We start from the raw sequence: 115343 nt of genomic DNA, 5'->3' as shown, positions 1-115343 counted from the left end.
GAAAATGGCTTTTTCATTTCATCATGAGTAGAAAAATACCTTTTCTTTTGCCATTTAGAATCGATCCCTTTTTCTACCTTTATGTGTTCGTAAGTTTTATTCATTTTCACCTCATAAAATAAGTAAATTTAGTAATAGAAGTATCATATATTTATAAAATATACTAGTCTTTATAATTATAAATTATTTACCTAAATAAATTGTTAAAAACATTATAATTTCAAATTATGAAAAAATTAAAAACATTATTTTTGGGTTCATTAGCCCTAATTTCTCCACTTTCTTTTATCTCATGTAATGATAAAAGTAAAAATGAAGTCGATTTATACCAAGAAATCACCAAAGATGCTTCAGTAGCTTCTTTATACGAAACTTCTTTTAAACAAATCAATGATTTGTTAATTTCTAGCGTTGATGAAGTAATTTCAAATATTAAAAATAATGAAAATATTAAAGAACGCTTTAAAGATAAACAAGAAGAATTTGAAATAGAATTAGCTAGAATTCAAACTGAATTGTTAAATAAAGAAAAAATGGCTGAATTTTATGAAAATGGGCTTACTTTACTTAAAGAAGACCTTGCTAAAAATAACAACAAGTACCAATTAAGCATTATTTTAGGTAAAATCAACAACTATACATTTTCTAATGGTTCTTACCCAACAGCAATTTTAAATTTTGCATATAATTATTTAAACAAAGATACAGCTAAGAAAATTGACGCTTTAGTTAAAAAATATGACCTTAGAAAACTTTGACTTCAAGTAAATAATAACTTTAATTACTTTAAAGAAGAAATGGACTTATTTTTAGATAAATTTGCTCAAAATGAAACTGGTGAATTTACCATTGCTCCCAAAGATTTACTCAATAAAACAGCAGCTTCACTTAATGAATTTGCAGCTGGATTTAAAACTGCAGTCGCAATTAAAGATGATGCTGAACAAAATCAAAAAATGACCGAATTAATACGAAATACAGCGACAAAATATCAAGAAATTGTAAAACAATTCCAAGATAATTTTGCTAACATCATTTACAAAAATGGTGAGCAGTATGAAAATCGTCCATTTAGCTTAACATCACTTCATTCAACATATGAAAAAATGGCTGAAGCTGGTTCAGAAAATGAAGATAATGCGGTTGTTATCAAAAGAATTCCTTTTGTTACAAAAGAAGATGTTGAAAGCTTGATTAGTGTTTTTGCAAAGCAAAATCGTTCACTTGATACTGATGAAAAAAGACAAGAGTGAATTAATGGAACAAATGAAAAATTAAATCAAGTTTTAGCAGATAATGTCGATAAACTTGATTTGGAAAATGTTGATACTCTTGATGATTTAGTCCCTTTCCAAGCAATGAGCGTGACATTAAAATTATCAAATAACGCAACTAAAGAAACTCCAATTTTAATTTATAAAAAGAATGACCAAAATGAGTTTGATAAACATAATTTAGACCCTGAAAGTATTGTAGGTAAAAAATTATTATCATCCCAAATTGCTGGTAAAGTTAAAGAAAAATACTTAGTAAAAATGGATTTAGATTACCTTAAATTCTTTAGCAAAAACAGCACTTTTAACCCATCATTTATTGAGTTTTTCAAAAAATTAAATGCCGATTCAATTAAAGATAATAATGGAAGATTTATTTTGCCACAAACACCATTTGCCTTTGTTTCATATTTAGATTTAAAAGTTGTTTCTTTAAATGTCCAAGATAATAATTTAAATCTTGAATTTAAATTCTTTGACCATGGAAACGGAAGAATTATCGACACAATTGGTGCTACTTTCTATGAATCATCAAAAGCTAGATTATTTGATTTTTCATCTACTAACCAAGATGATAATTTACCAATTACAAATTCAACACTTTACTTTGAATTATCAGAAGAGCAATATGATAAGTTAATTGGAAGTAAAATTTTAGAAGAGAAGACTTTTGAAGACGTGCAACCTGCAAGAGATCCACAAAATCCTGATCAAATTTTACCTCACCCTGGAGTTGCTCCTGAAGCACCAGAAGCTCCAGCGCAACCAAATGAGCATGCTTATGATAATGAAAATATTTCTGAAGAAGAAAACAGGCTAAATACCAAGCTGAGCTTGAAAAATATAACAAAGAACTTGAAGCATATAATCAGAAAAAAGCTGAATATGACAAGCTTATGGAAAAATACAATGCTGATTTAGCTCAGTACAATGAATTAAATGCTAAATACATCGAAGTTCAAAAGCAAAAAGAAGAATATCATAAGGCGCAATTAGCTAAATTTGCAGAAATTGTAATTGATTTATCAATGAATTAATAAACTATTAGTTTATTCCACGCATCTTGCGTGGTTTTTTTAAAAATTGCTTTGCTAATTAGCTTGCAGTCGTATAAAAAATAAGTTCAAGCCGAGCCTAAAGAATAGCTTTAACTGGAAGCTTAGAATCAAAAAACACCAAAGCTAGTTGCTTTGGTGTTTTGTTTTAATTAAGGGGTAAATATTGCATCTGCTGCAATATAAATTAAAAGGATTTGAAATAATTATTTATTATCGTTCTTCTTTCTTACGTTTTCCTAAGTTTGACACTTTTAAAACTTAAAACGACGAATAACCCTACAATATAGAGCTATTCGTCGTTTTTATATCACAATTCCTATATAGTAAATTTTACGTCTTCACATTTACCAATAGTTTCAATTGGTTTAAGTCCAAGAACTTTTAATATAGTTTTGAACTCTTCAGATTCTTCTGATTTAATATAAGTATTTATTTCTGGGATAATTGATAATTTTTGATTTTTAATTGATTCAATTATTTTATTCGTAGGAAGCGGATAACCACAATATTCAAGAACAAATTCTAAATATCTTTGAATCGTGAGTGCAAGGAAGCAAATTAAAAAATGTCCTTTGATTGTCTTTTCAGTTGAAAGATAAATTGGTCTTACTTCAAAGTTTGTTTTCATCACTCTAAAACTTTCTTCTATTTTTCAAAGTTTTGAATATTGTTCAATAATTTCCATTTCATCCATATCTTCATGAGATGTTAAAATTCCACAAAATCCATCTGCGGCTTCATCTTTCAAAATCGCTTGATGATCTAACTCAACTTCGTTAGCTGAAAGTTTTAAATACTTCTTACCACCTCTTTTCATTTCTGATTTTATAGCTGATAAATTGAGTAATTTTTCAGCTTTTTTAATAAGTCTTTCACGATCTTTTTTATCTTTTCTTTGTCTCTTTCCAGAGAAAGTTAAAATCAGTTTATTGTCAATTTCATAAAAGGTATTATTAGATTTAAAAAGCTCTTTGTGATCTTGTTTTTTCACACTGAATTCTTCATACATCATTTTATATGTATCAAGATCATAAATTCCTTCAATTTTATTTTCTTTACCTTTGATTTTGTAAGCCATTATGTAATCGTATCCTGCTTGTTTTATGGCTAATAAGTTACTTTTTGAGTTTAAACCTCTATCTGCAACAATAGTAATTTTATCTATACCTAAGTCTCTTTTTATATTCTCTAAAACAGGTTTTAAAGTCAAGAAATCAGATGTGTTTCCAGGGAATAAATCATAATAAATCGGTATTCCCATATCGTCGATTAAAAGACCTAAAACAACTTGAGTTTGGTTAACTTTATTGTCTTTTGAAAAACCAAATTTTCTAAGTTCATCAGGTATAAAACTTTCAAAATAAACAGTTGTAACGTCATAGAAACAGAATGTTAAATTTCTGTTAATTTTGTCTACAAATTGTTCATTTAAATGTTTTAAAATATCCGCTTTTTTATCCTGTAAAAACTCAAGTGATCTATAAATGTCTTTCAAACTATCATCAAATTTGTATCAATATTTTTTAATTTTTTCAACTGAACTTCTTTTAGAAGATGGTTCTAAAATTCTTGTTAAAATTAGCATTTTTGTAATTGATGCTAGGTCATATTTTGACCTACTATTTTTCTTTTGTAAGTCATTTAAGAAATTTGGTAATTCTAGATAATTTATGATTTCTTCGTAAACTAAATTTCCATATCCTTTAATTTCTGTTCCTTTAAATTTGTCCAATTTTAAAGAATTCATGATTTGTAAAATTTGTTCGTTTCTATCTTTTTGTTTTTGATTTTTCTTTGAACTAACAGATTCTTTTAATTCTTCAATGAAGTTTGGATTATCTTTTGTAAGATCTTCTAATTTACCTAAAAATTTTACTTCTCTAATTTTTGGTTTTTTAGTTTCTTTATCTCAATATGATTCTACGATTCTTACATATTGTGTTTTATTCTTTTTGATGATTTGTACTGATGCCATAATTTGTCCTTTTTACCATATTATACCATATATTTACTATATATGAAATAAAAAAATAAAAAATTTCTTAATATATGTAATATATTAAGAAATTCAAAAAGTCTTAAAAAAGACCAAAGTGTCAAAGTTAGGGCGCAATTAGCTAAATTTGCAGAAATTGTAATTGATTTATCAATGAATTAATAAACTATTAGTTTATTCCACGCATCTTGCGTGGTTTTTTTAAAAATTGCTTTGCTAATTAGCTTGCAGTCGTATAAAAAATAAGTTCAAGCCGAGCCTAAAGAATAGCTTTAACTGGAAGCTTAGAATCAAAAAACACCAAAGCTAGTTGCTTTGGTGTTTTGTTTTAATTAAGGGGTAAATATTGCATCTGCTGCAATATAAATTAAAAGGATTTGAAATAATTATTTATTATCGTTCTTCTTTCTTACGTTTTTTAGTAATAAATCAAAGAAGGATTGTAAGCCCAACAATAGTTGTTGATAAAACAATTAAGATTCAAAGTCATGGTGATTTTGCAAATGAATATTTATTTTTAGTAACTTCTAAAGCGGCACTGTAAATAACATTAGAAGCATCACGTTTTTCAATGTTTTTGATGGTTGCAATGTCTTTTTCAGTTAATTTATCACCATTTTTGTTAATTAAATCAAAGTAATTATCTTTAATTAATCCTTCATAGAATTGCTGATATTGGTTAGGAAGAGTTTGATGAAGTTCATCAAGAACGCTTTCGAATCTAGTTTTATTTTTATCAAGTAAAGGATTAACTAAATCGATTTCACATTGAGCAACTTTGTTTAATTGCTCTTTTTTAGGGCTAAGTGTTTGTTTAATTGCTGCTAATTCTTGAGAATTTAAAGCAAAGTCAACGTGAGTTGCAATTGCTTTTTCTAATCTAGCTTTAACATCGCTATAATCACTTGCAGCAACACTTGAATTTCTATAATCTCTAAGGGCATTAGATAAATAGTTGTATTGCTTATAAGCATTAGCTATTTTGTCATAATCTGGATTATTAATTCCAATTTGTTTAATTCGATCAATAATTTGATCAATTTCCTGATCGCTTAAAGCATTATCTTTGTTATTATCTAATAATTTTTTAACTAATTGGTTTGCTTCTAAGATTTCGATTTTAAGATCTCTATATCAGCTTTCACTTGAAGCATCCGCATTTTTAACACGATTAATTAATTGCTCTTTATCTAAGCTAGACAAGTTTGGTTGTGAATTAATTCAATTAATTAATTCTTGTTTTTTATCATTTAACTGCTGTGCTTTATCTAACACATCATAACGTTTTTTAGGATCATTTGTGCTTTCGATTTGATCTTTAAATACCTGTTTTTCCTTATCAGATAAATTAGGCATATTGTCAATTAAATCTTTAAGGTTTTGTTTATTATCAAGAATATCTTCAATAGCTTTCTTGATTTGATCCACGATTTGTTCTATTTCTTTAGCTGTTTCATTTTCTAAATCATTAAGAGCTTCTTTACCTTTATTAATTGCCTGATCATAAGCATTTTTCTTATCACTTGGAGCCACAACATATGGACTTTCTTTAACAAAGGTATTAGACTGATTTACTAATTTTTCAAGTTCATCAGCAAGAAGAGTTTTTCTTTGTTCTCCATTAAGAGCTTCAAAATCTTTTTTAACTTTAAGGTAAATTTCCTTAGTTTGTTCTAAATTAAGACCTTTTCCAGTTTCTTTATTAACTAAATTAGTAGCTTTTTCATAAGAAGCATCAAAGTTATTTTTAAGATTATCGCTAGCATTAATGTAATTGCTTGACTGTTTTGGATCTAAGTTATTTCCAGATTTAATTACATTCTCAATGTAATTATTTAATGTTTGCATCTGATCATTTAACTTAGAAGCTTCCTGGTTAATTTCATTTACTTTTGAAATTAACTGTGCATTTGTAATTTGCTCTTTGAAGTTATTAATTTGAGCATTATTTAAGCTTGCATAATCATCTAATTTATTTACAAGCTCATTTTTAGCATTTTCTAAGTTTTCTTTAGCTTCAGCAATTAAGTTTACCATATCTTCTTTAGTTTTATTAACTAAAGCATCAATTTCCTTGCTTAATTCATCTCAATTTACTGGATCGGCAAGATCTTTTTTAATTAAATTATCATTATTAGTTATGTCAGTATCTAAATTATTTTGAGTTTCCTTAGTTGCGTTTTGATACTCATTTTGTTCTTGAAGCTCTTTAGCTTGCTTCTGAACCTTTTTAAGCTCTTCCATTTTTGATGAAAGGTTTTCTTTTATTTGCTCAGCTTCTTCAAGTTCTTGATCATTTTGAGCGTTTTGCACTTTCTCTGCTAATTTTTCTTTTTGTGATGGTGTTAAATTAGGGTCCTTATCAATTTTTTTAATAAGATCTTCTTTTTTATTACTGAAGTTAGCTTGACCATTAAGTGCATTTTTAGCTTCTGTAAGTTCTTTTTCAATTCTTGCAACTTCGCTTAAATCAAGGTTTTCCCCGTTGGCTTTATCAACTAAGTTTTCAGCATTTTTAAGTTTAGCATCATAATTTGATTTTAAATTTTCATCAGCATTGTCATATTTAATCGGATGTTCTGAAAGTTGCTTTTTAGCTTCGCTAATAGCATCATTTAACTGTTTCATAGCACCATCTAAAGTATTTGCTTTAGCTTTGATACTTTCAACAGTTTCAAGTAATTTAGCATTATTAACTTCTGCAATTAAAGCTTCTTTTTGTTTATTATTAAGGTTATTTAAACCATTAATGTAACTAATTGCTTCATTTTTAGCATCAGCTAATTTTGCATCACCATTAAGATTGTTAATTGCTTCTTTTAGATTTGAAACAAGCTCGTTAATTTTTTCTGGATCAATAATGCTTGATTTTTTATTCTCAGCATCTTCACCTTCTTTTGATACTTTTTCTACCTCGATAAGTGCATTATCATAATTGTTTTTGTAAGGTTTTTCATCTGTATTATCTGCATTAATGTAATTTTCAGTTTCTTTTGTTTTAGCTTCTTTTTCTAGCTTAGCTAAAACATTAAGATCTTTCATTGCTTCATTAACTTGATTTGCAATTTCTTTAACTTTAGCAACTCCTTCAGGGGTTTTCTGTTCAGAAACTTTTTGTTTAAGAGCATCTTTTTGAGCTTGATTTAAATCGCTAAGGTTATCAATGAAATTATTTGCATCATTTTGAACTTTAGTAATGTTTTGCTCACCATTAAGTGCGTCAAAAGCATTTTGAATTGCATCATTAATTGCTTTAATGTTTTCAGTATCAAGTAATTTATCGAAAGTGTTATTGCTTAAATTATTATTAAGTGCCTGTGCATTATCAATTGCTTTATCATAAGCATCTCTTAAAGCTTTTTCAGAACCAGTGTAACGAATTGCTTCTTTATTTGCACTTGCTGCACTTATATTATCTTTTAACAATTTAGTTGCTGAATTAAGTGCTGAATAAGCTTTATCAAGTTCTTCTACTTTTTCAATTGTGTTTATGTTGTTTGAATCAATTTGATCTTTAGCAGTCGCTTTTTGTGCATCACTTAAATAATTGTATTTAGTATCAATATTATTTTTTGCTTTGGTTTTTGCCTGAGCAAGTTTTTCATCACCATTAAGCGCTTCTCTTGCATCAATTAATTTTTTATGTTCTTCCTTAACTTTTGCTAAATCAAAATTAGGACCAGTTTCAACATTTGTATTATTTGCTTGGTTTGTTAAAGCATCATCAAAAGCTTGTTTAAGACCATCATCTGCTTGAGTGTAATCTACATCAGTTTTTGAAATTGGGTTAGAAGCAAAATTTTCGTTTTTATAAGAAAGCATTGCTGCATCTAAAATATCACCATTATTTTGAATTGCTTCAATTTGAGAAACATTATTATTAATAACTTGATCAACTAAATCTTGTTTTTGAGCATTTGTAAGATTTGCTAACTCTTTAATGTGCTTAATAGCATTTGTTTTTGATTGGTTTTCTTGTTTTGCTTGTTCAACTAAAGCATTAACTTTTGCATCAAAACTTTGAGCATTAGATTCTATTAATTCTTGAATAATTCAAGATGGATTTATTGATTTTTGGTAAGTTAATGGAGCTTTGTTTATTAAACTTTCATAATTTTCTTTTTCTTTTGAACTTAAGTTATTTAAGTTAGCAACAATATTATTTGCTTTACTTTTTGCTGAATTTAAATAATTTTGTAATAATGCAAAAACTTCATCACGGTTAATATTTTTATCAAGTAAGTCAACATTATTTTTAAGGGCTATCTTTTGCTCATCATCTAATAAAACAAATTGATCTATTTTTGCTTTTAGATCTTTTCTGCTTCCATCTAAATTATTAGTTTTTGTAATAAGGTCATCAGCAGCTTGATCAACACTATTTGCTAATGATTCTAAAGTTTTTGCTTTTTCTTCAGTAAATTCAACCGATTCAATTGCTGTTTTTTCTGCAATTGCACCATTAAGAGAATTATTTAATGCTTCTTTAGCAGTTTGTTCATCTAATTTAAAAATTGGTTGGTTTTTAGCATCTTGTGCATTAATAATTGCTTGCTCTAATTTTTTAAGGTTAATATTTAAGTTTGTTGCATTATTTTGAATACTTTGAGCAGCTTGAAGTGAATTTTGATTTTCAACAACATTATTAAGCTGATTTCTTTGCTCTGCTGTTAATTTCTCAAGCTCATTAATTGTTTTTTTAATTTTTTGAGCGTTTTCATCACCATTTAATGCTTCTTTTGCAGCAGATAATTCTTGCACTAATTTATTTAAGTTTGCAAGATCTTTAGCGTGGCTATTAGGACCAATTTCTGTGCTTAATTTACTTAAAGCATTATCAAAAGCATCTTTTTTCTCTTGATCTGATAAACGGTAATCAATTGATTTTTTATATTCTTCCGCTTTAAGCTTAAGTTGATCAGCTAATTGTTTAGCGTTATTATATGCTTTTGCTTCTTCTAAAATTGTCTGAGCTTCTTCTGCATTTATAGCGTTATCAATTCTTGCTTTATAAGCATCTTGTTGATTAGTGTTAATTGCTTTTAACTGATCGATTAAGTTTTTAAGTGTTTGTTTTTTAGCATTTTTAAGAATTTCATTCAATTGTTCTTGTGGCGCTGGAGTTTGATTATCAATTGTAAAATCAACCGCTTTAACTTGTTTAATGTATTCTTGAAGTTGCTCGCTACTTAAATCAGTAAGTTTATTTAATTCATCAATTGTTTTTTGTTTTGCCAAGTTGTAACGTTCAGCTTTTTGTTTAATTTCATTAATTAAAGTCGCTTTATTTGAACTAGTATTATCAATGTTATTGATATTAGAAATTAAATTACTAATTTCATTTGAGTTTAAATTACTTAATTGATTAATTTCTTGGATTGCTTTTTGCTTTAGACCATCTAAGTTAGCAAAAGCATGTTCCAAACTTCCGTTTGTTTGATTATCAGCAATTAAAACATCTAATTTTGAACCTTCTTTTGTTCCGTCATTTTCAGTTGAAGCAATAAGTTCTTTAGCTGCATTGAAAACTGAATCATAAGCTAGTTTTTTAGCTTCTGATGCATAAGTGTAATCATCTAATGAATGAACATTTTTATTTTCATATTTAGTTACTAAATCTTTAAGCGTGCTCATATTTTCATTAATTGAACTATAACTATTAAATGCATTTTGAGCATCTGCATAACTTACAGAATCATTAATTGCTTTAATTAAGTTTGAAGTTTGTTTTGGATTTAAATGTGGATATAAATTATTTATTTGATTTATTAAGTCTTGTTTTTGAGCTTCTAAAACAAGTTTATCTAATTCTTTTTTACTTTGTTCACTTAAAGCGATTGGATTTGAATTAGAATCAACTGTTACAACAAGATTTTTAACTTTTTCGATGTAAAACTCTTTTTGTCCTTGTGAATTATTTGAATTTGTTGTTAAATGTTTTAATCCATCAATTAATCCAATTCTCTTTTCTTTTTCAGAATTAATTAACTTGACTTTTTCAATTATTGCACTAATTTGATCAGCGTAATTGTCTTGAAGTAAATTAATTCTACCAAGATCTGCTATTAAACCTTCTTTTTCTGTGCTATTTAAATTTGGATATTGTAAACTATCATTAATTTTATTTTTAGCCACAACAATTTCACCATCTAATAAGGCAAAAAGATTTTTTAAACTATTAGCTTCGTTTTTATTAGCAATTAAAGTTTCTAAATTATTAATTGCACCTGCTAATTTTCCATTATCTGTTGTTGAAACAAGCAGATCTTTGGCATATTGCAAGTTTTTATCAAAATTGTTTTTTGGTGTTTGACTAGCTTCTGAATATTTTGAATTGGTATTACCATTTTTTAATTCTTCAATTGCAGGAATTACAACTTCTTTAAGTTGTTTCATATTTTCATTAATAGAATTATAGCTATCAAATTTCTCTTGAGCTAATTCTTTTGTTGTTTGTTTATTGATTAAGCTAATTAAATCAGCTTTTTGTTTAGGGTTTAAGTAAGTGTAAGTTGTATCAATTAAATTAATTAAACCTTGCTTTGCAGCATCTGTAACAATATTTTCAAATTTTTGTTGATTATTTGAATCGTTTTCATTGTACTCTGCATTTTTAATTTTTGTAATATACTCTTGTTTTTCTTGTTCGCTTAAACCATCGATCTTTTTAATTTTTTCTATATATTTTGCTTTTTCATCATTTGCTTTTTTAGCTTTATTAAGAATCTCAGTAATTTCTTCTTTGCTTTCTGCATTTTCAATCAACTCTTTATATTTAGTTTTTTCTGCTTCTGAAAGATTTTCAAGAGCTTCAATTTCTTTTGACGCACTATTTTTTTGCAGGTTAATTAATGCATTATCTAAAGCATTAATTAATTGATCAACTTGATCAGCATTTGCATTAGCGTTAATTAAGTCTTGTGGAGTTTTATTAATACTTGTATTTCTGTTATTAATAACATCTTTTGCATTAGTTAAAGCATCATCATAAGCTTTTTTCAATTCCTTAGATGCATTAATATATTCAGAAGAATTTTTATTAGTTGTTTCTTGAGATGCCTTATCAATTAATGTAGACATTTTTTCATAAAGTGTATCAGCGTTATTTTTAACTGCCTCGATGTTAGTTAAATCATTAGATTTGATTTGCTTTTTGATTTCATCAATTTGTGAATCATTAAGTTTTTTAGGCTCGCGATCGTTAATCTCATTAAAGGCATTTTCTTTAGATGTATTATCGTTTTGAGCACTTTCTACAATATTATCAATAAGCTCTTTTGAATTAGAATTATTAGCTACAAGATCAACTTGATCAATTTTATTTTTAAAGCTTGTTTTTTCATTATCGCTTAAAAACTCAAGATTATCGATTAATTTTTTAGCTACTTCTTGATCACCGTTTAATTTTGCAAACTCATTTTTAAGAGAACCGTTTGTGATTTCATCAGCAATTAAGGTATCTAAAATGCTTTCACCATTATCTTGATTAGAAGTTAATAAACTTTTTGCTTTTTCCATCAAGTTATCAAAATCAGTTTTATTTGTAGCTTGAGTATATTTATCTTTTGTTTTATTTGTTTCAAGTTCATTAATAATTTCTTTTAATGAATTCATTTTAGAGTTAATTGTTTGGTAATTTGAAAAAATATTATCTAAATTATTTACTGGTTTAGTATTTAATTTACTAATTAACTCTTGTTTTTGTTTAGGGTTTAAGTTTTGAAGTTCATCAACGCGATTTAGATAAGCTGTTCTTTCGAGTTTTTCTTTAACTTTATCTAGCTCATCAGTAGTTGATTTGCTATTAGCTTCATTAGTTGATTCTTTTGCTTGCTTTGGTGTTATTTTACCTGCGTTTTTGTATTCTTCAATTTTACTTAAAATTGAATTTCGATACTCTTCTAAATTAGTTAAGAATCCTGTTAAGCTAACTTCTTTGGTTGCACTAATATCAGTGGAACCAACTGAATCGATGGTATTCAATTGGGCTAAAGATTTATTAGTTTTGATTTTAACAGAGATATTAAGTGTGCCACTAACATCATCTGTGCTAACAATACTTATTACTTGTCCACTAGCTTGATCACTTGATCTAATTACATTATTATTAAAAATTAATTGAGCAGGTTGCACAAGTGAAGCTTTGGTATTATTTTTGTCTAATCCTGTGTAATTTACAAGTGGATTTTGACTATTTGCATTAACTAAATCTTGCGCTAACTTAGCAATTCTTTCTGCTTCAGTTGTAAATTGGTTACTTTGAACATTTACAAACGCTTCTTTTGAATTAGAAACAGCACTGTTTAATCCATTTTGAGTAGACTGAAGGTGGTAAGTGATTTTTAATCTACCTGTAATATCATCAAATTTGAAACTGTCGTAAACTACTTTTTGAGTATTTGAATTCATTGTGACTTTAACATATTGTTCGATATTGTCGCTAGTAATTTGAGAAGCAAGAACTTTAACAGCATTTTTAGTAAATGAAACATTAACCTCATTATTTAAACGATTTACTTCTTCGTTTTGATTTGTTAAAAATCCTGTTGCACCATTATTTTTGTTTGATTGATAAACAACATCTTTAAGGTCAGCTTTAGTAGAAACAATGCTTCAAGTTCAAGTAGCACTTCCGTTTTCATCATTTGTATTAGTTAAAGCAGGAACAACTTTTGCTTTTGAGTTAGCTAAATTATTGTTAATAGTTTCAACATCAAAACTTGAAACATTTAAACTTGATGCTTTTGTAGTATTTTTATTAATTGTGCCTTTAAGGTTAATAAGACCGAAATTATCTAATTTTGCAAGTCTTTCCTTTTCATTTTCAAAATCACTAACAACTACATTTGCAAAATGTTTTGAAATAGCACTTGGTGTAGTAACTAATTTTGAAACTACATCATAAGAAATAGTAATTTGACCATTACGTTGATTTGTGTTATTAACAATAATATTTGCAATTTGTTCAGTTGCACTATTATAATTTGCAAAAGTTAAATAATTAGCAACATTAGAATTTTTCACAGCATCTGCACTAATTGCTTTGCTATTTTTAATTGTAACTGTTGGAGAAACTTCATTAATTCTCACTGATTCTGTTTTAAATCCTGTAAGAGAATGTGGTGCATTAGCATCATTTAATGTAACATCTTGAGAAACATTTAAATTAGGTTTTGCTGAATTAACAGTATAAGTGAAATTAATTTTTCCATTTCTTAAATCTTCTTGAGTTGGAGTTTGAATTACAAAGTTTGAAATAGAAAGTTGAATTGAAGGATCTGAAAGCTCTTTTAAAGTGTTGTTTTCTCTAACTTTAAACAGAATACCACTTGTTTGTGCTTGGTTAGGTGTGACATTAGCGCTATTTGGGTATTCCGCAACTAAATTAGGTAAAAGAGCCGCAATTCTTTCTTGCTCCATTTGTTCAACAGTTTTAAAAGGACCTACAACAACAGTGTCAGATACTTTGTTTGATTTAGGAGTTGCAAAGTTTGCTCATGATTGTCTTGAAGAATCGTTAATAGTAATTAAATTAGTTTTTTTACGTGTTGAAATTAAAGCAAAGGTTGTTTCAATATTACTTGTAGCAGCATCTCTTCTAGTAATATTAACCTGATCTACTCTTGCATTTTGAACATTAGAATTAGCTGTTAAGCTAAAGTCTGCATTAGTTACATTATTTACATCTTTATTTTTATTTAAAACGCTTGAAGTTACATTACTTGCTTTCAATAACTCATTTAAACGGATAGTTTCAGTTTTAAATCCTGAAATTATTTTAGTATAAACTGTATCTGATTTAACATTTGTCATTCCATATTTAGTTGATTGAAGTTTATAACTAACTTGTAAATCACCAGTTACATCATCATAACCATCAATTACAACATCACTTGCGCTTGCTTGTCCAGTTATTTGGAAATTAATTTTATTAATTGAATTTGCAAGTTTAAGTGCTGATGCTTGCACTTGTTTATCTGATACATCAACATTAACTAAAATATTATTATTTTCAGGATCATTTAAACGTTCTTTTTCTTCTTGTGAAGAAGTTTTAAAGTTAGTAATGAAATTTGTTGTTTTAGTTGAACTAATTTGAATATCTGGTTCGTTTTGGAATTTGCTTGAAGTGATTTGATATTCTAATTTTAATTTTCCATTAGCATCATCTATTTCAGTTGTTCTAATTTTAGTTACACTTGTGTTAGCCTCAGGTGTATATGTAGTTGTAAATTGATCTAATTGAGCATTTTTAGCTAAAATGCTTGCAGAATTTGGATAAGTAAACTCAACAACTAAATTATTAATTCTAGTTCTTTCTTGTTCAATTTCATCACCATTAAGAGCACTAATAGCATTTGACAATGCATTTTTTTTACTTTTTGTGTTTTTAAGCACTTTTTCTGTAGAAATAAATTGACTAATTTCTTTTAATTTTGAATTAGCATCAATTAGATCTGAAACAGAGCTAAGAGCATTGTTGAAACTAGTTTTTTTAGAATTTGAAGCACTTGTATAATCTGTTGTGTTTTGTACTCTTTTAGCGTCATTAATTTGAGATACAAGAGATGGCACAAAATCATTTAATTCTTGCGCTTTATTAAAGACTGCTTCACGTTCACTTTGTGTACCTTTATGTCTAATTTCATTTAAAATTTGATTTTGCAATTGTTCAGTTAAATTGTTAAATGTTTTAACTCTTGTTTCATATGAATCACCATTTAAAGCATCATATGCATTTTTAAGATCTGATTTAAGTGTATTTATAGAACTAGAATCAACAATCGCTGGAGAAGTTGTATTTTGAAGCACTTCTTTAGTTTTTTGTAATTTTGTTTCAAAAGTTCTTTTAACATCATCAGTTGAATAAGTGTAATTGGTTGAAGTTAAATTTCTAGTTGCTTCATCTAAAGAATCAAATTGGTTTTTAAGCTCAACCATTGAAGTATTTAAGTTTGAAATTTTATCAGAGTAAGCATTTTTAGTTTCTCTTGTGAAAGTAGTTTCTTTAATTTCCTTAATTAAAGCATCTTTTTGATTTTGAGTTAATGCAGAATTTTTCCCATCAATAGTTGACCAATTTACTTTATCTATTAATTGTTTACGGTAACTATTTTGAGTTTTAAAAGGTAAAATAGCACTTTGTAAACTTAGATCATCACCAAATCTAGTGGCTGAATTTTTATTAATTTGTGCATTATCAATAGCATCTCTTAACTGTTGTTTTTCAGCAGCTGTTAAATAAGGATAATCTGAATCAATATTATTTTTTAAGTTTTCTTTAGATTTATTAAATGCTTCATTTGTTTTTGATTGTAAGAAACTGTCAGTTTGAGCAATTTTATTAGTTAATACATGTGTATTGGCATCATAAGAATAGTTGTTTTCAGCTTGGTTATTTGCAACAACATTTTTAAATGTTAATTTTTGATCTTCTGTTAAAAACTCAAAACTATCAATGTTTCTTGAATATTCTTCTTTATTACCATTTGAGCTAACCATTTTATCAACTCATTGAGATTTTAAGTTAGCATAAGCATCATTAATAAAAGCATATAAACGTGTTAAATCTCTATAAATGCTATCAGCATTAGAAACACCTTCATCATTAAGTTTCTTTAAATAATCCTTATATCATTTATCACTAATAAGATGATTTTCTTGGGTTGAATTAGCATAAATATTGTGATAATCAGAATCAGGATTATTGTTGACAAATTTATCTTTTTCATCTTTAATAGCTTCGATTTTCTTATATAAAGTCGAAATTGCTAAACCATATCTATTGACAATGTCAGCCATTTTATTTTTATAATTTTGATCATTTACGTTCCCGTCTTTTACAAATTCGTATCTGTCCGAAGAACTTGGTTTTGTATTTGGATCATCATAAAATTTAATTGTTTCGTAAATCAATAACGTTTTTAAACTTTTTGAAACTACTGACAATTCACTAGGTAATGAGAGTGGAGCTAAAGCTTCATTTAAAGCTTTTTCAAGGTTTTCTTTACCAGTTCTTGCTACTTCTTTTAAAAGACGATCTTGAAAATAAACATCTTTCTCTATTCTAGGTCAATCTTTGAATTCAGTAACAATATTTCTGTCTTTTGCTTCTGGATCATTATTAAATTCTGAAACTATGTTAAAGTATGTACTAATTGGATTAGAGTTATTATTAGATCCTCTTTGAACAAAAGGACGCATTGATGTTTGCATTAAATAAAAGTTGGTTTTCATTGGTACTTCAATGTTATCAATTGAAAACGCAGGTGTGTTAGAATCTTCATATTTTGTACCTTTAGATAAAAGGTAGTATGATTCTCCTTTTCTTTGTGATTCATCTAATCTATCGATTCAAGAAATAAACTCTTTTAATGTATTCACTTTTTTGGCTAATACACCATCATTTCATTCACTTTCTTGAGCGTTAGTGAAATTTGAAGCAAGAAAATCAGATGCATCGTTGCTTGGGTCAAATAAATAACTATTTTTATAATCATTATTACTTTGGTTTTTTATAACCATTGTAGCAGTTTCGATAACTTTATTTTTTTGAGCTTTGGTTAATCATTTTTTACCATTAAGATACCTTTTAACTTTTTCTAAATCAGTTAAACGATAAGTAATATCTTCAAAAACATAAAATCCATCATTTATTTTGTTTGAAAAAGATGTTAAAGGAGTTCCAGCAGAGTTAGCTGCATATCAAATTTTATCATCTGTATCTTTTGTAAAAACGGGTTTAGCAACTAATGAATCTTTATTAGCAATTATTGTTGATGAATTAACAGTGGATTTAGTATCGTATTCTGTTAAAAATTCATTATTTTGATTTTTGGCATTTCTTAAACTCTCATAATTCTTTTTAGATTGAGTATAAATTAATTGATATTGAATATCTTTAGATTTATCAATAAACTCGATGTTTGTTCTAGGCAAGTTATCATTTTCACTTGCAAACTCAGGCTCTACAAATGATCTTTCTCTAGTTATGAATTTTTTAATCATTGATTCATTACGTTTAGAAACTTTCATAAATCCAGAAGTCATGGAATGATAACGATTTTCACTTCAAAACCTATTAGTTCCTGCTCCAATAAATGAATTTTTTAAATTAGAATTGTTAACATTTATAGGTGAACCGAAAAATAAGTCATTTGTATTTTCATTGTGTTGTTTAACTTCAAATTCAATAATTACTGAAGGGATATAATCACCTGTTACTCTTGAAGCCGTAACATGGAAATTAAAAATAGATCCTTGATTATCTCTAAGGACATTTCTGATTGATTTTGATACGTCACCACCTGGTTGATTTGTATATTGGTAAGAATAATTTTCAATTGCTTTTCAACCAAGACCAAACTTAGTTCTTCCTTGATCATCTACTTTATAATCAAAATCCGAAGGTGTAGAAGGTACTTTTGAATCAATTAAGATTTTATCTAAAGAAGATCTAGAACCACCATTTGACAATCAATTTTTAGTGTAAGCATAATTTGGTGAGTTTTTAACATCTTCTGGAACATTTTTATAATAAGAAACATATTGATATTTGTCAAGAGAAGCTCAATATGAAATTGAATCATTAACAATAACGTAGTTTGCTTGATCTTTAGCAATGTTTTCTACAAAGTTAATTGTATAAGGGTTAATTTCATCATCATTCTCATTTCAATTACCTTTTTCATTAATTTTAAAAACATATGTTTTTACACTTCCTGGTTGTATTTGTGTAAAGTCGGTAGTATCTTTGTGTCTAGCAAATAACGTAAGTTTTAATTGCCCAGTTAAAATAATGTCATTAGACATTCAAAAAGCACCATAAAAATTTGAATCTTTAGTATATAAATTAGTTAAATTAAATCCAATTCTAAATTTTTTAGTGTTTGAATTCGATGAATAACCATCACCTGATCAAAAGTTCCCTTTTGCAGTATTATCCCCAGATCAGTTAAATGTATTTCTTTGTCCTCATTTGAGAAAATCATAAGCACCAAGAGCTATATTACTATATCTCCCGCTATAAATTGCTGCTTGTTTTTCATTTACACTAAAAAACCTACTTCAATCACGAGTAGACATTAGTGATGGAGATGTTTTATTTAAACCATCGTTTGTTTTTGTGCTAGGTGTAGTCCCTATATCTAAATCACTTCGATTACCCTCTAATTTTAAATAATTATAAAGTTGTGGCTTATCAAAGGTTGTTGGAGTTAAAAAGTTGTAATTGTCTAAATTTCTTCCTGAATTTATACCTTCGATATTTGCATAATTATTTCAAATAGTGTCTTCAAAAAAGTTGGTGACTTCTTCAAACTGAGTATTTACAACTTCATTTACATTTGCAGTTGCTGGATCATTTATCGTAACTGATAAAGTTGCAAATAAACTAGTAAGTGAAACACCACTTGCTAAGACAAACGGGATTTTCTTTGTTTTCTTATTTCTGTGCATAATTTATCACTTCTTTCTTTTAAATTATTGTTATAAAGTATTTAATTTATAAAAAGATTTCTTTTCTTTTATTAAAAAATACTTAATTAAGTATATGCAATAATCTAGATATTCAAAACATTAACGCTTTCCTTTTATACCTACAATGCAGCTCTAAAAGTTTTTTTTTTTTTTTTAGAGAGCATTTTGGAAAATCTTAATTTAGTTTTTTATAGAAAATAAAAATGCTTAAAATTCTCTAATTACTTTCAAAACTTGGGCAATTTCAAACAAAACAAGCATAAATTAATTTGATAAAAATAAAAAATATTTAAAATATAAATAATTCATTAAAGGAAAATAAAGTGCAAAGAGAATTTTTAGTTGAAAATAAGTGGTTTAAAAAAATAAGAAATGGTCAAAAAGTATATGAAATTCGTCTTGATTATCCATCAAGACAAAATTTAAAAGTAGGTAATTTAATACGGATCAAAAACCAAGATAGTGGTGATTTTGAAGTTGCTCAAATTGAACAAATTGAAAAATTTGATTCATTTAAAGGGCTTTTTGCTGCTATTGATAATTTAAAATTAGGATTTGAAAATAATGATCCAAATAACTACTTAGAAATTGAAAAGTATTACTCAAAAGAGCAGCAAAAAGAACATAAAGCTGTTGCTTACAAAATCAAATTAGTTAAGTTTAATTTAGATGAAATTGACAATTTTGTCTTTGATATGGATGGAACTTTACTTAATGAGAAAAATGATATTTTTAAAAAAAATATTGCATCTATTGAGAAATTTCAACAAATGGGTAAAAAGGTAATTATAGCAACTGGAAGACCTTATTATACGCTCCAAACCACAATCAGTAACATTAAACCAGATTTTCCAATGATTACATCAAATGGAGCTATGATTTATGATAACCAAAATCATCAGCTTATTCATTATGATTCAATGCCAAGCAAAGATGCTCAGCAAATGTTTGATAAATTAATGGAGCTAAATTATGAATTTTTAATTTATACAACAAACGGAATGTTTGGGCATCCAACTGGAGCAACTAAATTTTTCCCTGAAAGGGATAATTATAGCTTTTTAGCTCCTGGTGTATATACTGAAATTGATGCTACTTTTGACATAAATAAGTATCATGTGTGCAAGTTCTTAATTTTAACTGATAGCGCACAGCCAAGTTTAATTAAGCAAATTAAAGAGCTTTCAGCTTCTCTAAGCAGCATTCATGGCCTTTATTCTAGAAAAACAATGTATGATGTAATGGAAAATACTGCAACTAAAGGTAAAGGATTAATGTACCTTGCATCTAAATATAGTTTAGATTTAAATAGAACAATTGCCTTTGGTGATGGTGAAAATGATATTTCAATGTTTGATGTAGTTAAATATAGCGTCAGCATGGATAATGGATTTGAAATAACCAAGAAAAGCTCAGTTTATCCTGGATATGACAATAATTCTCCTTGAATCGAGAAATTACTCCTCTTTTTAGAAAGCAAGTAAAAAAGCACTAGCGCTATTGCTGGTGCTTTTATTTTGCCTTAATAGAAGCTATTAAAGGTCTTTAATTTTTCTTTCTTCCAAGCATAAATATTCAAAAACCGAGTGTAAGAAGGGTAAGAGACACAAGTAATCATCATTTAAATGAAGTTACTTTTCTTGGAATATAAACTTTAATTGCATCAAGTTTCTTAATTAATGCACTGTAAATTACATTTGAAGCATCGCTTTTTGCAATGGATTTAAGAATCTGAATTTCCTCTTTAGTTGCTTTTCCTTTAATAGCTAGCTTAAAGTATTTTGCATTTACCACGTTTTTAGCGAAGTTTTGGTATCTATTTTGGTTTACTAAATTATCATGGGAAATTTCATTTTTAAATGTTGTTTCTCTTGATTCTAAAAGAGAATGCACTAAATTAATTTCGCTTTGAGAATCTTTTTTAAGTAAACCTGAGCGATCTTGAAGTGCTTGTGCAGCTTTTGAGATGTTATTTTGATTATATGAATGATTCTCATCTAATTTAGCAATTTGTTCTTTTAACAATCTTTCATTTTCTAAGAAAGTATCGCTAGATATATTATCTTTACGGTATCTTTCTAATGCATCTGCAAAGTCATTGTAGCTAATAAGTTGATTATCTAAATTATCATAATTTGGATTATTAACACCTAAATTGTGAAGGTTATTAATAATTTGGTTAATTTCATCATTAGTTAATCTTGCAGCACCTTTAGCTGCATCAATAAGTTTTTTAACTGATAAATCAGCTTCGTAAACATCGTTTTTGATTTTATCTACTAGATCAAAATCTTCGCCATTAGCAACAATTACTTTATCTTTAAATGCTTGCTTTTCAGTTTCATTTAGATATTTAAGTGAATCGATGTAATTAATTGCATCGTTTTTATGATTATTAACAATTACTGCATAATTGTAAATAGCTTGACCTTCTGAGTAAGTTTCTTTAGGTTCAATTGCATCTTTATATTTTTGTTTTTCTTGCTCATTAAGGTATCTAAGATTATCAATTAATTCTTTAGGGAATTTAGAATTATTATTTAAATTCTCATAATCATAATCTAAACTATTTATAGTATTAACATCGCTAATTAACTTATCTAAAAGGTTAAATGGAACTTCCTCTAAAGCTAAATCTTCACTAATTCCATTATATTTATCTGACTTAAGAAGTTCTTTTGCATAGTTTAAATTATTATCAAACTGAGTTTTAGTTTCTTCATTAGCGCTTGTGTATTTTTTATTATTTGGATCGCTAATAAGCTTGTTATATTTATCAACTAATTCTCCAAGTTTTTCCATTTTTGCATCAATTTCAACGTAAGAATTATAAATTTCTTTAGCTTCCTTAGCAGTTAAATCTGGTTTGCTAATTTTACTATCAGCATCACTTCTTTGTTTTGAATTAAGGTGAGTAAGTTTTGCTAAATCATTTTTAATTACAGTAATATCAGCTTGTTTTTCAAGTTCATCAACTTTAGCAATGGTATCAGTTTTATCGCTATTAATTAAGTTAATAAGCTCATCTGCTTGCTCTTCGATAAGTCCTGAATTACCTTCATTATTACTATTAACAAGTTCATTAATTTTGTTAATTAATTCATTTTTTCTAGCTTGTAAGTTGGTTAAAAATCCATCTAAAATAAGATTTTCTTCTGTTGTAGAAGTTTTATCAGCTTTATCAGCATTTGTAAATTCATCTTTTGAAGAAACTAAGTGGTATTTAAATGTGATAGTTCCATCTTCATCATTAATTACAATATCATCAAGATTAATTTCAATTTTTGATTTATTAACTAATGAATCTGGAGTTGAAATATTTGCATTAATAAGCTCAAGAAGATTTTCTTTAGCAACAAATTCTGAAGCTTTAATGGCTTCTTTTTCTTGTGAAGCATCATTGTAAGTAACTGTTTTAGTTGCCTGATCGTTATTAACTAATTTATTTAAACGTTCTACTTCGCTTTGAAAATTGGTAATAGTGAATTCTTTTTCTACAGAAACATCTTCAGCACCTTCTTTAGTTGAAGTGGTTTTGTATTTACCTGTAACTGAATTAGTTAAATCATCTTTAACAAGAGAATCAGGAATAAGTTCAACATTAGCATCTTCTAAATTATTTGTAAAGCTAATGTTATTTACATCAATTTCAGAAGGAGAAGTATTTTCTTTATCCGGATAACTTGCCTCAGAACTAAGTTCATTAAGTCTTTGTTCTTCAGTTTTAAACCCTGGAACTTCTACTTCTTTTTTATTTGAAATGTATGTTTCATTAGGATCAGTTTTGTTTGTTGAAACAATTACATATTTAATAATTAATTTACCTTCTTTATCATTTGGATTCACAACTTCAGTAACTTTAACAACTCTATTGTAAATTTCATCAGGATCTTGATCTACAGTTGTAGAAAGTGTTTTATCTGCTGTTGAACTATCAAAATATGAAGGTAATTTTGAATTATCACCATTAAATGATGCGTCTAAATCATTAATATTGCTTAATTCTTTTGAAGGGATTTTGAATCCACTAAATTCTTGAGAATAAGTTTCAGAAACAACATCATTCATTCCATCTTTTGTAGATACAAAGTGGTAATTAACTTTTAATGTACCAGCTTCATCGTTTGCTTCTGTTATTGAGTACATAAATAATTTAGCATTATCAAAAGTATTTGGGTTAGAATTGAATTTTTCTTTAAGCGCATCTGAAGCAATAGTTGTATCTTTATTTGGATAATTTAAAGTTGCACTAAGATCATCTAATCTTTGTTTTTCTGTTTTGAATCCTGTGATAGTACCTTCTTTTGATTCTGAAACAATATTTGTCATTCCGTTTTTAGAAGAAACTAAGTGGTATTTAACTTTTATACTTCCATCTTTGTCGTTTCTTTCTTCAATTGAATCAATAACCACTGTTGCAGCACTTCCGTTAGGAAGTGCTTTAGTAATGCTATCAGCATTAGAACCTGAAGGCATTGTTGTTGATTTATTAGTGTAATCAAGTGTAGCATTAAGTTCATTTAATCTTTGTTTTTCTGTTTTGAATCCATTAATTGTAGCTTCTTTTGAACTTGACACAACACCAGTCATTCCGTCTTTTGTAGATTCAAAATGGTATTTAAATTTAATAGTTCCAGATCCATCATTAGCTTCTTCAATTGAATCAATAACAACTTTTGCGTTTTGATCATTTCCAAGGTCATTAGTTACTGACTCTTTATTAGTTGCAGAAGGCATTGTTACTTCTTTATCAGTATAATCAAGATTTGTAGTTAATTTATCAAGTCTTTCTGCTTCGGTTTTGAAACCAGTTAATGATTCACTTCCTGAAACTGCTGTATTATTAATTGCATTTACATCTTTACCATTTGTTGCATACTCACCTTTGTAAAGTTGATCAACAGTTTTAGAACTTTTAATGTCATAATTTGTTGTTAAAGTTCCATCTTTATCATTTCCTGATATAGATGTAATTGTCATTGTAGCATTATCGCTAGATAAATCTTTAGGTGTTATATTTGATTTATCAACTGAAGAAGGTGATGTTTGTTTTTTATCACCGTTAAATCAAATGGATTCATTAGATAAAGAATCTTTGATGTTTTGAATTCTTTGTTTTTCTGTTAAGTAACCTTCAATTTCAGCTGTTTTTTTTCTTGAACTTAAAGGAGCTTCTTGAGGTTTATCTTTAGGTGTAGATTCAATTCGATATTTTACTTTTAATTTACCAGTAGCATCATCATATCCTAATACTTCTAAGATATTTACTGTTCTATTGTATTTACTTTCTGCATCTTGAGTTACACTTCTTGAAATTTCTTCTTTATTTGTATCAAAATATGAAGCTTGTTTTTTTGAATCAGCTGTAAAAGTAGGTGTTAAATTCTCAATATCATCTTTTTGTTGAGATTCAACAGCAGGTTGACCTTCAGAAGGGAATCCACTAATAGTAATTGTTCTTTCATTTGATGAAAAGACATCACCAGTAAAATTACCTTCCCTTTGTCTTGTAGATTCTAATTTATATTTAAGGGTAATAGTTCTACTTGCTTCATCAGATTCTATTGTTCAATGCATATTTGCACCAGTGATTCCATCACCTGAAAATGAATATGAAGATGGATTTTTTGCATCATCAAACGTTATTCATGAAGCATTTGACACTGAATTATCAGCGCTTGTGTCATCAGAAATAACATGTGTACCAAGTTTTATATTAGTAATTTTTACTCATTCTTCATCTAATCTTTGTGCTTCTGTTTTGAATCCAACAACAACCATTTTAAAACCTGTATCTCCGTAGTAATCACTAGGTTTAAGATTTGAGTAAATAAATGTCTTAGGTCCGTTTGGAGATTCTTGTCTATATGAAATTTTCCTAAAATCATTCTCTGCTCAATCTATTCATTTTAATTTATTAACTACATCTTTGTTTCGATCATCAGGAAAGTATGGATTAGGGAATCTCTCCGCTGTGAAATTTTCAGGCGCAAACAATTCTGGAATAAGAGAAAACTCATATGTACCATCTTTATCATTAAAGGTAATCATTTTCTTTCTTTTAAAATCACCTCAATATGATAAAAGAGTATCACTAATATGTGTATTTTTATATAAAACTTCTAAATCAACTTCTGAAGGTAATGTAACTCTTTTTATTTCGTCATATGTTGGCTCTATTCTACCTGCATTCTTATCAAAAAGTGTATCACCAGTATCATTAGTTTCTGTAAGAATATCTAAATATTGTTGTCATGTAAGACCGAGTAATGAACCCGCATTTCTAGAATGCTCATAATTTGTTTCTATATTGCTATCTAAGTCTTGTGTAACAATTCTATAATCAACATCTAATCCACCACCAACAAGATCTAATCTTGTTATAAAAGACTCTACTTTAAATTTAAAAATGATATTATTATCATAATCTTCATATGTGTAGTATGAGTTATCATCGTAAGAAACTGAATAGTCTTGCAAGACATAACCTCCATATTGACTATTTGAAAAATCTCAAACATATAAATTTGTTTTATATAATACGCCATCACCGATTTATCTTCAATTATGTTTTAAACTATTCATTGCAGATTCTCTTAAATCCATATTTTGAAGTAAATCATTTAAGATTGCTTGAATACTAGGTTTAGTTGCTGCGGAAAACCCAAAAATTGAAACTGGAACAGCCATAATAGCAACTGCCCCTAGTCCATTTAGTAATATTTTCTTTGTTTTTTTCATTATTTTTCCCTTCTAAAACACTTGTAATATCTATTTTATTTATTTTATTACATTTTGTAATTATCAAGGCTATTTATCTAGAAAATGAAATTGATGGAATTTATGATTTTGAGACATATAAAATGATGTATGAAGAATTTAGTGTGAAAAAACAAGATCACAAAGAGCTTTTTAAATTAAATAATACCTTTTATGAAATTGATAATAAACTCATTTTAACTTTCTCAGGAAAGAGGCAAAGAAAAGATAAAAAAGGTCGTGAAAGACTCATTAAAAAATCTGAAAAATTACTCAATTTATCAGCTATAAAATCAGAAATGAAAAGAGGTGGTAAGAAGTATTTAAAATTTTCAGCTAACGAAGTTGAATTAGATCATCAAGCCATTTTAAAAGATGAAGTTTCTGATGGGTTTTATGGAATTTTAACATCTCACGAAGATATGGATGAAAAAGAAATTATTAAGTAATATTCAAAACTTTGAAAAATTGAAGAAAGTTTTAGAGTAATGAAAACAAACTTTGAACTAAGACCTATTTTTCTTTCCCCACGTTTCCCACTTAGTAGTATAAAAAGCAAAATATCCGTTTGAAGCGGATAGCTCGATTGTAATTTGCATTGCAACGCGGAGGGGCAAAAACACAAGAAAAAAAACATGGCTGCACGCCACGCTTTTTTCTTGTGTTTTTGTTTCTTTTAAATTTATTAAAATTTTTTTGTGGTGTTTTTGCAAAGGATCCACATAAATGAATTATAAAAGAATTTGTTTCAAAAATAGGGCACAACTAGAACTTTTTTTAAAAAATTATTCGATTTCTTTAGAAAAAATTGCAAAAATTCTTGGTTTTTCAAAATCTACAATATGAAGAGAAATAAAAAATAATTCGACCGAAAATGGGTATATAGCTGAAGAAACTGAAAACAAATCTAAAATAAGAGAAAAATGAAAATATCAATTTAAATTGGAATCTGATTTTTATTATTACAAGGAATTCACAAAAGTATTTTTAGAAAACTTTGACAATACTTATTCAGGGGTAAAAATTACCTGATTCAAAATAAAGAATCATTATGATTTTCCAATACCTACAATCAAAACAATTTACAATTGAATGAACAGTGGGTTATGAGCTTTGACAATAAAAACAAGCTACGTCCACGTTATAAAAAAGGTGGAAAAAGAACTGGTGACACAACAACAAGACTTGTAGGTAATAGATATGTTATACCAATAACTTTTAGACCTAAAAATGTTAATGATAGATCTGAATTTGGACATTGAGAAGCTGATTTAATTGTCGGTAAAAAAGGAAAAACCACTGCACATTTATTAACCTTTGAAGAAAGACAAACTCGTTACGGATTGATAAGAAAAGTACCAGATAAAAATCCGTGAAATGTGGCAAAAGTGTTGTTTGAATTAATTAAAGAAAAAAGACTAAATGTTAAATCTATAGCTATTGATAACGGACTGGAATTTAAGTCGTTTTTCATGATTGGTTATAGGTTGCAAATTAAAATTTATAAAGCTGATTCATATGCTTCTTTCCAAAAAGGATCAATTGAAAACTTTGATGGTTTAATAAGAAGAAAATATCCGAAGAAAACGAATTTTATCAAAATATCGGATGAAGAAATTATGGAAACAGAAAAACAAATAAACAATATGCCAAGAGAAATTCTTGATTATTTTTCAGCTGATGAGTTGTTTTTCGATTTGTATTATTATAAAAAACCTTGAGATTCGAAAATACAAGAAATCCAATTATATGATCGTGCTTTTAGAAAAAGAAAGTCCAATACTGAAAGAAACAAATTCTTCAAATGATATAAAAAATAATTAAAATTTAAAGAAACACTACAAAAAACACCACCTCATATGTTGCGTTGGGAGTGGTGTTTTTGTTGCACTGGAGATTACACTCAAGCTATCCGTTTGAAGCGGATATTTATTTTTACTTTTTGGTCATTTCTAAAACTTTTTTAACTAAGGTGTAGTCATTTCAACAATCTTCTATACTATCATCTATTACATCGATTGACTTTATTGTTTTACCATTAAATCTTTCTTCAATTGACATAACGTTTTTCATCATTTCCGTTAATCTATGTTCTGTAAATTTATCTTTTTGAAATAAACCTGTTAAATCATTGATTTTGAAAACTAAGAATTTCATTAAAACTAAACTTAAAAAGCAAATACATATATAACCAGCGATGTGTTTTCAAGTTGATAAATACATAGGTCTAAGGGCTAATCTACTTTTTAAACTCCTAAAATTTTCTTCAACTTTTCACTGCTTTGCATATAAATCTACAATTTGATCAGGTGTTAAATCATGTCTATTTGTCTCATAAACATAATGTCCATCGAATTTTTCATCCTCTAAAATCTTTTCATTATCAAGTTCATAATAACCAGATTTTTCAACAGCTTTGAAGAATCTATATTTCTTATTACCTGTTATATCCTCATAAGAAACTTTTCCGTTTTTAGCTTTCTTAAGGAAGTTATTAATTAAAATTTGTCTATCCACTGCATCTTTTTTACTCTCTTTTTGCTAAAAGTGATGATTCTTTTTCTTATTTTTCCATTGTTTCTACCGTTTCTATAAAGAGAAGCAATTTCTTCTGTTTTATACATTAAACCAGTTTCGAAGTGAATATAGTCTTCCTTCTTTAAAACAAATTCTTTAAATTCTTTAGACCTTTTTTTCATTCGATAGGAAATAATGAATTTTAAACCTTTAGCTTCTAAAAATCTGATGTTGCTATTTGTAGATATATCTTTATCAGCAATAATTGTAACTTGTTTTATGTTGTATATTTTTTGCACCTCTAAAACAAAAGGGATAAATGTTCTTGCATCTGTTGTGTTGCCTGGAAAGACTTTATAATGAAGCGGAATTCCATTTGAATCGGTCGCTAATCCAATAACAATTTGATCTTCTTTGAATTTACCATCTTTTGAATAACCAGGTTTTTTGAACCCTTGTCTACTAAAAGTTTCAAAGTAAGTGGTTGTAGAATCGTATCATATGATTTCTACGTCTCTTTTGTATTGATTAACAAGAACTGAATTTATATTTTGTAAAATTTGCTCCCTATTTTCAGCAATATAATCTAAAGATCTGTAAAAAGAGTTTTTAGAATATACAATTTCTTGCTCTTTTTTTAAACTATTAAAAGTACCTAAAATACTTAATGGGTCTTTAATTCTTTGGTAGATTTGTTGCATCACAACTTCTTTTAAACTTATTGATTTTGTTGTATTACAATCTTTGAAAATATCGAAATAATCAACCAATGAACAAATAATGTCATATCCTTTGAATTTTTTGTTGTATTTTAAAAGATTTTCTTTATTGTTTTTTAATTTCTTATTAATAATTTCGTGAGGGAACAATTAAAGACACCAAGAAAAAAAGCAAGTCAAATGGGACTTGCTTTTCATTTTAAAAAGAAAGGAGAAATTATGAATTTATCAGGTTTAAACCATAGAGAACTTGAAGAATTTGGTTATTCTCAAAAAGAGATTTTTGAAGAACAAACAAAATTCAAAGATGCTTTAAAAATTCAAAATAGTTTAAATGATAAATTCAAAACTTTGGACATTACAAAATATCTTCATTTCTTCAAAAAGACAACATCATTTTCAGTAAATGAAGAAATTTTAATGAACTTGAAAAACAAACAATTATTAATTTCATTGTTGCTTTTTGCAGAACTTGCAAAAAACGGAAAAGTGAAATGTTTTGATTTTTACACAAAACATAATTTTGATAAAAGTGAATTTTACAAAACACTTAACAAGATTAACAAACATTCAAAACAAATGATTATTAAAAAGATTGCAACCACAACTAAAACAGGTAAATCAACATTCTTTTTAGAAATCAAATTTGTGAAAAATGATTACATTCCTTTTTTGTAAAACAAATCAAATTCAATTCTTTTTCAAAGATTGTTTTGTGTTTATTGCTAAATGGTAAAAAATACATTTCATTTTTAAGAATGATGCAAACATCAAGATGAGACAATGATGATTTTGAATTTGATAAAGAAGATGTTTTAATGAACGAAGAAGAAAATATTAAAAAAGACAAAAAGAATACTCATTTTAAGTTTGTGAAGAAATTCACCAGAATAACAAATACATTTTTAAATTTAGGAAAATTTTCTGCTTGAAAGTTTTTCAAAAAAATAAATTCATTAATTTCTTATGTTGTAGATTTTATCAAAATCAAATCTGAATATAAAAGAGTTATCAAACAAAGATTTATAGACATTAGTTCTTTATTTAGATTTTTAAAAAATGACTTTATCGCAGTTGTTATGTAGTTTAGGGAGTATTACAGTATGAAAATGCATAACTAAGGGAATTGAGTTGTTCAAAAATTTGATATTTGTTTTAATAAAACACTTTTTAATTTCATAAGTGGAAAAAATCAAACATAAAGTATGTTAAGGGAGTATATTAGTATGTATTTAAATTTAATTAGATACTTATGAATACTTAATTTAAATAATGAATAAAACTAATTCAAATGTTATAGCAATTTTTAATGTGTTCAATCATAAGCAAAGAATAGAAATTAAGAATTCCAAAACTAATACAACTAAGAGTTTGGGAGACCATTGATTTCGTTCTGGTAAAGTGATTGATTATATTGCAAGAGAAGAAGCAATCTTAGTTCAACCTAAAAACTTTAACCAAGATAAGTTAAATCATATTTTCTTACAAAGTGGTAAAGAAGAAATTGAATTTATGCATAGTTTCTTAAAAGTATATTCGGAAGATAAGTCTTTAACAGGTATCTATGATATTTCTCAAAATGAAAATGATATACCACTAGAAATAGCAAAAGAAGAATTATCTAAATTAGACAAAGACCAGAAGATATTTAATTTAATCTTTTCCCCTAATTCTAAATTAGTATCAGAAAATAGGTTTTTCTCTAAGAAGCAATGATTTGATTTACTTAAAGAAGAATTACAAGTGTTTTGTTCTCAAAACAAAATGGACTTTAACAAAATAAAGGGTTATATGGGAATTCACGTAAATACTAAACACCCACACGCTCACATTGTCTTTTTTGAAAAAGAAAAATCTTACAAGAAAAACAAAGATAGCAAATTCATTTGATACCCTTTTAACAATTTCCTTTACAAAACAATTGATGACTTTAAGCAAAGAACAGAGTGAAAAATGAATGCTCAGTTGTATAAAGAGTATGAAAACCAAGTTTATCAAACTAAGAATTCACTTTATGATTTTAAAAGAAACTTTAATAATGGAATTGCGAATGTTGATTACAAAGCAAGCAATTTAGAAATTCAAAGAAAGATTGAAGAAATTGCTAAGTATTGTAATGAGAATAAAATTAAAAGTTATTTCAAAGTCAAAGATAAGAAAATCAAAGGTTATATTGCAGATGTTAATGACGAACTAATTAAAAGTAATGTCTTTTATAAAAAACTAAATGAGAATTATGACAAATGCTTAAATTCAATTTCTAGTATTCAAGCAAATAATAGTATTGCTAAAAAGGAATTGAAAAGTATTTACGCAAAAGAAATTAAGGAAAAACAAAATAAGTTATTTTCTTTTGTTTTAAGAACTTGTATTTCAATTGACCGTAAATACAAAAGAAATTTGTTCCCCTACCAAAGATATATTTCAAAATACTATACAAATGAAAAAGTTAATTGAAGCAAAGAAGCATCATTACCAAATATTCATAATTTGAATTTGTTTTTAGAACAAAAGAAATTAGAAATAGTTGAAACACTTAGTATTTCATTTAATAGCGAAATAGATAGTTTTGTGAATGATAATAAAGTCAATGTTAATCAGTTTAATGAATTTAGAAAATCTTGGGGTTCTTTAAAATCAAAAATCAAAAAAGAGAATTTATCTTTAAACGAGATTTCTCATTCAAAAGAAATGAATGTAATTTTAAATTATCTAACAAAGCATCAAAGTGATTTTAAACAGTTTGAGAAGCAATATCAAAGTATGCTTAAAGATTTTGATAAGTCAATTGTTAAAGAAACAGATTGAGATGTTAAAAAGGAAGCAATTGCATTAAAAGACAAGTTTCAATCAGAAATTCATAATGCAAAAACTTTACTTGTTATCTCTAAAATGAATTTGAAAAAAGATGAAGAAGATTTTAAATCAAAATGAAACTTAACTAGTTTAAGAAAGGAGAAATGAAAACAAATGAAAACAATTAAAGAATTTTATAAAAACTTTGATATCGATATGGAAGAAGCAATAGATTATGTTATGGAAAACCATTGATAAACTCTTTGATTTTAAAAAGGAATTTAAAAAGTCATTAATTCTTTCAATTATTTTCTATTTATCAATTCTTATCATTTTGTATTTATGTATCTTTATTCTTTTCAATTTAAAAGTTCTTTTAATTGAAAAACAAAAGTTTGGACAAGCGCTAATTAACTTTATAACAAAATGAAAAATCACTGGTATTTTCTTTGGTTGCTATACATTCTTATTTATTGGAATAATGGTTGTAGTGAATTGGAATGACTTTAAACCAGAGTTCAAGAAAGATAAAAACCCTGATGAAATCTTTTTATGAAACGAAAGAAAGAAAATAGGGAATTGAAAAAAACTATTTAGTGAATTTGTTGTAAAACCTAAAAACAAAGCAAATTGAATTTTAGGTTATAAAATTGACGCTAAAACAAAAAAGAAAATTTGAATTGTAAATAACAAAGATAATCACGCAAAAATCATTGGGGGTACAGGTAGTGGTAAAAGTCAGTTTTTAGTATTACCAAATATTACTTACAATGCACAATTACCAGAAGATGAAAAACCTTGTATGTTTATCACTGACCCTAAAAAAGAAATTTATAACACAATGAATAACTATTTAAATGACAATGGTTATCAAATTAAATTAATTGACTTAATTGATGAAGACGGAGAAACTTGAAACCCTTTAATGTTTGCTTATGAAATTATCAATAGCAAACCATTTAATGAGTTAAAAGAGCAAGATTATAGTAAAGCAATTTCTTCAATTAATGAGATAGTCGAAGATTTAGGTTGACCGGACGGTAAAAATGATATTTGATTGCGTTCAAGTAAAAGCATTTTAACTAGCATTTTTACTTATTTGCTTTACAAAACAATGAATAATCCGTTATTTAAAAAGTACAACATTGAAAGATTAAACCCAGAAGATTTAACAATTATTAAAGCAGCAGAGTTTTTAAGTCCGAATAATTTTAAAAATGGTACTTGAAGAGAAGAAATTGAAAAAATGTCTGAACACAATATTTTTTGAAAACAGTTATTGCAAATCTTTTCAAACTTACCACAAAAAGCAGACGGAACACTCGAAGGAATGATAAGTAATGCGCAAGATGTAATCAATGGTTATGCTACTCACTTTAAACTTTCAGATAGATTATCTTCTAGTTCATTAAATCTAAAAGAACTTTTAGAGAATATGAATGAAAAACCATTTGCTTTGTTTATTTGCTACCCAGACCACGAAAATGCAGTTAATAAATTTAATACATTGTTTTTAAAACAACTTTATAAATATGCAACCGAAGAAGCAAATAAACAAAAGCAAAAACATTTACCTAGAAAGTTTCAATTCTATTTAGAAGAATTTGCAAGTTTAGCAACAATTGATGATTTTCACAAATCTATCAGTATTGCTCGTTCAAGATGAATTTTCTTTTTAATTATTATTCAATCATATGCACAACTTAAAAAATATGATACTGGTAAAGGAGAAACAACTACCATTATTGATAACACTGGACTAACTTATTTTATTTCAAGCTCGTCAGTAGAAACAATGGAGAGTTTTATTAAATCAATCGGTAAAAAGGAAATTATTAGTAAGTCAATTTCACATTCAGATAAAAATGATAATGTCTCTTCATCAGAACAAGATAAAAACATTTTGGAAATTAATGACTTAAAAGAAAAACCAAAAAATGATGTGTTAATTGATATACCAAATGAAAAACCTTTCTTATGAACAATGACACCTTTTTATCTTGGTTTTAAAGACATTTTAAATGATGAAAGAAAATTTGAGTACCAAGTTAGTCCTGCATTAAAAGCAGTTAGAGAGAAAAAAGAAAATAAAGTCATTCAAAGAGAAAACTTACTTAAACACGTAATAGAAAATGTTGCTGAAACAACAGTGGAAGAAAAGATTATGAATAATGATTTTAGAAGCAGAAACGCACAATACCTTTTTGGTAAAGATAAAATGGTTCTTTTGCACGAGAGTTTCAGAGATAGCAAAGACCAAATCTTTAAAGAAATCAATTTTAAGTTAATTGAACAATTTTACAAATCAAACAAACACAAAAACAAAGGTTAAAAATGTTATTAGAACTTGAAAAATTAAAAATTCAGAAAATACATCAAATTAATAAAGGTATTTACTACGAAGAAGAAAAATGAACCCAGTGAATGGAAATTTCAGATTATAGTAATTTTGTTGCTTATGTAATTAAATTAAATGAACTAGGTTATAGTTTTCAACCATTTAAAACTGATTTGAAAACACTTTATAAATGAAGCATTTGTTTTGATAATAATTTTCTCTTAATGCTTACTAATGAAAATAACGTCTTACCTTTAATCGTTCATAGAAAGTTGATTATTGAAAGAGAAGAAATTGATGAATATGAAATTTTGGAAATTGATGTTAATTTTAATAAACAGATGCAAGAGCAATTAGAAACTTTTGAAAAGGGAATTAAATTAGAAATCAATTTAAACAATAAATATAGTTTTTTAAGATATTTAGTTGATGCAATGTACAAAATAGATGATTGAACGTTTATTGCATTATCAGGAGATTTGGGTAGAGTAAATCAAGAGCAAACTTTTATTGAGTATGAAAAAGAAAAACTAAGAATTTTAGTTCTGAACAAAGAACTGAAATCAAATAGAAAAAACTATGAAAGAGTGTTTTATAACATCTATACTCAATGATTTAAATTTCTTAGCGATATTTATGAGCTTGATTTAAAAAACATTAAAAGTATCGTTATAAATTTATCTTGGTTTTTCCTTAATAAGTATTGAAAAACATATATTTACAAAAATGATTTGTTTCATAGAAAAGACCAAATTAAATTTCAAAAAGCAATTAGAAGATTTAACACATTAGACTTTTTAGAACAAATAAGAATTCTCAATTTAATTTATATAAGTTTGTTTTGAATTAATAAAAACAAATGAAATCTTGAAGAATTCTTTACCAAGAAAGGGGGTAATATCGAAAAACTTAAAGAAGATATGGAAGAGCAATTAGGAATTGCAAAAAGAATTCCAAAATATAGAAAAACAAAAGACAATTTACAAATTAAACTTATCGATAATATCAAAAACATTAACAAATAACAAAGGAGATATAAATGAATTATTCAAAAATAACAGGAACTACTTACGGAAAAATTACAAAGAAAATAATTGCAAAAAAAGCAGAAAAAACAGATACAGATTACTACATTTTTTACGTTCAAAAAACAAATGAAGAAAATTCAGTGAATTACTACCCTTTTTGATGATTTGTTCCAAAAGACTTTGAGAATACAGAACACAAATCAGCACAAGAAATTGCGTATTCATTAATACATAAAATAGTAAAAGTTAATTACGAGCAATTACCAAGTAATGACGGTTATATTATTAACTCAATAAATAGAATTGACGTTGCGCAAAAAAATGACAAAACACAAGAAACAAAATTTGTCAATGTAATTAATAACTTTAAAAATTGACAAAAAGAAAAAGAAAAAACGGAAGAAAAATTTCAAGAAAAAGTAGCAACTAATGATTTCGGAACTCCGTTAAACCCTGAAAAATTCATTGAAGAAAGCACAATTGAAAGTTCAATTTATGATGAATTCGATAAAGAACCATCACTTTAAAAATTATGAATAAATTTCAATTTAAAGATTTAGCTAAATTAATTAACCCTAATACTATTTACAAAGATATTCAATTAGAAAGAAATGTTTTAAACATTTTAATTGTAGATGATGAGCAACAAAGATTAGGAGTTGATTATTTAAACGAAAACACTTTTTTTGATATTAGAAATAGAGAACTATTTTCATTAATTAAAAATGAAAAAGCAAAGTTCAAAAATAAAAGCATCACATTTAACTATGAAGATATTGCAAGTTTTTTAGAAAAACCTGAAATTAAGCAACAATACAAAAACATTGATAATTATTATCTTAACCTTATTTTATCTAGCGGACTTGCAAATTCTAAAAACCTTAAAGATTATTCAGATAGATTAATTGAACTTGAACAAATGAGATTGTTTGAAGCGTTTTCTCTAAGAAAAATACCTGAGTTTCTAAAAGATAAAAACATTAAATTGGATGATATTTCCAAAGAATTAAACACTTTCTTTGATTTAAATCTTTCTACTACAAGTGGAGTTGGACAATTCAAAAGAATTGATGAACTTATGATTGATTATTCAAATCAATTACAAGAAATGAAAGAAAAACCAGAACAAGGAAAAATACTATCTTACTTTCCTGAAATTGATGAAATCACACAAGGTTTTAAACCCGGACAATTAATTGTTATTGCAGCAAGACCAAGTGTTGGTAAAACAGCATTTTCACTTAATTTAGCACAAAAAATTAGTTATCAAAATTTAGAAAAAAACCGAATTGGCAAAAATGTTGCGTTCATTTCACTTGAAATGACTTCAAATGAACTTTTAAGCAGAACAATTAGTTCAGTTATGAAAATTCCCCTTAATAAATTACAAGACCCCTTTCAATTTACAGAAAATGATATTGAAAAATTAAATACTTTTAACTATTCTTTCTTACCTAAAATGAAATTACAATTTGATGATACCCCTAAATGTAAATTAAAAGAAATCATTTGAAAAATTAAAAAACTCAACAAAAACCTTAAAGGACAATTAGATGTAGTTTTCATTGACTACTTAGAACTAATAGATGCAAGTGAAAATTCAAGAAATAGAACTGAACAAGTTTCAATTATTTCGAGAGCACTGAAAACATTAGCACTTGAAGAAAAAATAACAGTTGTTGCACTCAGTCAGTTGAACAGAGTTGTAGAGCAAAGAGAAAACAATACTCCACAATTACACGATTTAAGAGACAGTGGTAGTGTTGAACAAGATGCAGATATTGTGATTTTCCTAAATAAAATCAAAGATGCAAATTCTTTTAATAACGATGTTTGAAAAGTCAATTTAACAGTTGCTAAAAATAGAAATGGAAAACTTGGAAATACAACTTTATATTACAAAGGAGAATTTGTTTGTTTTCAAACAAAGAAATTATTAAAGAAAAACCAAATGATTAAAGAGCAAACCAAGCAAAATCAAATAGAAGCACAGAAGCAAATTCAAAATGAAGAAACAATTTTACAAGAGCAAACACTTTAAATAATTAAACAACCACAGAATGGAGATAGATGAATAAAGATATATTAATGAACATTTTAATTCCGAGAAAACAATTAAAAGAAAGTTTAGAAGAAAATCTTAATGGAAAACCAGCTGAATTTTTAATAGTTCTTGGAGATTTACGGAGTGAATGCGGAAGCGTTGTTGTTGGAATTGCTTATAGAAATGAACATTTAAGTGATTTACCACAGGACAAAATCTTTTCACTTTATAAAAATGATGACATTATTCCTTTTAAGTTATCAATTGATAAATTGTTCAACATTGAAACAGATTACTTAGAAGAAATAACAGATAACTTTACGGAAATGACCGGTACAAAATTATCACAAACAACTTATTCTTATATTCTTTACCCACTAAAAGACATTATGGAAAATGAAAAGGACAACCTTTATTCAATCAAAGTGGTAAAAGAAAAAGATATAGAAAATGAAATGACTATGTAAAGGAGATTAAATGGAAGATAAATTTAAAAACTTAAATAAATTACATAAAGAATTTACTGAAATTTCAAATGAAATTTATTTCATTTCAAATATGAAGAAATTCAAAGAAAATGAACTGAAACTTATTAAAAGTTCTGACCTAATTTCTGAAAATACAAAAGAAGATTTAACAAATATTTATCAGGAATTTTATACCAAATTAGAAGATGTTATGAAAGCATCAAAAATAAAATCAAAAGAATTATCAAAACAAATTAATAAACTCACAAAATAAAAGGAGCAAAAATGAAACTTAATAAAGAATTATTAACTTTTTTAGAAGAATTTAAAAAAGATAAATTAAATCAAACAGTTAGAGATATTGTTTTTGAAAATGAAGACTTTCAAGGAATTGATTTTAACTACATTGATTTGGCAAATAAATATATTGAAGATTTAGAAGAAAGATTAGATGATGAAGAACTTAAAGTAGATGAAAAGTTTTTTGAAAATCAAAGCGAGCACATATATGAAATTGCGGACGATAATGTAAATATTTACTATGCTGATTTAGAAAAAAATGCTGTTGAAAAACTTAATTATTTGCTTGATAATCACTCTGATGTCTTAGAAGAATTTACAAAAACCAATAAGAAGAATTTTTATGTCATTGTGCATTATGCAGAGTATTATATTGGTTCTGATTTTTTAGAAGAGTTTCATAGAAAGTTTGAAGAAACAATTGAAAAAAGACTTGATTTAGATAATCAAAAAGAAATGTTAATGGAATAAAACTAACCACAGAATAGAGAAACAATGAAAATCCTAAAAAATCTTTACCTTGATGATGCAGTAAATAACTACTACATTTATTTATTAGAAAACGGAAAGTTAGAAAAGCAAGTAGATAATAAAGAAATTATCTTACATCATTTAAATAACGGAGTTATTCTTCAAAACACATTAAATAATTCACTTTTTATTCCAAGCAAATTGTATGAAGAAAGTGAAATTGAGCAAATATTAGACAAAATCGATACTTTAAAACCAGAGTGAATTAGTTTTGGAGATTTATGTCCAAATTTAACTAATAAACTCAAAGAAAAATACCCTAATGCTTTATTTGAAATGCAAAATATTGCTACTTTAAAAAAGGAAGATTTAAAACTCTTTGCTAATGATAAAAACTACAAAATAGTAAAAGTTGATAACTCAAATATTGACTTAGCAATAGATTTTTTAAGAGAAAATGACTTTTACCCTAGCACAAGGGAAAATTGAATAAGAGAATACAAAAACCAACAAGCAAAATATGGTTATTTAGTATTTGATAAAGATAAGTTAATAGGACATTGTTGCATTGTTTATTCTACCAGTGATTATTTTGTTCTTTGGGGAGTTCTTGTTAAACAGGAATATAGAAACCAAGGTATAAGCAAAATTATGGTAGCAAAATTATGTAATGAACTATTAACAATATCAAATAAAGATATATTACTTTACTATACAAAAGAAATAATAGGAAACATCTATAAAAAGATTGGTTTTAAAGATGTTTCACAACTACTATCTTTAACCTTTAAAAACGATTAATGATTGGAGAAATATGAAAATGGAAATACAAGATATTTATACATATCATTGCGGAGAAAAGCAAGTTTATTTACATAGAGTAAATATTGACAAAACTATAAAGGAAGTGAATTTTTTATTAAGTGAAAGCAAAGATGAAAAGTGAGATGATTTTTTTAAAAAATTTCATTGTCAAATTTGTTTTAGTTCTTTTTATCACTCATTAGACACTGACCAACTTATTAAATCAGATTTTATGTATAAAAAAGATGAAAAATTGACTGATTACAAAACAGCAAATTTTGACATAATACTATGTTTTGGAAAGGAAATAAATAAAAATTTAACAAATAAAGAAATAACTTATAAATTAAGAAAGATACTGAAAAAAGAAATATTTAAGACTTATAAGAAAATAATTTACAACGCTTACGAAGAAACAGAAAGCAACGATATTGTTATCAAAACTCCTAATGTAGAAAATATTGAAAAAGTTGTTTTATATGATTTGGTGAAATCAAAACCAAACTCATAAAGTTTGGTTTCATCTTATTAATTTACTTATAAAAGTTCCTTTATTCTTTTGCTTAAATCTTTGTAACAAAAAACTCTCATATTGTCTGGAACATTTTTAAAATTTTCTTGAATTTTGTCTGATAATTGTTTTTCCTGAACAAAAATTCATCATATTTTTTCTTTTTTACTTTCTATTGACTGAACAATTTTTGGAAATCAGTTCTTATAATATTTAAATTTTTGTTTTGTTTCACCATATTCTCAGATTTTTATAGTTTTGTTTGTTTTGTTTAAAGAAATTACTTTTTCTGCAAAATAAAAAAATAAATTATAGATTTTATTTTTATATGGAAATTTAATTGCAAAGTTTGATTTTAAGAAATTAATTTCTTCAACAAAAAAAGTTTTATTTTCTAATGTTATTTCATCATATTTGATTTCTAAATTATCAAATACTTCTTTTGTATGTTGCAACATTTGTTCTTTAAAGTTTGACATATTATATTCCTTTCATTATATTTATATTTACATAAACAATTATAAAACATATTAATTATCAAAAACAGGAGAAAAAATGAAATGAAATTTTTATATTTACCATTCAGGAAGCAGATTTATCAATTTAGTTAGAGTACATGACAAATTTTTACCAGATATGAAAGAATATCTAAAAAGAGAAAAGAAAAAATATTGACCAGAAAGTTCTTTTCATTGTGAGTATTGTCTTATTTTTATGATTAAAATGCTTCAAAACAATGAAAATAAATCTTTCTTAGTCTATAAAGATAAAGAATTGTCTAATGATAAAACTACTGTGTATTCAGGACTTTATGGTTTTAAAGAAAAATCTAAATACACCAGAAACTGATGTTTTAGACTGGGAGAAACATTTGAAGATATTAATAAATTAGAAAATGATTTGTCTTTCCAAAAAGCAGCAAAACAAATAGAAAGCATCTTTTATGAAAATTTCAAAAAAGCAATTAAACAAATATCGAAACAAACACTGAAAAACCGTGGTAAAGACATATTAATAAAAACTCCACTTTTAGGAAGAATTTGAAACTTAAACCCGCTTGGTTTAATTTGAAAATCTGAATTTAAAAGAGATGAAAATAAAGATGAATAAAGGAGCAAAATGAATAAAGAAAAACAAGATGAGATAGCAACACAAGTAAATGAATTTCTTTCAAATGTATCTATGCTATATTCAAAATACACTAATAAAGAAATTGATATGGAAGAATTTTTGAGTGGAGACCCTGATTTTAGACAAGGAAAAGAAATTAAAGCATTCTTTGGAGATGTTTTAGAAAAAAGCGATTATAAGAAGATTTTAAATCAAATTTATAGTGTATTACAATATATCATCAAGAGCAATTGCCCGTGATATGAACTTTATATTAACCCAGAAACAGAGCAGGTACATAATCGTGAAGAAATTGAGGAAATTTATATTGAAAACAAAGAATATGAAAATCAAACTTTACCAAATTACATTAAAAATAACTACTTTGAAGATATAGATGAATTTTGTGATTATTTAAATGTGGAGTTTGATGAAACAGAACATACTACATTAGCAATATGAATTGAAAGAATGCAAGTAATTGATGAGTTAGATATTCAAAATAACGAATTATATGTGCATTTTTGAGATAAAAAAGTTTTAGATAAAGAAGATATCAAAGAAATAATAATCACTAGTACAAATTGAAACTGAGACCACAAAATTGAGAATTTTGATAATCAAAATCAATTTGAAGAGTTTTTAAGCAAAATAAAAAATGAAGATTTTGAATTTACTAAAAACCAAGAAATGAATATGTAAATTGTTATTAGAAAGGAGAATTAATTATGAAAGACAAACTTTTTAAAATAAATGAAAATACAAAGATTAATATTAAGAACTATATTTATCATAGTAAAGATATTGTAGAAATGATTGTCCAATCAAACGAAGATTGACCTTATTTAGATGATTATGATATGGACGAGTTATATAGAGAAGCATATGATGCCGTTAATGAATGCGGTGATGTTTATGCAGTAGCAAAATATAAATATTATAAAACCTGTGATTATAGAGAACAAAGAGATGATATAAATACAAATTTAACTTGATGATTAAATGAAACACTTTTAAATTTGGTTTTGGAAAATAATAAAGGTAAAGAATTTAATCAATTTTTAAAAGATAAATTTAGAACGAAAATTGTTGATGAAAAGATTTATAAAGAGTTAGAAGCAAGTTTTCTTAAAGAAAAACCAATGGAATATAGTTATTAAATGGTAAATTGAGCAAGAATTAATTTACTTGTTTAAAAGAAAGGAGACTAATTGAAACAAAAACTAATTGTATGAGATTTATTCGGCGGCGGTAATAATTCCGTTTATAAATCTTTAATTGATAGTGATAAATATGAAATTCACACTATTGATATTACTGTCCCTGAAAGAAAAACACAATACGATGTAGATTTATCACAAGATTTTAAAGTTTTAAAAAAATTCTTTGATAAATTACCACAACCAGATATTATAGTTGCTTCTCCATTATGCCAGTCTTTTAGTAGTGTTTTATCAATGAAAGGCGGTGGAACTTGTTTTTGGAAATATAAAGACAGTTCTAAAACCTGTTTAACAGAAAGAACCAAAGAAGAATTTGAACAACTCAAAAGTGGTTTTACTCGCTATCTAAAAGCAGATAATCAATTATTTATCAAAAGACTTGGAGAAAAATGTATTGATAATACATTAAGCATTATCAAACATTATAAACCTAAATATTTTTACATTGAAAACCCACATAACTCTTTAATGTGAAAGTACATCAAATACAATACTGACTTTGGTAATTATTTTGATTTGCATTTTAATAAAGGAAGATATGGGAATTATGGTTTTATCATTAGAAAAGACACTATCTTTCTTTCAAATGTTGAAATGAAATTAAAATGAGAGAAATTTATTCCCCCTTATTACACAGAAATTGTTAATGGTGAAATATATACCGTTATGAAAGATAACCCCCAAAAGAGAGTTAAAGGTATAAGAGCATTTGATTTTTCCAAGATAGGAATTAAAAAATCAAAGGCGTTTTCCACTAGACAAATTAGCGAAATTGGCGAGCATTCAAATATACCAAAGCAATTAATAAGAGAAATATTTAATTATTTTATTTAAAAATAATGACTAAATTAACCACAGAATGGAGAAAATATGAAACTAGATAGAGAAAAAATCTTAAATTGATTTAAAAATCAAGAAAAAGATAGTTTAGTTCAGCAGATATACGACAAGGTGATTTTGTATGAAAATTGACCTTATATAAATGATGTTTTTTATGATTGTCCTTTATATGATTACATCGATGCTTTTGAAAAAAACTATTCAAAAAGAAAATTTCAATTCGTTAGGTGAGTGTATTGACTATATTGAATGTGAAAAGCTACCAAGTATAGCGGAAACAAACATAAACACAAAAGAAAATCAATTAGCAGAAAAAACAACAGAAAAAATCAAATTTTTAATTGATAAAGACCCTTATTATTTTGAATATATTAAAGAAAAACCAAGTATTTATGATGTTTTAAAAGCTGGTGAAAAAACCTTAATTAATGAATTTTTATATCAATCTAACAAAGCATTTGAAAATATTTTAGAAAATGAATTTGAATTAGAAGAAGACAATGAAATGACGATTTAACTTAAACTTACCATAGGAGAATATATGAATTTTGATAAAGAATTAGATTTTAAAGCGTGAGATTTAATAAAAAAATGAAGCAATGAATATAAAATTTATCGTTTAGCAAAAAAAATTTCAACCAAAAATAATAAATTTGATTGATTAAATTTAAATAATCAAAACTTTACAGGGTATAGAGATTACGAAATTAATTTAGTTGGTGAAGATTATTTTGAAAGATTTAGTGAAAAAGTCGAATATGACGAAGCAAATTCTTTAAATGATTTATTTGAACAAATGGAAAAACAAATACCATATATCGCTGATGATAACGCTAATATTTATGACGAAGATTTAGAACTTCAATCATTTGAAAAAATGAAATATTTAATTGATAATCATTTGGAATATTTTGAAACGTTTGAACCGGAAAAAACATCAATTCATAATGTTTTAAGAGCAGCAGAGCGATATATTATTGAAGATTTCTTATATGAGTTTCACAATGAATTTAAAAAAGAATTCACAAAGGAACTTGAAAAAGAATTAAGCATCGAAGAAGATTTAGGTATTGAAATGTAAAGTAGGTTGAAAAAATTCAATATCTAATTGAAAACCATCCTGATTATTTCAAAAGTGATGATTTTGGAAATACAAAATATAAAAAAGATATTTACACAGTTTTAGAAGATGCAGAATACACTATTATGGAAGATTATTTATATGATTTTCATAAAGCTTTTAAAACATTCTTTGAAAATGAATTAACAAAAATACTTGATAATGAAAACGAAAATGAAAGAACAATAGATTAAACTAACCACAGAATGGAGAAAATATAATGAATAAAGAAAAAAATAAAAAAGGTAAAAAAATCTTAGTGGGTGCAACAGTTGGTGCTGGTGTAGCTGCTGCAATTATCATTCCCCCACTTTTAACAAAATATTGTAATGCTAAAAGTGAGATTAAACAAAACAAAAAAGATATACAAGAATTAAATTATCAAATTAAGAAAACTAAAAATGAGTTAGAGAGTTTAAAAATCACTCTTGGTGAAAAAGATAGATTAATTGAGAATTTAAATGCTTCTTTAAAAGAAGAAAAAGATAAATTAAACCTTGCAAGAACTAAGTTATTTCTTTTAGTAGGTAGTTCAGATGAAAACTTTGATTTTGGAAGCAGTGGAGAAAATGCATTAGACAATTCAATTGTTAAAGATTTACATAAAAATGTTGCTCGTCTTACTAATGATGTAAGGTCAAAAGAAGCAAGAATTGCTTCGCTTGAAAAAGAACTTGAAAACCTTAAAAGTGATTATCAAGTGCTTCAAACAAAACTTAAACAAAAAGAAAAAGAGAATGTAGATTTATTAAATCAAATTGAAGCAATCATTGCTGATAATAAACAAAAAATTGCTCTTTTAAACTTAGAAATTGCTAACTTACAAGGAGAAAATGAAGAAAAAGACAGAATTATTGTGGAAAAAGAGCAAGAAATTAATCAGTTAAATGCTAACATTGAAAATCTTAATGCTTTAATTACTGAGCAAGAAGCAACTATTAGAGAGAAAAATGCAAACATTGCTACTTTAACAAATGAAAGAGATGCAAATAAGCAAGCATTTTTAAATTCAATTATTGAGTATAGACAAACTATTAAAAACTTAGTTAATGAACTAGGGAAAATTAAGCAAGCAAATAAAGAGTTTGTCCAAAGTTTATTTGCTAATTACAATGATAATTTAGATACCAATGATGCTTCACTAGCAGAAATTGCTAAATATACTATTGGAGAAAATGGTTATGATACTCTTTTAGCTAATGGAGAACTTACTGTTTTTGACGGAAAGGTAATTACTCTTAGCGAGAGATATAAAGACTTTAACGAAATTGATGAAAATCTTCAAAGTTCATTTAATGATTACTTAAACTTAGATGATGAACAGTATAAAGCGTTCTTATTTGATGAAAACAATGTGAAAAACGATGCTTTTCTTGCACAATTACAAATTCTTAATCTTTTAAAAGAGAAAACAAATTCTAACTTTAATGTGTTAAATGAAGCGTTTGCAAAAATGCTTGAACTTAATAAAGAAAGAAACCAGAAAACAACAGAGTATTTAAACAGTTTAATTACTCAAATTGAAACTTTAACAGGAGAAAAATATAACCCAACCAAAGATTTTGGAAATAATGGAGAAAATGCTAATGGTGGAGTTATTCAAAGACTTAAAGACAAAATTACTAACTTAGAAAATGTAGTAAGTAAAGCAAAAAGTAAATTAACAGAGTATGTTGGTAGTGAAGACGAAAATTTTGATGCAGGAGAAAATGGTGAAAACTCACTTGAAAATTCTCTTGTTTATAGATTAAGAAAAGAGATTGAACAAAAACAAAATACACTTGAAGAAAAAGATAGGGAAATTCAAACTAAAAATAGTGAAATCGAAAATAAAACAGAGCAAATTCAAAGATTAGAGCAAGAAAAAACTGATTTAAATAGCACAATTGAAAGTCAAAAAGAACAAATTAAACAACTTGAAAATACCAAAGCAGAACAAACAAGAAAAATTGGAGAACTTGAAAACAGAAAAACTGAACTTGAAAGAGAAAATGCTCAAAAAGATGAAAGTATTAGAAGTTTAACACAAGCAAAAGAAGCAGCACTTGCAGAAGTAGAAGAATGAAAAAGAAAATACAACAGCGCTAACTCTGAACTTCAAAGCACAAATAGAACATTATCAACAGCGAAAAATAAACTATATTCATTGACAGGTAGTTCTGACCCTAATTTCAATGTTGGAACAAATGGGGAAAACGCTAAATCTGGGTCTCTTATTTATAGATTGAGACAACAAATTAGTGAAAAAGAAGCAAGAATTTCTACATTAAATAAACAAGTTGGCGATAAAGAAAAACAAAATGATGAAATAATTGCTATGTGAAATGCTTTGAATGTTAAAAAAATAATTTTCACTAGAAACATTTATGAAGCAGCAGGTTTCTTTTATCTTAAAGGTTTTGCTTGAAATCAATTACAAAATATGTTCATTGAAAAATTTGAAAAATTAAAAAAAGACCCTATGTCTCTTGATACAAATTTCCTTGCTTTTGACGAAAAAGATATTAAAGGTTCATCACAATCAAAATACGGGAGAAATTCATTGGGAGCACATCAAAGATTTGAGTGAAAAAACTTAATTACTAATTTTGAAAACATTGTTTTAAAAAGTAATGATTTCTTAATATCTGCGAAAAATTTTGAGACTTGAAAATCTAAAAACGAAAACAGAGAAAGTGGTTATCGTGGTATAGAAAATCCTTTCATTGCGAAAGAAACTAATTTTACAATTTACGAAGACTTAAATAACCCACTAAGAATAGAATTAAATGGACATTTACATAATAAAAAGTTCAACACTTATGTAGATAGTATTGATGAATACAAAGAATATGTAGAAGATAAATTTGAAAAATGAAAAAAAGACCAATTCAATGGTTATCGATACGTCGAAATAACACAAACCAAAGTAAGACAGCTTGTTGGAATTAAAGGAGCGGAACTAATTTTTAGAGAAAGTGAAATAGAAATAGAATGAGAACCCACTATTCAAGTAGTCGATAAAAAAATCGGTTCACGTAGAGAATTAAGTTTTAGTTTATTTTGAAAACCAGTTGTTATAAAAAACTATGCATATAATGATATTTTACAAACTTATAAATTAGAAAAGTCACACGCAAATTTAATGCGTGTGACTTTTTTGTGTCCATTGTGTAAAATAATAATGCTAAATAGAAAGGACACATTTTATTATATGAAAAAATTAATAGATTTATCTAAACAAAATATTATTTGTGTAAAAAATAATGCTGAAAACTTCCGTCACTTCATCATCAAAGAATCTGATGATGAGATAAAACGTCTTCACTCAAATGTTTCGTCTAAAGGTTGCTTAGAGATAAACAAATATCTATACTCTTAATGTGGGAAATTATTTTGAAAGTTCTATTTTTGAATTCAGTATCAAAAGCGGCGAAATATTTTGGTTATCAATCTAGAACGGTTAAGCAAAAAATGGAAATAATGATTGAAAAAAATGACTATCATAAAAGCCTAAAAAATAAAGTTATTTGCAAAATTTGCGGATCTAAAATTTTTATAACTAAATTTCTCTCGTTCAGAAAACTATCAAATCATTTGCTTAGTTATAAAACCAAAAGGTTAATGATAGTGTCAGAATCACAAAAAAATAAGTGAAGTCACTTTAAGAAATATTGAAACGATGTAACTAAAGAATTAAGAAAAAAAGCAAGCAAAAACTCTAAAAACATTAAATGTAAAATGTCTGTTAAGTTTATGATTAACTCGTTTAAACAAACAAATCAAAATGCTTTTTGTCCTACATTTAGCACAGTTTACAAAGCTCTAAAGCAACAAAGAATAAAACTTTCTTTTGACCCGCTTTTATATTTATCAAGAGGTGGTTATACAAAAACTACATTAAAGCAAGGTAAAAGGTCATTGATACACGCTAGAGACGTAAAATATAGACCTAAAGAAGCAAATTTAAGATTAGAAAAAGGTCATTTTGAAGCTGATACAGTAGTTGGTAAAAGAGAAGATAAGTTTGTTCTTTTCACACTTTTAGATCGTAAAACTAGAGAGTTATACATTGCTTTAACAAAAAGAGATGCAAAATCAATTAACAAAGCATTAAGGATGTTAATAAGAAAATACAATCTCGAAATAAAAACCTTAACAGTAGATAACGGTAGTGAAAACACACTTCTTCATAAAGTGGTAGGTAAGAAAAAGTTATTTAAATGTAAACCTTATGCTTCGTATCAAAAAGGTTCAATTGAAAATGCTCATAGATACATTAGAAGATTTATTCCGAAGGGTAAAAGTTTCAATTCACTCACACAAGAATACGTGTTTTGAATCAAAGAACAAATCGATGAATACAAAAGAATATTAGCAATAGAAAATTAAAATTAATATCAATAAATGCTAAGTTCAAGAATGATGACCTAAACCAAATTTATGTGAAGAAAAACTATTTTTTGTGTAAATATCAGTTTAAATAAGAATAGTCTTGTAATGACAGTCTTTTGTTACAAATACATTAATTGCGTTGGCACGCGGCCTTCTCTTCTTTTCTTTCGGAGAAAAGAAGCAAAAGAACTTCAAAATTCAAATTAATAGCAATAAAAGAAAGTTTGGTATTTAAGCGCTAAACTAGATTTTTGTGTTGAAGCCCATTTGATGTGTAATGTCAGTTTATCGCTGTATTGTTCTATGTCTATCTTTTGTTACAGATTCAAAGATTGCGCTGCCGCACAGGCCTTCTTTTCTTTCGGAGAAAAGAAGCAAAAGAACTTCAAAATTTATAAGAAAACAAGCCACAAGGGCTTGCAATTTTGATTTTACCTTTGTCAGTATTTATTCATTTTTAGCTCTAATTTTTTTATAATTTAAACATTAAAAAAGCATTGTTATTTTTTTGACACTTAACTTGCGCGTCACTTTTCCAATTTTTATATTTTACAAACTTATTTAACAGGTTTCTATACAACATCGAATTATAATAGAATGAATACTGCTACTTGAACCAACATTAATACTCCTGGTTTTAATTATTTTGAACATTTTCTTTACCGTATGGGTGTAGATGTAAGAGTATTAAACGGAAATATCAATGATATTTATAACAGGTATAAAGGTTATGTGTTCTTATGTGATGACTTAAAATTACCAATTGTAAAACAAGAAATTGACATTTTACCAAGAGTTATAATACAAAAAAATAAATAAAACATTTAACAATTTGATATAATTTATATATAAATTATATCAAGGAGTATTTATGAAGAAATGAAAACTTATATTACCTTTATTTGCTTTTGGTCTTGTTTTTAGTGCAGGCGTTTCTGCTTATTTTGTTTTAAAAACCAACAATAATAATGTTGTGGAGAAAACAAAAAAAGAAGAAATAAACACTCAAAATATTGAAATTCTCAAAAAAGCATACTTAAAATATCAAGAAATTCAAAATAAAGATTTTGTTATAAGAAATTTTGAAAATGAATTCTTAACTTTATATAACGACAATGTAAAAAAATCAGTTGAAGAATTTTACAATCAAAATTATTCAAAATTAACAAATATTACTCTTAAAAATTTCTACACTAAATGAAAATATTTAATTTTAGATAAATATTTGCTAGAAATAGATAAAAAAACCGTTTCTATTAGAGATGAAAAAATATTATCTTTAAAGAATATTTTTAACGAAATTGATAGAACAAGTGAAAATTTGATAGATACAAAAATCATCGAGTTATCTAAGAGAATTGCAAATATTAATGAATTTGAAGAATTTATTAAAGATGATTTTAATACATTTTTTACAGATGAAAATAATGAACAACATTGAGCGTATAAATGATATTCTGCTGAATTTCGTGTAAAAAGCAAGAACAACAATACTTATTGAATAAGCCCTTTTTCCAAAATCTCATTAGATAATTTGAAAAATGAATTTAATGAACATTTTGCAAAATTTAAAGAAGATGCTTGAATGGTTGTTCCAAGAGAAGATTTAGTTGATGTAAGTAATTTTAGTTTAGACCAAGTTCCTGCTTTTTACACAGAAACAGATTATGATTGAATGAAATGAACTTATAAAAAATTAAGATACATCTCATTAGAAGAAATGAATTTAGATAGATGAATAGATGATAGTAGATTAAATGAAGAGCAAAGAGATACTCTTAATAAAAAAGTATCTACAAGAAAAAATATTCTTCTAAAAAATATCAAAGATATTGTGGGCGCAACTATTAACAAAAACTGAGATGTTGTAAAAATAGCAAAAGCACTTGCTAAATATTTAATTATTAAAAATGACTATTTAAGAGCGAAAAAAAATCAATGAGAACCAATGACTTTTTTAAGTTTAAAAGATGAAATTTCACATTTTAACTGTCAAGGATATAGTGAATTTATTTATATGTCTTTAAAATTACTTGGGTTTGAGAAAGTAGGTTTTGAAGATAGATATTTTTATAAAGAAAATAAACAAGATGTTAATCACGTTAATAACATTTATGATTTAGACGGTAAAAGATATATTATTGATGCTACTTTTGCAGATAAATATAATTCAAGTGATAACGATTTATCAACATTAGAAGAAATTAATTTCTTTATTAACAAGTTTATCTTTGTTCCTATTAATGATTATCTTAACCACGAACCACTTGCACCATTTTATGTTGCAAAATCTACAACAGATAAAACTGAAATTGTTTTTAAATAATAATAAAACAATTAGAAAGGAGAAACAAACATACACAGCAGCAGAGCATCACCTTGAAAACTGCCTGTTAAGACTAAACTAACCACAGACTAGTTTTAACTAATTTCATAGTTTTCATTACAAACTTGTTTATGTAAAGTAAATAAGTTTTCTTCACATAGAAAAAATTATTAATTCTTATTAATTTTTAATTTATGAAAGGAGAAAAAATGGAAAAGAAAAAAGCAAGAGCATCACCACTTGCTTTTCCCTGGTATTTATTAAATAGACTAAACTAACCACAGAATAGATTTATTTTCTAAAATACCAAATAAATTATACACTCATTAAGATAATACTTATTAAAAAATACAAAGGAGAATAACTATAAAAATTGGAAAAGTGACGCGCAAGTTAAGTGTCAAAAAAATAACAATGCTTTTTTAATGTTTAAATTATAAAAAAATTAGAGCTAAAAATGAATAAATACTGACAAAGGTAAAATCAAAATTGCAAGCCCTTGTGGCTTGTTTCTTATAAATTTTGAAGTTCTTTTGCTTCTTTTCTCCGAAAGAAAAGAAGGCCTGTGCGGCAGCGCAATCTTTGAATCTGTAACAAAAGATAGACATAGAACAATACAGCGATAAACTGACATTACACATCAAATGGGCTTCAACCACAAAATCTAGTTTAGCGCTTAAATACCAAGCTTTCTTTTATTGCTATTAATTTGAATTTTGAAGTTCTTTTGCTTCTTTTCTCCGAAAGAAAAGAAGAGAAGGCCGCGTGCCAACGCAATTAATGTATTTGTAACAAAAGACTGTCATTACAAGACTATTCTTATTTAAACTGATATTTACACAAAAAATAGTTTTTCTTCACATAAATTTGGTTTAGGTCATCATTCTTGAACTTAGCATTTATTGATATTAATTTTAATTTTCTATTGCTAATATTCTTTTGTATTCATCGATTTGTTCTTTGATTCAAAACACGTATTCTTGTGTGAGTGAATTGAAACTTTTACCCTTCGGAATAAATCTTCTAATGTATCTATGAGCATTTTCAATTGAACCTTTTTGATACGAAGCATAAGGTTTACATTTAAATAACTTTTTCTTACCTACCACTTTATGAAGAAGTGTGTTTTCACTACCGTTATCTACTGTTAAGGTTTTTATTTCGAGATTGTATTTTCTTATTAACATCCTTAATGCTTTGTTAATTGATTTTGCATCTCTTTTTGTTAAAGCAATGTATAACTCTCTAGTTTTACGATCTAAAAGTGTGAAAAGAACAAACTTATCTTCTCTTTTACCAACTACTGTATCAGCTTCAAAATGACCTTTTTCTAATCTTAAATTTGCTTCTTTAGGTCTATATTTTACGTCTCTAGCGTGTATCAATGACCTTTTACCTTGCTTTAATGTAGTTTTTGTATAACCACCTCTTGATAAATATAAAAGCGGGTCAAAAGAAAGTTTTATTCTTTGTTGCTTTAGAGCTTTGTAAACTGTGCTAAATGTAGGACAAAAAGCATTTTGATTTGTTTGTTTAAACGAGTTAATCATAAACTTAACAGACATTTTACATTTAATGTTTTTAGAGTTTTTGCTTGCTTTTTTTCTTAATTCTTTAGTTACATCGTTTCAATATTTCTTAAAGTGACTTCACTTATTTTTTTGTGATTCTGACACTATCATTAACCTTTTGGTTTTATAACTAAGCAAATGATTTGATAGTTTTCTGAACGAGAGAAATTTAGTTATAAAAATTTTAGATCCGCAAATTTTGCAAATAACTTTATTTTTAGGCTTTTATGATAGTCATTTTTTTCAATCATTATTTCCATTTTTTGCTTAACCGTTCTAGATTGATAACCAAAATATTTCGCCGCTTTTGATACTGAATTCAACAATAGAAACTTTCAAAATAATTTCCCACATTAAGAGTATAGATATTTGTTTATCTCTAAGCAACCTTTTAGACGAAACATTTGAGTGAAGACGTTTTATCTCATCATCAGATTCTTTGATGATGAAGTGACGGAAGTTTTCAGCATTATTTTTTACACAAATAATATTTTGTTTAGATAAATCTATTAATTTTTTCATATAATAAAAATGTGTCCTTTCTATTTAGCATTATTATTTTACACAATGGACACAAAAAAGTCACACGCATTAAATTTGCGTGTGACTTTTCTAATTTATAAGGAGAATAACTATTATTAAACAAAAGAATAACAAAGTAATAGTTAGTTTCTCAACAAGTCCATTAATAATTGAAAAATTAAGTGATTATATTTATCAAAAATCAGAGATTAATTCACGTTCAGAAATTATCAACCGAGCAATTTTAGATTACATTAAGAAGAAATAATGAACTTAAAAAGATATTTACCTTTTTTAGTTATTATTCCTAATTTTGCACTTTTAACATCTTGCTATAATGCAAACTTTAATAAAGTAAAGAATGATAATAGTAATAATGAGCAGATAAAATTTACCTTTTATCAAGATAGTGAAAGTTATGAAGAAAGCACTTATTATCTAACTGATAATGTTGATAACGATAGTTTTATTAACGCTTTTACAAAGAGCGATTTTGATAATGATTACTATTTTTACAACACTAAAACCGTTAAAGATATTAAAGACGGAAAAATAGCAAGTGTTTATAAATTGACAAAAAGTATAAGAGAATACTTTGATTTTAACACTGCAAATAAGGAATATATAACTTATAAACAAAAGTTAAAACACTTTAAAGATGCTTCAATTGAGTTTCTTAACTCAATGAGATTAGATGCTAATAATGATATGAATTTCCACGAAATTGGAATGCAATTAGGACAAGTGATATTTTCCCCTACCGAAAGTAGAACATCAGTAAATTATGTGCAAATTGATAAAATCTCACACATTCATTTACAAAATCTAAACTCTATTTTTAATACTAAATTTAATTCTCTAAGAGAAATACCAAGTGAGTATAAAAACTATGATGTTTATAAATTGCAAAACAGTGCTTATGAGCACTTTGTTGCTTGTTTAGCTAATTTAAATTACAATCATAGAACATTTGCTTTTCTCAGTGATAAAAAAAGCACTTTCTTTTGAAAGTAGCATTGATTACTTTAATCAAACGCAAACCATTTTATGCATCAAAAGAATGTATTATGAATTAATTTATACCTTTGATTATTTACATATTTTTGATAAATGTTTGGAATTTGGAAATTGAAATCAATTACCCAGTCAGGAAATTAGTAAAGTAAGACAACTTGGAGAAAAAGACGGAATGCTTTATTTAATTAGAAAGCAAAATGGTTCTTTAACTGAGTTTTATAAAACTTGAAGAAAGAATTTATACAAACTAATTAACCCAAATAATTTCTTCGGGTTTGTAATGGTAAGAAACAAAAAAGAAAGCATCTTGTGAGTTGATTTTATTGCTAATAATACTGATTTAAATGATATTTATAATCCATTTGATTTTATTAATTGAATTTATAACTATGAAGATAACAATTTAAATTCATTTATGGAAGAAATTATTAATGAAGAAGACTTTTCTCAAAGGACTTTTTGAGAAAAAACTTTTACTGAAAATACTCGTAAAAATGAATTACTTAAAAAATATTTAAAACAAAAACTCGAAACTAAACCAAAAGAGAATTCTTTTGAAGAATTCAAAAAAGAAATTATTAAAAAACTCCATTTAAATTCATTTATGCAGTAATGGAGTAAGAAAGGAAAAAAATATGATCGACGGTAAATCAATTTCAGGTATTGGAAATGCAATATCTGAATTATTAACAGAAACAAGGACTGTAGCACAGCAAATTGCAGGAGTTTTGGTTCCACTTGCATTTTCAATTTTATTTTTAATTCTAGCTTTTAAAACTATCTGATTAAACACAAAACTTAAAGGTGGTCAAGGTGATCAAAATACAAAAGATTCAAGAAACACTCTTGCTATTGCTACAATCATTTGTTTAATTATTGCTGTATCTACTGGTGTTTTACTGAATGTATTGTAGAAAAGGGTAAATAGATGTTTGTATTTGACTGATTATTTTTCCCGTTATTTAGTGCATTATGACAAGTCATTAGATTGTCGTTATGACTATTTCAATGAATTCAAGATATTTTCTTAAAAATATCACTCGAATTACCTTTTTATGTACTTTTTGGAACTAAAAGTGATGATATTTTTGGTGGTAATTTTAGCATACCAGAAATGTTCTTTAAGTTCCTTATAACCAGTTTATTACTAATAGGAATTTTCCTAGTTTATCAAGCAATAAGGGGAATGAAAAACGAAAAAAGGACAAGTGTCGTATGATATGTTTAAAAAACGCTTTTAAACATTATCTGTTTTTAATGTTTTTCGTTTTTATCTTATGCTTATGTATGTTTGTGTTAAAACAACTTATTTTCCTTGTAAATCAAGGTCAAAGTTTTAGCATTGATAGAGAAATTTTTAGAGTAATTAAACCACAAGAAATTCATAACTCTTTATGAGATAAAATGGCGAATGACGGTTATGATTTTTCTTATGATATGTACCAAAACATACAAAGTCCTACATCAGTTTATTCTTGTTGGGTTTATTGGTGTTGTGGTTCCAACAATTTTATTTGTATTTACATTATTATCAGTGATTATTAAAATCTTTGAACTACTTTATATGTTTATCATTAGTCCTTGAATAAGTGCTTATTCAGTGGTAGATAATGGAAAAATGATGAAGAAATGAAAATTGATGTTTGTATCTAAATTTTTCTCAATTGCACTCTACCCTGTTATTATTCAAATTTATGTTTTATTTATCAATAGAACTCTTTCATTTTGAGATAAAAATGATGACGGTTTATTACATACCTTTACTAAGATTTTCATTTTAATTGGTGCTACTTTATCAATTAATGGAGCAACCGTAATTACTGCTGCATTCTTTGGAGATAATCTTTCAGTACGCGAAGGACTTTCACAACTTTCACAAATATCACAATTAAAAACTGCTGCTATGGGTGCTGGTGCAATTGCATTAGGAGTTGGAGCAAAAGCAGTTAAAGGTGGTCTTGCTGTTGCACGTGGTGGTGCAAAAGCAATTAGGGGTGGTAAAAACCTTTATAAAAACTTTGACAATGTAAAAAGTGGTGCTGCTAGTGCATTTAATACATTTAAACAAAATGTTCAAAACATTAAAGGACTAAAAGGAGATAAATTCAAAGGAACATTATTTAAAGAAAGTGGAAAAAGATTATTTAGCGGTTTAAAAGATACTTTCTCTGCTCCATTTAAAGAAGCAAATATTAAACACGCACAAAGTGGTGAAAGAGCAAGTGGAATGCTTGATAAATTAAATCAAATGAAAGAAAACTTAAAACAATAAGGAGAAAAGCGAATGACACATACAAATAAAGATTTAACTAAAAAGCGAACAGAATTTAAGTACGGTTTAAGTTTTACAGAAACAATAATTGCAATGGTCATTTTTGTTGCTTCAATTTTGTTTTGAAATGTTGTTTTCAGAGACTTTTCTACTAAAACTAAAATCATTTTAGTCATTATTTCCATTATTTTAAATGGTATTGCTTTTCTTAAATGAAAAGGTTTAAGGTTTTACAAATGATTTTATAAAATGATTGTCTTTTTATTCAGTAAAAAGAAATATACATCAAAAGAAACAAAGAGTTTAATACCATACAAAAACATTATTAAAGATGATGTAATTACACTCTTTAATAACAAAGAATATAAATACTTAAAAGTGATTGGGTTTTCAGGTTTAGATATTTGGTCAGAAAATGAAGAAGATATTGAAAAGAAACTCCAAAGCATTAACTATGTTTTAGAAAGTGTTAGTTTAGATTACGATATTATCAAAACAAATGCTAAAAGCGATTTGTATAAAAATTTAGAAAAACTTGAAGAGCAAATCAATTTAAAAAGCAAATTAAATGAAATTGAAATTAATTACTATGAAAGTTTAATTAAAGATATTGATAAAGAAAATAGTCAAGTGGAAATTGAAAAATACTACATTGTACTTAGAACCAAAGATTTAAATGCACTAAATTTTGAAGCAGATGTTTTAATTGATAACATTCAAAATTTAGGTATTAATGCTTACATTTTAAACAAACTAGAAATTATTGATTTTTTAGCAATTGTAAATAATTACAAAATTGATGAAGAAAAACTTACAAAGTTCTTGCTTCAAGAAGAAATTGATGAAAAACTAAAAGATAAAATTGTGTCCGTAAAAAGAAAATTTACCTTTTGAGAAATGCTTCAAAGTATGTTTATTAATTTCTTTTACATTCACAAAGTATCTAAATTACATCTAACTATGATTAATAACTTTCAGGAGTTAGAACTATTTAAAAAAGCATATTGAAAATTAACCTTGTTAGATATGATTAAATGCAAATTTGATAAAACAAAACTTAAACAGTTGCAAAAAGAAAATGAAGCAATTAAAGAGCAAACTTGAAAAGAAATTAATGCAATTCAAAAAGAAGATTTTGTGTATTTAAATAGTGTCTTTTATGAAGAAGAATTCACAATTAAAAGCAACTACATTAAATACAAAGATAATCAATACAGAACCTTTTTAGCAATTAATAATCTTCCGCTTCATTTACCAAAAGGGTATTTAAAATACTTTTTAACTAAATACGGAAATACCTATTTTAAACTCTCTAAAATGAGTGAAAGTTCAACAAATGATGTTATTGATTATGCAACACAAAAAACAATTGAAATCGAAGTGAATAAAAAAGCAACAATTAATAGAAGAAATGATAACTACGTAAATACTTTAAATGAAATCTTAAAGCAAGTGGTAGATAATGATAAGTATCTTTACAATTTCACTGCTTATGTTGAAATTAAAGGAAAATCTCTTAAAGAGTTAAGAGATAGAGTAAGAGAAATTAAAAAAGAAGCATTTAATAACAAAATTAAAATTGATGTTCCTGTTTTTAGCATACAAGAGACTATTTTATCAACTAAGTTAATTAGCAATTATTACAATGAAAATCGAAAAACTATTTTAATTGATAACTTTTCAGACGGTTGATGATTTTTACAAAACTCATTTAATGACTATAACAACTTATTTGTTGGTAAGGGAATTAATGATGAATATATCTTTTTAGATAGATTTAAGAAAACCCCTGAAAGAACAAATGCAAATATGTTTATTACCGGAACCAGTGGAGCAGGTAAAAGTACCTTTGCAGAGAAAATGATTTTAAATGATATTGCTAATAACAGAGATGTTATTGTGCTTGATTTACAACGGGAATATAAGCAAAATGGAGATTTACTTGGAGCATCAATTTTAGATTTTGCAAGCAAGAAAAACCCACTTTCAATTAATGTGCTTCAAGTTAGAGATGCATTTAGCGAGAATTTTGATAAAGAGATTAATAATACAACTAAAATCAATAAACATATTGATTACCTTGAAAAATTCTTTGATTTAGTCTTTAAAGGAGAATTATCAAGCACATTAATGAACTATCTTAAAATTTGTTTAAATAAACTTTATGCTTCAAAAGGTTATTTTGACGATAAAATCAACCTTGCAAATATTCCGAATAATAAATGAGTGAAAATTGATGATTTAATTGATGTAATTGATAATTATGATTTTAACAATAATCAATGAGAAAAAATCAATTTCCAAGACAAGTTAAAACTACTTTCACATCAACTTAAACAAATTTTCAAAACAAATAATACCTTAGCAATTCTTTTTAATAACTATACCAATTTTGATATTAATAGTCAATATACCATTTTTGACTTACATAGCATTATTAACACAAGCGAAAGTGCAGAAGCACATCAAGACCAAATTATTCTCTTTGTAGTGCTTAATTTCTTACAAGATAGAATTTCAAAAAACAGACAAGAGAAAAAACAACTTAGTTTATTCATTGGAGAAGCACATTTCTTTGTGAAAAGTAAAAACCAAAAACTATTTGATTTCTTATTTAGCACAATTAAAACTGCTAGAAAATACGGACTTTCAGTTGTAATGGACACTCAAAATTTAAGTGATTTTTACAGAGAAAAAGACAATGCTAATGCGCTTCTTTCTAACTGTGATTATTCATTGTTTTTAAGACAAAAAAGTAGTGAAATACAAGATATTAATGAGAAATTATTTAGCAAAAATAAAGAATTAACCGAAACAGAGAAGATGTTTTTAGAAAGAGCAAGTGTTGGACAAGGAATTTTAAACATTGGTTCCAATTTAAGATACATTATTAGTATTCATTACAATGACTATGAACAAGAATTATTATTCAAAAGTAAAGGAGAATATATTTAATGAGTAAAAAAGTAAATAAAGATGTTGAAGAAATGAAAAGTTTTTCCGTAAAACTATCTAATTTAGATTTAGATGAAAAGGTATTAGTAAATAGTTGATTACAAGAACTTAAAAATAGCAAAAAGAGCATTAATAGTGCGCTTCAAAATATTCTAATTGAATATCTAAGAGAAAAAATCTCTTAATGATACTTTTCATAAGTTTCAATCAAGTATTTTCTACGCATTTAGAAAAAGCATTTTTGCTAGTTTAAGTCCATTCCATTCAAATATTAAGCATTGATTTAATCTTCAAAATATTGAAATTGAAATCATTAATAAAAAACTTGATTTAGTTCTTAATTTACTAGCTAAAAGTGGTAATTTGAACTTACATAGTCCAAAAGAAGAATTTTTAAATGAACTTGACCATTTTAAAATTGTTAGAAAAAATGAAACTATTGAACTTATGCTTAATAAGAAAAAAGAAGATGAAAAAATTAAAGAAACAGTGAAAACATTTGAAAGATTTCAAAAAGTTGCTTTTGATACAGAAGAAGATGTTGCAAATAAAATCAGTAAATTAGAACAAGGAGAAAGTGATGGAATTTAAGAAACTACTTTTACCTTTATCTTCTTTATCAGTTGCAAGTATTCTGACTTTTTCATTTATTAGTTCAAAAAATGATGTTCAAAATAAGGAAATTCTTACTTTTCACAACTTACCAGAAGAATTTTATAATTTAACAAATAATAGAGAAGCCAAAAGAACTTTAAATTTACAAAAAGAAGATTTGCTTGTTTCTACTATTAATACTTTTTCTTTCCCTGCTCATATTGATAATTTCAACATTTATTACGATGCTGGTTTTGAAAATACTCATAAATTGCTTGAAAACACCCAAGATGATAGAGAGTATGAATATAAATATGATGAAAATATTGATTTTAATGATGCTAATTCTCAAAAAATCAAAAATTTAAATATGAGATACAAAAGACTTGATGTTCAAAGAAAGATATTTTCTTTTGATTATTTGGAAAATGTTAATAGTTATAAAAATGGGTATAACTATGAATACACAAAACATATTATTAGAGACTTGCAATATAGAAATATTAATTTAAACTCAGAAGAATTAAAAGGAATTTTAACTAGTGAGTTTGCTTTTGTTCCTAGTGTTCCAAAATGGAGTTATTATGGTTGAAATGGGTTTAACTCAGAAAGTCATCATAAACATAATGGTTATCATCGACCAATTTCAGATATTCCTATTTACTTTAATAAGAGAATTTGAGAAAAAACTGATAATTTTCAAAATCAACTTAATAGTTATTTAATTAATAAAGCAAAGCAATATTTACAAGATAATGAAGAAATTTTGGTTGATGAAACAAACTTTAATATTGACGGACAAATAGCAATTAAACCTTTAATTGCATCAGATATTGTGGTTTGAAGAAATGATTATGACCCAATTACAAAATATACAGAGATGGTTCCTTATCAGCAAAATATGGTTGTTTATACAAGAACAGATGACCCAGGACTTTTCTATAATAGTTATTATAAAATTCAATTTAATTTAGAATTTTTCGTACCTGATGTGAGTTTTGTGGTTCTTAATAAAGATAACCAAAGAATTGCAGATGTTGTTTCTAGATATGAAAGAGCATTTAATAAAGCAAAAGATAAGTTAAAAGATTTAAATGCTTTAAATATTATTAATGAAAACTTAGGAGAAAGAACCCTTTATTCAGAAACAAACCAAAACTTACTTGATGCAAAAATCAATAAATTAAATGAAACATTGCAAGAATTTGATTTCTTTGTTGAATATAAAGTTATTGATGATAATAAAATAGATATCTTCTTATCAAATAAAACAGATACATTAATTCCTAAATCATATAAATTAGCATCAAATTACCCTGTTAAAATCACCCCTAGTGTTAGAGCAATTAATAAAGATGTTAGTCAAAGATTAATCATTAAAACAAGTAAATGAGTTGATTTTCAAACTAATACCACTGAACTAGTTGATGATGTTCCGGTATTATTAGAAAAATCAAAAAGAATTAGTGATAAAAAAGTATATGGGGGTAAATGACTTTACCACTCTCCTGCTAGTGTTGATTTTACAACTATTGATGAAAACGAAGTGTTAATGATTAATGATAAAAGAATTCAAGTTCTTGATAGACATTTTTCCGAAATTTTAACTGATGATAAATTAATCATAGATAGAGATACCAAAGAAGATGAAAACAGTATTAGAGAATACAAAATCAAAATTCTTAAATTTAAAAAGAATTCAGGTAATACAGAAGATGCGCTTGAATACGAATATACCATTGATTTATTAATTAACTCAAACGCTTTAAGCATTGATTATAAATTCTATGCGTGAGACCCTGAAAATAACCCTGACCAAAAGAAACTTATTACGGAATTTAAGGAAGATGCTAATGGAGAACTATTACAAGACGAAAATGGAAATCATATTAAAAATGAATTCTATGACCCTGAAATTGATAAAAACACAGGAACAAAGAAACAATTAGTTTGAGTAGATGTTTCTGCAAATACTGAAATTTTATCTAATGATAGTTATTCACTCCAAAGTTCTCTTCCTTACGGAACTAAAACACTTTTACTTAGAAATGGTTCTCAATTAATTAAAGGTTTTATTGCAGAAGCATCAGTGCTTGGTAGTGGTAGTTTGCAAATGATTAATGGAGAAACTCGAAATGGACAATATCGTGTCTTTAAACTTAATCGCAATGATTTAACTTTTAAAGATAGAATTTCTTATGAGACAATGGACAATGGTAAAAAATATAAAGACTTACCACTTGTAAGTAGTGAGAATTCATATTTTAGTGATACAGGTTTATATCTTTTTACTGCTCACGCTGCTTCAAGTATTGATAACTATAAGTTAGTATTAATTGACAAAAGATTAAATGCACAAAAGACAAAATTTGTTGAAACAATTAATGGTTTATCGAGAATTAATGACTTTTGAGATACACCAGTTGGTTCTGAATTTATTAAATACCTTAAAATTAAACACAACATTAGTGAAGAAAAAGCAAAAACATTTAGTTATGAACTTGTAATGCAGTATTTTGTGCTTTTTACAAACTATATCTTTAAATTACAACACTATACAAACAATACAACTAGATATATTGATGCTTACTTTAAAGCAGTTCCAAATGTTTATTCTTATGATACATTTAAAAATAAATATGTCCTTAGTCAAAATGGAAAGCAACTTTTTTACAAAGATTATGCTGGCGATTTTGAAAATAAAGAACTTGTAAAAATCAATAATATTCAAGTTTCTTCTGATAGAAATCACTTAACTTTAAGTTTAGGACTTGCTTATAATTCAAACAAAAACGTCTTTAATTATGAACTTACTGAAAGCACTATTACTATTCCAATTTCTTTCATTGATAATGAAAATAGCACACTAGAAACAGAAGAGATAATTAATGCAAGAAGAACACGTTTTAATTTAAATGTATCAAAAATTGAAGATGCACTTTTAAATACCGACATTAGTCAATGAGAAACTTTAAATGTTCCTTATGTTTGATTAAAAGATATTGATTTAGAAGATTACAATAAAGGTTATTGATATTTAAAAAGTGAGAAAAATAGTGAATTTAATTACAAAATCACTATTTGCGGAGTTGCTAAAAATGAGTTTAAAACAGAACTTGCAATTGTTCCTAAATCAAAATCTTTCAATTTAAATCTCAATAAGAAGATGATTAATTATGAAATTGATTTATGAGAAAGTAGATTAAGAAATACATCAATTAACCTTTCTGGTATTACTGATGTAAATAAAATTAAAGATTTTATTGCAAAACAAGTTGCTTTAAAAATGGAAGATTTATCTTCACCTAGTGAATACCAGTTAGTTAATTTAGATGTAATTGCTCCTTTTTTAGTTAATATTAATCTCGCTAGTGATAACCCACTTTTTTATAAAGTCTTAGAAATTAGAAGAAAAATAGATGATAAAAGATATAAAATTAGTATCTTTAACTATGTAGATAGATTGTATAATGAACGTTTTGATTTAAGTGAAATCGAAACAGAAACTTTATTTTTTGATAGTAATAATAAAGGAGAAATTTACAATCAAATTACAGAAAAAGTTGCTGCTATTGCTCAAAAAAGAAACATTAATTTTAGTGATTTAAATCTTTTAAATATTGAAGATGTAATTTATAACTTGCTTTCAAATAATAAACCTACTTATTTAATTGTTGGTTCAAATCATTTTCAATTAATTAATACCTTTAAAGTGAAATTACAAAATGAATTTAATTTTGCTTTAAAAGTTAATGAAGAAACATTAAATCAAAGAGATGTTATTGATTTAAGTAAGTTAGAAATACCGATGCTTACTTTAAAAGATGCAAGAGATTTTAATACTATTAAAGATAGAATTATTACTTATATTACAAACTTTTTAGCATCTTATAACTTATTTTGAAACTATGATTATTACATTGAAAATATCAATAATGCTAGTTTCTTAAAACAACTTGTGCTTGATTTAGATAACACATTAGAAATGAAAATTAAATCAATGAATAAAAAGTCAATTAATGAAACTAGTTTTATTATTCGCAACATTCTTGCTTCTTCTTTAAGTGAAGAAGAACTTAAAATGTGAGATAAAGAAATTGAAGAACTTGATAAATTTATTAAAGAAAATGGCGGTTCTAGCGAAGATGAAAATAGTGAAGAAAGCATTAAAAATAGAAATTATAAAGACGGTAAAACATTAACTACTAATGAAGATTTAAATGTAGTACTTAATTTAAATATTACTAATTTAAATGATTTAAGAGTTGCAGAACTTATCACTTATTTTGATAGTCCTACCTTATTAAAAGATGCTATTGTAAATCATATCAATAGTAATTTAGAAGCAAAATATCACATTAATCAAAGTGAATTAAACTATGTAATTAAAACATTGCTTATTCCAAATAAAGTCAATCAAGCAAGATTAATTATTAGGGGACTTTATGGTTTTAGCAAAGGAATGATTGTTTTAAATATTACAAATACCACAACAGATAATGCTAATTATGAAGAAGAAATTTCAATTAAAAATGATGATAATATTATTAAAATTATAAAAATAGAAAAACAAAAAACGCTTCAAGCAAAAGAAAGAAAAAGCAAAATTATAACCGCAATTTCTGTGTCTTTTTCAATTTTAATAGCAGCAATATTAGGTTTTGTGTTTTGAGTTAGACGCTTTAAACATAAATTAAAATAAGAAAACCAAGCAGTAAATTCTGCTTGTTTTTTCATTTTTTTAAAAGAATTTTTAATAAAAAATAAACTTTATAACAATTTTTTTCTTTATTATATAATTTATTTTTATTTAATAAAAATAAATTATAATTCTTACATAAATACAAAATTTGTAATTAATTTATAATATTTAATTAACATAAAAAAGAATATAATTTTATTGTTAATTAACTCTATATGTGGTAGGAGTGTGTTTGATATGAGTAGTAAAGAATTGTTAAATAAAATCGAACTTGGTCGTTGAAACCCTAGATTTGGTGTTATAAACAAAATGAATTTTGATTTTATAAGCAAATTAAAGTATGCAAATGAATATTACAATATTGAATATGAAATTAAAGAAATTGCTAAATTATATTGTGAAAATATAATAAGTTTTACCGAACTTTTTAATTCAATCAGTGTTAAATGATTTCCAACAAATGAATTTATTGAAGTTATAAAAAAAGACGAAAATAAATTTATAGTAGTTGAAGGGAATAGAAGAATTGCAGTTTTAAAAATCATTGCTAATCGAGAAAAATATCTTATTAATATGGAAGATGCGATGAGATATTCAAGTGAAGAAGAATATGCAAAAATTAAAAAATTAAGAGAATTTATTCAAAGTATTTCAGTCAAAAAAATAAATAGTTTTGAACTTAAAGAAGAGCAAATTAAAATACATAACGATAATATAGAAATATCGAATTCATTGTTTAAAAAGAATGGAATTGGTGGAATTGGTTATCAAAAATGAAACACATTGCTCCTTTATTTAGATATTTATTATATTTTTGTAAATAATGAAATTTATGAGGAATATGACTTGCAAATTAAAAAAGAAATTATTTTAACTCGTCTTAATATGGATGCAAAAACAGCATGAGAACATTATAAAAAAGCGTGTTGGTTAATTCAAATATGTAAGAATAATTTTCTTGAAAATCAATTAGAAAACTTTGACGAAAACTTTTTAAAACTTAACGAAAATGCATTAAGCAGAAATAGTTTAATTAAAGTTTTTAAAGAAATTGCTATTAAAGCAAGAAAGGACTTTGATTATAAAAGTAATATAAATATTAAATTTGATAAAGCAAAAAGAGAGTTTGTTAATTCTTTAAGTTATAAAGAATATTCGATAGATAAATTGCAAAATTTTATTTATGACGTATATTACAACAGATTGTATGGTATAAATATAAGCAAAGAAGAAACATTTTTTAGCATATTCAAAGAACATAAGTTTAAAATGGAGACAAAAGAATTTTTAAGAAATTTTTGAAATTTTTCGTTTGAAACATTAGTTGAAATGGAAGAAAACGTTAAAAACGAGAATGTTAAAAGTTTGCTTTCACGCAGAAAAGCAGAATTTAAAATAGCAAGTAAAATAAGTAATTATATTAAAGTAAAATTTAAAAAATTCAAAAGTGTTGATATTTTATTAAAACAAATAATACATAATACACAAATTAGTTCGAAGAAAAATTTATCTAAATTTTTCTTAAATGCAACTGTTGCTGCTATAAGAGCAATTAGTGAATATTTTATAAAACTTGCACTTTTACAAACAATCTTAAATAACAATACAAATATAGCACCAAAAGAAACTCAAGATAGTTTAAATCAAATTTTTGAAATTTGTCTTCCTAGAAAATTAAGAGAAAAAACAGGAAAATATATTCATCATTTTCCTATCGAAAATGAAAATGATAAAAAGATTTTGTATTTAAGTTTTCATAATATTTGCTTAGATAATAGCGATATAAATAACAGAAATAAATTAGGAATAAAATTTGAAAATAAAATGTCTGAACAACAAAAAGTATTATTTTATAATGTACCTAATGAAACGGTTTTCAGTTCGCTTTTAAATACAGAAATTTATAAAAAAGAGTTGCAAAAGTTATTTAAAAGTTATGATACTTGTGAAAAATTTATTAACTTTTATAAAACATCACGCTCTCTTTTATCATATTTTATTCATAACGTTTATTCATTAGAATTTGCTTTTCAAATTAATATGATAGAAGAAAAAATTATTCAAAGTTTAAAACAATTTAATGATTTCTTCGATATCATAGACCATATTAACTATGTATATATCGAAAGAGTAATGGAAAAAATGAACATTTTCCCTGATAAAGATGAAGAACCAGAATATATTGAATAATAATATTTATTTTATTTTTATGTAAAACCAAGTATTGAATTCTACTTGGTTTTTTCATTTTTCCAGTTTTAAATAGTGCAAATTTCCGTTTTTCTTTTATTCGTATTATCATAAAAATATAGAAAGAATTCGTTTTTATAGGGGGTAAAAATGAATACAGCGTTTTTCTATTTCATTAAAGATTTAAATAAAATAGAAGAAGATTTCAGAACCATAAAAAGAAAACAAGAACACCCTAATTGAAACTTACATAAAGTGAAAACAAGGGTAATTATTGATAATCAAGGGAATAGACATTATTATAATTTAGGAGTTTATTACATTAGAAAAATTGAAAACGGTAAAGAAAAAAGAACTTATTTTACTTATTATCATCACGATTATTTAAAACAAATAGGTAGAAATAAATACTCAATTGAAACAAAGAAATTTGCTACTTTTCTTAAAAACAGTCATGCAAGGAGACCAAAATTTTTACCTAAAAGCACATATCAGTATTGAATAAATCAAAATAGTAAAGAGAAAGTTATTTCTTCAAAACTTGAAGATAAAATTGCAAATTCATATAATAGCAGTTCAAATAAATTGCGTAAATATGATGTAAAAGATGAACACAAAAACATTTTATATGTTGAAATAGATGATACTTATAAGACAATACAACAAAACAGAAAAAGCAGAAAATTGATGTGCAGAATGATTACTTTTAACTTATTTAATAACAAAACAAACAGATATGAATGTATAAATAATGTTCAAATATATTTTGATAAAGAACAAAAATTAACTAAATATGACGAGAAAAATTCAATTATTGCACTTATAGAAATGATACAAAATGAATATTATAAACCTGATATGGAAATATGTATTAAAGGAGACGGAGCAAAAAACATCAATGAAACTGCTAAATATTTTGACTATCAAGTATTAGATAAGTTTCATTTAATTAACTATGTTAAAAATGCATTTATGCTTAAAAAATTCTTAAATAATTCAATTGTAAAACAATTTAAAAATGAGTTTAAAATCAAAGGAGTTTATAGTTATTTTGATAATATTTTTGAAAATTTTTCAATTTTAGATTGAGAGAAATTGTTTTCTGCTTTTATAAATTGAACCAAAAATAACAAACTAGATTACAGATTTAGTGAAGCGTTATTGAAATTAATTAAGTATATAAATAACCAAAAAGAGTTAATTTTTGATATTCCAAAAGCGATAAATAAGAGTTCTCACACTGAAAGTTATATTCATAATTACTTTAAAAAATACATTTCAAAAAAGGGTACATCTTACAAAATATCAACAATTATTGACCTTGTAAGTGATAATTTTGACTATAAAAATGGATTGCTCCAAATTTACTAAAAAATAGCAGTTTGGAAAAATCTTGGAAAAATCAATTTTTAACTTATATACATAGTATATAACTTTTGGTTTATTGATTGCTTTTGGAAAAATCTTGGAAAATTTAACTAACTTTTTAATTTTTTTGGAAAATTGTTGGAAGAAAAAATAAAAAAATAGTATTTAATATAATTAAATACTAAAACTAAAATTTTGGGTTTCGTTAGAAACTTTTTCCAAAACGTTATCTTGTGCTTAAAAGCAGCGCGCAAGCGCACCCGCGCGTGAAGCAACGCGCTTATTGCTTCTTAGTGGTAAATAGATTTTTATGAGTTTTGCAAAACTTGCAAAGCGACATTTTTGCATTCTCTTTTTGCTTGACTTTTGCCGAAATTGTGGTAGAATATTAATGAAAAGCAAAAGAATTGCTTATACCATTACTGACTTGTAGCACTTGTTGCTCTAAATTGTTCCCTCACATAATTTCTATAACTTTTTCCTTTGATGTTGTTAAAGGAATATCCTTAATAAGCATCTTATTTTTTTCAATCACACCTTCTTGGAATTGTTCAAAATCATGTTCATACCCAATTAAAAATCTGGTCTCATATCCTACTCCTTTAGGTTTTTGATATCGAAACTATTCATGTTCTTTTTTTAGTTTTGCACACCATATTTTTAGTAGTACAATATTATATTTTTCACACATTTATATTTTATATGATTATCATTGTAAAAAGTTAAAATAATTAAAAATTGTACTTATCCTGCGTTTCCCACTTGCTAGTATAAAAAGCAAAATATCCGTTTGAAGCGGATATTTATTTTTACTTTTTAATCATTTCTAAAACTTTTTGAATTAATAGATAGTCATTTCAACTATCTTCCAAACTTTTATCTTTAATATCGAAAATTTTGACTGTTTTATTGTTGAATTTTTCTTCAACTTCTATAATGTCATTAATCATTTTGTTTAATCTATGTTCTGTAAATTTATCTTTTTGAGATAAACCTATTAAATCATTAATTTTGAAAACTAAGAATTTCATTAAAACTAAACCTAAAAAGCAAAGACAGATATAACCAGTAATGTGTTTCCAACTTGATAAATACATGGGTCTAAGAACTAATCTACTCTTTAAGCTTCTAAAATTCTCTTCAACTTTTCATTGTTTTGCATATAAATCTACAATTTAATCAGGAGTTAAATCATATCTATTTGTCTCGTAAACATAATATCCATCGAACTTTTCATCTTGCAAAATCTTTTCGTTATCAAGTTCATAATAACCAGATTTGTCAACAGCTTTAAAGAATCTATATTTCTTCCCGCCTGCAATATCTTCATAAGAAACTTTTCCGTTTTTAGCTTTCTTGAGGAAGTTATTGATTAAAATTTGTCTATCTTCTGCATCTTTTCTTGCTCTCTTCTTACTAAAAGTAATGATTCTTTTTCTTATTTTTCCATTGATTCTACCGTTTCTATATTGAGAAAGAAATTCTTCTGATTTATGCACTAAACCGGTTTTAGAATGAATATAACCTTCTTGGTTTAAAACAAATTCTTTAAAGTCTTTTGTTCCTGTTTTCATCCGGTAAGAAATAATGAATTTTAAACCTTTGGACTCTAAAAATCTGATGTTTTTGTTTAAAGACATACCTTTATCAGCGATAATTGTAATTTGTTTTATCTTATATATTTTTTGAATTTCCAAGACAAAAGGGATGAATGTGTTTGCATCTGTTGTATTCCCAGGAAAGACTTTGTAATGTAGTGGAATTCCGTTTGAATCAGTTGCTATCCCAATAACAATTTGATCTTCTTTAAACTTACCGTCCTTTGAATAACCAGGTTTTTTGTACCCTTCTCTACTAAAAGTTTCAAAATAAGTAGTGGTGGAATCATATCATATGATTTCTACATCTCTTTTGTGTTCATTTACAAGAACTGAATTTACATTTTGTAAAATTTGCCCCCTATTTTCAGCGATGTAATCTAACGATCTGTAAAAAGAATTTTTAGAATAAACAAATTCTTGTTCTTTTTTTAGACTATTGAAAGTGCCTAAAATACTTAATGGCTCTTTTAATCTTTGATAAATTTGTTGCATCACAACTTCTTTTAAACTTACTGATTTTGTTTTATGACAGTCTTTAAAAATGTCAAAATGATCAACCAACGAAGAAACAAGTTCATATCCCTTAAATCTTTTTCTATATTCAACAAGATCATTTTTGTTTTCTTTAAACTTTTGATTAATAATTTCAATAATTTCTTCTTTGGGAGTTGTTAAAGGTATGTCTTTAACAAGCATTTTGATTTTTTCAATTGAATTTTTTTGATACTTCTCAAAGTCATGTTCATAGCCAATCCCAAATCTAGTTTCATATCCTGTACCTTTTATTTTTCTGCACCCGACCTGTATATATGTACCTGCTTTTTGTTTAGAAACACACAATATTCATGTTCTTTTTTCTTTTGTTTTTGCTTGCATGCACATATTATATCATATTTTACCTAGTAAATTACTAGGTTTTTTACATATTTATTAGATAAATATGTACTGCTGCGAAAATGTAAAAAAACTCACTTAAGTGGGAAACGCAGGAAAATAAACTCTTAATATCTACTTGATAGTTTTCCGCTGCAAAATTTCATATAGAAAAGAAAAACCACCTTAAAGGTGGCTTTTTTGTTTTTATTCTTCTTTGTCTTCTTTTTGACGATAAAGAAGGTAAAGGAGGTTAAAAATACCAAGAGAAGTTAATGAAAGAGCGACATATCATCAAAAACTTAATTTTTCTTTGATTTCTTTTTCGTGAATTAATTTTTGAATTACACTATATAAAACATCTGAAGCATCTTTTTTCTCAATTCCTTTGAGAGTTGCTAGTTCTTGTTTTGTAAGTGTACCTTTATCTTTTAAGATTAAGTTAAAGAAGTTTTTATCTTTAAGTTCCTTATAAAATTCTTGATATTTATTAGATTCAACTACTTTATCACTATTAATTTCAGTGGTAAAATCATCAAATCTTAAATTCGATAAGGATTCTACTAATCTCATTTCACTAAGGGCTTGATCTTTTAATTTTAAGGTGTCTTGACTTAATTTATTTCAAGCATCTCTAATATTTGGTTGTGCATAAATAGATGAATGAATTGACTCAATTAGTTTATCAAGTTTATTTGATGTTTCTTTAAATGTTGGACTACTTATATCTTCACTACGATATTTTTCTAATGTATCTTTAAGATCTTTAAATTGTAACATTTCATCAGCTAAATTAAAGTACTCTGGGTTTGTAATACCAATTTCTTTTAATTTATTAGTAATATCGTTAATTTCTTGCAATGAAAGAGTATGGTCACCTTTTGCATCATTTAATAATTTAGCAATTAAAGCATCGGCTGTTTTTGCATCGTCTTGAATTTTATCTAATTCAGCCTGATTTTCACCATTAGCATTAATTACTTTTTGAATTAATTCTTTTTTATCTCTTGGACTAAGATTTGGAAGAGAATTAATATAGTCAATAACTTTTTGTTTTCCGTCATTGTTAGCTACTGCTTTTTGGTAAATATTTGTTCTATCTTCAAATGATTGCGAATCTTCGATTTCTTGTTTGTACCTTGCTTTCTCTTCATCTGAAAGATTTGGCAGAGCATCAATTCGTTTTTTAAATAACTCTTTGTTATCTTCAAGCTTCTTAATTGCGTCCTTAATTTTTTGAATTTGATTTTTGATTTGACTTAGTGGAACATTATCTTTATCAGCTAGTATGTTTTTTCCACCGCTAATAGCTTTATCATAAAATGCTTTTTTATCTTCTTCACTACTTAAATAAAGATCAGTTTGCTTAAATGCTGGATCTTTTTGAATTAATTTAGCAAGTTCATCTAACGCTGCATCTCTCTTGCTATCACCATCTAGGCTATTGTAATCTTTTTCAACTTTATTAAGCAACTCTTGAACTTGTTCTTTTGATAAATTACGTCCATTATCATAATTAAGATTATTTAGCGAGTCATTGTATGAATTATCAAAGTTCATTTTTAGATTATCACTAGCATCTTTATAATTATTTCTTGATTTAGGATCAATATTTTGACCTTCTTGAACTGTATTTTTAATATATTTGTCAAGTTCATTCATTTGCTCATTTAATTGTTTTGCTTCTTCTAAAATTTCATTAACACTGCTGTTATTATCGTCGTTAATTAAAATTGCTTTTTGAATCTTATCAATTAAATATTGTTTTTGAGCTCTATTTAATTTATTGTATGATTGATCACCGTCATTAAATAAATTATCACCTTTAATTAACTCAATTGCTTTTTGTTTAGCTTTTTCAAGCTCTTCATCACCATTTAAGTTATCAAGTGCTGCTCTTGTTTTTGAAACAAGATCATTAATTTGATCAATTGTAAGGTTTTGCGAAGTGTTTTTTGCATCTTCTTCAGGGATAAAATGCTTAAGAACATCATCAACTGATGGTTTATTATTTTGAATAACACCTAAATTAGCTGGATCTTCATTATTTAAAGCATCTTGACGATCTTTTGAAGAGTTTTTATATCTTGGTTGTTCTAACGTTTCTAATGCTTCGTTTTGAATATCTCTAAGTTTTTTCATAGCATCAGTTAAAGGTTCAATTTGTTCTTTGACAGCATTTAATTCATCTTTGGTTTTTGATGCTTGTACTTTATCAATTAAATCTTTCTTTTGAGCTAAATTTAAATATGAATTATTTTTAATTTCATTAATAGTAGCTTCTTTTTCTAAATTAAAGGTGTTATCTCCATCTAGATTTTCTTTTGCTACTAAGTAATCGTTTAAAATTTGATCAATTTTGCTTGGTTCAATAATTAAATCAGTATCAACTTGTACTGGATTTCCTTGTTCATCATTCTTGGTTTCAACATCTTTATTTTTATCAACCAATTTCTTCATAATTTCTTTAACTTGATCGTATGGATCTTTTGTTTTTTGGCTTGCTTCTGTGTATTTAGGCATTTTTTCGAATGCTTTTTCAGTTTGAGTAGAAGTTGTACCATCTTCGTTTGTTATAGTTACTTCGTGATCATTATCTGCAAGATCAATTTGTTCTAATAAATGACCCATAGCTGAATTTAACTTGCTAATTGTTAATTCTAGTTTTTGAAGCTCTTTAATTGATTTTGTTTTAGCAATCTCTTGCTCAAAATATTCAATTTGCGAAGGATTTAAATTAGGATATTTGATATTAAGTTCATTATCTTGATTATGAATTGATTTGAGTAATCTTTCTTTTTCTGCTCCGAATTTATCATCACCGTTAAGTGCTTCTTTTGCTTCTTTTAATTTTACAATTAATTCTTTAACAACATTAGGATCTGTTTGTGCATTTTTGTTCGAAGTATCTACTCTTGTAGATCCACCACTTCCATCACTATTTGCGACATCATTTGGTTGATAAAGATTATCTGCATCATGAATATACTTATCATATGCATCTTTTTTACCAAGAGTTGACTCAGATTTAGTTCCATCAGGATTTGTAACTTCATACGGTTCATTATCCGAATCGATATAACCTGTTGTTGTTTTAGTATTTGTTGTATCAGGGTTTTCACCTTTTTCATTTTTAGTTAATTCATTAAGAATGCCCATTTGATCGTTTAATTCTTTAGCTTTGTCATTTAAACCTTGTTTATTAGCATTACCTAAAAGATCTTCAGGAGTTCTAGCATTTAAAACTTCCATTTTAAGCATTTCTTTTTGGGCATCATTAAGATTTTGATATGAATTAATTTTTTCAAGCGCTTCATTTTGAAGTTTATCCATATTCTTTTCACCATCTAAGTTTTCAATTGCTTTTGCAATTTTTTTGTTAATTTCTTCGAGCTTAGTTGAATTAAGAATTTCATCAGGATTATTTGAAGCTTTTAAAGTAGCAAGATATTCTTCCGCTTCTTTTAGAGCATCATCATATGCTTTACGTTTATCATCAAACGAACCAGTATACATTAATGTCTGAGTGAAAGGAGTCATTCCTTTGTCTGGATTACCATTTTTACTTTCGATGTACATTAACATTTTTTGCATTTCATCATTTAAATGAACTAAATTATCTTCAAGGTCATCAACTTTTGAAATACGATCAATGCTGCTATCTGCAAGTTTTTCTTTAGCTTTTTCTAATTGATTGTCTATTAAAAACTCAAGCAATACAGGTGGTTGTGAATTATCTTTATCTAATCTTTTAGCTAGCTCTTCTTTACGTTTTGCTAGCCTTTCATCACCATCTAAATCATTTCTAGCTTTAATTAAATTACCTATTAATCCGTTTTCTAGATCGATAACTTTATTTCCGTTTTCGTCAAGAATAAAATTATTGTTTGAGTCTTTTTTATAGCTAATAAGTTCATCTAAAGTTTTTAATTCACCATTAGAAGCTACTATGCTATCACGATTTTCAAGACCAAGGTCAAAAAGATTTTTAACGTTTTCAGATGCATCAAGATAATCGGTTTTGTCAGATGGTTTAACATTATTAGGTTCTTGATTATCTGAGCTTACAAAAAGATCTTTATACATTTTCATTGCATCATTTGTATCTTGTGCTTCTTGTAAGATTCTTGTTGTTTCAGAAGTTGGATTATTAATGATTAAATTTTTTAAATAAGCTTTTTGGTTGTCATTAAGATGTTCGTAAGCAGGTAAAATACTTAATTCATTATCACCGTAAAGTTTTCCGATAGCTTTACGTTTTGTAAGTTCATCTTGATTTGCTCTCTCTAAAATAGAGTCAATATCAACGTTATATTTTATTTGTTGATTATTTGAATCTACTTCTGGATCAATTCCATTGCTTGCTGTATGTAACGTAATTTGATCGATTTCTTGTTCATATGCTTGTTTTTCGGCATCTGTTAATAATTTTAAAGCTTTAATTTTCTTTTTAGCATTTAACTTACAACGCTCAAGTGCTTTATTTAAAATAGCTTTTTGTTGTTGTTCGGTCGGTCTTTTTGGTAATCTATTAATTTCATCATCTAGTCATGTTAAATCATCTGCTTCTAAATGAGCAAAATTTCTAACTTTGCTAAGTAAATCATGTCTATTACCATCAAGATCATCGCTTGCTTTATCTAATTTTTGAATAACACCTGGCTGAGTTTGATCTGGATTATCAATTTCTTTAGCAAGAGTAGGTAAATCTTCGTTAGTAAGATCTTTGGCTAAGATTTCATTTAATTTGTTTTTAGCTTCTTCTAAAGCTTGATCAAATGCATCTTTTCTATCTTGCTGATCTTTTGTGTAAATTGGTTCATTTTTAGTATTTTCAGCAGCTTGTATTTTTTCTTTTAACTTACCTATTAAATCATCTAGATTTTGAGCTTCTCTTTGGATTTTATTAATATTTTCAGGTGAATTATCAGTTAAATAACGTGATTTTAATTGTGCTTTTTGATCATCTGTTAAATTAGGTAAATCATCGATAACTTTATTAGCATCAACAAGAGCATCGATTTTATTATTAATTAAATTTAAATCATCTGGAGTATTTCCATTTTCATAACTTAGCGCATTTACTTCATTTAACAATTGAGCTTTTTGTTCAGGAGTTAATTTTCCTTGGTTAGCTAAATTATTAATTTTTTCAATGATTTCAGCTTTTTTAAGTCTAAATTCTTTTTCTCTAGCTGTTAAAAATCCTGTGATATCTTGATTTTTGGTTGAAACAATTCTCTTTGAAATCGAAGGGAATTTTGTAGATACCACTTCATAAGTAACATTAACAGTACCTGGCTCAAAATCATCAGCTTGTGGAGTTACATCTACAATTCTAACTTCAAAATCTTGAGCATTTTCTGGTTGGACAGTATGAGTAAATTCAGATCAGTGCTCACTAGCAGCTACTTCTGATGGTAAAATATTGCGTTTTAAATCGTTAGGATAATCGTATGTAATTGCAAGATTATTAATTCTTTCTTGTTCTGCTTTAATTTCTTCACCATCTAAGGCATTTAATTTGGCTTTTAATTGGTTTATTCTTTCTTGAACTTGTGTTATTTTAGAATTTGTAAAATCAGTTCAAGAACTTGGTTCAGGGTCTGCACCTTTAAGTTTTACATAACCATTTGTTGCAAAATCGCCTTCAAAAAGATCTTTAATTAAATTAATTTCTTCATCGAAAGGATTTTTTGTTTCATCAGATGCATTTGCATAATCTGCATAGTTCTCGTTTTGTTTATTTTGAACAACATCCTTCATTAAATCGATTAATTCTTTAGCTTTGTTGTTAAGTTCAATTGCTTTTTCGCGTAAATTAATAATTGCTGGAGCTTGATTATTTAAAGTTTCTTTCTCTTTTTTAATTTGTGATTTTAAAGTATCGCTTAAATATGCAAGCTTTTCAATTTCTGGTGAGAACGGAATACCATTAAGATTATTCTTAGCAGCTTCTAATTGGTTTTTGGCTTCCTGTACTTTTGTAGGATCAACTAATTCACTTGCCGGAACTTCTACATAATTAGAACTGTTTCTTTCAGCTTCTGTAAGTGGAATTCCTAAAAATTGTTTAGTACGTAAAAGTTGCTTTTCATATTCATTTTTGTAATTTAGGTCTGCGAATAAATATCTTTCATCAGTTCCATCTTTCATTGAAGATTCCAATGAATCATAATAACTCTTTAAATCACCCATATTTGTATTAAGTGGAGTTAGGTTAGAGAAAGTAGGATTAGTAAAGTCTAAATTACGATCATCAAAATATAATAAACCAGTTGAGTATTTCTTATCATCAGTTACTTGATTTTTAAAATGTTCTTTTTGTGTATCTGTTAAATTAGAAAGAGCATTAATTTTTTCTTTAAAATTAGTTTTTGCTGTTTCTCACGCTTCATTCATTATTTTGCCAAGTTCAACATTATTATTTACAAGATTATTTGTAATCGAAGTTCCATTATCTACAAAATTAGAAGGTAATGCATTAACTTTAGCTTTAGAATCAACATTTTGTCCTTGTGGATTTGGAGATGTTAAATTTTTAAACCCATCTAATTCTTTAATTGCTTCTCTTTTATTTCCATCAAGTTGTTTTAGTGTTGTTTCTAGTCTTTCACGCGTATTTTTAACACTATTTTGATTTGAATTATTTGTTGCTTCTTCAAATCTTTGTGTATTTGAAAATAAATCTGTTGTTCCATTTTGAATTCCGTTAACTAAATTGTTAACACTTGTATTATCTTGATTAAATGAATTCTTTATTGAATCTTCCGAATATTTTACAACAGGGCTATCTTGATTTAGAGTGCTTGTGATTTGATGTAATTCTTTTAATTTATCATATTCATTTGATAACTCAGTTACTTTTTGAACATAATTATTAAGTTTTTCTCTTTCAAGTGTTCCTTGTGGATTATTTGTTAAATCATTATTAATTCAAGCTTTTGACGCTGCTTGGTCATAACCATTTGCTATTTGATTTGAGTAACTATTGAATAATTCTTTAGCTTTAGTAATATTTGCGCTATTAGCTTGTAATATTGATAAATTATTATTATCTAATTTTTGTTTTTCTGCATCTAAGTAAGTTCTACCGTTCATTTTAGAAAGTTTACTCTTTAATGCTAAAAGAGAAGTTTTTAAATTATTATTTGTAGGTTCGCTTAACTTCATTAATGGAATGTCAGCAGAATTTCTATCTTTTCCACTTGGATTTGATGTTGTTTGTAAATCAGCAAATGGCTTAGCATTTTCTAATGCTGTTTCAATTTCATCTCTTATTGTTTTATCACTAAAAATATAGTCTTCTCTATTTGTATATTCACTTTGTTGACCATTTTTTAAAGTTTTGTTGTCACTAGTCGTATAGCTTTTTAACTCTTGATATGCAAGTTCTAAACTTTTTTGAGCAAGATCTCATCTTTTTATTTCGGTAACAGCACTTTGGAATGATCTTGTATCATCAGCAGGAAAATCATTGACATCCGTACTACCAAAAAGTTGATTTAAATAATCATTTTTTAAATAATCTTTTTGCGCTTTTGTTAAATATTCACTTTTATCGATTAATTTTATTAACTTATATCTATCGGTAAGATCGTATTCAATATCTTCAAAAGATCAGTAATTTCTAAGATCGGTTGACATACCAGTTAAAATTCTATATTCATCTTTAATTTTTCATTTCTTTTTATCTTGTTCATTTTTAAATGCTACTTTTATTGTCATTTGATCATAAGAAGTAATCCGACTTTCATCGTTAAAAATGTTTTTAGTGAAATATGATTTATTTTTTTCTCCTTTTAAAGATTTTTGAAATTTAACATCATCAAATCTATCTTTATTAACATCATATAATTTAGTTCGAGCTCCGTTTTTTGGCTCATATATTTCTAATGTTGTTTGTGGAAGTTCTTCATCTTCTGTATAGTTAATTTGATCAGCTACATTTTCATAAGATTTAACTTTTTCTTTTGTAATAAATCTCTTAATTCAAGTTTGATTTCTTTTAGCTTGTGCGTGAAATCCTAAAGATCCAAATCAGTATTGACCAATATATTTATGCGGAATACTAATACCGGCCCCGACAAAAGATTCTCCTACATATTCCATCGGAGACTGTCCAGGTTCCGCTTCTCGATCATTTGGTTTGACAGTAAATTCAATAATAACACCATTATTAGATTCTACATTGCTTTCAGTAAGTACATAAAATTCAAAATATGCACCTAAGTTTCTGCTCATTGAGTTATAAGGGGTATCTGTGAATGCATCTCTTGGAAGTAATTTTAATCCTTGTAAAAATGTTCCTGTACCACTACCATCATTGAAATCAACATTACGATTCATAATAATATCATTAACTTGATTTCTTTTTTCTTGGCCTTCATACGCTGAATAATATCTAGCTCAAGAAAAAGGAATTGTTTTTGAGCCATCTATACTTCTTACAGAAAGTTTTACATCATTACCATCTTTTAAATCTAATGCAGAATTATCTTTAAATGGATTGATTTGCTTTAAAGTGTTGTAATCATCATTTTCATTTATACCAATAAATCTTCAATTAATTGTATCTGTATTTTCACGTCTATTAGTAACGTTATTATTTCTATCTAATGAAAAAAGACTGACTATAATGTTACCAGTTAACACCAAATCATTTGATATGTAAAAACCACCAACTCATCTACGCTCATCAAGTCTCATAGTGCTTCTATGGAAAGCTATTTTAAATGTTTTTGTACCATCCGCTTTAGAAAAACCTCTACCACCAATGAATCAACCACCAGGTTCGTTTCTATAAGAATCTCAAGGTCTATATCCTGTACCATCTTTTATAAAGTTACCTATAAAAACATTCTTCTTATAGAAATAAGGAATAGGTTCAATCGTTTCAGCTCCATTTGTAGCATCAGCGACAGACCAACTATTTGAATTACTATTATTTCACTCTTTGGCATACCTACTAAAATTAGGCTCAGTTCACTTGTTATCACTAATAAAATTATTGAATTGATCAAAAGTAATTTGCTGTCCATCATCTTTTCTGTATGTTTTACTTGTCTGAATGTTGATAAAACTCAACGGTAGGAACGCTACTCCCACCATTGGTAATGTTAATAATAATCTCTTATTAATTCTTTTTTTCATAAACTTCTCTTTCAATTTACCATTTTTTATTTATTTATAATTTTACAATATAATTTTATAACACAAAATATCATAAATTATAATACAAAAAAGAGCTTTTTTCCTGAGTTTCCAAGTTGAGACACTATAAAAAACGAATACATCTATAAATAAGGTGTATTCGTTTTTGATAATCAAAATTACACACATAGAATTAACTCATACATGCAATAAAATCTTTATAAATTTTTATATTTTCTTTGTGGTTTTCATCCAGATCATTAATTATCTCTTGAACTACTTTGTCATTTACTTCTTTTCTTGTTATAGTCATCATTCTTAATGAATCTACAAATAAATCTAATGTAACTTTTTGTATTTCTCCATTGCTTTCATAATATTTTTTCAATTTATAAAGACAATATTTTAAAACAACAAGAGCAAGAAAGCATAATAAAAGATGTGCAAGTATATGTTTTTCGTTATGAACAAAAACAGGCCTAACTTGTAAAGAAGATTTTAATGTTCTGAAATTTTCTTCAACTTTTTATTGTTTTCTATAAATTTCATTAGCTTTTTCAGGTGTTAAATCAAGAATATTAGTTTCAATAATGTAAAAACCATCTTCAGATTCTTTTTTCTTAATTTTTTCTCAATTTAATTTTCCTATTGTTTTACCATCAATATCCATATATTTCTTCTTGTATTCTGGAACTAAGGAACTAAGTGGTAGTTCTCCATTAATAGTTTTCTTGTTCAATTTATCAATAAAATTATTTCTTTTTAATTTATCTAAAGTCTTTTTACCAGGGCTAAAAAATACACATCACTTTCTATATTTACCATTAAATCTATTTTTATTTCAAACAGATTCAACAAGTTGTTCTTTCCAAAACATTTCATCTCTAAAAACATAATGTTTGTCTTCAAGAATGAATTTTTTCATTCCAATACTTAATGTATCTAATCTTTTTTGAAATATGTATTTAATTCCTTTTTGCTCTAGAAAACGTAAGTTTGCGTTGTTATTTATTCCACGATCTGCAACTATTGTAATATCCTTTATTTTGTAGATTGATTGAAGTTCTAAAACAAAGGATAACATTGTTTTACCATCAGTTGTGTTACCTGGAAAAACTTTATAGTGTATTGGTATTCCGTTTTCATCTACAGCCATTGCTATGACTACTTGATCTTCATTGTGTTTTCCGTCTTTTGAAAAACCGTTTTTTCTTATTCCTTCTCTTGTAAAGCTTTCAAAATAAACTGTTGTGTTATCGAAGTGAATAACTTTATTATTACGATTTGTAAATTCATTTATTTTTTGAAATAAATTGACTAAAACAGAATTCTTATTTTCGAAAATAACATCAAGATAGTTATATATTGATGATTTTGTAACATTAATATCATTTATAAAATCACTTTTATTTTTATATTGTGACATATAGCTTCTTGGAAGGATAATTCTAGTTGCTATGAAAAATTCCAAAACTTCTTCTAACGATTTATGTTTACTTTTTGGTAATGCTGAAAATAAATCTAATTCTTTAATAACTTTATAAATTAAATCAACTCCAATATTTTGGATACTTGTTTTTACAGAAGTGGATTTTAATAATTTAAAAAATTCTTCTTTTGCAACAGCTTTATCTAAAGATGTATCTACTTTTTTTGCTATTTCTTTCATATCTTCAATTGAAGATAATCCATACTTTTCTTTGATATCTTCTCAGTATCCTAGACCAATCTGATTTCCATAACCTTTTTTAAAACCTTTAGAAATAGCTAAAACTAAATAATATTTTCCATTTTGTTTTTTCTTGCATAAACTGTAACTCATGCTCTTATTATATCATTTTATGTGTGTAATGTAAGTAAAAAAATATTTTTTCTTTAGGTCATATATCTTTGATATATGTATAAAAAAATGAGCCTAAAAAATAGGCTCAACTTGTAAACTCAGGATTTATAGTTTTTTTCACAATTTACCACACTTTACTTAAAATTAAACACTTAATTAGCGCACTTTAGTATCCTTAATTAAACAAAAACCATCTCCTGGTTAGAGATGGGCTTGAGTGTAATCTCCAGTGCAACAAAAATACCGTTCCTAACGCAATAGAAATGGTATTTTTGTTGCTTTTTTTCTCTTTTGTTTGTTCTTTTCAACTTTCTGCCTTTTGAAAAATCTTTAATTTTTATAATTTTTAATAAAAGCGAAATATTACTTAAATAAACACTGCTTTACCATTGTTTTTTAAATAAATTGCTTTTTTATTAATTATTTTTTCCTTTATAAAAAACCACAAAAACCAAGGAAACAAAAACACAAGAAAAAAAGCGTGGCGTATAGCCATGCCTTTTTTTCTTGTGTTTTTGTTTCCCCCCCGCGTTGCAATGCAACTTACAATCGAGCCCATCTCCTGGTTAGAGATGGTTAGTTATTAAGATTGTTTATTTCTTGATCTTTTTCAAGCAATAAAGATTAAAACAAACCTGCGTTTCCCACTTGCTAGTATAAAAAGCAAAATATCCGTTTGAAGCGGATATTTATTTTTACTTTTTAATCATTTCTAAAACTTTTTGAATTAATAGATAGTCATTTCAACTCCTAACTTTGACACTTTGGTCTTTTTTAAGACTTTTTGAATTTCTTAATATATTACATATATTAAGAAATTTTTTATTTTTTTATTTCATATATAGTAAATATATGGTATAATATGGTAAAAAGGACAAATTATGGCATCAGTACAAATCATCAAAAAGAATAAAACACAATATGTAAGAATCGTAGAATCATATTGAGATAAAGAAACTAAAAAACCAAAAATTAGAGAAGTAAAATTTTTAGGTAAATTAGAAGATCTTACAAAAGATAATCCAAACTTCATTGAAGAATTAAAAGAATCTGTTAGTTCAAAGAAAAATCAAAAACAAAAAGATAGAAACGAACAAATTTTACAAATCATGAATTCTTTAAAATTGGACAAATTTAAAGGAACAGAAATTAAAGGATATGGAAATTTAGTTTACGAAGAAATCATAAATTATCTAGAATTACCAAATTTCTTAAATGACTTACAAAAGAAAAATAGTAGGTCAAAATATGACCTAGCATCAATTACAAAAATGCTAATTTTAACAAGAATTTTAGAACCATCTTCTAAAAGAAGTTCAGTTGAAAAAATTAAAAAATATTGATACAAATTTGATGATAGTTTGAAAGACATTTATAGATCACTTGAGTTTTTACAGGATAAAAAAGCGGATATTTTAAAACATTTAAATGAACAATTTGTAGACAAAATTAACAGAAATTTAACATTCTGTTTCTATGACGTTACAACTGTTTATTTTGAAAGTTTTATACCTGATGAACTTAGAAAATTTGGTTTTTCAAAAGACAATAAAGTTAACCAAACTCAAGTTGTTTTAGGTCTTTTAATCGACGATATGGGAATACCGATTTATTATGATTTATTCCCTGGAAACACATCTGATTTCTTGACTTTAAAACCTGTTTTAGAGAATATAAAAAGAGACTTAGGTATAGATAAAATTACTATTGTTGCAGATAGAGGTTTAAACTCAAAAAGTAACTTATTAGCCATAAAACAAGCAGGATACGATTACATAATGGCTTACAAAATCAAAGGTAAAGAAAATAAAATTGAAGGAATTTATGATCTTGATACATATAAAATGATGTATGAAGAATTCAGTGTGAAAAAACAAGATCACAAAGAGCTTTTTAAATCTAATAATACCTTTTATGAAATTGACAATAAACTGATTTTAACTTTCTCTGGAAAGAGACAAAGAAAAGATAAAAAAGATCGTGAAAGACTTATTAAAAAAGCTGAAAAATTACTCAATTTATCAGCTATAAAATCAGAAATGAAAAGAGGTGGTAAGAAGTATTTAAAACTTTCAGCTAACGAAGTTGAGTTAGATCATCAAGCGATTTTGAAAGATGAAGCCGCAGATGGATTTTATGGAATTTTAACATCTCATGAAGATATGGATGAAATGGAAATTATTGAACAATATTCAAAACTTTGAAAAATAGAAGAAAGTTTTAGAGTGATGAAAACAAACTTTGAAGTAAGACCAATTTATCTTTCAACTGAAAAGACAATCAAAGGACATTTTTTAATTTGCTTCCTTGCACTCACGATTCAAAGATATTTAGAATTTGTTCTTGAATATTGTGGTTATCCGCTTCCTACGAATAAAATAATTGAATCAATTAAAAATCAAAAATTATCAATTATCCCAGAAATAAATACTTATATTAAATCAGAAGAATCTGAAGAGTTCAAAACTATATTAAAAGTTCTTGGACTTAAACCAATTGAAACTATTGGTAAATGTGAAGACGTAAAATTTACTATATAGGAATTGTGATATAAAAACGACGAATAGCTCTATATTGTAGGGTTATTCGTCGTTTTAAGTTTTAAAAGTGTCAAACTTAGGAAAAGCAAAATATCCGTTTGAAGCGGATATTTATTTTTACTTTTTAATCATTTCTAAAACTTTTTGAATTAATAGATAGTCATTTCAACTATCTTCCAAACTTTTATCTTTAATATCGAAAATTTTGACTGTTTTATTGTTGAATTTTTCTTCAACTTCTATAATGTCATTAATCATTTTGTTTAATCTATGTTCTGTAAATTTATCTTTTTGAGATAAACCTATTAAATCATTAATTTTGAAAACTAAGAATTTCATTAAAACTAAACTTAAAAAGCAAAGACAGATATAACCAGTAATGTGTTTCCAACTTGATAAATACATGGGTCTAAGAACTAATCTACTCTTTAAGCTTCTAAAATTCTCTTCAACTTTTCATTGTTTTGCATATAAATCTACAATTTGATCAGGAGTTAAATCATGTCTATTTGTCTCGTAAACATAATATCCATCGAATTTTTCATCTTGCAAAATCTTTTCGTTATCAAGTTCATAATAACCAGATTTGTCAACAGCTTTAAAGAATCTATATTTCTTCCCGCCTGCAATATCTTCATAAGAAACTTTTCCGTTTTTAGCTTTCTTGAGGAAGTTATTGATTAAAATTTGTCTATCTTCTGCATCTTTTCTTGCTCTCTTCTTACTAAAAGTAATGATTCTTTTTCTTATTTTTCCATTGATTCTACCGTTTCTATATTGAGAAAGAAATTCTTCTGATTTATGCACTAAACCGGTTTTAGAATGAATATAACCTTCTTGGTTTAAAACAAATTCTTTAAAGTCTTTTGTTCCTGTTTTCATCCGGTAAGAAATAATGAATTTTAAACCTTTGGACTCTAAAAATCTGATGTTTTTGTTTAAAGACATACCTTTATCAGCGATAATTGTAATTTGTTTTATCTTATATATTTTTTGAATTTCCAAGACAAAAGGGATGAATGTGTTTGCATCTGTTGTATTTCCAGGAAAGACTTTGTAATGTAGTGGAATTCCGTTTGAATCAGTTGCTAGCCCAATAACAATTTGATCTTCTTTAAACTTACCGTCCTTTGAATAACCAGGTTTTTTGTACCCTTCTCTACTAAAAGTTTCAAAATAAGTAGTGGTGGAATCATATCATATGATTTCTACATCTTTTTTGTGTTCATTTACAAGAACTGAATTTACATTTTGTAAAATTTGCCCCCTATTTTCAGCGATGTAATCTAACGATCTGTAAAAAGAATTTTTAGAATAAACAAATTCTTGTTCTTTTTTTAGACTATTGAAAGTGCCTAAAATACTTAATGGCTCTTTTAATCTTTGATAAATTTGTTGCATCACAACTTCTTTTAAACTTACTGATTTTGTTTTATGACAGTCTTTAAAAATGTCAAAATGATCAACCAACGAAGAAACAAGTTCATATCCCTTAAATCTTTTTCTATATTCAACAAGATCATTTTTGTTTTCTTTAAACTTTTGATTAATAATTTCAATAATTTCTTCTTTGGGAGTTGTTAAAGGTATGTCTTTAACAAGCATTTTGATTTTTTCAATTGAATTTTTTTGATACTTCTCAAAGTCATGTTCATATCCAACCCCAAATCTCGTTTCATATCCTGTGCCTTTTATTTTTCTGCACCCGACCTGTATATATGTACCTGCTTTTTGTTTAGAAACACACAATATTCATGTTCTTTTTTCTTTTGTTTTTGCTTGCATGCACATATTATATCATATTTTACCTAGTAAATTACTAGGTTTTTTACATATTTATTAGATAAATATGTACTGCTGCGAAAATGTAAAAAAACTCACTTAAGTGGGAAACGCAGGAAAATTAAACACTTAATTAGCGCACTTTAGTATCCTTAATTAAACAAAAACCATCTCCTGGTTAGAGATGGTTAGTTATTAAGATTGTTTATTTCTTGATCTTTTTCAAGCAATAAAGATTAAAACAAAGAATGGCACTAATACAAGACCTAAAATTAATCAAATGTATCAAAGTGATTTTCGATCAAATTTAACTGGTGCAAGTTTTTTGTAAGCATTTTCAATTTTTGAAGCAGCATCTTTAGTTTTATCGACATTTAAAATTGAATCTACGTCGTTAGAATTAAGTAACTCTTGCCCTTCTTTAAGAGCATCTAAGTAGCTTTGTGGATCTTTAGCATTTTTAAAACTATCACTATTTTTTCTAGCTTGTTCTTCAGAAATTGCTTCAAGACCTTTTTCAGGATTTGCTTCTCTTCCAGAATGTGCATCTACTGAATTAATTAAATCTTTAGTAGCTTCATTTACTTTATTTGCAAGGTCAATAATTGCATCAATTTCTTCTTTAGTAGTTGCAGAATTAATTTTATCTTTTAAAGCTTCTTTTTGAGCATCATTAATAACTGGTAAGTTATTAATATCATTTGATGCATTCTCTTTAGCATCACGGATTTCTTTTACAACATTTCCATCAAGATTATTATAAGCATTTTCGATTTTATCTTTTGCTTCAAGAATGTCGTTAACATTTAATGAGTTGCTATCTTTGATTTCTTTTGCATTAGAAATTGCATCTAAATAATCATTTTGGTTGCTTGCTTCAATAAATTTATCTTCTGTTTGTCTATTTGAATCTAAGTTAAGTGATTCATTTAACTTATCCATTGCATTATTTAATTTAGAAATTAAATCTTTAATTTTAGCAATTTGATCAACTGAATTTGCATTATCAATTAAGTGTTTAAGTTCTTCTTTTTGTGAGTTATTAAGGTTGCTTGAATTATTTTCTAAAAACTCACTTGCATCTTCTTTAGTATCAATAAGGTTTTTAACAGTTTGTCCATTTAAAAGGTTATAAGCTTTTTCAAGGTTACTTTGCGCTTTTAGAACATTAACCGGATCAAGTTCATTAATCAAACGTGAACCTTGATTAACTTTTTGCGCTTTAGCTAAAGCTTGATCATAATCACTAGCATTTGTTGCATATCTATATTTATCGCTAGCTTTTCTACTTGGATCAAGTTTAAGTGAATCTTGAAGTGTTTTCATTGCACTATTTAATTTTAAGGCACTACTTTCAATTTCTTTAACTTTCTCAAGGTTACTTTCGAAACGGACTTTTTCTTTAAGGGCTTCTTTTTGATAATTATTTAAATATGGCAAGTTACTAATAGTATTTAGAGCTTTCTCTTTTGCATCGCTAAGTGCTTTAACGCTATCACCATTAAGTGCTTGGTAAGTTAAATTAATGTTATCTTTAGCTTGATTTAATTTGGTTAATGAAAGCTCAGGGGTGCTAGCAATAATTACTTTTGCTTTATCAAGAGCTATTAAGTAAGCTGCTTTATTTGTAGCTTTGAGGAATTTATCCGTTTTATCTCTTGAGCTTGCTTTATCAATAGCTTCAAGTCCTTTAGCATCATTTGCATCTCTTCCAGAATGCATATCAACAGCGTTAATAAGCTCGTGCATTGCATTATCTAAAGAGTTAATATTATTTTTAAGGCTGTTAAGCTCATCTAAATTAGAAGTTGCATTAATTTTCTTTTTAAGCGCTTGTTTTTGAGCGCTATTTAAGTATTTTTTAGCTTCAAGAAGACTAATTGCTTCTGCTTTGGCATTTGTAAGTTCATCATTACCATCAAGGTTAGCTAAGGCGGTTTCTAAATCATTATTTAAAGAGCTTAATTTGTTTAAAATCTCTTCAAAGCTTTGACTAGCAGTTTTATTTACATTATTTGCTCAAGTTTTTGCTTCGCTAGCAGCATTATCATATGCTTGCCTTTTATTTTCGTTTGAATTAGTGTAGTTTTTGCTTGCTTTAACGCTTGCTTCTTTATCTAAATTAGCTTTTAATTCGCTAAGCTTACTTGCTAATTTATCAACAAATTCGTTAATGCTGTTTGTACTATTTCAATTTGTAGCATCAGAATTATTATTAATAACTGTAGCTGCATTAACTTTTTCTTTTAATTTAGCTTTATCAGATGCTGAAAGCACTGAGTTATCAATTGCATCAATTTTGGCATTAATATCATTTTTAGCTTTAGCTAAATTGATATTTCCATCTAAATTATTTTTAGCTGTTTCTATAGCTGCTGCTAAGCTATTAACTTCATTTAGATCAAGTGGATTATTTAACTTCGAAGCAGCATTATTAAGTGCGTTATCTAAAGCTTCTTTTTTATTATGGTTAGCATTAATGTAATTTGAATTATTTTTAACATCATCAGCGCTTGCAACTTTTTGGTTAAGAGCTTCCATTGCTTTATCTAAAGAGCTAGCTTTTTGTTGATATTCTTCATAAATATCGTTATTACTTCTTTTACCAGCAGCTACTTCTTCATCAAATTTGCTTATAAGAAGTTGTTTTTGAGCATCATTAAGATTATTTAAAGTTTTTAGGTATTCCTTAAATTTAGCATCAAAAACTTTAGCAATAATATCATCAACTTGCTTAATGTATGAGTTGATTTTTTCATTATCAATAGCATTAGTTTCTGAAGTTAAATCTGCATTAATTTGGTCAATTAAACCCTCAAGAGTAGCTCTTTCGGTTTTGTTAATTAAATTAGCACGATTATCAAGAAAATCTCTTGCTTCTTGCTTTTTAAGTTTGAGTGAAGCCATTTTATCATCTAAGTTCTTAATTTCACCAATGTTATCATTATTCACGTCAATTAAGTTTCTTAAATCATCAATGGTATTAGCTTCATTAATTTTAGCTTTATAGAAATTTTTTTGAGCCTGGTTAAGGTTTTCAAATGATTCGAGAGCTTTTATAGCTTCATTTCTTTCATGTTTAATCTCATCAATAACATATTCTAAATTGAAAGTAACATTTTTTGTAGCCGAATTATAAACTTTATTTTGTTTAACAATTCAAAAATCTTGGTCTGTATTTTTAAAAGTAACTTCAAGCTCTCATTTATCTAAATTATCATAAACTTCTCTACCTTTTGAAATATCAATTGAACCATATTTTCTAGTTCATCATTTGCTTGCATTTTCATCTTTGCTATTGTTAAATGATGATCCATCAACTATTTTTCCATTATATTTTAAAACAAAGCTTGCATTAGGAAGCTGGTAAGGCGTATCTGGATTTTGTTTAAATTCTTTTAAATCCACTGAGTAGTTTCTAATATCTTGACTAGTAACTGCAGCTATTTTATAATCAACACTTTGAATAAAGTATGATCAATCATAAGAAGTGAATGCACCTAAAACATATGCATTTTTAATTCCTAAATTATCTACTTCTGGATTTGGTTTGCTTTGAGTAAAAAGAAGCTCATTTAATCTAGTTTTAAATTTAATTTTGAATCAGTTTTGATCAGTGTATCCATTTGGGAAACCCATTCCATATGGAGTATCAAATCCCATACCAATAATAGTTCCAATATCATTTAAAATTTTATATCTTTCATTTGATAATGGGTAGCCATAATTACCATTGTTATATGTGCTTGGAAGTTGTCAATTATCTAAAAAAGCTGCACGAACTGGATCTGAACCAACTCCATAACCTGGATCTCAAGAATAAGCTCTCTTTTTGTATTCATCAATAACTTTTCAAGTAGGCACTAATTGTCCATCGTGGTAGTAGCTTGTTCAACGATAAAGGTCTTTAATTTTACCACTTCTACCACCAGAAGCTGGGTGTGGGAAACTATTTACTACTACATCTTGAGAAAATTGTAAATTTTCTGGTTTATTATCCATTCTAGCTACTTTAGTTCTAGAAAGCTCTTCTTCAGTTCAAGTTGTTTTATAAGTAATGATTTCAAAAGTATCAGGAACAAGCTCTAAAGCTCTAGAAATAAGAATCCCAAATCTTGGGTTTCTACTTCATCTATCACCTAAATTTCAAAATCCACCGATATCTTCTTTAGCGAAAGTTGCGTTTCTATTTAAAGTAAGTTCTCATTCTTGCTCTTCATCTTGTCAACCATTTGGATTTAGCATCTTAAGGCTAGCAATTGTTTTATCCTTATCCTGATACACTCCAGGTTGAGCTCCTGGGTTAAAGTAGTAGTTGGTTCTTCTTCCTTGACCATATTTAAGATTATATTTGTAAGATTGTTCATCACTAAATACAAAAGATAAACCATTTGAGTTACCTTTGATAACTTGATCTGGCTCTGCTAAAAATTCTGGAACAGTTATATTATTATCAGTTACTACATTTGCAGCCACTTCACCTGAAGTGTTTTCACTAGCAATAACTGGATTGGAACTTGCTGATAATAAAACAGCAGGTAAAATTGAGCTCCCAATAAATGTTGAGCTTAATAAACAAATTCTCTTAAATCTTTTCATATCATTAATCCTCTCATGATAAATAATGATCAAATAATTTTGGGGAATATTTTTCTCATTAAATAGGGACTTTTCAATATAAATTAAAGTGAGTAGAATTTCATTATAAATTCGTTAAATATTTTGTGATAATTTAATTTGTTATTTATATGAAAATTATACTTGATTTTTTAACTTACCCTTAATTATTAAAAATCCATTTTCCCCTATAATTTGCATAATAAATTATATTTAAAAGGGAATAAAAAGGGAATTTTGACTATATAAGCAAATTACCATTTAGTTCCTTAAATTAGGGACATTTAGATCCTAACAAAAAAAAAAAAAAAAGAGCGCTTAGAGGCGCTAATTTAGAAAGATGTTCAAATAAGGCAAAAGAAAATGAACCTAATGCTGGTTCAAATTCGCAAAATTATCTTTTTGTAGTCATTTGGTATAAAATATGTACATTTTTTGCCATTTTTGAAAGGGTTGCTAGTTCAGTTTTAAATTCCTTTTCAGCAATGAATTTTTTATATTCTTCTTCAGTAGATCAACGTTCAATTACATAAACATCACCTTTGTTTTCAAGTCCATATTCAAAACTTAAGTTAGTATTTTGAATGCAAACTTTCTTGGCAAAAATGTATAAATAATCAATAAAACCTTTTAATTTTTCTTCATCAACTTTATAAAGTGTAGCTCTTGCGTAAATCATATTAACTCCTATTTTTTTACAATTCTTTTAAAAAGAATGTATGAATCTTCTGGTAAGACATTATCAAATTTATGAAAATCATCAATTTTATCCATATCAAAACTATCAATATTTAAAACTTTTGATACTTCCTGGGCTTTTGATTTTAAAACCACTTGTAAGTAGCTTGAAATTGCATAAATTCCATTTAAAAGTCTAATTAAGACTTGCTCAAGTCTTGGAAGATTTTCTTTAAGTGTTCAAGGCGCAGTTTCATCAATATACTTATTAAGTTCGCTTGATAAATTAATTGCAACTTTTAAGGCCTTATCAATTTTGTATTCATCAAAGAGTGAGATAAATTCAACTTTTGAGTTTTTAATTGACTCTTCAATTTTTTGGTCTATTTCTAAGTTAGAAACATTATATTTAATTGGACTATCAAATGAATTACGGTACATTTTGATAGTTCTTGAAATTAAGTTTCCGTAATTATTAATTAATTCACTGTTAATTACATCAACAAAATGCTCTAAATCGAAAATTCCATCTTCACCTAAGCTCATATGAGCCACAAGGTAATATTTAACCATTTCAGGATGGAAACTTTCAAGAAGATCATATGGATCAATTACATTCCCTTTTGATTTAGACATTTTTCCAGTTGGAGTCACGATTCAACCATGACTTTGGATTCTAGTTGGCATTTTTAAATTAAGACCTTTAAGGAAAATAGGTCAATAAATCATGTGGAAACGAGCGATTTCTTTTCCTAAAATATGAACAACTTCAGCATTTTCACTAGCTCAGTATTTATTAAATTCTTCACTACCGCTTGGGTTAGTTGGATCATAACCAAGCATTGTAATATAGTTGCATAAAGCATCTAATCATACATATAAAGTGTGCTCAGGATCTGAAGAAACTGGAATTCCTCAAGATACATTAGTTCTTGTTACCGAAAGATCTTCAACCCCTTTATTTAAGAAGTTATTTTCAATTTCATTAACTGTTTTAAGTGGAGCTAAAAAATTAGGGTGCTCTTTAATGTAATTGATTAATCAATCAGTAAAAAGACTCATTTTGAAAAAGTAAGTTTTTTCTGAAACAAGTACAAGTTCATGACCACTTAATGGGTGAAAAAGCTTGCCATCTTTTTTAACTGCTTGTGTTTCAAGAACAAATTCTTCATCACTAACAGAATATAGCCCTTGATATTCACCTTTGTAAATAAAACCTTTTTCTTTAAAAAATTCGAAAATTTTACTTACGCTATCTTTATGTTTTGGGTTGGTTGTTCTTGAAAAAATATCAAAATCAATTTGATAATCTTTTCATAACTGGTGATATTTCACAACTAAATTATCAACAAAACTTTGAGGATCCATCTTTGATTCAGCAGCTTTTTGAGCTATCTTTTGCCCATGCTCATCGCTACCTGTGAGCATTTTTACATCATAACCTAAGGCTTTTTTGTAATTAGCAATTACTCAAGCTACAGTTGTAGTATATAAATGCCCAATGTGTAAATTTCCACTTGCATAATAAATTGGGGTAGTAATGTAAAATGTTTTTTTCATTTGGAACCTCTTATTCTACAATTAATGGTCTATAAAGTTTTTTCACTTCTTCAGTGTATTCATGATCATTTTTATCTAAATCATGCAAATAAATTGTTGGTAAAAAATGTACACCTCATCCTGATTGATATCTAGCTTCAATAAGCACAAGTTTTGGTTTATCACCAATTCTTGGGGTTAAAAATTGAATCCTTTTTGGTTCAAATTTATATTTACGCATACTTTCAAAAACATCAACCATTCTTTCTACTGGTAAAACTAGAGTTAAAAAACCTTTTTGCTCAATGATTTTGGCACACCCTGAAATTAACTGGTCTAAATTGAGTTTAATTTCATGAGTAGCAATAAGCATTTCCTCAGAAACATTTTTTCTAAACTTAGTTTTATCGTATGGATAAAAAGGCGGATTACAGAAAATAACCGGATATTTTCTTTGCGCATTTTTAGTATGTCAAGACACAAAATCATTGAAATCCTGACAAATTAAGTTAATTTGATCTTCAAGGTTGTTTTCGCTAACGTTAATTTTAGCAACTTCAATAGCTTTTTCTTGGATTTCAACAGCGTCAATTTTAAGATCTTTTTTACGAGCAGCTACAAAAATCGATAGCGCCCCATTGTTAGTTCCAATTTCCAAAGCTCTTTTGTGCTTTTTGTGAAGGTAAATGAAATTACCAAGCAAAATAGTATCAACTGAATAATTAAACATTGATTTATCTTGGTAAATAAATAATTTACCATCATAACCAAGGTAGTTTTTAACTAGTTTTCTTGTTTTTTCCACTTTTAGCTCCAGTGTGCTTAAATCTTAAATTTTCCTTTAAGTTTGATTGGCTTTCTAAGTATTTTGGATATTGGCTCTCTAACACACAATCAACTTTTCCTTCAACAAGATCAACACCAACAACTACAACTTTAACTCAGTCACCAATGTTAAATTTATTTTGACCTACTTTAGCACTTGTAAGTGTTTCATTAGCTTCATATTCACCGTCAAAAAATGAAGTTTTATGAACAAGTCCGCTTGCTTTAAATTCAAAGCTAATGAAGAATCCAAAATTCAAAATACTTTGAATTTGTGCATCAAAAGTTTGTCCAATTTTATCTTTAAGATACTCAGCAAATTTTAAGTCATTTACATCTCTTTCAATTTGCACTGCTTTTTGCTCGCTTTTGGTATTAAGCACTCCATAGTTTTCAATTTCACTTGTGTATGAATCAATATCATCTCTTGAGTGATTGTTGATTAAATATTTTCTAATAGTGCGATGCACAATTAAATCTGGATAACGACGAATTGGGCTAGTAAAATGGCAATAAAAATTTGAAGCAAGACCAAAGTGTCCAACATTATCAGTTGAATAAATCGCTTTTTGCATTGTTCTTAAAAAGCTTAATTTAACAAAATCATCATTTCTTTGATCTTTAATTTGCGCTGCAAATTGTGAGAAAAGTTGTGGATTAATATCACTTAAATCAATATCAGGAAGAGTAAGTCCAATTGCTTTTAATGAATTTTCTAAAGCATTAATCTTTTCAAAATCAGGAATTTCGTGAATTCTATATAAAAGTGGAAGTTTGTTGTCAAAAAGATATTTAGCTACAGTTTCATTAGCTCTAACCATAAAATCTTCAATTAAAACTTCTGAAAATCCACGCTTATGAATCACGATTTCTTTAACACTTCCATCTTCATTAAGTTTAATTTTTGGCTCATCAATTTCAAAATCAATATAACCTTGATTTTCCTTAAATTTATGCAAAATTAAACTAAGTTCTTTAGCTTCATTAAGCATCTTTTTAAGTTCTGACACTTCCTGCTGGTTTGAATATTCTTCTAAGATTGAATTTTCTTTAAAATACTTATCTACTTGTTTATATGTGAGTCTAAATTTACTTTTGATAATTCCTTGGAATATCTTGCAATTAACATTATTTCCAAATTTATCAATTTCCATTTCAGCAGCCATTACAAATCTTTTTTCATTTGGGTTAAGCGAACAAATCCCGTTAGAAAGTTCAAAAGGAAGCATTGGGATTACCCGATCTACAAGATAGATGCTGGTTCCACGTTTAAGGGCTTCTTTATTAATTTCAGTATGCTCTTGCACATAGTAAGAAACATCAGCAATATAAACTCCTAAAAAGTAATTTCCATTAGGAAGTTTTTTAACAGTGATAGCATCATCAAAATCTTTAGTATCATCACCGTCAATTGTAACAATCATTTGATCAGTTAAATCTACCCGGTTACTTTGATCTTCTAAATCAATATTTTGTGGTATTTTGTCAGTTTCATTTTTTAATTCTTCAGGGAAAGCTTCAGGAACTTTGACTTGCTCAATAAAAGCTTTAACAAACACCATTGGATCAGCATCATTGGTAATAACTTTATCAACTTTAATTTCGATGTAGCGCTCTTTATAATCAACAACGCTAGCAGCAACTAAATCATTAACTTTAAACGAAACATTGGAAGGAAGGATAATAAATTTATTATTTTTTAACTTAGCATCAATTGGTTGAAAGAAAACAGTGTTGCTTTTTTCTGTTTTTTTAATAAACCCAACAATTTCGTGAGTGTTTCTTTCTAAAACTTCAGTTACAATTCCATTATTTTGGTCATTTTCATCTCTTGGGTTTTTATAAACATTAACTTGAACTAAATCTCCATTAATTGCGGTTTTGAAATTAAAGTTTTTAACAAAAACACTATCTTTTTCACCTGTTTCTTCATTGATATTATAATCAACAAATCCAAAGGTTCCTTTATTTGAAACATTTAAAAGACCAACAACAGTTTCAATTAATTCAGGGGCATAATAATTATCTTTATTGTCCCTAAAGACTTTATATTCTTTTTGTAATTCATTTAAAATGTCGCTAAGTTCTTTGTTTTTGCTAAATGGAATTTTTAAATCACGGCTTAGCTTCACAAATGAACTATTTTTGCAGCTTTTTAAATACTTTAAAACTTTCTCTTTTATATTCATGTTATTTCATTAAAAATCTTAAAAGAACGGCACCAATGAGTAAAAGCAACCCAAGGGTAAACATTGATCATTTTAAAACTTTTTTACTACCTCTTTCCTTTGATTGTTTAAATAATTCTAAATCTCCGCTACCTACTAAAGCACCTGAAAAACCATTTGAATCTGGCGACATTAAAAAGGAAACAAAAATCATAATAAAACTCATTATTACTAAAACAATTGTTAACGCTTCCATTTTTTCCTTCCTTAGTTATATAAATTTATTTATCTTATAAATAATACCACAATTTGACCTTTTTAAGCACCAACAAAATGGGTGAATCTAATAAAAAAATGTGATGCATTAATTGCATCACAACTAGGATTAAAATCTATTTAAAGTATTGAATTTTTCAGCTTTTTTGATAACTTTTTCTTTAGCATCTGATTCCATTTTTAAAGCTTCTAAAATTGGAATAGCTACTACATCACCTTTTGAAATTCCAATTGCAAGTCCTGATTCTCCATTAAGAAGTTTTTCAACAGCTTTCATACCCATTAATGAAGCTCAAATTCTTTCTTGAGCAGTTGGGCGACCACCTCTTTGGATGTGGTTAAGTGGGTTTGAACGAGTTTCTCAACCTGTTTTTTCTTGGATTCTTTCAGCAAGTTTTTTAATATCATAAAGCTTCTCTGAAACAGCAACAATTACACTTCTTCTTCCTGGTTGCTTGCTAAGATCATATGCTGTATTAATAATTTCTTCTTCGCTTAATTTAGCTTCACTTGTTGAAATAATCTCAGCTCCTGTTGCAAGTCCTGAAAAAAGCGCTAAATCACCACAGTTATTACCCATAATTTCAACTACCATAATTCTTTGATGGCTTCTTGCTGTATCTCTAATTCTATCAATAGCTTCAACAACTGTATTTAAAGCTGTATCGTATCCAATTGTGTAATCACTTGATTTAATATCATTGTCAATTGTTCCTGGAAGTCCAATTGTTTTAACTCCAGCTTCATGAAGTAATTGAGCACCCATGTAGCTTCCATCTCCACCAATAACTACAAGTGCTTCAATTCCATGTTTATTTAAGTTTTCAATAGCTTTAGCGCGCACTTCTGGGTTTTTAAATTCAGGGAAACGAGCTGAATAAATGCATGTTCCACCTTGAGATAAAAAGTAGTCAAGATCAAGCTCATCAGCTTTTTTAATTTGGTCATTGTATAAACCTTTGTACCCTTCAAAAACTACATATGGTTCTAACCCATTTGCTTTAGCGCTTTTAGCAATTGCTCTAAGAGCTGGGTTCATCCCTGGTGCATCACCACCAGATGTTAAAATAGCAATTTTACGCATTAAAATTCCTTCCTAAAATTTAACTTTTTTTGTAAGTTATATTATTTTATTATTTTTTGATAAAAAACAATTTTTTTAATTGATTATTTTGATTTTTACTTGCTTAAATTATAGTAAAATAATTACAAATATAAAGTTATTACATTTATGTAATAACAAAACTTTTAAGATATAAAAAAATGAAAGGTTTTTATGAAAAAAACAATTAACGACTTAATCCTTAAAGGAAAAAAGTTTTAGTTAGAGTTGACTTTAACGTGCCAGTTAAAGATGGTGTTATTACTTCTGTAAAAAGAATTAAAGCTGCTCTTCCAACAATCCAAAAAATTATTAACGATGGTGGAAAAGCTATTTTATTCTCACACCTTGGTAGAGTTAAAGAAGAAGCTGATTTACCAAAAAGAGATTTAAAACCAGTTGCTGTTGAACTTGCACACCAATTAGGCATGCCAGTTAAATTCGTTGAAGTAACACGTGGAGAAGTTCTTGAAAACGCAATTAACTCAATGAACAATGGCGATGTTTTATTAGTACAAAACACACGTTACGAAGACTTAAATGGTAAAGCAGAAAGTAAAAACAACCCAGAACTTGGAAAATACTGAGCAAGTTTAGGTGATGTATTTATTAACGATGCTTTCGGTACAGCACACCGTGCTCACGCTTCAAACGTTGGAATTTCATCTAACATTGCTGAAAGCGCTCTTGGATACTTAATGGAAAAAGAAGTATCATCACTTAGCAAAGCTATTGTAAACCCAGAGCATCCTTATGTTGCTATCATTGGTGGAGCTAAAGTTTCAGATAAAATTCAAGTATTAGAAAACTTAGTAAAAATCGCTGATAAAATGATCATTGGTGGAGCTATGGCTTACACATTCTTAAAAGCACAAGGTAAAAACGTTGGAACATCACTTGTTGAAGATGATTACTTAGAACTTGCTAAAAACTTCTTAGCAAAATATGGTGATAAAGTTGTGCTTCCAGTTGATCATGCTTGTGCAACAAGTTTTGCAGATGTTGAACCTTCAATTCAAGATGGTGAAGTTCAAGATGGATTTATGGGTCTTGACGTTGGTCCTAAAACAATTGCTTTATTTGAAAAAACTCTTGAAGGAGCAAAAACAGTTGTATGAAACGGACCTATGGGTGTTACAGAATTTGAACACTACAAAAATGGTACATTAGCAGTATGTAAAGCAATCGCTGCACTTAAAAATTGTTATTCAGTTGTAGGTGGTGGAGATAGTGTTGCTGCTGTTGAAAAATTAGGAATGGAAGATAAATTCTCACACGTTTCAACAGGTGGTGGAGCATCACTTGAATTACTTCAAGGTGTTAAATTACCAGGTGTTGAAGCTGTTTCAGATAAATAAAAACTAAAATTATGGTTTTACTCACACTTTTTGTGTGAGTTTTTTGCAAATTTTCCACCTTTTAGCCCCTAAATGCAGTCAAAATTCAATAAATTCATAATTTAAAAACAAAAGTTTTAAAATTAAAGTATGGAGGGATGCAAATGAAGAAAAAATGAATTCTTTTAGGAGCTGCTTTAACTTTTCCTTTAGCGCCTTTAATGATGATTGCATGTAATGATCCAAAAACAGCAACTACAAATGCAAATGAGGTGCCAAAACAAGAAGAACCTAAACAAAACATAAGTCAAAACGAAAGTCAAAATAGTAGCGGTACTTCCGAATCAAATCAAACTAATGATGAAAGTAATTCAAGTTCATTAAACCAAAACAATCCTAGCAAAGGAACTTCATCAGATAATAATCAATCCGGTAATGAAGCAGTTTTATTACGTGAGAAAGATTATATTGGTTGAATGAATGTAAATAACTTAGATGAACTTAAATCATACGCGTTATATTTAATCGATTATTTTTATAGACAAGCTAAAAATATTTGAGTACCAAAAGTTACAAAAGTTAAATTAGATCAGCAAGGAAATGCTATTGTTGATGATTTTTCAAGGGAACCAGAAAGAGAACTTCTATCAGATGCAGAAATTCAAAAAATGATCGACACTGATAAAGCAGAAATTAATTCAATGTCAAATGGTGATGAATTAAAAAATAAAATTAAACTTCTTCAAAGAACTATTCTTGAAGATATTAAAAAAACAATTATTGGAAAAGATGGTTATTCATCAGGATTTAATTATTCACAATTATTTTTGAATTTTAAAGATACAGCAAAAGTTTTTATGAAAAGAGCTGGATTTGATGAAGAGAAACTTAGCAAAATTGCCAATGAAGCTCAAAAAATAGCTGAAAATTCTGACGATGGCGGAACTACTCATGGATCTAGAAATATTAAAACAACTTGTCTAGAAGGTTGCAATTATATTTTAGAACACATTGCAAGCATTATCTAATAAAGGTAAAAGAAAAATGCAGATTGCTCTGCATTTTTTGTTTCATTATTTTTCATCTACAACTTCAGCTACATCTTCTTCGGTATTTGAATTTGATGATCCATGTTGTTGTTGAGCAGCATAGTTAGCAAAGTTTTTCATGATGTTTTCAACTTGTTCAAGTTTTACATTTAAAGCTTCGATATCTTTTTTAGCAATTAAATCTTTAAGTTCATTTACTAATTTTTCTGATTCTTCTTTAGCTTTAGCATCTAATTTATCACCTTGTTCACGGTTTGCTTTTTCAATTTGATCAACAAGAGATTCAGCTCTAACGATTGTTTCAACTTCTTCTTTTCTTTTTCTATCAGCTTCTTTGTTAGCTTCAGCTTCTTTAATCATTTTGTTAATTTCTTCTTCTGAAAGTTTTGAAGAATTTTCAATTGTAATTTTTTGTTCTTTATTTGTTTTTAAGTCTTTAGCAGTTACAGTTGTAATTCCATTAACATCAATTGAGAAACTAACTTCAATTTGAGGAATTCCTCTAGGAGCTGGTTCAATTCCTGAAAGGTTGAAGTTACCAAGTCTTTTGTTATCAGCAGCCATTTGTCTTTCACCTTGAACAACGCTAATTGTTACTTCAGTTTGGTTATCAGCAGCTGTTGAGAATACTTGACTTTTTGTTACAGGAATTGTTGTGTTTCTAGGGATAAGAGGTGTTGCAACTCCTCCAAGAGTTTCAATTCCAAGTGTTAAAGGTGTAACATCTAAAAGTAAGATATCATCAATATCACCTGCAAGCACAGCACCTTGAATTGCAGCACCAATTGAAACAACTTCATCAGGGTTAATTGAACGGTTAGGTTCTTTTCCTAATGTTCTTTTTACCATTTCTTGAACAGCTGGCATTCTTGTACTTCCACCAACAAGTAATACTTCATGAAGATCATTTGCTGTAATGTTAGCTTCTTTAAGAGCATCTTCAATAGGTTTTCTTGTTCTATCAAGTAAGTAAGCTGTCATTGATTCAAATTCACTACGTTTTAATTCAAGTTCAACGTTAACTGGTCCATCTGCTGTTACAGCAAGGAAAGGTAAATTAATTGAAGCAACTGATTGACTTGAAAGGTCGATTTTAGCCTTTTCAGCTGTTTCTTTTAAACGAGCCATAGCCATTTTATCATTTGAAGCATCGAAATTGTATTTTTCTTTAATTTCTTTAATCATTCATTTTACAATTTCGTTATCTCAATCATCTCCCCCAAGGTGGTTATCACCACTTGTTGAAAGAACTTCAAATGTTCCATCTTCAAGTTCTAACACAGAAACGTCAAATGTTCCTCCCCCAAGGTCATACACTAACACTTTCATTGATTTTTCTGTTTTATCAAGTCCGAAAGCAAGAGCAGCAGCTGTAGGTTCGTTAATAATACGTAAAACATCTAAACCAGCGATTTTACCAGCGATTTTTGTAGCTTCACGTTGAGCATTATCAAAGTAAGCAGGCACTGTAATAACAGCTTTTGATACTTTTTGCCCAAGTTTTTTCTCAGCATATTCTTTCATGTAAGATAAAATCATTGCTGAAATTTCTTCTGGTTTGTATTCTTTTCCGTTAGCTTTTACAGTTTGGTTTGTTCCCATTAATCTTTTAATTGAAACGATTGTATTTGGGTTTGTTTCAACTTGTCTTTTAGCAACTTCTCCAACTACAATTTCACCATTTTTAAAACTTACTACAGAAGGTGTTGTTCTTTTTCCATTTGGGTTTTCTAAAACAACAGGGTTTTTGTCTTCTACAACAGAAACAACAGAGTTTGTTGTTCCAAGGTCAATTCCTAAAATAATTTCTTTAGCCATTTTCACTCCTTTTAGCACAAATAAATGTGCATAAAATCTAAATTTCTTTTTTATATATTAATTATTATATCATAATTTTAGCAATCTCATAATTAATTTGCTAAATTTTTATTAATAATTACGGTAGCTGGTTTTACCACTCTATCACCAACTTTAACACCAAAGCGAACTACCTTAACAATTTCTTCATTTGCTAAGTTACTATTTTCTACTACATCAATAGCCTCTTGTTCATGTGCATTAAAACTTTGACCAACTTCAGGATAAATCACTGTAACGTCATTATTAGCAAATACGTTTTCAAATTGACGCTTTACAATGTCAAATCCAATGCAATAGTTTCTAAGAGTGATATCATCGCTATTTTCACCAGATTTAGCAGCAAGTACAAAATTGTTAAATGGTTCCATTAAATCTTCAACAAAAGAAGATAAAGCGTATTTTTTTGCTTCTTTTTTTTCGGCTTCATATTTAGCGACTCTTTTTTCAATTTCTTGATCAAGCTGTGCTTTAGCAAGTGATTGAAATTCTTCAGCTTTTCTTTTGAATGCTTCTGCTTGAAGCATAAGTTCTTTTTCTTTAATCACTAATTGACTTTGAACTTTGGCAAGTTCTTTTTCAAGTTCAGCAACCTTTTCATCTTTTTCATTAATTTTCATTTCAAAGTGCTTTTTGTGAGACACTTTTAAGTCAATAATTGTGATAAGAACACTTTTACCAGCTACAAGTTCATCTTCATAATTTTTTGGAAAAGTAAATTTTACTTCCATATTTTTATATATCTTACGATTTACTAATAACTTGTCAAATTTTGGTAAATATTCATCTTTACCAAGTTCAATTTGCTTTTCACCGCTGTATTTTGAAATAACTTCGCCATTTGCAAGCATTTCAAAATAACCACTAAGTTTATCTCCGATTTTTAAGTGTTCTTTATTGTTTCTATTAAACATAAAATTTAACCTCTTTATTTATTTTTATCTTCACTAGTATTTAAAAAATCTTCAAGCAATGCAATTGCTACTTTCATTTTAGGTAAGTTTTTAGTATTAGTACCTACTGCTGAAATTTCAGCAATGTGATATTTTTGTGAATCAATTTTCTTAGAAATAAGTGCTGTTGAATCATTAACATTAATTTTAGTAGTTTCATTAGTTTTATGTTTTGCATTAATATCTTCTCAAACAGAATAATTCTCAATTAAATCAATCAATTTAACTAATTCCTGGCGGTTAATATCACGATTTAAAATGATGTTGTTTTTTCCATATATTTTATTTTGAGTATTTTCTTGGATAATTCCTTTAAAAACTTGGTTAACAAATGATTCTAAAACATTTTGATAATTTTGGACAGCTTGCGAAAGCGGTTCTCTAAGCAAGTCAGTTTTAGTAATTAAATCACAAATTTTAGTATCTATTAAACGCTCTTTAAAGATATTTACCGCTATTTTTAAATCTGAAATTGAAATTTCACTAGAATTGAAATTTAAGATCTTTGAATGCACTTTTCCACTTGAAACCACCATTACAATAGTAGCTGCTGATTCTGAAAGCGGAATTAATTCAAGCCCTTTCATTGTTTCTTCTTCATTAATGTTAACATTAGTAGTAACAAGGGTAATTCCAGTTATTTCCGAAATAACCTCAGCTGCTTTATCAACAGTTTGCTCAATTTCTCCCTTTTTTTGAGCAAACTTTTGCTTAATTTCTTCTTCTATTTTTTTAATTCATTTGTTTTTATCTGAATCAAGAAGAAACTTAGAATAATAATCAATCCCTTTAATTGTTGGTTTTCTACCAGCTGAAGAGTGGCTTTTTTCTAAGTAATCTTCAAGTTCTAAATCACTCATTTGGTAGCGAATTTTAGCACTAGAAGAATTAATTAAACCTTTACTTTTTTTAAGTATTAATGAGCTACTTACAGCTTCACCTTCTTCAATGAAAATCTCCACTGTTCTTTTAAGGATGTTTTCATATTCTTCAGTAAGCCTTAGTTGATCATCAATTTGGGTGTACATTTTTTTAGCACTTGCATTACTTATTTTCATATTTACTATTATAGCATTAACTAGCAAATTTAGCAAAATAATTTTTTATTTGCTAAATCTTAAATATTGGAAGATTTTGCGCAATTTAAAAATTTTGTAATTAACATTTAGGATCTTTAAGGTATAAAACCTAATAAAAAACCATGCTAGTTTTAGCATGGAATTTAATGTCAATTAATTATTTTTTTCAGCATTGTATCTTCTAACTTCACTAGCACAATCATCAATAACTGCTTCTACATCAGCAAAGCTATCAAGCATACATCCAGAAGCTCTTTCGTGTCCTCCACCGCCTCATTTAACCGCAACATTACGGACAATTGGCCCATTTGAACGGAACTCAACTCTAATTTTTCCACTCCTAACTTTGACACTTTGGTCTTTTTTAAGACTTTTTGAATTTCTTAATATATTACATATATTAAGAAATTTTTTATTTTTTTATTTCATATATAGTAAATATATGGTATAATATGGTAAAAAGGACAAATTATGGCATCAGTACAAATCATCAAAAAGAATAAAACACAATATGTAAGAATCGTAGAATCATATTGAGATAAAGAAACTAAAAAACCAAAAATTAGAGAAGTAAAATTTTTAGGTAAATTAGAAGATCTTACAAAAGATAATCCAAACTTCATTGAAGAATTAAAAGAATCTGTTAGTTCAAAGAAAAATCAAAAACAAAAAGATAGAAACGAACAAATTTTACAAATCATGAATTCTTTAAAATTGGACAAATTTAAAGGAACAGAAATTAAAGGATATGGAAATTTAGTTTACGAAGAAATCATAAATTATCTAGAATTACCAAATTTCTTAAATGACTTACAAAAGAAAAATAGTAGGTCAAAATATGACCTAGCATCAATTACAAAAATGCTAATTTTAACAAGAATTTTAGAACCATCTTCTAAAAGAAGTTCAGTTGAAAAAATTAAAAAATATTGATACAAATTTGATGATAGTTTGAAAGACATTTATAGATCACTTGAGTTTTTACAGGATAAAAAAGCGGATATTTTAAAACATTTAAATGAACAATTTGTAGACAAAATTAACAGAAATTTAACATTCTGTTTCTATGACGTTACAACTGTTTATTTTGAAAGTTTTATACCTGATGAACTTAGAAAATTTGGTTTTTCAAAAGACAATAAAGTTAACCAAACTCAAGTTGTTTTAGGTCTTTTAATCGACGATATGGGAATACCGATTTATTATGATTTATTCCCTGGAAACACATCTGATTTCTTGACTTTAAAACCTGTTTTAGAGAATATAAAAAGAGACTTAGGTATAGATAAAATTACTATTGTTGCAGATAGAGGTTTAAACTCAAAAAGTAACTTATTAGCCATAAAACAAGCAGGATACGATTACATAATGGCTTACAAAATCAAAGGTAAAGAAAATAAAATTGAAGGAATTTATGATCTTGATACATATAAAATGATGTATGAAGAATTCAGTGTGAAAAAACAAGATCACAAAGAGCTTTTTAAATCTAATAATACCTTTTATGAAATTGACAATAAACTGATTTTAACTTTCTCTGGAAAGAGACAAAGAAAAGATAAAAAAGATCGTGAAAGACTTATTAAAAAAGCTGAAAAATTACTCAATTTATCAGCTATAAAATCAGAAATGAAAAGAGGTGGTAAGAAGTATTTAAAACTTTCAGCTAACGAAGTTGAGTTAGATCATCAAGCGATTTTGAAAGATGAAGCCGCAGATGGATTTTATGGAATTTTAACATCTCATGAAGATATGGATGAAATGGAAATTATTGAACAATATTCAAAACTTTGAAAAATAGAAGAAAGTTTTAGAGTGATGAAAACAAACTTTGAAGTAAGACCAATTTATCTTTCAACTGAAAAGACAATCAAAGGACATTTTTTAATTTGCTTCCTTGCACTCACGATTCAAAGATATTTAGAATTTGTTCTTGAATATTGTGGTTATCCGCTTCCTACGAATAAAATAATTGAATCAATTAAAAATCAAAAATTATCAATTATCCCAGAAATAAATACTTATATTAAATCAGAAGAATCTGAAGAGTTCAAAACTATATTAAAAGTTCTTGGACTTAAACCAATTGAAACTATTGGTAAATGTGAAGACGTAAAATTTACTATATAGGAATTGTGATATAAAAACGACGAATAGCTCTATATTGTAGGGTTATTCGTCGTTTTAAGTTTTAAAAGTGTCAAACTTAGGAAAAACCATGCTAGTTTTAGCATGGAATTTAATGTCAATTAATTATTTTTTTCAGCATTGTATCTTCTAACTTCACTAGCACAATCATCAATAACTGCTTCTACATCAGCAAAGCTATCAAGCATACATCCAGAAGCTCTTTCGTGTCCTCCACCGCCTCATTTAACCGCAACATTACGGACAATTGGCCCATTTGAACGGAACTCAACTCTAATTTTTCCACTCTCTTCTTCAGTGAATTGAACTCAAATTGGGTATCCATCAATATTAGCAATTAAGTTAGGTCTTACTGAAGTTTGTGGTGTTTTACCCATTTTTAAAGTAGTTGCTAAATCATTTTGAATATAAGCAACTGAATCACGAGTTTTAAGGGTGCTCATAATTCAAGATTGGAACTGTAAATCGTTTAAACTAGTTTTAGCTAAGTTTTGGTGAATTAAATCAGTATTAAGTCCATTTTCATATAAATGAGCAGCAAGTTTTAATGTTCTGCTTGTTGTGTTGTTGTATAAAAATCTTCCACTATCTGTGTTAATTCCAAGATAAAGTAAGTTTGCAGCTTTTGGAGTGATTGTTCAATTATTTTCGTATGCAATTTCAGTAACCATTTCATCAGCTGCTACATATGAACTATCTACTCAACGAGTGCAATTATCTAAATCATCTTCGTTTGGATGATGATCAATTCTAATTGTTTCTGGGAAAAGATTTGCATCAAGAACCTCACGGCACTCAATTCTATCTTTAAAGTTAGCATCAACAATTACTCCAAGTGAGTTTTGAAGAATTTCTTTGCTTGGAATTTCATCATGAGCTAAGTTAAGAAATGCAAATGAATTTTTTGCATCACCAATAGCATAAACTTTTTTATTTGGAAAGTTAGTTTCAAGAAGTTCTTTAAGTCCAAATTGAGAACCAAGACAATCTCCATCAGGACGAATGTGATGAAAAATAACAATGCTATCGTATTTTAAAAGTTTGTCTGTTACTTCTTTTAATGATCCAATTTGCATTATTTTTCTTCCTCAAATCTTACAATTTCTTCGTTTAAGTTTTTAAGAACATCACTAACTTGATCTCAGCTAGAAAGTGTAATTCCAGCAGCATTATCGTGTCCACCACCATTGTATAAACGAGCTACTTTATTTACAAGTGGTCCATTTGAACGTAATCTACCACGAACATTTCCATCTTCAAGTTGAACAAATAAAGCTCAACAAGAATTATCTTCAATGTTTCCAATTTCATTAACAAATTGTGCAGCTTCAAATGAGTTATATCCAAATTTATCTAAAACATCTTGAGTAATTTCGTAGTATAAAACTCTTCCATCTTTTTTAAATCCACTTAGAATGTTTCCAATAAATTTAATTTGTTTTGAAGTTCTTTTTGACATTTCTCTAAGAATTTCTTTAGGGTGGAAGTTAGCTTCTTTCATTAAAAAAGCCACAAGTTCATGAGTTCTAGCTGAAGTTTCAGGATATAAGAATCTTCCACTATCTGTGTTTATTCCAAGGTAAATATAGCCAGCAGCTTCTTTAGTTACTTTCATTTTACCTTCATAAGCAATTTTAGCAATCATTTCAGCTGCAGCTGCATAATATTCATCAACTCAAAGATAGTCATATTTAATATCACTATCATTTGGATGGTGGTCAATTCTTAATTTGGCAGTTGTTTTATTTTCGTATAAAAGCTCTGCGCATTCGATTCTATCACCTGAAGAAGCATCAACAACAATTCCAAGTGAATTAGTAAAATCAACATCTTCGATTTTGTTAAATTCAAAATTCATAAACGGGAATGAACCTTGTGCATCACCTACTTTAAATACTTTTTTATCTGGGAAGTTGGTTTTAATAAGTTCAGCAAGTCCAGCTTGAGAACCAAGACAATCTCCATCAGGACGAATGTGATGGAAAATAACAATATTGTCATATTTTTTAATTGCATCAATAGCAACTTGTGCGTTACCAATTATCATAAAAACACCTTTCTAAATTATTTAATTTTGATAATAAAAATAATTAACTTTAATAGTTAACCAATCTATTAAAATTTTACTAAATTCTTAGCCTTTCAATATTTATTTTAAGGTGCAAATTTGATGTTAAATGATATTGTTTTGATCTTATAAAATTTACTAAAACTTAGATTTTAAATAAAAATTTCATTTGAAAGTTTCAATTAAATAAATTAAGATAAAATTTTAAATAGATAAATGAAGAAATTTAATATTAACAAAAAGGAGTAATCAATGGACAATAAAAAAGAATTAGAAAGAAACGAATTACACACAAGTATTTGAAAGATAGCTGACGAACTTAGAGGGAGCGTTGATGGGTGAGATTTCAAAAACTACGTGCTTGGTGCAATGTTTTACCGTTTCCTTTCAGAAAAAATGGTCAGAGAATTTAACAATAGACAAGCTGAAGCTGATGATGTAGATTTTGATTATGAAAAATATGAAGGGCAAATTCCTGAAGAAGCTAAAAATGAAATAGCAAGAGAAATAGGGTTTTTCATTGATAGCAAAGACCTTTTTGCTAATGTTGTTAAAAACGCTGAATATGATGAAAATTTAAACGAAACTTTAAAAAGAATTTTCGATTCAATTGAACGCTCTTCAAGAGGAAAAGATAGTGAAGATGATTTCAAAGGTCTTTTCCAAGATTTTGACGTAAATAACAACAAATTAGGTGATACAGTGCCAAAAAGAAACAATATCCTTGTGAAGCTTTTAAAAGGAATTCAAAGCATGAACCTTGGAAACTTAAAGGATAATTCAATTGATGTTTTTGGTGATGCTTATGAATATTTAATGGGTATGTATGCATCAAATGCTGGTAAAAGTGGTGGTGAATACTTTACACCTCAAGAAGTAAGTAACTTGCTTGTTAAATTAGCAATTGGTGATAAAAAAACAAGTTAAAAATGTTTATGACATGTGTGCTGGTTCAGGATCGCTACTTTTACAAGCGGTTAAGATTTTGGGTGCAAAAAACATCACTAGTGGTGTTTATGGACAAGAAATTAACGTTACAACATTCAACCTTTGCAGAATGAATATGTTCCTTCACGATATGGATTTTGATAAGTTTCACATTTACTGTGATGATACTTTAACACATCCAAAAGAATGAAATACATTCTTTGATGTAATTGTTTCTAACCCTCCATATTCAATTAGCTGAAATGACAAAAATGATAAAACTTTAATTAATGACCCGCGTTTTACTGGTCCTGGGGTGCTTGCTCCTAGATCAAAAGCTGATTGAGCTTTTGTGCTTCATGCTTTAAATAACTTATCTTCAGAAGGAGTGGCTTCTATTGTTTGTTTCCCTGGAATTATGTACCGTGGTGGAGCTGAACAAAAAATTCGTAAATATTTAATTGACAATAACTTTGTAGATTCAATTATCCAACTTCCTGATAATTTATTCTTTGGGACAGGAATTGCAACTTGCGTTTTAGTGCTTAAAAAGAATAGAAAAGATACTGATGTCACATTTATTGATGCTTCAAGTTTCTTTGTTAAAAAATCTAAGAAAAACAAACTTACAGATGAAAATATCGGACATATTTTAGATTTATACGGTAAAAAAGAAGACTTACAAAACTTTGTTAAAGTTGCTTCATATGACCAAATTAAAGAGAACGATTACAACCTTTCTGTAAATTCATATGTTGAAAAAGAAGAGAGAAAAGAAGCTATTGATATTAAAAAACTTAACGCAGAACTTAAAGAAATTGTTGCTCGTCAAGATGTTTTACGTAGCGAAATTGATAAAATCATTAATGAACTTGAAGGTGAAGAATAATTAATTTATTTGAATAGTTACTTAAAAAAGAAACACTAAATAGTGATTCAACAAAATACAAAACAATTGAACCAGGACACGAAATATGAATGTGTCCATATTTCGTGTCCTGGTTTATACCAGTATTATTGGAATGCTATTTTTAAGTGTCTAGATAATTAACGCAACCATTAAAAAAAGAAAGAGAGTAATTATGAAATTATTTGAAGAATTACTTAATAATGAAAAAGTTGATTGAAACAAATGTTTATTCCAATTAGATGAAATTTCTGAATTTTATTCAGGTTTAAAAGGAAAAAAGAAAGAACATTTCCAAAATGGTAATAAAAAATTTGTAACATTTAAACATATATACGAAAATTTAAGTATAAACTTCAACGCTTTAAATGACTATGTTTTAGTTCAAGAAAATGAAAATCAAAACCCTATAAAATTAAACGATATTCTTTTTACAGGTTCATCAGAAAATAATGATGACAGCGGAATGACTTGTGTTGTTAATAAGGAAATAGATGAAGATGTTTATTTAAATAGTTTTTCATTTGGGTGCAGAATAAATAAAGATATCGAAGTAAATCCTGATTATTTAAAATACCTTTTTAGATCTTCTTATGTGAGAAATCAAATAAATAAATGTGTCTCAGGTGTCACAAGATTTAACATCTCTAAAGAAAAATTAAAGAAAATTAAAGTAATAATCCCTCCTATTAAAATACAAAATAAAATAGCTTCAATTCTTAATAAATTTACCGAGTATTCAGCGGAGCTGAAGGCGGAGCTGAAGGCGGAGCTGAAGGCGAGGGACGAGCAATATAAATTTTATAGAGACAAATTGTTATCAAATAACAATTTGTCCAATGACGCAAGCATCATTGAAAAAAAACTTTATGAAGTTACGGTTTGAGACAAAACATTTACAGAATTTCCTAAAGAAAAACAGATAAAAAATAATGTTAAATATGAATATTTATATGCATCGGAAATAGAAAAAATCAAACAAGAAAAAGGTGATGTGAAAATAATCACAACTTATCCTTCTGAACTCTACTTAAATTCTGAGAATTACAATGGGAAAATTTATGAAGAAGAAGCTATTTTTATCCCTGGTGGTGGAAATTTAAGTATTCAGTACTATAATGGTAAATTCGTCACAAGTGATAATAGAATTTGCAAGTCTTTTGATACAAATATTTTAAGTACAAAATTTATCTATCACTATATGTTATCTATAAAAGATACATTGGCCTGTTTTTATAGAGGAAGTGGGATAAAGCACCCTTATATGCCGGATATTTTAAAATTAAGTATTAAAATACCATCTTTAAAAACTCAAGAGAAAATAGTCAAAGTTCTTGATAATTTTGAAGCTATTTGTAAAGATTTAAATATCGGACTCCCTGCTGAAGAAGTGAAAAGACAAGAGCAATACCAATATTATCGTGATGCAATTTTCAAATACCTTGAAACTGGAATTATAGATAATAAAGGTATTGGAGAGAGAGAGAGAGAGAGCGGATTAATTAGAATCCTTTGATTTATTTTTGATAAAATTCGCCTTAACATAAGCTCAATTATTCAAGATTCATTTTGAATTATGCCTTCTACTCCAAATTTTGTAGAAAACGGAGTTCCTTTTATAACATCTAAAAATATAAAAGATGGACGTATTGACTTTGACAATGTTTCATATATTTCAGAAAATGATTATCTTGACATTTCTAAAAATAGAAAGATTACCAAAAAAGATATACTGATAACTATGATAGGCACAATTGGTGAGTTAGCCATTGTAAAAGAGCAAAAAGATTTTTATGGACAAAATTTATTTTTAGTTAGAATGAACAATAAAATAGTTTTAGATGAATTCTTTAGACACTTATTTATTTCATCTTCAACACAGAATAAGTTAACAAATTCTCAGCAAAATTCAAATCAAGGATATTTAAGAAAATCTAATATTTTAGATTTAAATTTTGATATCCCATCTCTAGAAACTCAAGAAAAAATAGTTAAAGTTCTTGATAATTTCGAAGCTATTTGTAAAGACTTAAACATTGGTCTTCCTGCTGAAGAAGTAAAAAGACAAGAGCAATACCAATATTATCGTGACGCAATTTTCAAATACCTTGAAACTGGAATTATAGATAATAAAGGTATTGGAGAGAGAGAGAGAGAGAGAGCGGATTAATTAGAATCCTTTGATTTATTTTTGATAACATCATAGTTGAGAGAGAAGTTGGTCAAATTTGTAAGATAAAAAGAGGGAGAGTAATTAATAAATTGGAGATTATTGAAAATCCTGGTATTTATCCAGTGTATTCTTCACAAACGAAAAATGAAGGTGAGTTAGGTAGAATTGGTACATATGATTTTGACGGCGAATATGTCACTTGAACTACTGATGGTTATGCTGGAACTGTTTTTTATAGAAATGGTAAGTTCAACATAACAAATGTTTGTGGTTTATTGGATGTTAATAAGGAAATTGTTCTCCCGAAATACTTATATTACTACTTAACAATAGAAGCTCCTAAATACGCAGATAAAACTTTTTCTAATGGTAAATTAATGTCTAATGTTATGAAAGAAATAAAGATTTCATTTCCTTCGATAAAAACTCAAGAAAAAATAGTTAAAGTTCTTGATAATTTTGAAGCTATTTGTAAAGATTTAAATATTGGACTTCCTGTTGAAGAAGTCAAAAGACAACAGCAATACGGGTATTATCGAGATGCAATCTTTAATTATCTAGAAAATGAAACTAAATAGAAATTTATTAAATGAATTAAAAATACCATTGTGTTATTACAATGGTATTTTTGAATATTATTTGTCGCCTATTAGAGATAAAACTTGCTCTTTAGTTAGATCGATATACTTTCCTTCTAAGATATTTAAATTGCTTAAATCCATATTTCCAATTGCGCTTCTATGAAGTTTAATAACTTCATAACCAATTGCTTTGAACATTCTTTTAACTTGGTGGTATTTACCTTCAGAAATGGTAAGGCTAACTAAATTATCATTAATTTTGATTGCTTTGCACTCCTTAGTAAATTCACCATTGCCAATATCAAGACCTTTTTCTAAGGTTAATAAATCCTCTGGATTTACACTTTTATCTAAAGTGGCTAAATAAGTTTTATCTACGTGCTTTTTACCTGAAAAAAGCACGTGGTTTAGCTTGCCATCATTAGATAAAATGATTATTCCAGTAGTATCTTTATCTAATCTTCCAAAGGTATTTAAATCCTTAATATTTCGATCTTTTGCTTCTAAAAGATCGAAGATAATTGCTCCTTCATCTCTATTTCAAGAGCAAATATATCCAGAAGGTTTATTAAGTACAAAGTAGACAAATTCTTGATAGATAAGTTTTTGACCTTCATAAAAAACTTGATCTTTTTCTAAATCAATTATTAAGTTACTTTGAGTGATAATTGCATTATTTACAATTATTTTCTTTTTGCTAATTAGCTTTTTAGATTCAGCTCTTGAAAGATTTAAACAACTTGAAACAAGTTTATCAATTCTAATTTTATTCATCTATTTTTTATAAAGAATTAAATTAGGGTTCTCACGATAAAAACGTCCTTCTTTAGCTTCTTTTTCTCCATTTAAAATTGTTGCATCTGCTGAGAATGAATTATTTAATTTGAAAATGCTTTGACCTACTCCATAAAAATCAACTGGAACTTTTAATGATTCAAAAAGCTTGATTTTTTCAGGGTTAAATCCACTAGAAACTACAATTTTATAATTTGTAGCACCAGCTTCATCAAGCGCTTTTCTAAGTCTAAATACTTGCTCTGGATTAACTCCGTAATGTTTTTCTTCATCATTATCAAACATATGATCAACCATATTTTTTGAAGTATCTATTCTAATTCCTCACACCTTATCACCAAGTTCTTTTCACACTTTTAATGATTCAGCAATGACATCATTATGATAATCAACTAAAGCAATTAATTTGTGATTAGGAAAATGCTTTGCAAAAGATTTAGTAGCTTTAACTACATCACCACCAAAACCTTGAATTAATACATGGGGCATGCTTCCAAAAATTGATTCATCATCAGAAAGGTTGGTTCAAGCTTTTTGCGCTTGAGTTGAAACTGTTTTAAGCCCACCAATTGCAACTGCTTTTCCATCATTTTCTTGGTTAATATAATGATCAGCACGATCACCCATAAAGATGATTTCCTTACCATTAGCAGCTTTTTTACAATGATATGCATTAGTTGCAATTGAGGTATTTCTAGCTAAAATACCATCAATCATTCCTTCTCAGATTCCAAAATCTTGATAGTGTCCTTCAAGTTCTAAAACAATATCTAAATTATTAATAATGGTTCCATCTTTTAAGTATCTAATAGTGTATTTGCTTGTATCAGTGACTTCTTCAAGTAAATTTAAAACTTCTTCCATACCTGCAAGCATAGAATCATCTTTTCTTTGGAAAAATTGAAGCTTAATTACATTATTTGGCATTTCATTTTCTAAAATTGCTTTAGTTTTTTCAAAATAACTAGCTATATATTTAGTTTTTTCATGTTTCATAATCATTCCTTTGAATTTTGGACATTTATTTGTAAAATAAATTATAACATTTTTTACGTTTTAACTCTCTTTATAGATGTCAGGAACATCAAAAAAAGCAAAGATCAAATCAAAAGTGCTTTGATTTAATCTTTGCTATCCTAAATTGGTTTGTAAAAATACTAAAGTTAAAATTAAAATAAAGCAAATAAGTCCTAACAGTCCAATTATTATAATTTTATAACCATTGAGTTTAAAGAAATATTCTCTTTTTCTTTTTAAATAAGCATTACGGTTAGCTTCTAAGTTAGAGTTAGCAATTTTATGGTTTTCAAGTTCTTTAATTAATTTTGTTAGTTCACTAGAAATTTCAAATCTTTGCTTGCTTGTTAAATAGCTAAATAAGCTTTTTTTATTAACACGCGCAAGGTATTCTTTAACATCATTAATAAAAAGCTTGCGATAAATTCCATAATCAATAATTTGGTCTTGAGCTTTTTTCATATTTATCTAAAAAACCGACTTAAAAAGTCAGTTTTTGTTTTTTAATTATTATCAAGCACTACCACTTGCACATTAATTGGTTTTTGATCAATTAAAAATGAGCAAGCTTTTTCAACTGAACTAACAACTTCTTTAAGGACATCAAATGAATCTATTCCTTCATTTTTAGTGTTAATTTTAATGCTTAAATAAATTTGTAAATTTGATTTTGAATCATCAAAACTTAGTCGTGGTTCACCAATTAAACGCACATATTTAATTTGTTTAATTGCAATGTTAATCGCGTCAAAAAGAGCTGATTCTTCTACGACATAAGTTAAAATTTTATTATTTGAAATAGTAATTGAATTCATTATTTATTGTTTTTCCCTACGTATTTTCCAGTTTCTGTTGATACTAAAATCACATCACCTTCTTTAATAAACATAGGAGTTTCAAGTTCAAAACCAGTTTCTACAATAACTTTTTTCTGAGGGTTAGTTGTTGTGTTTCCTTTAACAGCATCTGGTGCATTTGTAACTACTAAATCTACGTTAGCTGGAAGTTCAATATCTAAAACTTCTTCTTGGTATTTACGGATTTGTACTTCTCTTCCATCTTTTAAAAAGTTAAGTTCTCATTCAACATTTTTAACAGGAATTTCAACTTGTTCATATGTTTCATTATCCATTAAAACAATGTTTTCTCCATCGTTGTAAAGATAGTTCATTTTTCTTTTATCAATGTGAGCTGGTTTTACTTTATCTCCACCTGTATATGATTTAATAGTTGTTGAACCTGTACGTAAGTTTTTTACTTTAGCTTTAACGTTAGCTTGTCCACGCCCTTGTTTTGAGTGTTGTGCTTCTAAAACAACAAAAATGTCATCACCATCTTGGAAAGTAATTCCTGGTTTAAATTCGTTTACGTTAATCATTTTGTACCTCGTTTTTATAATTGCTTTGGTATATATAAATTTAGTTTAATTATACAAAATCTTTGGTTAGGTTAAAACTTTTTAAGTATAATATTTTAATAAAATGAACTATAATAATGAAAGGTTATATATTACTTATGAGTAAAATAACAAAATATGTTAATGGTAAAGCAATTTATGATAAAGAGCTTGCTTTAGAATACGTACAAACAATCAAGAATTTCTTAAAATATAGAGCTAAAAAAGCTAATGCTAAAGGTTTTGTAGTCGGAATTAGTTCAGGGATTGATTCTTCACTTGTGTATGCAATTGCTTCAAGTGTATTCCCTAAAA

Annotated in this window: 72 protein-coding genes and 6 pseudogenes (2 of these 78 only partly in view); 46 read left to right on the top strand and 32 right to left on the bottom strand. The window is 27.1% G+C overall.

The window, feature by feature from the left end; translation table 4 throughout:
- Positions 1-104, bottom strand: partial view of a valine--tRNA ligase gene (locus GOQ20_RS02985; RefSeq protein WP_167845345.1) — the 5' end (the start) only. Its footprint begins 2389 nt before the window's first position; 104 of the gene's 2493 nt are visible here — the first part of the coding sequence; it begins with the start codon at positions 102-104; its stop codon lies off the left edge, out of view.
- 123 nt (positions 105-227) lie between these two features.
- Between GOQ20_RS02985 and GOQ20_RS02980 the strand changes: the two genes are divergently transcribed.
- Both GOQ20_RS02980 and GOQ20_RS02975 read left to right on the top strand, forming a co-directional pair.
- Positions 228-2195: a hypothetical protein gene (locus tag GOQ20_RS02980; RefSeq protein WP_167845344.1), complete on the top strand. Its 1968-nt coding sequence runs from the start codon at positions 228-230 to the stop codon at positions 2193-2195.
- Positions 2171-2311, top strand: coding sequence for a hypothetical protein (locus GOQ20_RS02975; RefSeq protein ID WP_167845343.1), 141 nt, complete (start codon positions 2171-2173; stop codon positions 2309-2311). The genes GOQ20_RS02980 and GOQ20_RS02975 overlap by 25 nt, the downstream gene beginning before the upstream one ends.
- Positions 2312-2648: 337 nt before the next feature.
- Here GOQ20_RS02975 and GOQ20_RS02970 read toward each other — a convergent pair whose 3' ends face one another.
- Both GOQ20_RS02970 and GOQ20_RS02965 read right to left on the bottom strand, forming a co-directional pair.
- A complete protein-coding gene (locus tag GOQ20_RS02970) occupies positions 2649-4307 on the bottom strand; it encodes an IS1634 family transposase (RefSeq protein WP_167845068.1) in 1659 nt (552 codons plus the stop codon).
- A gap of 414 nt (positions 4308-4721) precedes the next feature.
- Positions 4722-18785: a GA module-containing protein gene (locus tag GOQ20_RS02965; protein ID WP_167845342.1), complete on the bottom strand. Its 14064-nt coding sequence runs from the start codon at positions 18783-18785 to the stop codon at positions 4722-4724.
- A 344-nt stretch (positions 18786-19129) separates the two neighbouring features.
- On the opposite strand from GOQ20_RS02965, the gene GOQ20_RS02960 reads away from it, so the two are divergent.
- Positions 19130-20290: a Cof-type HAD-IIB family hydrolase gene (locus GOQ20_RS02960; RefSeq protein WP_167845341.1), complete on the top strand. Its 1161-nt coding sequence runs from the start codon at positions 19130-19132 to the stop codon at positions 20288-20290.
- 61 nt (positions 20291-20351) lie between these two features.
- Here the strand turns inward: GOQ20_RS02960 and GOQ20_RS02955 are convergent, their stop codons facing one another.
- Together GOQ20_RS02955 and GOQ20_RS02950 are read right to left on the bottom strand one after the other, a co-directional pair.
- On the bottom strand, positions 20352-25286 hold the full coding sequence (locus tag GOQ20_RS02955; RefSeq protein WP_167845340.1) for a lipoprotein 17-related variable surface protein: 4935 nt from the start codon (positions 25284-25286) through the stop codon (positions 20352-20354).
- Positions 25287-25361: 75 nt separating this feature from the next.
- The gene (locus GOQ20_RS02950; RefSeq protein WP_167845339.1) at positions 25362-25547 is read right to left on the bottom strand and encodes a hypothetical protein; all 186 of its coding nucleotides are present in this window, start codon (positions 25545-25547) and stop codon (positions 25362-25364) included.
- Between the two features lie 80 nt (positions 25548-25627).
- Between GOQ20_RS02950 and GOQ20_RS02945 the strand changes: the two are divergent.
- Positions 25628-26092, top strand: a pseudogene (locus tag GOQ20_RS02945) (transposase); the annotation flags it as partial.
- Between the two features lie 199 nt (positions 26093-26291).
- Positions 26292-27385, top strand: a pseudogene (locus GOQ20_RS02940) (IS30 family transposase).
- A gap of 115 nt (positions 27386-27500) precedes the next feature.
- Here GOQ20_RS02940 and GOQ20_RS02935 read toward each other — a convergent pair.
- Together GOQ20_RS02935 and GOQ20_RS02930 are read right to left on the bottom strand one after the other, a co-directional pair.
- The gene (locus tag GOQ20_RS02935) at positions 27501-28082 is read right to left on the bottom strand and encodes an IS1634 family transposase (protein ID WP_167845337.1); all 582 of its coding nucleotides are present in this window, start codon (positions 28080-28082) and stop codon (positions 27501-27503) included.
- Complete coding sequence (locus GOQ20_RS02930; protein WP_167845336.1) at positions 28064-28951, bottom strand: IS1634 family transposase; 888 nt, start codon at positions 28949-28951, stop codon at positions 28064-28066. The genes GOQ20_RS02935 and GOQ20_RS02930 overlap by 19 nt, the downstream gene beginning before the upstream one ends.
- A gap of 69 nt (positions 28952-29020) precedes the next feature.
- On the opposite strand from GOQ20_RS02930, the gene GOQ20_RS02925 reads away from it, so the two are divergent.
- The 12 genes from GOQ20_RS02925 to GOQ20_RS02870 all read left to right on the top strand — a co-directional run bounded on the left by GOQ20_RS02925 (position 29021) and on the right by GOQ20_RS02870 (position 39560).
- Positions 29021-29479 carry a hypothetical protein gene (locus GOQ20_RS02925; protein WP_167845335.1) on the top strand — a complete coding sequence of 153 codons (459 nt, stop codon included), beginning with the start codon at positions 29021-29023 and terminating at the stop codon, positions 29477-29479.
- Between the two features lie 80 nt (positions 29480-29559).
- Positions 29560-29886, top strand: a complete 327-nt coding sequence (locus GOQ20_RS02920) for a hypothetical protein (protein ID WP_167845334.1) — start codon at positions 29560-29562, stop codon at positions 29884-29886.
- A gap of 187 nt (positions 29887-30073) precedes the next feature.
- On the top strand, positions 30074-31855 hold the full coding sequence (locus tag GOQ20_RS02915) for a hypothetical protein (protein ID WP_167845333.1): 1782 nt from the start codon (positions 30074-30076) through the stop codon (positions 31853-31855).
- Positions 31833-33929 (top strand): type IV secretory system conjugative DNA transfer family protein, encoded by a 2097-nt coding sequence (locus GOQ20_RS02910; protein WP_167845332.1) that lies wholly within the window; start codon positions 31833-31835, stop codon positions 33927-33929. The genes GOQ20_RS02915 and GOQ20_RS02910 overlap by 23 nt, the downstream gene beginning before the upstream one ends.
- 2 nt (positions 33930-33931) lie before the next feature.
- On the top strand, positions 33932-34960 hold the full coding sequence (locus GOQ20_RS02905) for a hypothetical protein (RefSeq protein WP_167845331.1): 1029 nt from the start codon (positions 33932-33934) through the stop codon (positions 34958-34960).
- Positions 34961-34974: 14 nt separating this feature from the next.
- Complete coding sequence (locus GOQ20_RS02900) at positions 34975-35490, top strand: hypothetical protein (protein WP_167845330.1); 516 nt, start codon at positions 34975-34977, stop codon at positions 35488-35490.
- Positions 35491-35495: 5 nt separating this feature from the next.
- Positions 35496-37004: a replicative DNA helicase gene (locus GOQ20_RS02895; protein WP_167845329.1), complete on the top strand. Its 1509-nt coding sequence runs from the start codon at positions 35496-35498 to the stop codon at positions 37002-37004.
- A 29-nt stretch (positions 37005-37033) separates the two neighbouring features.
- Positions 37034-37474: a hypothetical protein gene (locus GOQ20_RS02890; RefSeq protein ID WP_167845328.1), complete on the top strand. Its 441-nt coding sequence runs from the start codon at positions 37034-37036 to the stop codon at positions 37472-37474.
- A 10-nt stretch (positions 37475-37484) separates the two neighbouring features.
- Positions 37485-37748: a hypothetical protein gene (locus GOQ20_RS02885; protein WP_167845327.1), complete on the top strand. Its 264-nt coding sequence runs from the start codon at positions 37485-37487 to the stop codon at positions 37746-37748.
- Between the two features lie 11 nt (positions 37749-37759).
- On the top strand, positions 37760-38245 hold the full coding sequence (locus GOQ20_RS02880) for a hypothetical protein (protein WP_167845326.1): 486 nt from the start codon (positions 37760-37762) through the stop codon (positions 38243-38245).
- A gap of 24 nt (positions 38246-38269) precedes the next feature.
- The gene (locus GOQ20_RS02875; RefSeq protein ID WP_167845325.1) at positions 38270-39046 is read left to right on the top strand and encodes a GNAT family N-acetyltransferase; all 777 of its coding nucleotides are present in this window, start codon (positions 38270-38272) and stop codon (positions 39044-39046) included.
- Between the two features lie 13 nt (positions 39047-39059).
- The gene (locus GOQ20_RS02870) at positions 39060-39560 is read left to right on the top strand and encodes a hypothetical protein (RefSeq protein ID WP_167845324.1); all 501 of its coding nucleotides are present in this window, start codon (positions 39060-39062) and stop codon (positions 39558-39560) included.
- 26 nt (positions 39561-39586) lie between these two features.
- Here the strand turns inward: GOQ20_RS02870 and GOQ20_RS02865 are convergent, their stop codons facing one another.
- On the bottom strand, positions 39587-40039 hold the full coding sequence (locus GOQ20_RS02865; RefSeq protein WP_167845323.1) for a hypothetical protein: 453 nt from the start codon (positions 40037-40039) through the stop codon (positions 39587-39589).
- A 76-nt stretch (positions 40040-40115) separates the two neighbouring features.
- Here GOQ20_RS02865 and GOQ20_RS02860 point away from each other — a divergent pair, with 76 nt between their 5' ends.
- The 10 genes from GOQ20_RS02860 (at position 40116) to GOQ20_RS02815 (ending at position 50553) form a co-directional block, all read left to right on the top strand.
- Entirely contained in the window at positions 40116-40670 is a 555-nt protein-coding gene (locus tag GOQ20_RS02860) for a hypothetical protein (RefSeq protein ID WP_167845322.1), read from the top strand.
- A gap of 9 nt (positions 40671-40679) precedes the next feature.
- Positions 40680-41372: a hypothetical protein gene (locus GOQ20_RS02855; RefSeq protein WP_167845321.1), complete on the top strand. Its 693-nt coding sequence runs from the start codon at positions 40680-40682 to the stop codon at positions 41370-41372.
- Between the two features lie 26 nt (positions 41373-41398).
- Entirely contained in the window at positions 41399-41830 is a 432-nt protein-coding gene (locus GOQ20_RS02850; protein WP_167845320.1) for a hypothetical protein, read from the top strand.
- A gap of 51 nt (positions 41831-41881) precedes the next feature.
- Positions 41882-42727, top strand: a complete 846-nt coding sequence (locus GOQ20_RS02845; protein ID WP_167845319.1) for a hypothetical protein — start codon at positions 41882-41884, stop codon at positions 42725-42727.
- Between the two features lie 187 nt (positions 42728-42914).
- Positions 42915-43250 (top strand): hypothetical protein, encoded by a 336-nt coding sequence (locus tag GOQ20_RS02840; RefSeq protein ID WP_167845318.1) that lies wholly within the window; start codon positions 42915-42917, stop codon positions 43248-43250.
- A 24-nt stretch (positions 43251-43274) separates the two neighbouring features.
- Complete coding sequence (locus GOQ20_RS02835; RefSeq protein WP_167845317.1) at positions 43275-43814, top strand: hypothetical protein; 540 nt, start codon at positions 43275-43277, stop codon at positions 43812-43814.
- A 259-nt stretch (positions 43815-44073) separates the two neighbouring features.
- Positions 44074-47214 (top strand): hypothetical protein, encoded by a 3141-nt coding sequence (locus GOQ20_RS02830; protein ID WP_167845316.1) that lies wholly within the window; start codon positions 44074-44076, stop codon positions 47212-47214.
- 29 nt (positions 47215-47243) lie between these two features.
- On the top strand, positions 47244-48224 hold the full coding sequence (locus tag GOQ20_RS02825; protein WP_167845315.1) for an IS30 family transposase: 981 nt from the start codon (positions 47244-47246) through the stop codon (positions 48222-48224).
- A gap of 600 nt (positions 48225-48824) precedes the next feature.
- On the top strand, positions 48825-49046 hold the full coding sequence (locus GOQ20_RS02820; protein ID WP_167845314.1) for a hypothetical protein: 222 nt from the start codon (positions 48825-48827) through the stop codon (positions 49044-49046).
- Between the two features lie 52 nt (positions 49047-49098).
- A complete protein-coding gene (locus tag GOQ20_RS02815) occupies positions 49099-50553 on the top strand; it encodes a hypothetical protein (protein WP_167845313.1) in 1455 nt (484 codons plus the stop codon).
- Between the two features lie 914 nt (positions 50554-51467).
- On the opposite strand, the gene GOQ20_RS02810 is transcribed toward GOQ20_RS02815, so the two are convergent.
- Together GOQ20_RS02810 and GOQ20_RS02805 are read right to left on the bottom strand one after the other, a co-directional pair.
- Positions 51468-52229 carry an IS30 family transposase gene (locus GOQ20_RS02810; RefSeq protein WP_167845312.1) on the bottom strand — a complete coding sequence of 254 codons (762 nt, stop codon included), beginning with the start codon at positions 52227-52229 and terminating at the stop codon, positions 51468-51470.
- 171 nt (positions 52230-52400) lie between these two features.
- On the bottom strand, positions 52401-52646 hold the full coding sequence (locus GOQ20_RS02805; RefSeq protein ID WP_167845311.1) for a hypothetical protein: 246 nt from the start codon (positions 52644-52646) through the stop codon (positions 52401-52403).
- A gap of 267 nt (positions 52647-52913) precedes the next feature.
- On the opposite strand from GOQ20_RS02805, the gene GOQ20_RS02800 reads away from it, so the two are divergent.
- From GOQ20_RS02800 to GOQ20_RS02755, 10 genes are all read left to right on the top strand, one after another.
- Positions 52914-53660: a hypothetical protein gene (locus GOQ20_RS02800; protein ID WP_167845310.1), complete on the top strand. Its 747-nt coding sequence runs from the start codon at positions 52914-52916 to the stop codon at positions 53658-53660.
- Positions 53629-54276 carry a hypothetical protein gene (locus tag GOQ20_RS02795; RefSeq protein WP_167845309.1) on the top strand — a complete coding sequence of 216 codons (648 nt, stop codon included), beginning with the start codon at positions 53629-53631 and terminating at the stop codon, positions 54274-54276. The genes GOQ20_RS02800 and GOQ20_RS02795 overlap by 32 nt, the downstream gene beginning before the upstream one ends.
- A gap of 22 nt (positions 54277-54298) precedes the next feature.
- Entirely contained in the window at positions 54299-54577 is a 279-nt protein-coding gene (locus tag GOQ20_RS02790) for a hypothetical protein (protein WP_167845308.1), read from the top strand.
- Positions 54578-55095: 518 nt separating this feature from the next.
- Positions 55096-55935 (top strand): Mbov_0396 family ICE element transmembrane protein, encoded by an 840-nt coding sequence (locus GOQ20_RS02785; protein ID WP_167845307.1) that lies wholly within the window; start codon positions 55096-55098, stop codon positions 55933-55935.
- A 12-nt stretch (positions 55936-55947) separates the two neighbouring features.
- Positions 55948-58890: a VirB4 family type IV secretion system protein gene (locus tag GOQ20_RS02780; protein ID WP_167845306.1), complete on the top strand. Its 2943-nt coding sequence runs from the start codon at positions 55948-55950 to the stop codon at positions 58888-58890.
- The gene (locus tag GOQ20_RS02775) at positions 58890-59075 is read left to right on the top strand and encodes a hypothetical protein (RefSeq protein ID WP_167845305.1); all 186 of its coding nucleotides are present in this window, start codon (positions 58890-58892) and stop codon (positions 59073-59075) included. Before GOQ20_RS02780 ends, GOQ20_RS02775 begins: the two co-directional genes overlap by 1 nt.
- Positions 59076-59103: 28 nt before the next feature.
- Positions 59104-59481 carry an Mbov_0398 family ICE element protein gene (locus GOQ20_RS04885; RefSeq protein ID WP_371864742.1) on the top strand — a complete coding sequence of 126 codons (378 nt, stop codon included), beginning with the start codon at positions 59104-59106 and terminating at the stop codon, positions 59479-59481.
- A complete protein-coding gene (locus GOQ20_RS02765; protein WP_167845303.1) occupies positions 59471-64186 on the top strand; it encodes an Mbov_0399 family ICE element protein in 4716 nt (1571 codons plus the stop codon). The genes GOQ20_RS04885 and GOQ20_RS02765 overlap by 11 nt, the downstream gene beginning before the upstream one ends.
- 237 nt (positions 64187-64423) lie before the next feature.
- Positions 64424-66376: a hypothetical protein gene (locus GOQ20_RS02760; RefSeq protein ID WP_167845302.1), complete on the top strand. Its 1953-nt coding sequence runs from the start codon at positions 64424-64426 to the stop codon at positions 66374-66376.
- A 150-nt stretch (positions 66377-66526) separates the two neighbouring features.
- The gene (locus tag GOQ20_RS02755) at positions 66527-67747 is read left to right on the top strand and encodes an Mbov_0401 family ICE element transposase-like protein (protein ID WP_167845301.1); all 1221 of its coding nucleotides are present in this window, start codon (positions 66527-66529) and stop codon (positions 67745-67747) included.
- An 806-nt stretch (positions 67748-68553) separates the two neighbouring features.
- Here the strand turns inward: GOQ20_RS02755 and GOQ20_RS02750 are convergent.
- The 3 genes and pseudogenes from GOQ20_RS02750 to GOQ20_RS02740 all read right to left on the bottom strand — a co-directional run bounded on the left by GOQ20_RS02750 (position 68554) and on the right by GOQ20_RS02740 (position 81193).
- Positions 68554-70227, bottom strand: a pseudogene (locus tag GOQ20_RS02750) (IS1634 family transposase).
- 198 nt (positions 70228-70425) lie between these two features.
- Positions 70426-79371, bottom strand: coding sequence for a GA module-containing protein (locus tag GOQ20_RS02745; RefSeq protein WP_167845300.1), 8946 nt, complete (start codon positions 79369-79371; stop codon positions 70426-70428).
- Between the two features lie 193 nt (positions 79372-79564).
- Positions 79565-81193 (bottom strand): annotated as a pseudogene (locus GOQ20_RS02740) (IS1634 family transposase).
- Between the two features lie 902 nt (positions 81194-82095).
- On the opposite strand from GOQ20_RS02740, the gene GOQ20_RS02735 reads away from it, so the two are divergent.
- Positions 82096-83754 carry an IS1634 family transposase gene (locus tag GOQ20_RS02735; protein ID WP_167845019.1) on the top strand — a complete coding sequence of 553 codons (1659 nt, stop codon included), beginning with the start codon at positions 82096-82098 and terminating at the stop codon, positions 83752-83754.
- A 117-nt stretch (positions 83755-83871) separates the two neighbouring features.
- Here the strand turns inward: GOQ20_RS02735 and GOQ20_RS02730 are convergent, their stop codons facing one another.
- The 8 genes from GOQ20_RS02730 to pfkA form a co-directional block, all read right to left on the bottom strand.
- Positions 83872-85545, bottom strand: coding sequence for an IS1634 family transposase (locus GOQ20_RS02730; protein WP_443093812.1), 1674 nt, complete (start codon positions 85543-85545; stop codon positions 83872-83874).
- Between the two features lie 186 nt (positions 85546-85731).
- Positions 85732-90135, bottom strand: coding sequence for a GA module-containing protein (locus GOQ20_RS02725; protein ID WP_167845299.1), 4404 nt, complete (start codon positions 90133-90135; stop codon positions 85732-85734).
- Between the two features lie 412 nt (positions 90136-90547).
- Complete coding sequence (locus GOQ20_RS02720) at positions 90548-90832, bottom strand: antibiotic biosynthesis monooxygenase (protein WP_129620591.1); 285 nt, start codon at positions 90830-90832, stop codon at positions 90548-90550.
- An 8-nt stretch (positions 90833-90840) separates the two neighbouring features.
- Complete coding sequence (metG, locus tag GOQ20_RS02715; RefSeq protein WP_167845298.1) at positions 90841-92391, bottom strand: methionine--tRNA ligase; 1551 nt, start codon at positions 92389-92391, stop codon at positions 90841-90843.
- Between the two features lie 10 nt (positions 92392-92401).
- Positions 92402-93175: a tRNA1(Val) (adenine(37)-N6)-methyltransferase gene (locus GOQ20_RS02710; RefSeq protein ID WP_233091207.1), complete on the bottom strand. Its 774-nt coding sequence runs from the start codon at positions 93173-93175 to the stop codon at positions 92402-92404.
- On the bottom strand, positions 93150-95384 hold the full coding sequence (gene rnr / locus GOQ20_RS02705; protein WP_167845297.1) for a ribonuclease R: 2235 nt from the start codon (positions 95382-95384) through the stop codon (positions 93150-93152). Before rnr ends, GOQ20_RS02710 begins: the two co-directional genes overlap by 26 nt.
- A gap of 1 nt (position 95385) precedes the next feature.
- Positions 95386-95619 (bottom strand): preprotein translocase subunit SecG, encoded by a 234-nt coding sequence (gene secG / locus GOQ20_RS02700; protein ID WP_129620588.1) that lies wholly within the window; start codon positions 95617-95619, stop codon positions 95386-95388.
- A 129-nt stretch (positions 95620-95748) separates the two neighbouring features.
- Positions 95749-96723: a 6-phosphofructokinase gene (gene pfkA / locus GOQ20_RS02695; RefSeq protein ID WP_167845296.1), complete on the bottom strand. Its 975-nt coding sequence runs from the start codon at positions 96721-96723 to the stop codon at positions 95749-95751.
- Between the two features lie 192 nt (positions 96724-96915).
- On the opposite strand from pfkA, the pseudogene GOQ20_RS02690 reads away from it, so the two are divergent.
- Positions 96916-98099, top strand: a pseudogene (locus GOQ20_RS02690) (phosphoglycerate kinase).
- Positions 98100-98242: 143 nt separating this feature from the next.
- Positions 98243-99106 carry a hypothetical protein gene (locus tag GOQ20_RS02685; protein ID WP_167845295.1) on the top strand — a complete coding sequence of 288 codons (864 nt, stop codon included), beginning with the start codon at positions 98243-98245 and terminating at the stop codon, positions 99104-99106.
- Positions 99107-99151: 45 nt separating this feature from the next.
- Here the strand turns inward: GOQ20_RS02685 and dnaK are convergent, their stop codons facing one another.
- The 4 genes and pseudogenes from dnaK to GOQ20_RS04855 form a co-directional block, all read right to left on the bottom strand.
- Positions 99152-100945, bottom strand: a complete 1794-nt coding sequence (gene dnaK, locus GOQ20_RS02680; protein WP_167845294.1) for a molecular chaperone DnaK — start codon at positions 100943-100945, stop codon at positions 99152-99154.
- Positions 100946-101037: 92 nt separating this feature from the next.
- On the bottom strand, positions 101038-101898 hold the full coding sequence (grpE, locus tag GOQ20_RS02675) for a nucleotide exchange factor GrpE (RefSeq protein WP_167845293.1): 861 nt from the start codon (positions 101896-101898) through the stop codon (positions 101038-101040).
- Between the two features lie 14 nt (positions 101899-101912).
- Complete coding sequence (locus tag GOQ20_RS02670) at positions 101913-102995, bottom strand: heat-inducible transcriptional repressor HrcA (protein ID WP_167845292.1); 1083 nt, start codon at positions 102993-102995, stop codon at positions 101913-101915.
- A 174-nt stretch (positions 102996-103169) separates the two neighbouring features.
- A pseudogene (locus GOQ20_RS04855) lies at positions 103170-103352 on the bottom strand (DHH family phosphoesterase); the annotation flags it as partial.
- 135 nt (positions 103353-103487) lie between these two features.
- Here GOQ20_RS04855 and GOQ20_RS02660 point away from each other — a divergent pair.
- On the top strand, positions 103488-105146 hold the full coding sequence (locus tag GOQ20_RS02660) for an IS1634 family transposase (RefSeq protein WP_167845019.1): 1659 nt from the start codon (positions 103488-103490) through the stop codon (positions 105144-105146).
- 119 nt (positions 105147-105265) lie between these two features.
- Here GOQ20_RS02660 and GOQ20_RS02655 read toward each other — a convergent pair whose 3' ends face one another.
- Both GOQ20_RS02655 and GOQ20_RS02650 read right to left on the bottom strand, forming a co-directional pair.
- On the bottom strand, positions 105266-106240 hold the full coding sequence (locus GOQ20_RS02655) for a DHH family phosphoesterase (RefSeq protein WP_167845291.1): 975 nt from the start codon (positions 106238-106240) through the stop codon (positions 105266-105268).
- Positions 106240-107211 carry a DHH family phosphoesterase gene (locus tag GOQ20_RS02650; protein WP_167845290.1) on the bottom strand — a complete coding sequence of 324 codons (972 nt, stop codon included), beginning with the start codon at positions 107209-107211 and terminating at the stop codon, positions 106240-106242. The genes GOQ20_RS02655 and GOQ20_RS02650 overlap by 1 nt, the downstream gene beginning before the upstream one ends.
- A gap of 273 nt (positions 107212-107484) precedes the next feature.
- Between GOQ20_RS02650 and GOQ20_RS04745 the strand changes: the two genes are divergently transcribed.
- The 4 genes from GOQ20_RS04745 (at position 107485) to GOQ20_RS02635 (ending at position 111817) form a co-directional block, all read left to right on the top strand.
- Entirely contained in the window at positions 107485-108159 is a 675-nt protein-coding gene (locus tag GOQ20_RS04745; protein ID WP_268896780.1) for a type I restriction-modification system subunit M, read from the top strand.
- Complete coding sequence (locus GOQ20_RS04740; protein WP_268896779.1) at positions 108140-109048, top strand: type I restriction-modification system subunit M; 909 nt, start codon at positions 108140-108142, stop codon at positions 109046-109048. The genes GOQ20_RS04745 and GOQ20_RS04740 overlap by 20 nt, the downstream gene beginning before the upstream one ends.
- 193 nt (positions 109049-109241) lie before the next feature.
- Positions 109242-111236: a restriction endonuclease subunit S gene (locus GOQ20_RS02640; RefSeq protein ID WP_167845289.1), complete on the top strand. Its 1995-nt coding sequence runs from the start codon at positions 109242-109244 to the stop codon at positions 111234-111236.
- The gene (locus GOQ20_RS02635; RefSeq protein WP_318028596.1) at positions 111233-111817 is read left to right on the top strand and encodes a restriction endonuclease subunit S; all 585 of its coding nucleotides are present in this window, start codon (positions 111233-111235) and stop codon (positions 111815-111817) included. The genes GOQ20_RS02640 and GOQ20_RS02635 overlap by 4 nt, the downstream gene beginning before the upstream one ends.
- A gap of 57 nt (positions 111818-111874) precedes the next feature.
- Here the strand turns inward: GOQ20_RS02635 and GOQ20_RS02630 are convergent, their stop codons facing one another.
- The 5 genes from GOQ20_RS02630 to efp form a co-directional block, all read right to left on the bottom strand.
- On the bottom strand, positions 111875-112594 hold the full coding sequence (locus GOQ20_RS02630; RefSeq protein ID WP_167845287.1) for a pseudouridine synthase: 720 nt from the start codon (positions 112592-112594) through the stop codon (positions 111875-111877).
- Positions 112595-113611, bottom strand: a complete 1017-nt coding sequence (locus tag GOQ20_RS02625) for a nicotinate phosphoribosyltransferase (protein WP_167845286.1) — start codon at positions 113609-113611, stop codon at positions 112595-112597.
- 135 nt (positions 113612-113746) lie between these two features.
- Positions 113747-114094: a hypothetical protein gene (locus GOQ20_RS02620; protein WP_167845285.1), complete on the bottom strand. Its 348-nt coding sequence runs from the start codon at positions 114092-114094 to the stop codon at positions 113747-113749.
- 41 nt (positions 114095-114135) lie between these two features.
- A complete protein-coding gene (locus tag GOQ20_RS02615; RefSeq protein ID WP_167845284.1) occupies positions 114136-114447 on the bottom strand; it encodes an MMB_0454 family protein in 312 nt (103 codons plus the stop codon).
- Positions 114447-115010, bottom strand: a complete 564-nt coding sequence (gene efp, locus GOQ20_RS02610) for an elongation factor P (protein ID WP_129620572.1) — start codon at positions 115008-115010, stop codon at positions 114447-114449. The genes GOQ20_RS02615 and efp overlap by 1 nt, the downstream gene beginning before the upstream one ends.
- Positions 115011-115147: 137 nt before the next feature.
- On the opposite strand from efp, the gene nadE reads away from it, so the two are divergent.
- Positions 115148-115343, top strand: partial view of an NAD(+) synthase gene (nadE, locus tag GOQ20_RS02605; RefSeq protein ID WP_167845283.1) — the beginning only. Its footprint extends 599 nt past the window's final position; only the first 196 of its 795 coding nucleotides appear in the window; its start codon is at positions 115148-115150; the stop codon falls past the right edge of the window.

It is taken from the genome of Mycoplasmopsis gallinacea (assembly GCF_012220205.1).
Lineage (GTDB): Bacteria > Bacillota_I > Bacilli_A > Mycoplasmatales > Metamycoplasmataceae > Mycoplasmopsis > Mycoplasmopsis gallinacea_A.
This window is presented reverse-complemented; position numbering and strand designations above follow the sequence as displayed.